The organism is Streptomyces sp. NPDC037301, from assembly GCF_055602785.1.
The window spans coordinates 1-115343 of the sequence record NZ_JBVJWD010000022.1 but is presented as its reverse complement, the minus strand read 5'-3'; the positions used below and the strand labels follow the sequence as shown (position 1 = coordinate 115343).

The following is a 115343-nucleotide window of genomic DNA, read 5'->3' as shown; positions in this document are numbered from 1 at the left end:
GTGTACGGACCGAGGCGGAGCAGGGTATAGCCGGTGCCGTCGCTGCGTCGGGCTTCGACGTGGACGCCGTAGGCGGCCGGGGCCATGCCGACGTCGTCGGGGAGGTCCAGACCCGCCGCGGCGTGGGTGAGCATCGCGTAGGCCGGCTGCCAGGCACCGAGGTCCGTAGCCGTCTCGCACCGCAGCCAGCCCATGCTGGAGTAGCGGAAGGCGTAGGCCGCGGCGTGCGGAACGTCGGGGTGAACCAGCGCGACGGCGATCTGGTCGGGTCCGTGGTCGTCACCCGGGCGCGTGTGCGCGCGCTCAACGAACGGGCCGACGCGGACGGCGACGACGCTACATCCGCGCGCCCGACCTGAACACTGTCGCAGGCCGCATCAACCGCCTTGGCGGTGGCGCGGCACGTCTCCTCCAACACCCCTCCTCATCCGGCGGGACCTCATGCCCCGGCCTGACACACCGCCGGGGCGATGCTCTGCAGTCAGTCGGTTCCATCAGGGGGCCTGCCGTGTCAGTGGTGGCTGCGACTATCCGTTCATGACAGTGAGACCTGTGAGTGAATCGTGGCAGCGGATCGAGATGTGGCTGGCTGTGCATGCGCCGCGGACGTTCGCGTCGCTGAGTCAGCCTGCCTGTGCGGACGCGATCAGCGCCGCGGCTGATGAGTTGGGGATGCGGTTTCCCGCAGATCTGGTCGAGTCTCTTCTGCGTCACGACGGTGTCGCTCGAGGCGACGGCGGCTTCGCGTTCCCCGGTGGGGAGGTGCTGATGTCCTTGGAGGGTCTGCTGGAACGGGGGCGAATGTACGAGCAGTTGTGGGGCAGGGACCACGAGATTATTGAGAGCGGATACTGGAACCCGGAGTTTTTGATGTTCGCGGAGCGGAACGTCACTCCGGACGGGCTGGCCCTCGACTGCCGCAGCGGTGCCACGTTCGGAGCGGTAGGTTGGCATTTCAAGGGAGAAGGGACCAGCTTCGGGCAGTGGGCCTCCCTTGCGGCGTTCCTGCATGAGCTGGCGGACTGCCTCGAGCACGGGCATGCCATGGGGTGGCCGCGGAAATGCGTGCCGGTCGCCTGGCAGGGGGCTCTGCTGTGGGAGGAGGCTCCCGAGCCGCCATCCGCCCTCCGGTCTGTCTTCGAGCTCGCGGCAGCGGCTTCTGCACCCGCCGTTCCCGAACCTGAATACGGTCACGTGCCGCCGATTGTGGAGGAGGGGTGGGCCGGTGGATACCACGCGTTCTGTCTCACTTTCGTACACGGCGTGGACGAGGCAGAGCTCTTGCGTCGTTTCGGCGCCCTGCATGACACGTGGCGCCTTCGTTCACGCGCGGAGGCCCGCGACGATGCTGCCCGGTGGACCAGTGGTTACCTCCCGGTGGTCCGGGCCGGCAGCTGTGGGCAGTGGGCGTTTGGAATCGAGGAAGGGGCGGGGGAAGGCGCTCGCGGCGAGGTTCTGCGTCGCTTGTCCCAAGGCAGTCAGGCCGTGTCCGTGGCCTTCTCGGGCTTCACCAGGCTGTCCCTCTACGAAGATGGGCAACTGGTGACGGTTTACGCAGCGTCGCCGGATCAGCGCTGTCGTACCCGGAGCCCGGCGCGACCGTGACGCCATCGCCCACGAGGTCAACCACCGTCCACGCAAGACCCACGGCTACCGCACCCCGGCGGAGGTCTACGCTCACCTCCTGAACAGCGGCGATGCGCAGACCGCTTGAGCTCGCCACCGTCTGCCGACACTCGCTCCCGTGATACGGGCCCGGCAGGCATGGAAGGCCACCGGTCAGGACCACACCGCGAGGGCGGGAGTCGGGTCAGCAGTCGCCCGGTGCCGCGCAGCGCGCCCACCGGGCTCACCCGGGTGGCGAGGCATGTGACCAGTCCGGCCGGCACGGCGAGCAGCAGCAGCGATGACAGCACCAGCAGCACTGGCAGCACCGGGACGTACAGCCGCCGTCGGCGGCCGCTGGGACGGCGATAGCGCATCGTCACCAGCTGCGGGATCACCGGGGCCCCTCCAGCTCGGCCAGCGCCTCCTGGGCACTGATCTCCCCCGCCGCAGGCGGTCAACGACGTCGGCGGCGCCGATGGGTGCAGGGTCGGTGTCGACGAAGTCGAGGTGCTCGGCGATCCGTTTCAGCCGGGACTTGATCGTCGGGTAGCTCACCCCGAAGGTCCGCTCCATCTCCTTGATCGAACCGTGCGACCGTACGAAGGCGGCAACGAACACCTGGTCGTCGATGCTGAGCTGAGCCAGCTGCGGCGGCTCGAACTGCCCCTCGATCGCGATCCCGCTGCCGGCGAGACGGACCCGCTCGACCACCCTCCACCCCCACCGACCGTCTCGTCTTCCATATGCTCGGCGCCATCCCAACTTCAACACGCTGAACTTGACAGAGAAAGGGTGCGCCGGTCCACGTCGTTCGATCGTGGGAATGCCGTCCGGGGCGGGGTCGCCGCGGCAGGCGTAGCCCGATCGTAGGAAGGTCGTTCAGGCGGAACGGTTCGCCGCTTTGCGCTCTGCGTACGGTCCGTCCATGAGTGCACTCCGCCCGGGGACCACCCCGCCACCGTCCGCCCGTACATCCGTGCTTGGTGAAGCTCCTGCCGCTACCGGCACGTCCGCGTTCGGTGATGGCCCCGCCGCTACGGATGCGTCGGCCCGTCCGGAAGCCGTGTGGCGTTGCGGCGGTCCTGTCCGCTCCGCCGGACCTGTCGTCACCGAACTGCGGTTGTCCGCCTTCGCCTCGCATCGGGGTGCCAACTTCCCCATCGGCCCGGTCACGCTCTTCGCCGGACCCGGCGGCAGCGGCAAGTCGAGTGCGTTGCGGGCGTACGAGGCGCTGTCGCGGCTGGGCAGCGGAGACCCGCTCGACGAGGTCTTCCCGGACCCGGCGGGGTGCGTACCGGAAAGCGCCGCGGCCGATGCGCAGGGCCGCCGCGGATTCCGGATCGGCTGCACGACGGACGGTCCGGCAGGACCGGTACGGCTCGACGTGGCCGTCCAGGCGGAGCCCACCCTCCGTATCGTCGGTGAACGGCTCACCGGCGGTGGCGAGACCCTGCTCACCACCGCATTGCGCGACCCGGGGCGCTCGACGGTCCAGGCGGCCTGGCACACAGCGGGTGCGGTCCCGGTGACGCGTGCGCCGCTGCCGGACGACCGCCTCGGAACGGCCCTGCTGCCGCTGCGGGTGGCGGGCAGGACCGAGGGGCAGTTACAGGTCCTGGCCGCCGCCGAACAGATGGTCGTGGCCCTGCGGTCGGTCTTCGCCTGTGAACCGCAGCCGCCGCGGATGCGTGCGCCCGTACCGGCGGGCGACGGCCGGCTGCGCCGCGGCTGCGACAACCTCGCGGCGGTGCTGGAGCGCACGCACACGCAGTGCGCCCAACGCCACTCCCGGCTGGTCGCGGCGACTCACGCAGGATGCGCGGGGCCGGTGACCGCACTCGGTGTCGAGCGGCTCGCGGACGGGTTGCTGCGCGCGACCGTCGGGCGCGACGGGGGGCGTGCGACGCCGGTCGGCCGGCTCGGCGACGGTGAGCTGAGGTATCTCGCGCTTGCTCTGGTACTGCTCACCGGCCCCGGGGTGCTGGCGGTGGACGCCGCGGGCGAGGTGCCGTCGGCCATGCAGACCCTCACCGTGCTGGCCGACGGAATCGACCGGGACCTGGACGGACGGCAGTTGCGCGGACTGCTGGATCTGGCGGTGTCGACCGGGGCGGCCGGGCACCTCAGGCTGGTGGGGACGGTCACGGAGTCGGGTGCGGTGCGAGCCCGGGAGACGGCCGGGGTGACGGTGGTAGACCTGAAGCCGTGACAGAACTTGATGTACGCGCCCTGCAGCAACGGCTCGCCGCGTTCGCGGCTGCACGGGACTGGGAGCAGTACCACAACCCGAAGAACCTGGCGGCGGCGCTGAGCGTCGAGGCGTCCGAACTGGTCGAAATCTTCCAGTGGTTGACGCCGGAGCAGTCAGCGCGGGTGATGGAGACACCCGAGACGGCGCACCGGGTGGCGGACGAGGTCGCGGATGTTCTCGCTTATCTGCTGCAGTTCTGCGAGGTGTTGGGGATCGACGCACTGACGGCGCTGGCGGAGAAGATCGACCGGAATGAGGCCCGATTCCCGGTGCGGGAGCGCCCGGACACCCTTGATTCGCCAGATCGTCACTCTTCGGAGTGATCCACCTATTCACAGTCGACTTCCTGTCCACAGATTTCCGAATTCCCCTGGCTTTTCGGTAGGGACGCCCTCACTGTGGGTAATGGATGAGTTGAGCGGCTTTTCGTACGGACTGGGGTAACGCATGGAAGCGGAGCGGCTTGTGGGAGTCAGTCGGCGTGCTCTGGCACAGAGCCGCTGCACACCGGACATCATCGCCGAGGCATGGCAGGCCCAGGCGCTCGCTCAGGCGATCGGCAGCCGGTTGGCGGCGGACGGGCCCAAGGAGCTACGGGGAGAGGCACGCGGGCTCAGCGAGATCGGCGGAAGGAGTGGCGGGGCGCTGGACCACCCGGCGGCGCGGGCCGGAGTGGCGCGGGCCGCGCAGCTCTCCGGGCTCGCCGAACCGCGGGCGACGCTGACGGGGCTGGGCACACTGCTCGGAGAGGTGGGGATAGCCCTGGTCGGGGTGGCCTGCGAGACCGACGAGCAGGGGCTCTACTGGCAGTGCATGGAGGCGATCGACGCGGCCGACGAGTCCATGGACCGGGTGCACGGAATGCTCCGGCGCCTCGATGAGCAGGACCGGGAGCGGCAGCAGGATCTGGAGCGAGGCCGGGAGCGGGACGGCCCCTACGGTGCGATCCGCGGACCGGCGGGCTCGGCGGCGGGTCAGCCGTGACCGCGCAGGATTCAGGGAGTGACGAGGGACGGGACGGCCGTGACCGTAGAGGGCTTCGGCAGGGGCGGCGCGTGGGAGAGAGAAGGAGGGGAACGACCGGCATCCGGAGGTGCAGGATGGATGCATGGATCTTCGAATCTTCACCGAGCCCCAGCAAGGGGCCGACTACGACACCCTGCTCACCGTCGCCAAGGCGGCCGAAGACCTCGGCTTCGACGCCTTCTACCGCTCCGACCACTACCTCCGCATGGGCCCGGGGGACGGGCTGCCCGGCCCGACCGACGCGTGGATCACCCTGGCCGGGCTGGCGCGCGAGACCAAGCGGATCCGGCTCGGCACGCTGATGACCGCAGGGACCTTCCGGCTCCCCGGCGTGCTCGCCATCCAGGTCGCGCAGGTCGACCAGATGTCCGGCGGGCGCGTGGAGCTCGGCCTCGGCGCAGGCTGGTTCGAGGAGGAGCACAAGGCCTACGGCATTCCGTTCCCCAAGGAGAAGTTCGGCAGGCTGGAGGAGCAGCTGGAGATCGTCACCGGACTCTGGGCGACCGAGATCGGCAAGACGTTCAGCTTCGACGGCACGTACTACCAGCTGACCGATTCGCCCGCGCTGCCCAAGCCGGCGCAGGCCAAGGTGCCGGTCCTGATCGGCGGTCACGGTGCGACGCGCACACCGCGGCTGGCCGCCCAGTACGCGGACGAGTTCAATATTCCCTTCGCGTCGCTGGAGGACAGCGAGAAGCAGTTCGGCCGGGTCAGGGAGGCGGCGAAGGCGGCCGGCCGCGGACCGGACGACCTGGTGTACTCCAACGCCCTGGTGGTCTGCGTCGGCAAGAACGACGCAGAGGTGGCGCGGCGCGCCTCCGTCATCGGCCGTGAGGTGGCGGAGCTGAAGGCGAACGGGCTCGCGGGCTCACCCGCCGAGGTGGTCGACAAGATCGGCAGGTACGGCGCGATCGGGTCGTCCCGGATCTACCTCCAGGTCCTGGATCTGGACGACCTGGAGCACCTGGAGCTGATCTCCTCCCAGGTCCAGTCCCAGTTCACCTGAGCCGGGAACCATCCCGGCTCACCCGAGTCAGGGGTCGGTCGCCGTTCACCCGAGCCAGGTCCGGGCCCGGCTCACTAGGGAGTCACCCGTGCAACCCGTCCGTTCAGTCAGCGGTCCGCCCGTCCGTGCGCTTGATCGTGCCCTCTTGGAGGGGACGGTCCTGCTCGACGGTGGTCTCTCCAACCAGTTGGAGGCGCAGGGCTGCGATCTGTCCGACGCTCTGTGGTCGGCCCGGCTGCTGGCCGACGGGCCGGGGCAGATCGAGGCCGCACACACTGCCTATGTGCGGGCGGGTGCGCAGGTGCTCATCACGGCCAGTTACCAGGCGACCTTCGAGGGATTCGAGGGCCGGGGAATCGGACGGGCCCAGGCGGCGGAGCTGTTCGCCCGAAGTGTGCGGCTGGCGCGGCGGGCCGCGGGTGCGGTGGAGCGGGAGATCTGGGTCGCCGCCTCGGTCGGCCCGTACGGGGCGATGCTGGCGGACGGCAGCGAGTACCGGGGCCGCTACGGGCTCTCCGTCCGGGAGCTGGAGCGGTTTCACCGGCCGAGGGTGGAGGCGCTGGCCGCCGCAGGGCCCGATGTGCTGGCGCTGGAGACGGTGCCGGACATCGACGAGGCCGAGGCGTTGCTGCGGGCGGTCGAGGGGTGCGGGCTGCCCGTCTGGCTCTCGTACAGCGTGGCGGGGGACCGGACCAGGGCGGGGCAGTCGCTGGAGACGGCCTTTGCCCTCGCCTCAGGGCATGACCGTGTGCTGGCCGTCGGGGTGAACTGCTGTGATCCGGCGGACGCGGACCGGGCGGTGCGGGTGGCGGCGGAGGTGGCCGGGAAACCGGTCGTGGTCTATCCGAACAGCGGTGAGCGGTGGGATGCCGTCGGCCGGGAGTGGGCCGGCGCTTCCACCTTCGATCCGGGGAGAGTACGGGCTTGGGAGGATGCCGGCGCCCGGCTGGTGGGCGGCTGCTGCCGGGTCGGCCCGGAGACCGTCGCGGAGCTGGCCGGCCTGCTCGGCGCAGCGACGGCAGGTGAAGGGAAAGGAGGGTCAACAGTGCCGTAGACACATGAAAATACCTGGTGGGGGGCGAGTGAAGCGGACCATACTCGGACGTGTGTTCCTGACAATCAGTACGACCGGCAACCCGGAACGTCCCGCGACCGATCTCGGCTTTCTGCTGCACAAGCATCCCGAGAAGGCGCAGACGTTCTCGACCTCCCATGGCACCGCGCATGTCTTCTATCCCGAGGCATCCGCCGAGCGCTGCACAGCGGCGCTCCTGCTGGAGGTGGATTCCGTGGCGCTGGTGAGGCGTGGCAAGGGCAAGGGCAGGGGCGGCGCCCCCGATGCGGCGCTCGCGCAGTACGTCAACGACCGTCCGTATGCGGCGTCCTCGCTGCTCTCCGTCGCGATGAGCACGGTCTTCAAGACCGCGCTGAACGGTGTGTGCCGCGCGCTGCCCGAACGTGCACAGGCGCCGCTTCCGCTGAGGATCGACGTGCCCGCATTGCCGGCGCGCGGCGGCGCGGAACTGGTGCGCAAGCTCTTCGGGCCGCTCGGCTGGAAGAGCGTGGACGCCGTGGCCGTACCTCTGGACGAGCAGTTCCCGGAGTGGGGGGACTCGAGGTACGTACGGCTGGTGCTGGAAGGCGAGTTGCGGCTGGCGGACGCGCTGCGGCAGCTGTACATCCTGCTGCCGGTGCTCGACGACGCCAAGCACTACTGGGTCGCACCGGACGAGGTGGACAAGCTGTTGCGGGCCGGTGAGGGCTGGCTGGCCGGCCACCCCGAGCAGAAACTGATCACCAGCCGCTATCTTTCCCGGCGCTGGGGGCTGACCCGGCAGGCGATGCAGCGGCTCGAACTGGTGCGGCTCGCCGAGTCGGACGACCTGGACGTCGAGAGCATCGACAACGCAGTGGACGAGACGACCGACACCGAGGAGAAGCCGTTGCCGCTCGCCGAGCAGCGGCGCACCGCGATCCTCGACGCGCTGCGCACCGCCGGGGCGAGCCGGATCCTCGACCTGGGCTGCGGTCAGGGCCAGTTGGTGCAGGCACTGCTCAAGGACGTGGGCTTTACGGAGATCGTCGGCGTCGATGTCTCGATGCGCGCCCTCACCATCGCCTCACGACGGCTGAAGCTGGACCGGATGGGGGAGCGGCAGGCCGGACGGGTCACGCTTCAGCAGGGCTCGCTCACCTACACCGACAAGCGGCTCAAGGGGTATGACGCGGCCGTGCTCAGCGAGGTCATCGAGCACCTCGACCTGCCGAGGCTGCCCGCGCTGGAGTACGCCGTGTTCGGTTCGGCCCGACCGCGGACCGTGCTCGTGACGACACCGAACGTCGAGTACAACGTCCGCTGGGAGACTCTTCCGGCCGGGCATGTGCGCCACGGCGACCACCGGTTCGAGTGGACCAGGGCCGAGTTCCGCGACTGGGCCCAGGAGGTGGCACGGCGGCATGGATACGGGGTCGATTTCGTCCCCGTGGGGCCCGACGACCCCGAGGTGGGGCCACCCACACAGATGGCCGTGTTCACGATGACCGCGGCCGATGAGAGCAGGAACGAGAGCAAGAACGAGAACGAGAGCAGGAACGAATCCTGGCACGAGACCGCCAACGAGACCGAGAAGGGGGCGAAAGCCGCATGACCAGTACTTCGCGCACGTTGCCGGTGACCGACCTCTCCCTCGTGGTGCTCATCGGAGCCAGCGGTTCCGGCAAGTCCACCTTCGCCCGTAAGCACTTCAAGCCCACGGAGATCGTCTCCTCGGACTTCTGCCGCGGCCTGGTCGCCGACGACGAGAACGACCAGAGCGCCAGCCGTGACGCCTTCGACGTCCTGCACTACATCGTGGGCAAGCGGCTCGCCGCCGGGCGGCTGACCGTCGTGGACGCCACCAGCGTCCAGTCCGAGAGCCGCAAGCAGCTGGTCCAGCTGGCCAGGAGCCACGACGTGCTGCCCATCGCGGTCGTTCTCGACCTGCCCGAAGAGGTCTGCATCGCGCGCAATGCGGACCGCCCCGACCGCGCCGACATGCCGCGCCACGTCATCCAGCGCCACCGCCGTGAACTGCGCCGCTCGCTGCGCGGCCTGGAGCGCGAGGGCTTCCGCAAGGTGCACATTCTGCGCACCGAAGAGGAGGCGGAGCACGCCGAAGTGGTGCTGGAGCGCCGCTACAACGACCTCCGCCACCTCACTGGACCTTTCGACATCATCGGCGACATCCACGGCTGCAGTTCCGAGCTGGGGGCCCTGCTCGGCAAGCTCGGCTACGTCGACGGCGCGCACCCCGAAGGGCGTACGGCGGTCTTCGTCGGCGACCTCGTGGACCGCGGCCCCGACAGCCCCGGGGTGCTGCGCCGCGTCATGTCCATGGTGTCGGCGGGCAACGCCCTGTGCGTGCCGGGCAACCACGAGAACAAGCTCGGCCGCTACCTCAAGGGCCGCAAGGTCCAGCACACCCATGGACTCGCCGAGACCATCGAGCAGTTGGACCGGGAGGACGAGAAGGACCCCGCCTTCCGCGAGCAGGTGCGGGAGTTCATCGACGGGCTCGTCAGCCACTACGTGCTCGACGAGGGCAAGCTCGTCGTCTGTCACGCCGGACTGCCCGAGAAGTACCACGGGCGCACCTCCGGGCGGGTCCGCTCGCACGCGCTGTACGGGGACACCACCGGCGAGACCGACGAGTTCGGCCTGCCCGTGCGCTACCCGTGGGCGGAGGAGTACCGCGGCCGTGCCGCCGTGGTCTACGGCCACACCCCGGTGCCCAATACCTCCTGGGTCAACAACACCATCTGCCTGGACACCGGTGCGGTCTTCGGCGGGAAGATGACCGCGCTGCGCTGGCCGGAGCGCGAGCTCGTCGACGTACCGGCCGAGAAGGTCTGGTACCAGCCGGCCAAGCCGCTGACCACCGAGGCGCCCGGGGGCAGGGAGGGCAGGCCGCTGGACCTCGCCGATGTGCACGGCCGCCGGATCGTGGAGACCCGGCACATGGGCCGCATCTCGGTCCGCGAGGAGAACGCCGCGGCGGCGCTCGAAGTGATGAGCCGGTTCGCCGTCGACCCGCGGCTGCTCGGCTACCTCCCGCCGACCATGGCGCCCACCGCCACCTCGCACGAGGACGGCTACCTGGAGCACCCGGCCGAGGCCTTCGCTCAGTACCGGGCGGACGGTGTCACCAAGGTCGTGTGCGAGGAGAAGCACATGGGCTCGCGTGCGGTGGCGCTGGTCTGCCGGGACGCGAACACCGCCCGTGAGAGGTTCGGCGCAGGGGGAACCTCCCCCGCTTCCGGCGGTGAAGGAGGTCCGACCGGGGCGCTCTACACCCGCACCGGAAGGCCGTTCCTCGACGACGTCGCACTCACCGAGGTGATCCTCGGCAGGCTGCGCACCGCCGTCACCGCCGCCGGACTCTGGGAGGAGTGGGACACCGACTGGGTGCTGCTCGACGCCGAGCTGATGCCGTGGTCTCTCAAGGCGGCCGGGCTGCTGCGCTCGCAGTACGCCGCGGTCGGTGCCGCATCCGGGGCGGTCCTCCCGGAGGCCAACGCGGCACTCGCGGCAGCGCTGGCCCGTGGGGTGGACGTGGGCGCGCTCGCGGACCGCCAGCAGGGACGGGCCGAGGACGCGACGGCGTTCACCGAGGCGTACCGCCGCTACTGCTGGAGCACCCAGGGCCTGGACGGGGTGCGGCTCGCGCCGTTCCAGATCCTCGCCGTGCAGGGCCGCTCGACGGCCTCCGTACCGCACGACGAGCAGCTGGCCTGGCTCGACCGGTTGGTCGAGCACGATCCGACCGGGCTGCTGCAGGTCACCCGCAGGCTCGTCGTCGACACCGGTGACGAGGCGTCGGTGCGCTCCGGTATCGACTGGTGGCTGGAGATGACCGGCCGCGGCGGCGAAGGCATGGTCGTCAAGCCGCTTGCCGCGCTCGTACGGGACGGCAAGGGCAGACTGGTCCAGCCGGGCGTCAAGGTGCGCGGCCGGGAGTACCTCCGGATCATCTACGGCCCCGAGTACACCCGCCCGGAGAATCTGGAGCGGCTGCGCGGCCGGTTCCTCGGCCACAAGCGGTCGTTGGCGCTCCGGGAGTACGCGCTGGGGCTCGAAGCGCTGGACCGGCTGGCCGACGGGGAGCCGCTGTGGCGGGTCCACGAGGCGGTGTTCGCGGTGCTGGCCCTGGAGTCGGAGCCGGTCGACCCGCGGCTGTAGGCCTTGGCGCCGGCGGGCTTTCCCGGTGAGATCAACGGAAAACCGCTGGCGATTCGTCGGGTGAACGGCGCTCCGCACGGTGAGGATGGATGCATGGGATTCCATGTCGACTCCGAGGCCGGGCGGCTGCGCCGCGTCATCCTGCACCGCCCCGATCTTGAACTGAAGCGGCTCACCCCCAGCAACAAGGACGCACTCCTGTTCGACGACGTGCTCTGGGTGCGCCGCGCCCGCCAGGAGCACGACGGCTTCGCGGACGTGCTGCGCGACCGCGGAGTGGAGGTGCACCTCTTCGGCGATCTGCTCCGCGAGTCGCTGGAGATCCCGGTGGCCAGGCGGCTCGTCCTGGACCGGGTCTTCGAGGAGAAGGAGTACGGCCCGCTCGCCACCGAGCATCTGCGGGCCGCCTTCGAGGAGTTGCCCAGCGCCGAGCTGGCCGAGGCGCTGGTCGGCGGAATGACCAAGCGGGAGTTCCTGGAGCGGCACAGCGAGCCGACCTCCGTCCGCTTCCATGTCATGGACCTGGACGACTTCCTGCTCGGCCCGCTGCCGAATCATCTCTTCACCCGGGACACCTCGGCCTGGATATACGACGGGGTGTCGATCAACGCGATGCGCTGGCCGGCCCGGCAGCGCGAGACCGTCCACTTCGAGGCGATCTACCGCCATCACCCCCTCTTCACCGGCCCCGACGCAGGCGTCTTCCACCACTGGTCGGAGGGGCAGGACGACTACCCCTCCACCATCGAAGGCGGCGACGTACTGGTCATCGGCCACGGCGCCGTACTCATCGGGATGAGCGAGCGCACCACCCCGCAGGCGGTGGAGATGCTGGCCCGTGGACTGTTCGACGCCGGCTCGGCGCACACGATCGTGGCGCTCGACATGCCCAAGCGCCGGGCGTTCATGCACCTCGACACAGTCATGACGATGATCGACGGCGACACCTTCACCAAGTACGCGGGCCTGGGCATGCTCCGCTCGTACACCATCGAGCCCGGTGAAGGGCCGAGGGACCTGAAGGTCACCGACCATCCGCCCGAGCACATGCACGACGCGATCGCGCACGCCCTGGGCCTGGACTCGATCCGGGTCCTCACAGCCACCCAGGATGCGCACGCCGCCCAGCGCGAGCAGTGGGACGACGGCTGCAATGTGCTGGCTGTCGAGCCGGGCGTCGTCGTCGCGTACGAGCGCAACGCCACCACCAACACCTATCTGCGCAAGGAGGGCATCGAGGTCATAGAGATCCGCGGCAGCGAACTCGGCCGGGGCAGGGGCGGCCCCCGCTGCATGAGCTGCCCCGTGGTGCGTGATCCGGTGTAACGGTGCACGACCTGGTGCAGCGGTGCGCGACACGGTGCAAGGAAAGCGACTCTGCACAAAGAGTCTCCGCACGAAGAGTCTCCGCACGAAGAGTCGGCGCACAAGGCAAGAGTCCCCGTATAGCGATGCAATGCTTCGTATAGACTTCCAGGGTCACTGCATGCACGACCTCACCCGACCCAGGAGCAGTCCCATGGCCATAGACCTCGCAGGCCGCCACTTCCTCAAGGAGCTGGACTTCACGGCCGAGGAGTTCCGCGGCCTGATCGATCTCGCGGCCGAGCTCAAGGCCGCCAAGAAGTCGGGGACCGAAGTGCAGCGGCTGCGCGGCAAGAACATCGCGCTCATCTTCGAGAAGACCTCGACCCGTACCCGCTGCGCCTTCGAGGTGGCGGCCGCCGATCAAGGTGCGTCCACGACGTATCTCGATCCCTCCGGCTCGCAGCTGGGGCACAAGGAGTCGGTGAAGGATACGGCCCGTGTCCTCGGTCGGATGTTCGACGGCATCGAATACCGCGGTGACAGCCAGGCGGCCGTCGAGGAGCTGGCTGCGTACGGCGGCGTTCCGGTCTTCAACGGACTCACCGACGACTGGCACCCGACGCAGATGCTCGCCGACGTCCTCACCATGGCCGAGCACAGCGAGAAGCCGCTGGATCGGATCGCCTTCGCCTACCTCGGCGACGCCCGCTTCAACATGGGCAACTCCTACCTGGTCACCGGAGCCCTGCTGGGCATGGACGTGCGGATCGTCGCGCCGAAGTCGTACTGGCCGGCCGAGGAGATCGTCACCGAGGCCCGCAGGCTGGCCGAGGCCAGTGGTGCGACGGTCACTCTCACCGAGGACATCGCCGAGGGCGTCAAGGGCGCGGACTTCGTCGCCACCGATGTCTGGGTCTCCATGGGCGAGCCCAAGGAGGTCTGGGGCGAGCGCATCGAGGCTCTCGCGCCGTACGCCGTGACCATGGACGTCCTGCGCGCCACCGGCAACGCGGACGTGAAGTTCCTGCACTGCCTCCCGGCCTTCCATGACCTCGGCACCAAGGTCGGGCGGGAGATCGAGGCCGCCCATGGGCTGACGGAGCTGGAGGTCACCGACGAGGTCTTCGAGTCCACGCACTCCGTCGTCTTCGACGAGGCCGAGAACCGGATGCACACGATCAAGGCCGTTCTGGTGGCAACCCTGGCGGCCGCAAGCTGACTGCCGCATGATCATGCGCCCGATTGGGTGAACATGCGTGAAGGTGGCTAATATGTTGTCTCTTGGTGGGGTTCGAGCTCGCACGCTCGAACCCCATTTTCGTGTGTGTCACCAGAGCCCGGAGCTCCCCCACAGGGCCCCGGGTGCACATCCCCCCACATGCTCCACCAGAGAAGAGACCGTCCCCGTGAGTCCGCTGCGCCCACCGAGCTCCCTGCGCCCCTCCGGGCCACGCATCAAGAGCCCCCACCAGCTGATCGCCGAGTCCGGCGCCGACCTGGAGGGGCACGGCCTCAAACGCACCATGGGACTCTTCCAGCTGGTGTGCTTCGGTGTCGGCGCCGTCGTCGGCACCGGAATCTTCGTCGGCCTCTCCGACAGCGTCGCCGAGGCGGGCCCCGCGGTCGTGGTGTCGTTCGTGCTCGCCGCGATCACCTGCATCTTCACCGCGTTCTCCTTCGCCGAGCTGGGCAGTGCGATCCCGGTGTCCGGCAGCTCGTACTCCTTCGCCTACGCGACCCTCGGCGAACGCATCGCGTTCCTCGTCGGCTGGTGTCTGCTGCTGGAGTACGGAGTCTCGGTCTCCGCGGTCGCCGTCGGCTGGAGCCAGTACGTCAATGAGCTGCTGAACAGCCTGTTCGGCTGGCAGCTGCCTACGGCCCTCTCGGCGGGGCCCGGCGACGGCGGAGTGATCAATCTGCCCGCGGTCCTGGTGGTCATGATGGCCGCCACCCTGCTGGTGCGCGGCGTCCGGGAGAGTGCGGGGGCCACCACCGCGATGGCGGTCCTCAAGATCGCCATTCTGATCATGTTCTGCGTCATCGCCTTCACGGCCTTCGAGCACGGGAATCTCACGCCGTTCGTCGCCCACGGGGCGGGCGGGGTCACCGCCGGTGCGTCGCTGGCCTTCTTCTCGTACATCGGCTTCGACGCCATCACCACCGCGGGCGAAGAGGCCAAGAACCCGCGGCGGAACATCCCGATCGCGATCATGGTCTGCATCGGCCTGGTCACCCTGCTCTACTGCGCCGTCGCGCTCGCGGCCATCGGCGCCCTCGGCCCGGAGGCCGTCGCCGACAAGCCGGCCGCGCTCTCGATCGTCGTCGACCAGGTCACCGACTCGACCGTCGGCGGCGGAATCATCGCTTTCGGAGCGGTCGTCGCGATCGCGTCCGTCGTGCTCGCGGTGATGTACGGGCAGACCCGCATCCTGATGTCGATGTCCCGCGACGGTCTGATCCCGCGGGTCTTCGAGCGGGTCTCGCCGCGGACGGCGACGCCGGTTGCGAACACCTGGATCGTGGCGGTCGTCTTCGCGATCCCGGCGGCCTTCTCGTCGCTCGACGTGGTGGTGAATCTGACGACCATCGGCACGCTGGGCACCATGGTCGCGGTGAACATCGCGGTGATCGTGCTGCGCCGCCGGAACCCTGAGGTGACGGGTTCGTTCCGGGTGCCGCTCTACCCGGTGAGCCCGCTCCTGGGTGTCGTCTTCTGCCTCTATCTGATGTACGGGACGGGCTGGGCGACCTGGGTGCAGTTCGCTGTCTTCCTGATCGTCGGTGCGGCGGTATACGTCTTCTACGGACGCAGCCGTTCCCGGCTGGCCGCTGCCGACGCGGGTTGATGAGGGCGGCCGGTCGGCTCTGAGATGTCCGGTCAGCTCCGAGGCGTACGGGACGGCAGGGTGAACCACACCGCCTTGCCGTGCTCCGTCGTGCGGTGACCGCAGGACGAGCTGAGCGTACGGATCAGCAGCAGACCCCGGCCGTGTTCCTGCCAGGGGTCCGGCGCACTGCCGGGCTCCGGATGGGAGAGATCGCCCGGCGGGGCCGGGTCGCGGTCGTGCACCTCCACCTGGCAACCGGTCGACAGGAGCTCCACCACCAGCTCGATGGGTTCGTCGCTGCGGGTGTGCTCCACGGCGTTGGCGACCAGTTCGGCGGTGAGGAGCTCGGCGGTATCGGAATCGGCCGGTGCTTCGATGTCCGCCAGTGCTGTACGGATCAGGGCGCGAGCGACCGGTACGGCCACCGTCGAATGCGGCAGGGCAATCCGCCAGGAGGCGGGGAGGGGGACATCGGAGGGCACGGCACGGTTTCCGTTCCGGAGTTCATGAACTTTCTGGAGGTCAAGACTTCTCGGTTGCAACCTTACGAAGTGCAACGACACAGGCAAGGGACCGCCGACCGGCACGAAGGGGACGTTCGGCATTGAGTTCTCACGCTCCGCCTATTGCGTGCTCGTGACGAGAGTCACGTACGAGTGATAAGTTCGTTCGCAGGTAGCAGCCCGACGGCTGAAGGGGAGCCCCCTCGATGAGCCCGTTTCCCAGCTCCGCCCCACGTACGGATGACTGGCGCCATCTGCGGCTGACGACGGATGACGGAGTTGCCACCGTCACCCTCGCCCGCCCCGAGAAACTCAACGCTCTCACCTTCGGTGCCTACGCCGACCTGCGCGACCTGCTTGCCGAACTGTCCCGCGAACGCACCGTGCGCGCTCTGGTGCTCGCGGGGGAGGGCCGCGGTTTCTGCTCAGGCGGAGATGTCGACGACATCATCGGCGCGACACTCGCCATGGACACCGCCCAGCTCCTCGATTTCAACCGCATGACCGGACAGGTGGTGCGGGCCCTACGTGAAACCCCCTTCCCCGTCATCGCCGCCGTACACGGCGTGGCCGCAGGTGCCGGCGCGGTTCTTGCGCTGGCCGCCGACTTCCGGATCGCCGATCCGTCCGCCCGCTTCGCCTTCCTCTTCACCAAGGTCGGTCTCTCCGGCGGCGACATGGGCGCCGCCTATCTGCTGCCGCGTGTCGTCGGCCTCGGCCATGCCACCCGGCTGCTGATGCTCGGCGAACCAGTCCGCGCACCCGAAGCGGAACGGATCGGACTGATCAGCGAGCTGACCGAAGAGGGCCAGGCGGATGTGCGCGCGGCAGCGCTCGCCCGCCGCCTCGCCGACGGACCGGCCCTCGCCCTCGCCCAGACCAAGGCGCTGCTCACTGCCGAACTCGACATGCCGCTCGCCGCCGCGGTCGAGATGGACGCCGCGACCCAGGCCCTGCTGATGCACGGTGACGACTACGCCGAATTCCACGCCGCCTTCACCGAGAAGCGGCCACCGAAGTGGCAAGGCCGGTAGCACGATGCCGCCCGACACCAGCGCGACCGGAACCGGGCCGTCCGTCGCGGCGCCCGGCGCGAATCGGACCGGCGTGAAGCGCATCGCGGTCATCGGCGGCGGCCCCGGCGGACTCTATGCCGCGGCCCTGCTTAAGCGGCTCGACCCGGAACGCGACATCACCGTCTGGGAGCGCAACGCCCCCGACGACACGTTCGGCTTCGGCGTCGTCCTCTCCGACGAGACGCTCGGCGGCATCGAGCACGCCGACCCCGTCGTCTACCGGGCACTCCAGGACGAGTTCGTACGGTGGGACGACATCGACATCGTCCACCGCGGCGTGACCCAGACCTCCGGCGGCCACGGCTTCGCGGCGCTGGGCCGGCGCAGACTCCTGGAGATCCTGCACGAACGCTGCGACCGGCTCGGCGTACGGCTCCGTTTCCGCACCGAGGCGCCGCCGGCCGCCGAGCTGGCTTCCGCATACGACCTGGTGATCGCCGCCGACGGCGTGCACAGCCTCACCCGCGCCACGCACGCCGACACCTTCGGCCCCCGCCTCACCACCCACCGCTGCCGCTACATCTGGCTCGCCGCCGACTTCGCCCTCGACGCCTTCCGCTTCGAGATCGCCGAGACCGCGTACGGGGTGATGCAGCTCCACGGCTACCCCTTCTCGGCCGACGCGTCCACCGTCATCGTCGAGATGCGCGAGGAGGTCTGGCGCGCCGCCGGATTCGACACCTGCGACGTGGAGCACTCGACCGTACGCTGCGCCAAGATCTTCACCGAGGCGCTCGGCGGCCGGCCGCTGCGCTCCAACAACTCCTCCTGGCTCACCTTCCGTACCGTCGTCAACGCCCGCTGGTCGCACGGCAACACGGTCCTCATCGGCGACGCCGCCCACACCGCGCACTTCTCCATCGGCTCCGGCACCAAACTCGCCGTCGAGGACGCCCTCGCGCTCGCCGCCTGCATCGAGGAACAGCCCGACCTGCCGGGCGCACTGGCCGCGTACGAGACCGAGCGCCGGCCGGTCGTCGAATCGACCCAGCGGGCCGCCGCGGCGAGCCTGCGCTGGTTCGAGGAGCTCGGCACCTACGTCGATCAGCCGCCCCGCCAGTTCGCTTTCAACCTCCTCAGCCGAAGCCGCCGCGTCACCCACGACAATCTGCGGCTGCGCGACGCCTCCTTCACCGCCGCCGTCGAGGAGGAATTCGGCTGCGCCCCGGGCACTCCGCCGATGTTCACCCCGCTGCGGCTGCGCGGCCTCGAACTCCGCAACCGCGTCGTCGTCTCACCCATGGACATGTACTCGGCCGTCGACGGCGTCCCCGGCGACTTCCACCTCGTCCACCTGGGCGCACGCGCACTCGGCGGCGCCGGGCTCGTCATGACGGAGATGGTGTGCGTCAGCGCCGAAGGCCGCATCACCCCCGGCTGCACCGGCCTCTACACCACCGAACAGGCTGCCGCCTGGACCCGGATCACCGACTTCGTCCATGCGAGCGCACCCGGTACGGCCATCGGCGTCCAGCTCGGCCACTCCGGGCGCAAGGGCTCCACCAAACTGATGTGGGAGGGCATCGATCAGCCCCTCGACCACGGCAACTGGCCGCTCACCGCCGCCTCCCCGATCCCGTACGCCGACGGCGTCAACCAGGTCCCGCACGCCCTGGACCGGGCCGGCCTCGACGCCGTACGCGAACAATTCGCAGCGGCGGCCCGGCGCGCCGACCTCTGCGGCTTCGACCTGCTCGAACTCCACTGCGCCCACGGTTACTTGCTCTCCGGTTTCCTTTCGCCGCTCACCAACCACCGCACCGACCACTACGGCGGATCGCTGCAGGGCCGGCTCCGCTTCCCCCTCGAAGTCTTCGACGCGATGCGCGCCGACTGGCCCGACGACCGGCCCATGACCGTCCGTATCTCCGCCACCGACTGGGCCGAGGGCGGCACGACGGCCGAGGACGCCGTCGAGATCGCCCGCGCCTTCGTCGCCCACGGAGCCGACGCCATCGACGTCTCCACCGGTCAGGTCGTCCCCGACGAGCGCCCCGAGTACGGCCGCTCCTACCAGACCCCGTACGCCGACCGGATCCGTAACACGCTGTGCGTGCCCGTCATCGCGGTCGGCGCGATCTCCTCCTGGGACGACGTGAATTCACTGCTGCTCGCGGGCCGGGCCGACCTGTGTGCCCTGGCCCGTCCCCATCTCTACGACCCGCACTGGACGCTGCACGCGGCGGCCGACCAGGGCTACAGCGGACCGGGCGCGCCTTGGCCGCTCCCGTACCGCGCGGGCAGCCGCACTCCGCCGACAGGCCGCACGGACGCACCGAAGCCGCGGCTCACTCTGGGGTGACGGGCAGGCACGCGTGGCAGAGACAGGCATCGGGGTGCGGGGCCCCGTGATGGCATGCCGCTCCTCCCCGGCGACCCGCTCCAGCAGCGCGGCCGGCTCCTCGGCCCCCTCCCTTGTGGCAGCGCCCGGACCGGCACGCGGGTTCCGGCGGTCCGCTCATCGCTCCACCGCGCTGATCAGCAGCCGGTCCGAGACCACCCGGTAACCGATGCGCTGATACACGCCGTTGCTGGTCGGGTTCGCGAGGTCGGTGAAGAGCAGCACCTCCTGGGTGCCCGCCTCCCGTGCCGCCCGGCTGATCTCCGCCGTCACCGCGGCCGCGTACCCCTGGCTGCGGTACTCGGGAGGTGTGTAGACCGGCGCGATCCGCACCATGCCCGCGATCCGCGGGGAGACGCCCGCCATGGACACCGGGACGCCCTCGACCTCCCAGAGGGTCAGCCTGCCGGACGCCGTCCGTTCGTCCACCTGCCGTTCGGCATGGGTGGCGGGCTGGCCGACCTCCTCGGCGAACGCGCGGTGCCAGCGGACCAGCAGTTCCCGGTCGGCGGTGGTGGCGGTCCTGGGCCGGCCCGAGGGGGCGGGGGAGGGCGGGATCAGCGTCCCCAGTCGGTAGAGCCGCTGCTCCTGGTCGACCCGGTGGCCGAACCAGTTGGCGGCCAGCGCCTCGGCGATGGCCCGGTCCGCGTTGACCGCGGTCAGGGGGAGCGAGGCGGCCAGCGGAGCGACCGCCTCCGGGGCGACGGCTGTCAGTACCGGCGGATACGGCGGGGTCTGCACCAGCGTCCCCGCGACCGCGCCGTCCGCCCCGCGCCACCAGCCCAGCAGCGGAGCGGCGTCCCCGTAGGCGTGCGGGCCGCTGCGGCGCAGGGTCGCGGTCACGGTCAGAACCAGGGTGTTCTCGGCGGGCCGGGCGGCCAGCGAGGCGCCGGTCGCGTCGAGAAAGACGTTGACGTCATCGGTGAAGGTCCAGGTCATGCCTCATCCTGCCGGTGTGCGTGGAGCGAGGCACCCGCATTTCCGGGTCAGTCGTCCCGCAGCCGGAAGCGCTGCAGCTTCCCGGTGGCGGTGCGGGGGAGGGCGGGCAGGAACTCGATGACGCGCGGGCACTTGTGCGGGGCCAGTTCGCTCTTCATGTATGTGCGCAGCTCGTCGGCGTCCAGTTGCGCGCCCTCGCGCAGCACCACGTACGCCACCACGATCTGGCCGCGCAGCTCGTCCGCCCGTCCCACCACCGCCGCCTCGGTCACCGCGGGGTGGTGCAGCAGGGCGTCCTCGACCTCGGGGCCCGCGATGTTGTAGCCGGAGGAAATGATCATGTCGTCGGCGCGGGCGACGTAACGGAAGTAGCCGTCCGGCTCGCGCACATAGGCGTCTCCGGTGAGATTCCAGCCATGCGCCACATAGTCCCGCTGACGCTCGTCGGCGAGATAGCGGCAGCCGACCGGACCGCGGACGGCGAGCAGTCCGGGCTCCCCGTCCGGCACCTGCCTGCCCTCGCGGTCCAGCACCCGGGCCTGCCAGCCGGGCACGGGAACTCCGGTGGTGCCGGGGCGGACCGCGTCGTCGGCGGCGGAGATGAAGATGTGCAGCAGTTCGGTGGCGCCGATGCCGTTGATGATGCGCAGACCCGTCCGCTCGTACCAGGACCGCCAGGTGGCGACCGGGAGGTTCTCGCCGGCCGAGACACAGCGCCGCAGCGCGCTCAGATCGTGTTCGTCGATGTGGTCGAGCATCACGCGGTAGGCGGTCGGCGCGGTGAACAGCACCGAGACACGGTGGGCGGCGAGCGCGGGCAGCAGCTGCGTCGGGCCGGACTGTTCGAGCAGCAGGGCACTGGCACCGGCCCGCAGCGGGAAGACCACCAGACCGCCGAGCCCGAAGGTGAAGCCGAGCGGCGGACTGCCCGCGAACACATCCTCGGACACGGGGCGCAGGACATGGCGCGAGAACGTGTCGGCGATGGCGAGCACATCCCGGTGGAAGTGCATACAGCCCTTGGGGCGCCCGGTGGTTCCCGAGGTGAACGCGATCAGTGCGACATCGTCCGCCGCCGTGTCCACCGGACGGTACGGCCCCGTCCTGGCTTCGGCGAGGTGCAGCAGATCGTCCGGGGCGTCACCTCCGTACACCGTGATCCGCAGCCCCGGCACCTGAGCCTTCACCAGGTCGTCGACCGCCCGGATGTCGCACAGTGCGTGGCTCACCCGGGCGATCGAGCAGATCGTGGCGAGCTCGGCGGACCGCTGCTGGGCCAGCACCGTGACGGCGATCGCGCCCGCCTTCAGCACCGCGAGCCAGCAGGCGGCCAGATGGGGTGTGGTGGGGCCGCGCAGCAGGACGCGGTTGCCGGGTACGACCCCCAGATCGGAGGTGAGGACATGGGCGATCCGGTCCACCCGGTCCCGCAGTTCCCCGTAGCTCCAGACTCCGCCGTCGGGGGTACGGAAGGCGGGGCGTCCGGGGCCGAAGCGGTCGACCGTACGGTCCAGCAGTTCGACCGCGCAGTTGAGGCGGGCCGGATACTGCAGTTCGGGAAGGTCGAAGAGCAGTTCCGGCCACTGGTCCGCGGGTGGCAGGTGCTCCCTGGCGAAGGTGTCGAGGTGCGCTGAGGTCTTCGGGTCCATGACGGATCGCCCCCTTGTCGCCTCTGGAGCGTATCGTTTGGGTGACGGTAGTCAACGGTCCGCTATAAGAAGAGAAGACGAGACGCGACAAGAGAGGCGCCGGTATGACGGCATTCTCGCTCGATCCGGCACAAATCGCCTGGTGTGAAGAGCTAAGAGCCCTTGCCGAGCAGCAACTGCGCCCCCTCGCCGAAAAGGGCGAACCGGGCCACGTCAACCGCCCCCTGATCGCCGCACTCGCTGAGTCCGGCCTCCTCGACCGGCTGCTGAACTCCGGCGCCCTCGACCTCTGCCTGCTCCGCGAGTCCCTGGCCCGCGGCTGCACGGAGGCCGAAACCGCACTGGCCCTCCAGGGCCTCGGCACCCACCCCGTGGTCCAGGCAGGCACCCCGGCCCACCGCGAGCGCTGGCTCCCCGAGGTGCGCGCCGGCCGCGCCGTCGCCGCCTTCGCGCTCAGCGAACCGGGCGCGGGCTCCGACGCGGCCGCCCTGGCCCTGAACGCCGAACACGCCCCCGACGGCTGGCGGCTGACCGGTGAGAAGTGCTGGATCTCCAACGCACCCGAGGCCGACTTCTACACCGTCTTCGCCCGTACGACCCAGGGCGCCGGATCGCGTGGCGTCACCGCGTTCCTGGTCCCCGCCGACCGGCCCGGACTGACCGGCACCGCACTCGACATGCTTTCGCCGCACCCCATCGGGGCCCTGGTCTTCGACGGCGTCCCGGTCACCCCCGACGATGTGCTCGGCGAACCGGACCGCGGCTTCCGGGTCGCCATGAACACCCTCAACCTCTTCCGTCCCAGCGTCGGCGCCTTCGCCGTCGGCATGGCCCGTGCCGCCCTCGATGCCACGGTGGCGCACACCGCCGAACGCACAGCGTTCGGCGGCCCGCTGAAGGACCTTCAGGCCGTCTCCCACCAGGTCGCCGAGATGGCCACCCGTACCGAGGCCGCCCGGCTCCTGGTGTACGCGGCCGCCGCCGCGTACGACGCGGGGGAGGCCGGAGTACCGCGCCGCGCGGCCATGGCGAAGCTGTACGCCACCGAGACCGCGCAGTACGTCGTCGACAGGGCCGTCCAACTGCACGGCGCCCGCGCCCTGCGCCGCGGCCACCTCCTCGAACACCTCTACCGGGAGGTCCGCGCCCCACGGATCTACGAGGGCGCCAGCGAGGTCCAGCGCACGATCATCGCCAAGGAGCTGTACGCGAACCGGGAGGCGTCCGCATGAGTCCGGTCCACCGGATCAACCCCGCCGAACTCTCGCCGCCCGCGGGTTTCTCGCACGCCGTCACGGCCACCGGCGGCCAACTGGTCTTCCTGGCCGGGCAGACCGCCCTCGACCAGGACGGCAAGGTCATCGGCGCCGCCCTGCCCGAGCAGTTCGCGACGGCGCTCACCAATCTGCTGACCGCCCTGCGCGCGGCGGGCGGCGCCCCGGCGGACCTGGCCCGGGTCACCGTGTACGCCACCGACGTGGCCGACTACCGGGCCCATGCCGGGGAGATCGGCCGGATCTGGCGGCAATTGGCGGGCCGCGACTATCCGGCGATGGCGGTCATCGGAGTGGCGAGACTCTGGGACGAGCAGGCGCTCGTCGAGATCGACGGGGTGGCGGTGCTGCCGTGAACGCGCCGGACGGGCCGGGCATGCCGAGCCCGTCCGGCAATGCGCGGATCCGCGCGGATCAGTAGGGCTTCACCAGCACATGCGCCGCGCCCGGAATGCCGACCTTCAGCAGCTCGTCCTCCTCGGGCGTGGTCCAGGTGCCCGTCTCCTGCTTGAGCACCGCACGCGACATGGCCTGCACCCACATGGCGCGCGGACGGCGGCGCGCCTCCCACGCTTCGAGGGCCGCGGCCACACCGGCCTCGGCGTCCAGGGACTCGGCGAGCACCAGCGCGTCCTCGACGGCCATCGCCGCACCCTGCGCGATGTGCGGGGTGGAGGCGTGCGCGGCGTCACCGGCCAGCACCACCCGGCCGACGTGCCACGGCTCCTCGACCGTCACCTGGGAGATCCGCGAGTACACCACCGCGGCCGGGTCGGTGACGGTGGCGAGCGCCTCGGCGACCGGTCCGGAGAACATCGCCAGCCGCTCCGTGAGCTGCCCGTGGGCCCGCTCCGGGTCCGGACGGAAGTCCTCGGACTCCGCGAACACCGCACCCAGGTACATCAGTTCATCGGTGATCGGGGTGAGCAGCGCCTTGGCCTCCTTGCCCGCGGTGCCCATCACCACACCCCGCACCTGAGGCTGCCGGGGCACTGTCACACGCCAGTTGGCGAAGCCGGTGTACTCGGGGGCGTAACGGTCCCCGTACAGCCGGGTGCGCAGCGGCGAACCGATGCCGTCGAAGCCGACCACCAGGTCCCAGCGGCCGGTGGAGCCGTCGGAGAGGGCGATGTCCACGCCGGAGCCGTCGTCGGTCAGCTCGGTGATGGTGGTGCCGAAGCGGATCGTGGCCCCGGCGGCGACGGCGGCGGCGTTCAGGACCTGGGCCAGGGCGGGGCGCGGGATGCCGTTGTTGGAGGGGGCGTCGCCCATCCGCGGCTGCGGGATCTCCGCGAGCGTGTTGCCCGCCGGGTCGGCGATGGTCAGGATCTCCCACTCGAAGCCCGCCTTGAGGCAGTCGTCGAGAACCCCGATCTCCCGCATCACATGGAGGGCGTTGGACGGCTGGATGATGCCGACGCCGAGTGCGTCCAGCTCGTCGCGGAGCTCGGCGACCTCGACGGTGTGGCCGCGCCGGGCCAGCGCGGTGGCGAGGGTGAGCCCGCCGATGCCGCCGCCGTGAATCAGGACGCGCAGGGGTAATGCCATCTCAGATCTCTCCAGAGTGGGAAAAGTAGGACCGACCGGAAAATGGGGGGTGGGAGAAGGAGCGGGGCTGGGTGCGTGCAGTTGTAACGCGGAGCGTTGTCGACCGACGACAACGCCGCGCAGATGTGCGTGCCCAGCCCCGCGACGCCGCCCGCTATTTGCCGGTCGGTCCGAGAGGGAACCGAACGGTCAGCCGGCCGCGACGGGCAGGCTCATCAGGTGGTCCACCAGGGCCAGCAGCACGTCCCGGCCGAACGGCCGCTCACGGACATCGCCGATCAGCAGCGGAACATGCGGATCGAGGTCGAGAGCTGTCCTGATCTCGTCCGGCGTACGGGTGTTGTGGCCGTGGAAGCAGTTGATCGCGACCACGAACGGGATGTCCCGGCTCTCGAAGAAGTCGATCGAGGCGAAACTCGTCTCCAGCCTGCGGGTGTCGGCGATCACGACACCGCCGAGCGCCCCGTTGACCAGGTCGTTCCACATGAACCAGAAGCGTTCCTGGCCGGGGGTGCCGAAGAGGTAGACCACCAGCTCCGGACTGACCGTGATCCGCCCGAAGTCCAGGGCCACGGTGGTGGTGTCCTTGTCGCCGACACCGGCCAGGTCGTCGACACCGATGCTGGCCTTGGTCAGGTACTCCTCGGTGCGCAGCGGGGCGACCTCGCTGACCGCGCCCACCATGGTGGTCTTGCCGACGCCGAAACCTCCGGCGATGAGGATCTTGACGGCGGCGGAAGCCGCCTGACTGCTTGTCATCTTGGTTCAGAGTCTCCGGAGTCCGTCACGAACGGTGGCCAGCAGGCCCATGTCGACCCCGCCGGCCACCCGCGCCACCGAGAGCGGGGCACGGGCCAGCAGCAGGCCCGGGGCGACGAGGTCGGCCAGCAGGATCTTGGTCACCGACACCGGGAGGCCGAGGTCGCACGAGACCTCGGCGACCGCGGACGGGCGGCGGCAGCGCTCCAGGATCAGCCGGTGCTCAGGCTGGAGCTTCCCCGGCAGGATCGGCGCACCGTGCTCGTCCCGTGGGTCCTGCGCGGTCGTGAGCACGGTGATGAGGGTGAAGTCGTCCCGCTCGGGAGCGGTCCGGCCGCGGGTGATGGTGTACGGGCGCACCATCGTGCCCGCCCCGTCCTCCTCCTCTTCCTCCTCCCAGTACGGGGTCACGCGCGCTGCCCGTCTCCGCTGCCGAAGGCGTCGAACTCACCGCGGGCCGGGGTGCCGAGCTTCTGGCCGACCTGCTGCACGAGGTTGTGCATGGCGAGCGACATGATCTCGGCATCCACCTCCTGGGAAGCGATCACGGCCAGGTGGGTGCCCTGGGCGGCCGCGATGATGAAGAGCCAGAGGTCGTTCAGCTCGACGATGACCTGGTGCACGCTGCCGCCGTCGAAGAGCTGGCCGACGCCGCGGGCCAGGCTCTGCTTGCCGGTGCAGATGGCGGCCAGCCGCTCGGCGTCTGCACGCTCGATGGTGCGCGAATGACTCACCACCAGACCGTCGTCGGAGAGCAGGACGGCGTTCCGGGTCTCGGCCACCGAGTCCACCAGGCCGTCGAGCAGCCAGTCGAGATCCTGATGGGTTGCAGTTGTGCGTGTCATGACCGTTCTTCTCTCGTGGGGAGGGGGGTGGCGGGCTGTGTCGGCGGCTCGTCGGTCGCGCGGGCTGCGCGGGACCGACGCTGGAACGCCCCGATCGCGGCGCCGGCCCGTTGCGGGGCTGGTCGCAGCAGCGGGTTCTCGTACCGGCTCGCCGGCTTGGGCTCGGCGGACCGGGCGGCCGGGTCGCCCCGCAGTTCGTCTGCCAGGTTGGCCTGCCGTACCCGGCGCGGCAGCGGGGGTTCCGTGCCGGGCGCGGGGAGGGCGGGCCGGTCGGACCGGTTCTCCGTGCGGACGGCCTCCGGCTCCGGTGGGGCCGAGTGATCGGGTACGGACACCGGCAGCTGCGCGGGGCGGGCGGTGTCCGGTCCGGAGTGCCGGGGCCCGGGGATCGGGAGGCCGGGACGGTCCGCCTCGACGTCGGAGGGGTACGGGGCGGCGTAAGGCTGCTGCGGGGCCGGGTACGGCTCATCGGTCGTCGCGTACGGCGGCTGGTCCACGGGGTACTGGCCGGCGGCCGTCATGTACGGCTGCTCGGGCGGGCCGTACGGGGCCTCGTGCGCGGCGTACGGGCTCGCAGGCGCCCCATAGGGCTCGTCCCACGCCGGAATCGTGTTCTCCGGTGCTGCGTAGGGCTGTTCCTGGCCGTCCGTGAACGCGTCCTCGGACGCCTGGTACCGCTGCTCTTCCTGCTCCGGCGCCGAGTACGGCTGCTCCGGGGCGGAGTAGGGCGCGCCTGCCGTGTTTAGCGCGGTGACTCCGGCCAGTGCCTGACCCTGGATGCGGGTGGGCAGTGCACCGTCGGCCGCGGGGGCGGCGGGGGCGGTAGCAGCGGGAGACGGCACACCGACCGGACCGGTCTGCGGTGCGGAGACGGTGAGCTCGTCGGGGACGAGCACGACCACCCGGGTACCGCCGTACGCCGAGGAGCGGAACTCCACCCGCAGGCCGTGCTGGACCGCGAGCCGTGCGATCACGTAGAGACCGAGACGGATGTCGTCGGAGTGGGCGAGCATGTCCATCCGGGGCGGCCGGACCATCAGCTCGTTGGCAGCGGCCAGCTGATCCTCCTCCATCCCGAGGCCACGGTCCTCGACCTCGATGACCAGACCGCGGCTCACCCTGGCGGCCCTGACCTCCACCGGGTTCGGCGGCCGGGAGAAGCTCAGCGCGTTCTCGATGAGCTCGGCGAGCACATGGGAGAGCGGGCCCACGGCCCGCTCCGACAGCCAGGGGCTGCCGTCGAGATCCAGCACCACACGCCGGTAGTCCTGTACTTCGCCCTGGGCGGAACGCATCACGTCCAGCAGCGGAACCGGCTTGCGCCAGCGCCGGTGCGGGGAACCGCCCGCGAGAATCACCAGGTTCTCCTCGTACCGCCGCAGTCGGGCGGTGAGGTGGTCGAGGTCGAAGAGGCCGTCCAGCACCTCAGGGTCCTCGTGCTTGCGCTCCAGCTCGTCCAGCTTCTTGAGCTGCTGACCGATCAACTGCTGGGTGCGGCGCGCGATGCGCTGGAGCAGCCGCTCGAAGCCGCGGTGCTGATCGGCCTGTTTGACGGCCGCCACCAGCGCACTGGTGCGCGCCAGATTGAGCGCGTCGCCGAGCCGGCTCAGCTCGTCGGTCTTGCTGCCCTTGCTGTCGTGCTCGATGGCGCGGGCCTCGGCCTCGATATCGATGCGCTCCCCCTGGCCGAGGCGCTCGACGACATCGGGCAGGGCCTTCTCCAGCTCCTCGGCCCGCTCCTGCAGGCTGCCGATCCGGCTGCGGAGGTTACGGGTGAGGCGCCAGGTGGTCCAGATGACCGCGATCACGGCGACCAGGCTGACCACCGTGGTCAGCATCATCTTGAACAGCAGCGACATCACATTGCTTTCGCCCTCCTCGATCACGAGAGCGGTGGAGTGCTCCAGCAGCTCCTCGATCTGCGGGCCGACCTCGTCCATCGCGCCGCGCCAGGCCTTCTCCTCGGCGTCGATGGCGACGAACCCGTCCGCGTCGGCATCGGCCGGACGCAGCACCTCGTTCTCCACCCGCGTCTTGGTCTTCCAGGCCGGACTGCGGGTGATCTTCTCCCACATGGCCTTCTCGTCCGGCGGCAGGTAGGGGACGACCTTGGTGGAGTACTGGAGCGACTGGCCGGAAACAGCCTCTCGAACCTGCTTCAGATCCTTGGCGCTCAGCTTCCCCTTCGACCAGCCGCGCGCCAGCAGGGCATCCGAACGGGAGATCATCTCCTTGGTCCAGAACAGGTCGGCCAGCGGCTGTGAGAGCGAGGTGATCTCGCCGTTGTCGACATGGCTGAGCGCCGTGAAGAGCTGGAGGTCGACCGCGATCAGGTCCGTGTAGTAGCCGTACACGACCTGCTGCTGGTCATTGCCGCCCTCGTTGACGAGGGCGCGCTGGGCGGGCAGTTGATTGATCTCCTTGCGGGCCTCGGTGACCGCGTCACGGACCTCGGCGGGGGCGGCGTCGGCCGCCACATCGGAGAGCGACTGGAAACTCTCGATCGCCTTGTCGGTCAGCCTGCGCTGCTTCTGCAGCGCATCGGTGGCGCCCTTGTGCCGGGCGAGCGCCTCGGCGCTGAGCCGACGCTCCTCCTGCAGGTTGTAATACACGATGTTGGAGGGCTGACCCGCCTTCTGGGCCAACTGCCCCTGGGCTGACTGGCGCTGGAAGTCCAGCAGGGTCTGACCGCTGATGTCGGCCCAGAAGGCGGCCAGTGTGACGCCGGGAACGATGGCCAGTACGAGCAGGGCTGTCCGCAGCGACATGGTGGTCGACTCGGTCCGCCGTGAGGCGCGCGTGCGCAGGGCGTGCTCCTTGATGATGGTGCCAGCCTCACGACTGGTCAAATCAGTTGAGAACTTCGACACATTGATATTAGTTGCACAGCAAGAATGGCAAGAAATTGGGCTCACAAGCGCATCACTGATCAACTGCATCTCTGCCACCGAGCCCGGAGGTGACCGGTTTGGACTGGTTCGGCCCGGTTCGAGTAGCGGGCCGGTGATCGCGCGGGACGCTTGAGGCGTCCGTAAGGAGCCACGAACCGGCCGAGGAAGGTCACCGGTGGGTACCGAACCGCCCCCGCGCCCTGCGGCGAGCGCCAGTGAACCCACCGCGCCGAGCGGGGCGCGGCGCGCCGTACGGGTGAAGCGCGGTCGGGGATATATCTGTATTTAGTGCTCTTTGCCCGTAACGCATCGCCCAGGCCCCGGATGCCCGTCCGGGGCGGGCGCGGGACGCCCCCCGGGGCCGTATGACCGCGCTTATCGTCTGCCACTTCGTCCTGGCCGCCTGCGCGCGCCCGCTGGTACGGACGCTGGGCAGGCGCGCCTTCGTCGTCCTCGCACTGCCACCGGCCGCCGCCACCGTATGGGCGGCCACGCAGTGGAACACCGCGGCGTCCGGCTCCGCGGTCACCTGGTCGTGGCGGTGGATGCCGGCGTACGACGTCACCGTCGACCTGCGGTTCGACGCGCTCGCCGAACTGATGGTGCTGCTCGCGGCCGGAATCGGCACGCTCGTCCTGCTGTACTGCTCCTCGTACTTCACCGACGAGACCCCGCAACTGGCCGGCTTCGCCGGGAACCTCCTCGCGTTCGCGGGCGCCATGCTTGCCCTGGTCCTCGCCGACGACCTGATCTCGCTCTATGTGTTCTGGGAACTGACCACCGTCTTCTCGTACCTGCTGATCGGGTACGACAGCGAGCAGAAACACAGCCGCCGCTCCGCGCTCCAGGCGCTCACCGTGACGACGCTCGGCGGCCTCGCGATGTTCGTCGGCTTCCTGATCATCGGTCAGTCGGCGGGCACCTACCGGATCTCCGCCATCCTCGCCGACCCGCCCGGGGCGAGCCTCGCCGTCTCGGTCGCCGTGGTGCTGATCCTGTGCGGGGCTCTGTCGAAGTCGGCGATCTGGCCGTTCAGCCTCTGGCTGCCGAACGCCATGGCCGCGCCCACCCCCGTCAGCGCCTATCTGCACGCCGCCGCGATGGTGAAGGCCGGTGTCTACCTGGTCGCCCGGCTTGCGCCCGGCTTCGCCGACGTACCGGTCTGGCGCCCCGTCGTGATCGTCCTCGGCGCCGCGACCATGCTGCTCGGCGGCTGGCGCGCGCTGCGCCTGAACGACCTCAAGCTCGTCCTCGCCTACGGCACCGTCAGCCAGCTCGGCTTCCTCACCCTGCTCGCCGGGGTCGGCAACCGGGACGCGGCACTGGCCGCCGCTGTCATGATCCTGGGCCACGCGCTGTTCAAGGCCCCGCTGTTCCTCGTCACCGGCATCGTCGACCACGCGGCCGGCACCCGTGATCTGCGCAAGCTCTCCGGTGTGGGCCGGGCGCTGCCGCACGTCTGCACGGTCGCGGTGGTGGCCGCGGCGTCCATGGCCGCACTGCCCCCGCTGCTCGGCTTCGCCGCGAAGGAGGCCGCGTTCGAGGCGCTGCTGCACGGAGACACCGCCGACCGCTGGGCGCTGGGCATCACGGTCGCGGGCTCGGCTCTGACCGTCGCGTACACCGTGCGGTTCGTCTGGGGCGCCTTCGCCCGCAAGCCCGGCGTCGAGGACACTCCGGTCCACCGGGTCGGCTGGGCGTTCCTCGCGCCGCCCGCCCTGCTCGCGGCGGGCGGGCTGGTGCTGGGACCTGGCGTCGGATGGACCGACCGGCTGCTCAGTGCGTACGCGGACACGTTCCCCCCGTCCGCGCATCCGTACCATCTCTCGCTCTGGCACGGATTCGGGACCGCCCTCCTGCTCTCGGCCGTCGCCTTGGTGGGTGGCGTGGCGCTCTTCGCCGTACGCACCACCGTGACCAGGCTCTCCCGGCGGATCGCCTGGCCGACCGCCGACAGCGTCTTCGGGCATCTGCTGCTCGGCCTGGAAAGGCTCTCCCTCCAGCTCACCGGCCTCGTCCAGCGCGGCTCGCTCTCCGTCTACCTCGCCACCACCCTGCTCGTGATGCTGGCCGGCCAGCTCACCGTCCTCGGTGTGGACCGGCCCTGGCACGGGGCGGCCGCCCCGAAGGTCTGGGACGTCCCGCTGCAGGGCGCCATCGCCGTGCTGACCTGCGCGGCCGCACTCCTCTGTCTCACCGTCAGCCGCCGGATGAAGGCCGTGGTCCTGGCGGGGCTGACCGGATACGGCGCGGCGCTGCTCTTCGTCGTCCAGGGCGGTCCGGACCTGGCGCTCACCCAGTTCTGCGTCGAGACCGTGTCGATGATCGTGTTCGTGCTGGTGCTGCGGCGGATGCCGGTGCACTTCCAGGAGTCGGTCAGCACCTGGCGGCGTGCCGTACGCATTCCGGTGGCGCTGGCCGCAGCGGCGACGCTCGGCGTGGTGGTGTGGGTCGCTGCGGCCGCCCGCACGGCCGCCCCGGCGGGCGCGGCCATGGTGGAGGAGACCGCCCACCACGGCCTCAAGGACGTCGTGGCCACCATCCTGGTCGACCTGCGCGCCTGGGACACGATGGGGGAGTCCGCCGTGCTCGCCGCGGCGGCGATCGGGGTGACGAGCCTGATCTATCTGCACCGCCGCACCGAGGGATCGTCACTGCGGGAAGAGTTGCACGGGCGCACCGCGTGGTCGCTGACGGCCCCCGAGATGACGGGACTTCCGCACGGCGACGAAGGGGCACCGGAGCGCAGCTGGCTGGCGGCCGGCTCGACCCTCGCACCCGAGCACCGCTCGATCGTCTTCGAGGTCGTGGCCCGGCTGCTGTTCCACCCGATCCTGGTGCTCTCGGTCTATCTGCTGTTCTGCGCCGAGAACATGCCGGGCGGCGGCTTCGTCGGCGGGCTCGTCGCCGGGCTCGCCCTGATCACCCGCTACCTGGCCGGCGGCCGTTTCGAACTCGCCGAGGCCGCGCCGCTGCAGCCCGGACTCTTCACCGGTCTCGGCCTGTTCATCTCCACCGGCGTCGCCCTGCTCGGCCTCGCCGAGGGAACGGTCCTGCACGCCTGGACCCACCACGGCCGGCTGCCCCTGATCGGCGAATACCACCTGGGCACCCCGGTCCTCTTCGACTTCGGCGTCTATCTGCTGGTCCTGGGCGTGGTGCTGGACATCGTGCGCGCCCTCGGAGCAAAGATCGACCGGCAGATCGAGCGAGCAGCGGTCGAAAAGGCAGCCGCGGCGAGCACCACCACCCGCCGGGGAACAGCACCCGGGACGGGAGGCACGCCCGGATGACGGTCAGCTTCTCGCTCCTGGCCACCGCCGTGGTGCTGTGCGCGGTCGGCGGCATCCTCATGCTCACCCGGCCCCTCACCCGCATCCTGCTCGGCGCGGTGATCGCGGGCAACGGCATCAATCTGCTCGTCCTCGCCGCGAGCGGTTCGGCCGGCCGGGAACCGCTCCTCTACGGCGTCCCGCTGGGACAGGTCACCGACCCCCTGCCGCAGGCCATCGCGCTCACCGCGATCGTCATCACCCTCGCCACCACGGCGTTCCTCCTCGCCATGGCCTACCGCAGCCACCAGCTGACCGGCACGGACGAGGTCCACGACGACCTGGAGGACCGGCGCATCGCGCTGCGCTCCGAGGTACTGGGGGAGCGGGACGAACTGCGTGACCGGTACCGGGCCGCCTCGGACGTCACGGACGAGGAACGCGCCCGGTACCGCGAGGAGCGCCGCCGCCTGAGGGCCAGGCTGCGCGCCGACCGCGCCCTGCAGGCCCGCGGCCGGTACGCCACCGGGGACCTCTGGCACGACGTACTGGGTGCGGACCCCGTGGACTACGCCCAGCAACAGGACCACTCCGCCGACGCCGACCCGGGAGCCACCGGATGAACGCACTCGTCCCCCTGCCGGTGCTGCTGCCGCTCTGCGCCACCGGCCTGAGCCTCGCCTTCGGCACCCGGCTCAAACAGGTCCAACGCCTCGTCAGCGTCGCCGTGCTCAGCGCCGTACTCGGACTCTCCCTCACCCTGATGATCGTCGCCGACACCCGCGGCCCGCTCTCCGTCCACCTCGGCGACTTCGCACCACCACTCGGTATCACCCTGGTCACCGACCGGCTGTCCGGCCTGATGCTGACCGTCTCCTCCGCCATCACGCTCTGCGTGCTGGTCTACTCCCTGGGCCAGGGCATGGCCGACCGGGACGAGGTTACGCCCGTGGCGGTCTTCCACCCCGCGTACCTGATCCTGGTCGCCGGGGTCTCCTGCACCTTCCTCGCCGGTGACCTCGTCAACCTCTACGTCGGCTTCGAGATCATGCTGGTCGCCAGCTTCGTCCTGCTCACCCTCGGCGGCACCGGACCCCGCGTCCGCGCAGGCTCCACCTACGTGATCATCTCGCTCTTCTCGTCGATGCTGTTCCTCACCGCCATCGCCATGACTTACGCGGCGACCGGCACCGCCAACTTCGCCCAGCTGGCCGGACGGCTCGCCGAACTCCCGCTCGGGGTACAGACCCTGATCCAGGCGATGCTGCTCACCGTCTTCGCCATCAAGGCCGCCGTCTTCCCGCTCGCCGCCTGGCTCCCCGACTCGTATCCGACCGCGCCCGCCCCCGTCACCGCGGTCTTCGCCGGTCTGCTCACCAAGGTCGGTGTCTACTGCATGCTGCGTACGGAGACCCTGCTCTTCCCCGGCAACCGGCTGGGCGACCTGCTGATGGCCGCCGCACTCGCCTCGATGGTCGTCGGCATCATCGGAGCCGTCGCCCAGACCGACCTGAAACGGCTGCTCTCCTTCACTCTCATCAGCCACATCGGCTACATGGTCTTCGGTATCGGCCTCGCCACCCGGGACGCGTACGGCGGCGCGATCGTCTACGTCGCCCACCACATCACCGTCCAGACCACGCTCTTCCTGGTGGCAGGGCTGATCGAACGCCGGGGCGGCACCACCGAACTCACCCGGATCGGCGGACTGGCCAAGGCCGCCCCGCTGCTCGCCCTCCTCTTCTTCGTACCCGCCATGAACCTGGCCGGCATCCCGCCGCTGTCCGGATTCATCGGCAAGCTCGGGCTGATGCGGGCCGGTGTCGCCGACGGCAGCGTCTGGGCGTGGATCCTCGTCATCGGGTCGGCCGTGACCAGCCTCCTCACGCTGTACGTGATGGCCAAGGTCTGGAACCTGGCGTTCTGGCGGGCCGCACCCCCTGGGCAGGTCGCGTACGGCACCGTCCTGGAGTCCGACTCCGACGAGGACGACAACGACGCCGACGAGGGCCCCGACCACATCCCGGGCAGCGGCGACGAACCGGTCCGCCCCCGCCATCAGCCCGCCGGGCGCGCGGTCGCCGCCACCCTGCACGGACACGCCGTCACCACCACCACGAAACTGCCGCGGCCGATGACCGCGGCCACCGCCGCAGCCGTCGCCCTCGGACTCGCCTTCACCGTGTTCGCCGGACCGCTGACCTCCTACACCGACCGCGCGGCCGCCGAACTCCTCGCACGCGCCCCCTACGTCGAGGAGGTGCTCGGCCGGTGAAACGCCTGATCAAGCTGGACTTCCGGGACAAGGACCTGCCGCCCTTCAGCTGTGAGTTCGGCGGGCGGGGACGTGTGCTCGACCTCCCGCTGGTCGCCTGGCTCACCCTCATCTGGGTGCTGTTGTGGTCCAGCCTCAACTGGGCCAACGTACTGACCGGCGTGCTCGTCGCGGTCGCCGTCTGCCTGGCCTTCCCGCTGCCCCGGGTCGACCTCGGGCTCCGCCTGCACCCATGGGGCATTCTTATGCTCGCCGGCTATCTGCTCTACGACATGTACACCTCGGGTGTACGGGTCACCCGGCAGATCTTCGTCGGCCATCCGCACCGGGCCGCCGTCATCGCCGTACCGCTGCGCTGCCGCTCCGACCTGATGCTCGCGGCCACCGCCGTCGCCGTGTCGAATGTGCCCGGCGGATCGGTCGTCGAAGTGCGCCGCGCCACGGCCACCGTCTTCCTGCATGTCCTCGACGCGGACAGGCCCGCCGCACTCGACGCGGCGCGGCACTCCGTCTGGCGGCTCGAGGAGCTGACGGTACGGGCCTTCGGTACCCCCGACGAGATCGCCCGCGTCGCCGAACCACCGCCACCGATCAGGCACGACAGGGGCGTCGGCGCATGAGCGTGCCGGAGACCGTCGACCGGGTGCTGCTCACCGCGGCCGTCGTCGTGATCATCATCGCAGGAGCGGGGCTTCTCACCCGGATCTGGCGTGGCCCCTCCATGCTGGACCGGGCCATCTCCCTGGACGTGTGCGCCGCCCTCATCATCGCGGGTCTCGGCGCCAAGTCCGCCTTCGCCCGCACCCCGTTCTACTTCCCGATCATGCTGGTGCTGGCCTTTCTCGGGTTCACGGGGTCGGTCGGCATCGCCCGCTTCATCGCCGCCCGCGACCGGCCGGCGCTGCGGCGAGGTGCGGACGGAACCGAAAGCAGCGACGGACGCGAGGGGGAAGCACGGTGAGTGCCCGGTTCCAGATCCTCGACACGGCCGGTGCGGTGCTGGTCTTCATTGGTGCGGCCATCTGTCTGCTCGGTGTGATCGGGATGCTGCGGCTGCCGGACGTGCTGTCCCGCAGCCACGCCGCCACCAAACCGCAGACGCTCGGTATGCTCCTGGTCCTCGCCGGGGTGGCCCTGCGGCTGCGCAGCGGCATGGATCTCGCCACCCTCGCGCTGATCGGCTTCTTCCAGCTGATGACCGGCCCGGTCGCCGCCCACCTGGTGGCGCGATCCGCGTACCGGACCGGCCAGACCGGCCACAGCGAGCTGCTCTTCGACGAACTGGACGAGCAGCTGACCGAGGAGCGCTGACACTCTCCCGCTGTCAGCAGTCGTGGCTCGGCCGCGCTCCGGCCGAGAGGGGGCGCGGTCGGTACGGGTGACATCGGTGCGGTCCGGCGTCCTGAACGTGAGGCGGGGTGACGGTCAGTGCGTCGGGGTTCGCGCGGCCCGGCGGGTGTACTGGTCCGGGGAGGTGCCCACAGTGGCGGTGAAGTCACGGACGAGATGGGACTGGTCGCTGTAACCGAGTTCGGTGGCCAGTGCGGCCCAGTCGATGGACGCCCGGCGCATGGCCGCCTCCGCGGCTTCGTGGATCCGGCACCGGTTGATGACCCACTTGGGGCTGAGGCCCACATGATCGGCGAACAGCCGTTGCAGCTTGCGCGTGTTCATTCCCAGCCGATCGGCGAGATCGCCGACTCTGGTCAGCGACCTGTCGGCGACGATGAGGCCGACCACGGTGTTCAACGGCCCGGTCGCGGGCAGCGGTTGTGCGTCCAGGGAACGGAGAAGGCTCTCGACGACGGCCGTCGACCCGTTCACGTCGTCGGCCCCGGCCAGTACACGCGCCGTGTCGTCGGCCTCCGCGCCGAACACGGCCGACGCCGCGAACCGCTGCCCGGCGACGGCGGACACCCGGCCACGCAGAAAGGGCCGGAATCCCGCTGGCCGGAATTTGACGCCGAAGACCTGGCCGCGGCGCTCCAGCCGTCGCACGAACTCGTGCGGCGAAATGGCCTCGATCGTGGCGGCACCGGCCTCGAACACCAGATGTACGGCAGCGTGCGGGATCACGCGCTGCTCGTAGGACTCCCCGTCCGGCATGTCCCAGCGAACGACCCAGTAGCAGTCCACCGCCCAGGCCAGGTCGGGTGAGGGCAGGTGCCGGGTCAGCTCGAAGTGCTCGAATCCGGTGCGGGGGTCGACGATGCCGCGGGTGTCCTGATCGGTCTGCCGGGTCACGGAACCATGCTAACGAGGCCGCCGTGTCGTGTTTCTTCAAGACTGCGTCCCCGGCCCCGCCTAGGCTCCGGCCATGAGTGAAGTCGATCTCCTTGCGGGTGTGCTGTCCAAGACCGGCGACGTCATCAAGGGAGTCGGAGCCGAGCAGCTGAGCCTTCCGACGCCGTGCGACGACTACGACGTCGAGGCTCTGATCAACCACATCGTCGGGTGGCTCCTCGTATTCGAGGCCGGCGCCCAGGGCCGGTCCCACGACGCCGACGCGGCAAACCACCGATGCGGTGCCGAGCCCGCCCGCGAGTTCCGCGCCGCCGCAGCCGGTGTCGTCGAGGGCTGGGAGAAGCACGGCTTCGACCGTCAGGTCACCGTCACGGGCGGCGAAATGCCGGGCGGAACGGTGTTCAGCATGACCGTCATGGAGTACCTGACCCATGGATGGGACCTGGCGGTCGCCACCGGGCAGCCGATTCCCTACACCGACCAGGAAGCGGCAGAAACCCTCGCCCGCGCGGAGGCCACCCTGCCGCCGCAGTACCGGGGCGAGAACATGCCCTTCGGTCAGATCGCTCCGGTCGACGCGGACGCGTCGGCCGTGGACCGGCTCGTGGCGTTCCTCGGACGCCGGCCGGTGCCGTCTCCGGCGAGGTAGCCGCTCTCCGGACACGGCCCACGGCCATGCGGCAGCGGAACGGCCCGGCTCGGTCCGGCCGGGAGTACCCTGGAGATACCGAGGACAATTCGTGCATCCGCTTTCAGGCCGGTGCCGCTCTCGGCGATTCACGACACCGGGCCGGTCATGACCGGCCCGGGGCAGGGTTCGCGTCATGACCGCGACCATTCAGTACACGTCCGCGGTCGAAGACCGGACCCCTTCTTCGTTGCCGCTCCGACTCATGCTGGCGCCCGCCGGCACCTCTCCGGCTCTGGTCGACGGTGCATGGTGGCCCCGCTCCCGCGACCTGACGGCGGAACTGCCGTCGCTGACGGCCGTACTGGATCCGTTGTGGGGCCGGATCACCCGGGTCACCGTGAACCCCACGTTCTGGCCGGTCGTCCCGCACAAGGTGCGCGTCGCCGGGCATCTGGTCCATGTCGGCTGGTTCAAGGCCGAACAGGACCCCCATAAGCTCCTGCTGCTCTCCTACACGACCGGCCGCTGGGACCTGCTGGTGATCCCGCCGGAAACCGGTCCGGCCACAGCTGCCCGGCTGATGACCGCAGCCGCCGATCCCTTGCGGGTCCTCACCGCGAGCGGCCTGATGCGGGAGGCGGAGTTCTTCCGGATCGCGGCCGAGACCGACTGGGACTCGACCCGGGAACTGGTCTGGGACTCCGAGGGTGGCCAGGGCGCATCTCCCCGGATGCCGGCCGCCCGACGAGCCGTTCCCGAGGGAACGGCCCCGGGCGGAGGGGCGTGAAGACCTTCGGCACCAAGGGTTGCCGGCTCCAGCAGGTGATCTCCAGACAGGTGGCAACTCATGACTGCCGACGAACGTACCCCGGGGCTTCTCCTGCTCCTGGCGGACACCGGTGATCAACCGGTGCCTGGTAGTGCTGTTCTGCGGATGGAGACGACCTCCAGCCGGGCCGGGTTCTTCGACGGCGCCTGGTGGCCGCGCTCCCGTGACATCAAAAGCCAGCTGCCCGACCTGATCGACGCGCTGACGGCCAGGCTGGGCCCCATCGCGCGGGTCGGCCTCGACGCGAGTGCCTGGGACGAAGCCCCGGGACACCTGGTCATCGGCGACCGCAGGATTCGTATCGACTGGTCCGCAGTCGACGACAGCACAATGATCATCACCCGCGGCCGTCAGGACCACTTCTCGTTCCTGGTGATCCCGCCGTACGCCTCTGCCTCGGCCGCACACACCGCGATGACCATGGCCGTACGGGACGGTAACTGCACATCGGCGGAGCAGATTCTCGACGCCGCCGGCATCGTCGCCGCGTAGCCGGGAGGCAATACATAACAACGACCCCGGCAATACGCACCGGGGCCGCCCTTCCGGGCCGTGCACGTGAGCGTGCACCAACGGGATATTCGCGTCATAAGGCGTCAATGGTGCGGGCTGGTGGACTGAAGCGGCGCGGGCCCGTCATCCCCGCCCCACATGCTGCTCCGTATTTCGCAACACCGCTGCCCCGACCGGTTTCTCCCACGTGCGGGTGGTGCCCGCGACTAGCCTCCGAACATGCTGCGTATCGCCGACACCCGCACCGGTCACCTCGTGGAGATCCCCGCCGCACCCCGCCGCCTGCTGCGCAGCTGCGTCCATCTGCCGGCCGTCGGCACCGGGGCCGGTCCGGTGTACCTGCGTGTGCCGCTGGTCGGCGACGTGCTGGCGCGCGCCGCGGAGCTGAACGGCCTGCAGGTCGTCACGGTTCTCACCACCCCGGACCTGACGCACGATCAGACCCGGGCGCTCGACCGCGTCATGACGGTGTTCGGCATCCATCCACCCCTCGTCGTCGCAGGCCACCATCCGGACGGGGCACTCGGCGGCCCCGCCGACGTGCACGTGGTCGCCCAGGGCGCCGACACGGACGACGCCATGGGCGGGGTCCGGATCGATGTGGGGCAGGTCAGTACGGCGCCGCTGGACGATGGTGTCCCGGACCCCGGCCACCTTCTCTCCCCGGATCGTCCGGACGTACTCGTACCGGAGGTCGCCGATCCACTGGCCGTGCGCCTGCTGTTGCTTGGCCGCCCCTACGGCACACCTGTCACGGTCACCGGTGGAGCGCTGGCCGATGCCCGGCGCACACTGCGGCAGTGGCGTCAGCAGGTGGCCGACTGGGCGCAGGAGCCGTCCAGGCCGATCCCCGCCGACCTGCTGCGACAGTCGCATGCAGCGCTCGTCGACGATCTCGGTGTCGACGCCGTACTGGATCTGCTGGCCGATGTGGCGGGACGGTCCGATGTGCCGGCCGGTGCCAAGTTCGAGACCTTCGCCCATCTCGACCGCGTCCTCGGCCTGGACCTCGTCCGCGACGTCGGCCAAGAGAGCCGTCCGTAACGGCCGACGGCCCCGGTGAACAGCCGCGACGGGACCCCGAGCACCTTCACGCAGGAGGTCCACCGCGTACGGACCCGCGTCAATGAGGGCTGCGAAACCGTGCCCATGCTCTGCGGCCTGTGTGTAGCACGCGTAACGGCCACCGTACGCGGAGGGCGATGAACGCGCCTTGCGACGCGCGGCCCGAGCGTGCGGACACCTCCTCGACGAGAAGCCCGCCCCCGATCGCCTCTGGCCGGCCCTCTCTCACCCGGGACCGCATCGGGACACGGCCGTCGGTGCTGGTGCGGCCGCTGGAAGCCCGCCGAGAACGCGTTCGACGGCTCTTCGACGGCCGCCCGACCGGCGGACGGGTTCGGGCTGCACAGCCCGCCGAAGAACCCGTCGGCCGATAGGAACTTCACCCGATTCCCGACAGACCCGGCGCGGTGACCGGGGGCGGCAGCCGTCGGGCGAGCTGCTCGGCGACCGCGATGACGGTGCGGTCGCCGAGGTAGGGGCCGATGATCTGGACGCACAAGGGGAGTCCGTCGTCGGTCCGTCCAGCCGGGACGACGGCGGTGGGGAGCTTGACGTGGCTGGTCAGGTTGCCCATGCGGTCTGGTCGTAGTACGGGCGCCTTACGCCGTCGACGGTGATGTACCGGTCGGAAAGGGGCGTCGAGGTCTGATCGAGGACCGCCGCGGTGGGGGCGGCCGGGGTGATCAGGACGTCATGGGTGGTGAAGTAGTCGGCCCAGCGGGCGCGGAGCTTCTCCCGTGCCTCGTGGGCGCGGAGCCAGTCGCGGTGCCGCATGGTGCGTGAGCGCAGGTAGAGGGCGCGGGCGGGCTGGTCGTCGTTGCAGAGCGGGTCGGCGGCATCGGCTTCGTCCTGGAAAGCGGTGTCCGGGACGGTCGCGGTACTGGTGGCATACATCAGGGACTGGAACAACCGGTCGGAGGCGGCCATGTCCACGGGGCGGGTGGAGTCGTCGACAGTCGCCCCGGCTGCGCGGGCGAGATCCGTGACGTGGTCCACAAGGGTGCGGGTGGCGGTGTCGACGCGGCAGTGCGGGTCGTCGGACCAGATGCCGATCCGGTAGTCGCCCAGTCGCCCAGTCGGCCGTGCCGAGGGCTGGGCAGGTCGATTCGCCAGGCGGGAGCGTCGGCGGAGGCGGGCCCGGTGAGCACGTCCAGGAGCAGGGCGAGTTCGTCGGCTGTGCGGGCGATCGGGCCGGGAGTGAGCATGTCGCTGGAGGTGAGCCGGCCCGGCAGCCGTGGGCTGTGGCCGCGGGAAGCGATGATGCCGTGGCTGGGGCGCAGGGCATACACGCCGCAATAGTGGGCGGGCAGGCGCAGGGAGCCGCGTGTCCGGCCGGTGCGCGCCAGGTACGCATCCGCCTCGTCGGCGGCCTTGCGGGCGCGGTCGGCGTCGAGGGTCACGACGGCGTTCAGGTCGGGATTGGTCTTCTCGTGGTGCTTGAGCAGCAGTTCGAGGAGTTCCCGGCTGGAGACGCGCCGCTCGCGCAGATACGTGGAGCGGGCGGTGAGGATGGGCAGCAAGTAGCCGATCTGGGTGAAGCTGGCGCCCACGTCGCCGCAGATCCACGCGTACGGCTCCAGGTGCTGGACGTTGAAGTGGAGCACCGGGCCGAGGATCACACCGAAGCGGATGGCGCTGTACCCCAGGGTGACCGTCGCACCGATGGTGACGAGGCACAGCCCGTAGAGGACCGACCGGTCCTCCGCGGCACGCGCGTACCTCCAGCAGCCGCGGGCGAGGTAGAGCTCGGCAACGGTGTACGCGATGAGGTAGAGCGCCAAGTACCACTGGTAGTAGGGCTCGTGGGCGTAGTACAGGGAGAAGTCGACGGGCCGCTGCACCGCAGGGGCGAGCAGGAAGAACAGGACGGTCAGGCCGACGACGACGGTGCAGCCGCCCAGGATGAGCACGCCGGTGCGGCGGCCGGCCTGTTCGGGCGGCATGGCCCAGTGGGCGAGGACGACGCCCTGGCCGACAAGGACGGCGATCACACAGCTGTGAGCGAGGAGAGCAGCGATGTTGGGGACACCGAATACGTGGTCGATACGGATCCACACCGGTGTCAGCGAAATTGCGAAGCTGAGGGCGGAGAACAGATATGTGAGGCCCAGCGCCACCAGGGCGGGATCGCGGCGTGCTCCGCCCAGGTCGCGCAGGAGGAGCGGTAATCCCGCACCGGCGATCACCAGACTCAGGGAGTGAAGTAAGTCCTTCAAAGCCGCTTGCTGCCTCCTTTCCGCAGAAGAGTCCGCGCTATTCGGTTCATCTCGGGACGGGCCGGTTCAGCCGTCGGCAAAGGACGTGCGCTCGCGTCCTGGTGTCACCCCGGCTTCCCCCGATTCCCCGAGCATGTCCCTTCCCCTGTCCGGTTCGCTGCGCCCCTTGGGCCGTCCCCTTCGCGCGCCTCTGGGCCGACAGTGCCGGTCCTTGACAGAAGTCCGGCGGGTATCCGCTCAGCCGCAAAGTCCCGGAGAAGTCCCACGGACGCCGCCGCACCGCTTCCTCGCAGGCCAGGCAGAGGGCGGCGGCGTTCGCCCGTCAGATGTCGCGGAAGATCTCGATCTGCGCGCCCACCGAGTTGAGCCGCTCCGCCAGCTCCTCGTAACCGCGGTTGATGACATACACATTGCGCAGTACGGAGGTGCCTTCCGCCGCCATCATGGCGAGCAGCACCACCACGGCGGGCCGCAGCGCGGGCGGGCACATCATCTCGGCGGCGCGCCAGCGGGTCGGGCCCTCGACCAGTACCCGGTGCGGGTCCAGGAGCTGCAGCCTGCCGCCGAGGCGGTTCAGATCGGTGAGGTAGATGGCCCGGTTGTCGTAGACCCAGTCGTGGATGAGGGTCTGACCGTGGGCCGAGGCGGCGATGGCCGCGAAGAAGGGCACATTGTCGATGTTGAGCCCCGGGAACGGCATGGGGTGGACCTTGTCGATCGGCGCCTCCAGCTTGGAGGGGCGGACCGTGAGGTCGACCAGCCGGGTACGGCCGTTGTCGGCGGCGTACTCGGTCGTACGGTCGCAGTCGACGCCCATCTCTTCCAGCACCGCGAGCTCGATCTCGAGGAACTCGATCGGCACCCGGCGGATCGTCAGCCGGGACTCCGTCACCACGGCGGCGGCGAGGAGGCTCATCGCCTCGACCGGGTCCTCGGAGGGGGAGTAGTCGACGTCCACATCTATGTGCGGGACGCCGTGCACGGTCAGTGTGGTCGTGCCGACGCCGTCCACGCGTATGCCCAGTGCCTCCAGGAAGAAACACAGGTCCTGGACCATGTAGTTGGAGGATGCGTTACGGATGACGGTCGTGCCGTCGTGCCGGGCGGCGGCCAGCAGCGCGTTCTCGGTCACGGTGTCCCCGCGCTCGGTCAGCACTATGGGACGGTCGGGCGTGACCGAGTGGTCTATCTGGGCGTGGTAGAGCCCTTCCGTCGCGGCGATCTCCAGCCCGAACCGGCGCAGCGCGATCATGTGCGGCTCGATGGTCCGTGTACCGAGGTCGCAGCCGCCCGCGTACGGAAGCTTGAACGAGTCCATCCGGTGCAGCAGCGGACCGAGGAACATGATGATGGAACGGGTCCGGCGGGCGGCGTCCGCGTCGATGGCGTCCATGTCGAGCCGGGCCGGCGGGACGATCTCCAGATCGACTCCCTCGTTGATCCACTTCGTCCGCACGCCGATGGAGTTCAGCACCTCCAGGAGTCGGTAGACCTCCTCGATGCGGGCCACGCGACGCAGCACCGTACGGCCCTTGTTGAGCAGCGAGGCGCAGAGCAGTGCCACGCACGCGTTCTTGCTCGTCTTGACATCGATGGAGCCCGAGAGCCGGCGCCCGCCGACCACCCGCAGGTGCATGGGACCGGCGTAGCCGAGCGACACGATCTCGCTGTCGAGTGCCTCACCGATGCGCGCGATCATCTCAAGGCTGATGTTCTGATTGCCGCGCTCGATGCGATTGACGGCGCTCTGACTGGTGGCGAGTGCCTCGGCGAGCTGACTCTGTGTCCAGCCCCGGTGCTGACGGGCGTCACGGATGAGCTTGCCTATGCGTACGAGATAGTCGTCTGACATGACGAAAGACTATCTCAGATATGAGATGAGGCCTGTGGTGGGGTGTGGTGTTCGGGTGACGGCTGCGTGTGGAGGCACGGCAGTTACGCAGCCTGATGTGCGTGAAAGGTGCGGGCTACGAGCGCGCCGTGCGTTCCATGGTCCACCGGGATCGCCGCGACGGCGCGCGGTGTACGTCCATCCGGGGGCGTCGGCCTCGCCACGGCCCCCACTCGCCGGGCCGAGCCGGGCCGGGCCGGGCCGGGGCGAGGCGGGCGGGGCGAGGCGGGGCCGGGGAACAGCACAGGCCTGACGGAAGCCTGGCGTCGAATCAGCCCTCGAAGCCGCCTTCGGCCAGGATCTTGTCGATACGGGCGCGATGCGCTTCCTCCCACACGCCGAGGGATTCGCCGGCCCCCTTGGCCACCTTCTTCCGGGCGTCGAGGAGCACCTGCTCCCGGCGGGCGCGGGGGGTGACCACGATGCCCTCTTCGTCGGCCACCACGATGTCGCCCGCGCCGACGCTCACGCCGCCGCACAGCACCGGGCCGTTGAGCGGCTCAACGGCCTTCTTGATGCCAGGGACGGGGATGACTCCCCTGGCGAAGACGGGAAAGCCCATCTCGCGCACCTCGGCGAGGTCACGAATCACCCCGTCGGTCACGAACGCCGCGATCCCACGGCGCTGAGCGACGGCGCAGACGTTTCCTCCGGCGAGTGCGTAGTCGACGCCACCTGCCTCGACGACGATGACCGAGCCCGGCTCCGCGCGGTGGATGGCCGCGTGCAGCATGAGGTTGTCGCCCGGAGGGCACCGCACGGTGAACGCCGGGCCGGCGACTCGCGGGATCGAGGGCCACAGGGGGCGGATGCCGATGTCCATGACCTGCTCGCGGCCCAGGAGATCGGCGAGGGTGGTCGGGGAGATGTCCTTGAACTCGGTGACGTCGATTGGGCCAACCATGAGGGGCCGTGCACGGTTCGGCTTCAACAGTCGAAAACTGACCAGCAGATGTCGTTGCGCAGCCGCTGGTCATCAAGTACGAGCTCGCGGATCGCCTCCGGGAGCTGATTGCGCTGCCACTGGCACTCGAGTCGTCCCGCAGTCTCGCTCTCGCCTTCCGGTGCTGCTGCACGTGCGGCCTTGATCGCGTAGGCGGCCGCGCCGAGATCGTGCGCGGCGACATGGGCGACGGCCCCGGCCTGGCCGGCGGCGTACGCGGCATGTCGTGCTGCCCCACGCAGGTCTCTGGCTGCCCCCATCGCATGGCCGCCCGCTGCGCGAGCCTGCATCATCTTGACCTCGCCACGTACCCAGGCCCGGGCATGCTCGATCGCCCGGCGCGGTCGCGGGTCCCCGGGCTGGGCCGACTCGAAGAGGCCAAGGACGTGCTCTGCACACGAGGCAGCCCATAGAGCGAGGAGACGGTGATCCGCATCAGTGAGAGTCCCACCACGGCGGATCGTCACGAAGCGAGGGTCGCGGACCTTCGGGAGGATCATGACGTGCACTCCCTCCTGCGCACATCGGCGTCGCTCGCTGCGGTGTGCCCTGGCGGCCGGTCAGCCGCCTGGCGCAGGGAATGATCCAGAGTGCTCATCAGCCGGGCGACACGACTGCTGTCGCTTGTCGCGGGCGGGTAGCGGCAGAGCACATCGATGAGCACCGGTGTCGCACGCTGCCGCGACCGTTCCAGCAGGGCATCCCCGATCGCGGGATCACCGCCCGCCTCCATCTCCCCGATGCGCGCAGCGCTCGCGCAGGCCCGCAGGATGTGGCCGACCTGGCCGGCCTGGGCGATGGGGTGCAAGTATGCGGCCGATGCGGCGTCGCCGGCGGATCGCGCGGCCAGTCGCGCGGCTTCGGAGGGCGCGGACCGGGCGGCTCGATGAGCGTCGAGCGAAGTGGCGCGCTGCAATTTCGTCCTGTTGGCACCGTTGATGAACGCCCAGGCCGCGTCGATCGCCGCACGGGGGCGCGGATCATCGGGAACAGCCTGCTCAAAGACCGACAGGACGTCCTCTGCGTGCCGAACCACGTAACGCGCCACGACGCGCAGTTCGTCCATCGTCAGATCGAAGTCTCCGGACATGGTGTGCGTGCTCTGTGCCATGCCCCTGGATCGTATCCTTGAACGCTCGGTGGAGACTCTGCGACGAATCCTCCGCTCACCCGCGTCGGAACCCTCAATCGGAGGTCACATGCGGCCCGTGGACCTGGCTCGTCGCCATGGCCTGTCCACGCAGGCGGTCCGCAACTACGAGGCCGCCGGCATCATCCCGCCGGCCCACCGCAGCCGGACGGGGTACCGGGACTACACCGCCACTCATGCCGCCGGCCTCGCGGCCTACCTGGCGCTCGCCCCTGCCTTCGGCTACTCGACGAGCCGACGCATCATGCATGCCGTCACCAGCGGCCAGCTCGACGAAGCACTGGAGTACGTCGACGACGGGCACGCGCTCCTGGCTCGCGACCGCAACACGCTACGAACCGTCGAAGCGGCGATCTCACATCTCGGAGCCGCCACCCCGGATACGACGGCCAGCACTCGGGTGCCGTACAGCATCGGTGAACTCGCCCGCCACCTCGCGCTCAACCCGGCCACTTTGCGAGCCTGGGAACGCGCTGGAGTCCTCACCCCACAACGTGACCCACGCACCGGGCACCGCCAGTACCTCGCGCAGGACGTGCGCGACGCCGAACTGGCGCACCTGCTGCGCCGGGGACGCCAGCCCCTGGGCACCATCGCCACCGTCCTCGGAGAACTTCGCGACGCCGGCAGCCTCGAAGCGCTGGCCAGGACCCTGGAAGGGTGGCGGCGCGACCTCACGTCCCGCGGAATGGCCCAGCTATACGCCGCCGGTCAGCTCTCCACCTACCTCGAAGCCTTGGGCCGATCCGCGAGAACCGGCTGAGCCCAAAGCACGAACCCCACTGACATTTCCGATGTCGGGACCACTGACATTTCCATGTCGGACGACAGACCTGCGGCGACTCTGTTAAATGACAGAATCTCGAACGCATCTGCGATCTGGGTCTTCTCTTTCGGATCACTCTCATGGGCGTGCGATAGGTTGCCTGCCATGACTGAACTCGGCCCCGTCACCTGGCCACCTGCCCCGTTAGTGACCGAACGGCTCGTGCTCCGCGAGTCCGAGGCCCGGGACCGTGCGGCGTTCATCGAGTTGTTCGCATCGCCAGAAGTGGGCACCTACATCGGTGGCCCTCGACCGCGTGATGAGCTCGAACGCGCGGTGCCTGAGGTGCCCGGGCGGCGCCCTGGCCTTTTCGTGATCGATCTCGAAGGAGCGATGATCGGCATGATCACGCTCGATCCGCGCAACGCAGAGCGTCCGGGGCACGTCCGCCCGGATGCCGGGGAGGCGGAGCTCGGCTACATGTTCCTGCCGGAGGCGTGGGGATGTGGGTACGCCGCCGAAGCGTGTGCAGCGGCACTCGACTGGTTCGCCGACGCGCTTCCCGGCGAGCCGGTGGTGCTCTGCACCCAGACCGCCAACGACCGCGCGATGCGCCTCGCGGCGAAGCTGGCGTTCACCGAGGTGGAGCGGTTTGAGGAGTACGGCGCCGAGCAGTGGTTCGGCGTGTGGCACTCGGTCACGCCGTCCGGTTGAGCTTGGACTGGGTGGCTTCGTCTCCAGGGCGGGGTCCCCGGTCCTGGTGGTGCTTGAGGTGGTAGCGGATGGATGCGTAGGAGACCGAGTAGTCGTGGTCGTCCATGAGCTTGGTCCAGATGCCCCTGACGTTGAGGTTGTCGGTGATCATGCTGTCGATCAGACCGATGAGCCTGCCTCTGAGCGGGTCCCTTCCCCGGGAGACTTCCCTTTCGGCTGGGCGTGAGGTGTCCAGCGCGAGACGGACTGTCCATCCCTCCCTTCGGAGGGAATCCCCGCCTTCAGGACTCTGCTGAATGCGTGATTCGGGTGGTCAGGCCGGGAGCATCAGAGCTTCGAGGCGGGAGGTGCGGGTGCCGCCGAGTGGGGTGCCGGTCAGCCATCGGTCGATGCGGATGAGGTTGAGCGCGGTGGCGGCGAAGACGTGGCCGAGGCGGGTCGCGGGTAGATCGCGGTAGCGGGTACGGCGCAGGCCGGTGACACGGACGGCCTGGGAGATCGTTCCTTCGACCCCGGCCCGGATCGCGTAACGCTCGCAGGTCTCGGTCAGATGCGCCTTGTAGCCGGTCCAGCCCGAGCCGCGCTTGATCCCGTAACGGGCATCGGTGTCATAGGGCGAGCACAACCGGTGATGAACCGGCGGGAGATCCTTGCCCTCCCGCCAGCGCACCCTGTCCCGCAGACAACGTAGGGAAGTTTGAGTGGCCTGGGTCACTCGTGTTCGTTGGGTTCGGCTGAACCGTTCTCTTCAGAGAAGCGGAGGAACAGCTTCGTGACGGTGGTCAGCGGGATCCAGTCGACGTGGTCGTCGAGGAGGTTGTGCCAGGTCTGCGTGGGTGTCGCGCCCTGGAGGCAGTACTCCCAGATCGTGCGGTAGGTGTCGTCGGTCATTCAGGGCCCGCAGCAGGGGCTTCGGGTCAGGGAAACGCGGACTGAGGACTCTTCTGAGGAGCCAGAGTGGGATCTTCCACGTATCGGCGATCTGTCGCAGGCCGTTCTTGTTCTTCCGGGCGTTGTGCTTGATCAGCGACGTGATGTTGTGGCCGTTGTCATTCAGCGCTGGGTGGTGTTGAAGGCGGAGGTCGGAGGGGGTCGGCCCGGCGGCTGGGCCGGCATCCGCAAGGGTTTTCGCCAGGACCTCCGTCGAGCGTCCGCTGAGGGCGGCGAGGTGGCTCAGTTGGGGTCTCCGGCCGGTTTTGTGGGGCGGTGGCGTGAGATGTTGCAGGAGATCGCTGGGCCTGAGGTGGTTGGCGCGGGCGAGTCGCTGGATGTAGTGATCGGTGGTCTCGCCGAGCCGGGGACGGACGTTGATGGGGAGAGGGGCGAGGGGCAAGGGCAGGTGGTCGGTCACTGTCGGCGTCCGCGGTTGTCGGCGCGGTGAGGATGCGGCCGGTGGGCACTGTCACTGAATGTGGTCGGCCGCAGCCGGACCACTGACGGGGCTAGAACTGACGGCGCGCGAAAAGGACCGCCCCTGGAACGCTGTCGTCGGGGTCGAGCAGTGTCTGGGCCTCGACCGTGAACCCGGCATCGCGTAGCCAGGCCGCCACTTTGTCAGGCTGGCGGCGGTGGACGTAAACGTTCATCGGGTGACCGCCGTAGCCCTGGGTCTTCAGCCTTGACTCGTTGCCGACGTGAAAGCCGAGCAGAAGTGGTCCGCCGGGACGCAACACCCGCCGGAAGTGCCCGAAGACCGTGGGGACGGCATCGTCGGGGATGTGAATCAACGACCAAAAAGCGAGCAGGCCGGCGACCGAAGCATCGGTGAGGGCGAGGTCCGTCATCGAGCCCACTGCGAACCGCAGGCGAGGGTGGTCACGCCGAGCGACATCGATCATCACGGGGGAAAGGTCGATGCCGAAAGCATCCACACCCAGCTCGTGGAGGTGAGCGGTGACGTGTCCAGGCCCGCAGCCCACGTCCGCCACCGGTCCGCCGCCAGCGGCGTGGACCAAGTCTGCGAACAACGTCAGAGTCGCCCGAAGATACGGTTTCTCGGCCAGAGCCTCGCGTATTTGGCCGGCATAGTTAACCGCGACCGTGTCGTAGGAGGTCCGGGTGTCTGCCAACCAGCCGTCCGTGTTCATGGCCCGACACAGTAGTCGAGTCGCGTGCCGGTTCAGCAGCACCAGGCGGCGTCCGCAGGTCACGGTGTGGCGGACGGCGGAGGTGGCGACGACCAGCAGCCGGGCATGGTGATCGAGACGTGCCTCGGCGTAGACGTCCCGTTCGAGGTCGGAGAGTGCGGCGTACTCCTTCGACGTCAACAGCCGTGGCGGCGGCGGGGGATCGGCGGTGAAGCGGCGCCATCCTTGGCGTGTGGTCAGGTGGAGCCCGGCTTCGTCGTCGACAGTCTCCAGCGTGGCGCCGGCTATCGGGCCGGGTTCGGTCACTTGCGTCTCCACGGATCTTCGAGCGGATCGAACAGCCCCAGGGGGATCACCTGGGCCGGCGGCTCGTCGTCCTCGGCGAGCGACGGCTCGGAACCGGCAGACAGAGGAGGTGTCGGGACGGGCGGGGCGGCCTTGGTGCGGGCGGCCACCTGCCTGTCCCGGCGGGTGCGTTTCCTGGGCTTGGCCTCTGTGGTCTCCGGGCCGGCATGCGCGCGGGTCAGCAGAGCTGCGGCCGCATCGGCGATCTCCGCCTCGGTGCCCTCGGGCAGGCCCCGGGCGGCGTGATGCCAGGCCAGTTCACCGAACGGGACCGGGGTATGGCGCAGGTGCTTCCAGGTGGCTTCTATCCACTCGCCGTCGCCGCGGTGGTTGCGTACCCAGATCCGGGAGATGTCGTAGGGGTCGTGGTGGACCTCCCACAAGCCCTTCTTCTCCGCGATGCCGGAGTGCTGGCGCCGGATCAGGCCGGGGCCGTCGTAGGTGCGGCGCCGCACCGCCGATGCCGGTAGCGGGCCAGCCACCGCACGTTCGCCATGAACACCGGATCGGGGACGCCGACGTGCACAAACTCCCAGCCGACCGCCGAACAGGCCCGCTCGGTCGCCGCGAATGCCTCCGCGGTCCGCTCGTCAACCTGGTCCTCGGCGCGGACATCGGCCATCCGGGCACGGCCGTCGGCCAGCCGTACGAAGTAGTCAGGCGCGTGCCGCAGCCGCTTGGCTCCCTCGCGCCAGTGCAGCCAGAACGGCTGGGAGGCGATCCCCACCAGGTCCTAGGCGAAGTCCAGAAGGATCAGCCGGTCCCGCTCCAGCCACGACTCGTAGCCCACGTGCCCACCGGTCGTCACCGCGTAGTACCAGCCCGGGAAACTGCGATCGCCCTTGTTCCAGCGGAACCCGCGTACCGGCGGCACATCCTCGAACCGGACGCCCCAGCCGGCACCCAACGCGATGTGACGACGCTGACCGCCGTCGAAGAAGTCCAGCTCAAAGGCGCTGAGCAGAGGATCGTCGTACGCCTGTACCGGTTCCCCCACCGTCTCCCCAGACAGCCGGCCCTAAACGATCACTCAACCTTCGGTGAGAAAACCAGGCGGTCACCAACCTTCGATGGCAACGCTCAACCTTCGCTGCGAGAGATCAGCGCCGCCCGCGCATGACCGTGCGGCGGTGATGTACTAGAGTTATCTCGACATCGAGATATATGCCGAAGGCGCACCGCAGTCCGTCAGTCGGTAAGGGTTACCTAACTAAGTCTTACCTTAGCGGATGGTCGAGGGGCCGTAGGCGGCACCACGCGGCGCCCGCCGTAATGAGGCGCGGCGCGGAGTACGCGCACATTGATGAAGGAGACTGTCGTGTCGGCGAACAGCTTCGACGCCCGCAGCACGCTGCGCGTGGGCGACGAGTCGTACGAGATCTTCAAGCTGGACAAGGTCGAGGGCTCCGCGCGCCTCCCTTACAGCCTGAAGGTGCTGCTGGAGAACCTGCTCCGCACCGAGGACGGCGCGAACATCACCGCCGACCACATCCGGGCGCTCGGCGGCTGGGACTCCCAGGCGCAGCCCAGCCAGGAGATCCAGTTCACGCCGGCCCGCGTGATCATGCAGGACTTCACCGGTGTGCCGTGTGTCGTGGACCTCGCCACCATGCGTGAGGCCGTCAAGGAGCTGGGCGGTGACCCGGCCAAGATCAACCCCCTCGCCCCGGCCGAGCTGGTCATCGACCACTCCGTCATCGCCGACAAGTTCGGCACCAATGACGCGTTCGCGCAGAACGTCGAGCTGGAGTACGGCCGCAACAAGGAGCGCTACCAGTTCCTGCGCTGGGGCCAGACCGCCTTCGACGAGTTCAAGGTCGTCCCCCCGGGCACCGGCATCGTCCACCAGGTCAACATCGAGCACCTGGCCCGTACGGTCATGGTCCGGGGTGGCCAGGCGTACCCCGACACCCTCGTCGGCACCGACTCGCACACCACCATGGTCAACGGCCTCGGTGTGCTGGGCTGGGGCGTCGGCGGCATCGAGGCCGAGGCCGCGATGCTCGGCCAGCCGGTCTCCATGCTCATCCCGCGCGTCGTCGGCTTCAAGCTGACCGGCGAGCTGAAGCCCGGCACCACCGCCACCGACCTCGTGCTGACCATCACCGAGATGCTCCGCAAGCACGGTGTCGTCGGCAAGTTCGTCGAGTTCTACGGTGAGGGCGTCGCCGCCACCTCCCTCGCGAACCGCGCCACCATCGGCAACATGTCGCCGGAGTTCGGCTCCACCGCCGCGATCTTCCCGATCGACGACGAGACGCTGAAGTACCTGCGTCTGACCGGCCGTGACGAGCAGCAGGTCGCGCTCGTCGAGGCGTACGCCAAGGAGCAGGGCCTCTGGCTGGACCCGGCCGCCGAGCCGGACTTCTCCGAGAAGCTGGAGCTCGACCTCGCCACGGTCGTCCCCTCCATCGCCGGCCCGAAGCGCCCGCAGGACCGCATCGTCCTCGCCAACGCCAAGGAGCAGTTCGCGCAGGACGTCCGCAACTACGTCTCCGAGGACGAGGAGTCCGGCAAGGAGTCCTTCCCGGCCTCCGACTCGCCGGCCTCCTCCAACGGTGTGCCGTCGCGTCCGACCACGGTCACGGCCCCCGACGGAACGACGTACGAGATCGACCACGGCGCCGTCACCGTCGCCGCGATCACCTCCTGCACCAACACCTCGAACCCGTACGTCATGGTCGCCGCGGCGCTCGTGGCCAAGAAAGCGGTCGAGAAGGGCCTGACCCGCAAGCCGTGGGTCAAGACCACCCTCGCCCCGGGCTCGAAGGTCGTCACCGACTACTTCGACAAGGCGGGCCTGACCCCGTACCTCGACAAGGTCGGCTTCAACCTCGTCGGCTACGGCTGCACCACCTGCATCGGCAACTCCGGCCCGCTGCCGGAGGAGGTCTCCAAGGCGGTCAACGAGCACGACCTGGCCGTGACCTCGGTGCTCTCCGGCAACCGTAACTTCGAGGGCCGGATCAACCCCGACGTCAAGATGAACTACCTGGCGTCCCCGCCGCTGGTCGTCGCGTACGCCATCGCCGGTTCGATGAAGGTCGACATCACCAAGGACGCCCTGGGCATCGACCAGGACGGCAAGCCGGTCTACCTCGCGGACATCTGGCCCTCCGAGGCCGAGGTGAACGATGTCGTCGCCAACTCCATCGGCGAGGACATGTTCAACAAGTCCTACAAGGACGTCTTCGCGGGCGACGCCCAGTGGCAGGCGCTGCCGATCCCGACCGGCAACACCTTCGAGTGGGACGCCGAGTCGACGTACGTCCGTAAGCCCCCGTACTTCGAGGGCATGACGATGGAGACCACCCCGGTCTCCGACATCGCCGGCGCGCGCGTGCTCGCCAAGCTGGGCGACTCGGTCACCACCGACCACATCTCCCCGGCCGGTGCGATCAAGGCCGACACCCCGGCCGGCAAGTACCTGACGGAGCACGGCGTCGAGCGCCGCGACTTCAACTCCTACGGCTCGCGCCGTGGTAACCACGAGGTCATGATTCGCGGCACCTTCGCGAACATCCGTCTGCGCAACCAGATCGCCCCGGGCACCGAGGGTGGCTTCACCCGCGACTTCACCCAGGCCGGTGCGCCCGTGTCGTTCATCTACGACGCCTCGCAGAACTACCAGGCCGCCGGCACCCCGCTCGTCATCCTGGCGGGCAAGGAGTACGGCTCCGGCTCGTCCCGCGACTGGGCCGCCAAGGGCACCGCGCTCCTCGGCGTCAAGGCCGTCATCGCCGAGTCGTACGAGCGCATCCACCGCTCGAACCTCATCGGCATGGGCGTCCTCCCGCTCCAGTTCCCGGAGGGCGCGACCGCCGAGGCCCTCGGCCTCACCGGCGAGGAGACCTTCTCCTTCACCGGCGTGACCGAGCTGAACAACGGCACGACGCCGCGCACGGTTAAGGTCTCCACCGACACCGGTGTGGAGTTCGACGCGGTCGTCCGCATCGACACCCCCGGTGAGGCGGACTACTACCGCAACGGCGGCATCATGCAGTACGTGCTCCGCAGCCTGATCCGCAAGTAGGCGCCAGGCAGTCAGCAGAACCGAAGGGCCGCATCCCGGATCTCCCGGGGTGCGGCCCTTCGCGTTGTACGACGCCTGCGGTCGTCCCTACCGCTTGATGGTCCGCACGAACGCTGCCCAGCCTGCGGCCCGGAAGGCCAGGACCGGGCTGTCGGTCAGCTTGGAGTCGCGTACGGGGACGAAGTCGGGGACGTTGTCGGCGACCTCGACGCATTCACCGCCGTCGCCGTTGCTGTACGACGACGTACGCCAGGCAGCGGTACTCAGGTCAGGTGTGACGCTCATCGGTCGCGAACTCCTTCGTCGCCGACACGATCCGATCCAGGGACGCCTCCGGCGACAGCGCGGCGGCCCTGGCCAGATCGTATGCGGATCGGTACTGCTCCACCAGCCGCGGTTCTTCGACGAGTTGACCGCTGTACGCGCTCTCCGTGTACACGACGGACGGAGCATCGGTGAACTGCGTCAGTGTCATGGACGAGTGCAGGAAAGGGTGCGCCCCGGCGGAGAACGGGAACACCTGGGCGACGACACGAGGGCGGGAAGCGATCTGCTCGGCGAGATGATTGAGCTGCTCAGCCATGACGGCAGGCCCACCGACAGGCAAGAGCAGCGCGGCTTCGTGAAGCACCACCCAAAGTACGGGTGCCGCGGGCGAGTCGAGAAGACTGGTGCGTTCCATGCGCGTCTTGACATGTCCCTCGATGACTTGCGCGTCGGCGAACGGGTGGGCAGCCCGGGTCAGCGCACGTGCATAGGATTCTGTCTGCAGCAGTCCGAGGACCACCATCGACGTGTAGCTTTCGATGGACGAGGCTTGCAGCTGGAGTTCCGCCGCATCCGCGAAGTACCCCGCCACCTTCGACTTCCGCGCCAGCCGGCACAGCCGCTGAAGGTGCTCGCCGCTCCCCAGCAGTTCGTCGAAGGCACGGGACATGTCCTCCTGCGGGCGCCGCTCCGCCATCTCGAACAGCCCGATGTATGTACCCGAGCAGAAGACCCGGTCGCCCAGCTCGCTCTGGGACAGCCCGGCGGCCTCGCGCAGGCGGCGCAACTCGGAGCCGTAGAAGGAGCGGGCGTCGGTGTACGGATCGAGGTCCTTGGGCTGCGGCATACGCCGAAATGTAACGGCGCACGGACGCGCCGGTCCGGGAATCGGGGAACGCGCCACCCGTAGGTGGCTGCCGCCGCCCGGTCGTCGAGGGCCGCGCGCGGTAAACGAGTTGACGGGCGGCGCGCGCGAGCGTTCGCATGGCCGTCGGCCGCCAACCGCCGGTCGGTGCCCCACTCCTGAAGGGTCCTCATGCACACGGGCAAGATGCATGCCGCCGAACCGGACATCGGTGAATCCCTCGTGCACCGGCTGATCGCCTCGCAGTTCCCGGGCTGGGCCGGACTGCCCGTCGAACCGGTCGTCCCCGTGGGCACGTCCAATGCCATGTACCGGCTCGGCGAGGACCTGGTGGTGCGACTGCCCCGTACCGCGGGAGCCGCCGGCGACGTGGAGAAGGAGCACCACTGGCTGCCCCGGCTCGCCCCGTCGCTTCCCGCCGCGATCCCCGTACCGCTGGGCAGGGGCGGGCCCGCGGAGGGCTATCCGTGGCACTGGTCGGTCTTCCGGTGGCTCGACGGCGCGAACCCGGCGGTCGGGGAGGTCGTCGAACCCGGCCCGCTCGCGGTGGACCTGGCGGACTTCGTCGCCGCGCTGCACCGGATCGACCCCGCCGACGGGCCGCCCTCCTTCCGCAGCGAACCCCTGGCGGCCCGCGACACCGCGACGCGCGCCGCGATCGCGGTGCTGCACGAGGCCGTGGACACCGGCACGGCGCTCGCCGTGTGGGAGGCGGCGCTGCGGGCCTCCGCGCCGACCGGTCCGGCCGTCTGGATCCACGCGGATCTGCAACCCGGCAACCTGCTGCTTGTGAACGGACGGCTCAGCGCCGTCATCGACTTCGGCTGCATGGGGCTGGGCGATGCCGCCGTCGACCTGATCGCGGCGTGGTACCTGCTGCCGGCGCACGCCCGCGGGACCTTCCGTACCGCCGTGAACGCCGATGACGCGGCCTGGACGCGGGGCCGTGGCTGGGCGCTGTCGACCGCGCTCGGGGAACTGCGCTCGTCTTCGCCCTGCTGCGCGGTGGCAACCGCCGGGAGCAGCGCGCCGCGTGACCGGTTGCGGCCCTGTCGGGTCCGGTCCGTCCGGCTGGGGCATTTGACGGAATGTCGCGGACCACGGGGCTGCCGTACCCGGAAACGAGGCATCGTCCGCCCCGTCCCGGGCGCGCGGAATGCGATGGTGGAACAGCGGGTTTGCAGATCTGCGAGCTAAGCGGAACGAACGGCACAGAGAGCGGGTGACACCCATGGGCGAGCTGATCCTGATCCGGCACGGCGAGACGGAGTGGTCGCGGTCCGGGCAGCACACGAGCCACACCGACCTGCCCCTGACCCCCCTCGGCGAACGTCAGGCACGCGCGCTGGCGCCCCTGCTCGCCGACCGGCAGATCGCACTCACCCTGGTCAGCCCCGCGGTACGCGCCCGGCGCACCGCGGAGCTCGCCGGACTCGTCGCACCCCGCATCACACCCGAGCTGCGCGAATGGGACTACGGCGGCTACGAAGGGGTGACCACCGAGGAGATCCACCGCACCCGTCCCGAGTGGAACCTCTGGACCGACGGAGTCGCCCCCGGCCCCGAGGCGCACCCCGGGGAAACCCCCGCCGAGGTCGGAGCCCGCGCCGACCGGGTGCTGGCCGCAGTCGCGGAGGCGGCGAGCCGCGACGCGGACGAGGACATCGCGCTCGTCGCCCACTCCCATTTCCTGCGCGTGCTGACCGCTCGCTATCTCGGCCTGACCCCGGCCGAGGGCACGCTGTTCCAGCTCGCCACTGGGGCCGTCTCCCGGCTCGGCACCGAGCACGGTCAGCCGGTCATGACGGCGTGGAATGTGACATTGCCCGAGGGCTTGTTCCCCCGGGCCGTGCCGGATTCCCCGAGCGGGAGCGAGGGTGTCGTGCCCAGCTGAGGGGGCACCGGCTGCTGCCTCGTCGTGCTGAGCGCCGTGGCCGGCCGGAGCCGTGATGTCGTCCCCGTCCCACCGTCCGAGCGCGCAGGACGGCCGGTACCTCACAGGGGAGGTACCGGCCGTCCGTGTGAAACGCGGGTAGTGCTACAAGCGAGGGAAGCGTCGGATCAGGAGAGCAACTCCAGCTCCGCGAGCGTTCCTTCACCGGTGAACACCAGTCGGTAGTGCGCGTACGAGCCCGGCGTGCTCACCGAGAACACCCTCGTCTGCTTGTCCCAGACGAACGACTGGGCCGACCGCTTGTCGAGGTCCTTCCATGTCGTGCCGTCCGACGAACCCTGCAGGACCCACCCGGTCGGGGCCTTGTCCGCCGCGCTCGATGTCAGCGTGTACTGGACCGCGTTCGTGGCCGGGGGCACCGGCAGGTCCACCGAGGCGACCGACGCCGAGGTGGCCGATGTGTTGTCGAACAGGGCACCCTGGCCCTTCAGTACGTCCGCCTTCGGCGATGCCACCTTGTCGTCCGTGGTGATCGAGGTCGGCGCCGCGTCCTTGCCGGTGCCCCACGACGACGGTTTGGCGCCCATGTCGAAGTCCAGCACACCGCCCTTGGCCAGCAGGTCGTGCGGCAGTGAAGTCGAGGTCCACTTCTTGCCGTTGACCTTCAGGCCCTGCACATAGATGTTCTTCGCGCTGTTCTTCGGCGCCCTGACGACCAGGTCGTGGCCGTTCTCCAGATGAACCGTGGTTTTGGTGAAGAGCGGGGAGCCGATCGCGTACTCGCCACTGCCCATGACGAGCGGGTAGAAGCCGAGCGAGGAGAAGAGGTACCAGGCCGACTGCTCGCCGTTGTCCTCGTCGCCGTGATAGCCCTGGCCGATCTCGCTGCCCGTGTAGAGGCGGCTCAGGACCTCGCGGACCTTCTCCTGCGTCTTCCAGGGCTGCGAGGCCGCGTCGTACATATAGGTGACATGGTGCGCGACCTGGTTGCTGTGGCCGTACATGCCCATCCGTACGTCACGCGCCTCCGTCATCTCGTGGATGACACCGCCGTACGAGCCGACGAACTCCGGGCCTGCTGTCTCGGGAGTGGAGAAGTACGTGTCGAGCTTCTTGGCCAGGCCGTCGCGGCCGCCGTACAGGTTCGCCAGGCCCCGGCTGTCCTGCGGGGCCGTGAAGGCGTAGCCCCAGCCGTTCGTCTCCGTGTAGTCGTAGCCCCAGACCCGCGGGTCGTACTGGTCCGACGGGAGCCGCCAGTCGCCCTTGGCGTCCTTGCCCTGGAAGAAGCCGGCCTTGCTGTCGAAGAGGTCGACGTAGTTGCGGGCGCGGTTCAGGAAGTACTCGGACTCCTCCTTGTACCGCTCCTTCTTCGTCTTCTTGTAGAGTGCCCGGCCCATCTGCGCGATGCCGTAGTCGTTGAGGTAGCCCTCCAGCGACCAGGACAGGCCCTCGTGAGTGGAGGTGTTCGCGTAGCCGACGAACGGGGACGTCTGCATGCCCTTGCGGCCGACGCCCGAGGACGGCGGGACCACGGTGGCGTTCTTCAGGGCCGCGTCGTACGCCGCCTCGGCGTCGAACTTCACGCCCTTGACATAGGCGTCCGCGAACGCGACATCCGAAGAGGTGCCGGTCATCAGATCGGAGTAGCCGGGGGACGACCAGCGGGAGATCCAGCCGCCGTCCTTGTACTGCTGGACGAAGCCGTCCACCATCTCGCCGGCCTTGTCCGGCGTGAGGAGGGAGTACGCGGGCCACGTCGTCCGGTAGGTGTCCCAGAAGCCGTTGTTGACGTACACCTTGCCGTCGACGATCTTCGCGCCCGTGTGGGTCGGGGTGTCGGAGCCGATCTGCGGCGAGAAGGGACTGGCGTACTTGTCCTTGCCGTCGACCCTCTCGAAGCCCGAGTTCGGGTACAGATACAGCCGGTACAGGCTGGAGTACAGCGTGGTCAGCTGGTCGGCCGTCGCGCCCTCGACCTCCACCTTGCCCAGGATGTCGTCCCAGGCCCGCTGCGCCCGGTCCTCCACCCGGCCGAAGGAACGGGAGGCGGGGATCTCGGCGGCGAGGTTCTGCTTCGCCTGGTCGATGCTGATCAGGGAGGTCGCCAGTCGCAGGTCGACCGTGCGGTCCTTGCCCGCGTCGAAGCGGAGGTAGCCGGTGACATCGTCGCCACCGCCGCCGGACAGCTTGCCGCTCGCGGTGACCGGCGCGTCGAAGACGCCGTAGACGAAGAGGCGGGTGGCGCCGGTCGAGCCGCCGCTCTTCACATCGGAGAAGCCGGTGAAAGAGCTGCTCTTCGGGTCGAGGGTGAGCCCGCCGTCGTTGGAGACGTTGTCGAAGACGATGCTCGCTTCGTCACCGGGGTAGGTGAACCGCATCCGGGCGGCGTGGTCGGACGGTGTCATCTCGGCCTTGAGACCGTTGTCGAATGTCACACCGTAGTAGTGCGGCTTCGCCGTCTCGTTCTCGTGGTGGAACGGCAGCGCACGCGCCGTACGGGAGGCGTCCGGGGTGCCGGAGACCGCCGACGGCATCAGCTGGAAGGTCTGCCGGTCGCCCATCCAGGGACTCGGCTCATGGCTGGCGCTGAAGGCCTGGAGGGTGGGCAGGTTGTCGTCGTTGTTGCCACGCGCGTAGTCGTACAGCCAGCTGGTCGATCCGGCGTTGGTGACCGGCGTCCAGAAGTTGAAGCCGTTCGGGACCGCGGTGGCGGGGAAGTTGTTGCCGCGCGAGAAACCACCGCTGGAGTTGGTGCCACGGACCGTCGACGCGTAGTCGGAGAGGTGCGAGCGGCGCTTCTCGGGTGCCTTGGGGGCGATCTTGATGTCGTCGATCCAGCCCTGGAACTTCGCCGGACCCTTGGGGGAGTCGTACGCCACCAGAATCCGGTCGACGGTCTTGCCCGCCGCGACCGAGCCTATCGTCGAGTCGACCTTGTTCCACTGGTTGACGTACAGCCGCTTGGCATCGGCCTGGCCCTGCGGGGTCAGCAGGCCGCCGTTGCTGTCGGTGGCCCGCAGATCGCTCAGATACGTGCCGTCCGTGAACGCCAGGTCCACCGAGACATGCGTCGCCGGGTAGGAGAGGTCCGTTTCGCCCATCTGGGGGTAGATCAGATAGGAGAGTGAGGTGTCACGGGTGACAGCCGTGTTCACATCGAAGATCTTGTTGTACGAGTAGGCCCGGCCGTCCGCCTTGTGCGTACCGGCGTACCGCAGGGCCTTCTTGCCCGTGAAGCCGGCGCCCGCCTTGGCGGTGGGGGAGCCGGACGGGCCGCGGTCGGTCTGGCTGCGCATCTCGTCGGGCGCCGGGACCGAGGTGTCGCCGTCGGAGAACTGGACGTCGGCGAGCTGGGTCGCGTCCAAGGCGCCGTTGTTCTTCGTGATCTGCAGCCGGTAGTGCTGGTACGCCGTGTGAGATGTGAAATCGTACGACTTCGTCTGGAACCGCTCGGTGAACGTCTGGCCGGTCCGGGAGTCGAGGTCCTTCCAGTCCTTGCCGTCGGCGGAGCCCTGCAGGGTCCAGTCCTTCGGATCGCGCTCGTCGTGGTCATTGGCCGAAGTCAGCGCGTATGTGCCGACCTTGACCGGTTCGTCGAGATCGAACTCGACCCAGCCGGTGGGTTTGAAGGCCAGCCACTTGGTGCCGGACTCCCCGTCGATCAGATTCTCCTTCACCTCTCCGCCGCCGGTGTTCTCGTCACTGGCGCGGACATCTGTCACCTTGTCTGTGACATTGCCCGGTATTCCTGCGGAGTAGCCGCCATTCACACCCGATGACCGCTTCTTTCCATCAGGACCTTCTTCTACGGTGTTGCGCCAGTCCGGCTGCTTTTCATCCGATTCGAAGGACGAACTGAATGTCCGTTCCCCCAAGGGGCTTTGGCCCTTTTCGCCTGTCGCGGCCGACTGAGCGGCGGCCGCGGTGGGGGCTGTCACGACCAGAACCAGTGAAGCCGCGATCAGTGCGGCCGTACGGCTTTGTCTCTTGCGAGAACCATGTCGGGGCTGCATGCCGAGCCATTCCTCCCGAGGAAGTGCGCTTGGACAACGTTGTCATGAAGATGCGCAAGGTCCAGTAGGGAGCCAAGTGCCGGGATGTGTCAAGGGTGTTGGGTGTGAATCGCCGACGGAATCGACCGTAATGCGGAAATCGTTACACCCGGACCGGGGCGCACGGGGTCCAGGTATCCGCGAGGTCTCAACTCGGGAAAGACTGCTGCTCAAACTTGCATTCGATCTTGCTCAGTTGGTCGCAAGTGGACTATACCTGTCGGCGTCTGCACAGCCGTTTCCGGCAACGCGGACAGGGGGACGCGGGGGAACGGCCGAGGGCGGCACAACAGGTGCGATCCGATGTCCGAACTCCCTCAACCCCCCACTGCACATGGCTAGCCTGAGATCAGCACTACCCAAGCGCAACTGACCGCGGTGGCGGGGCCCTTCGCCTGAGGCGAGATTCGACGGGCGACCGGTACACACCGCCTGAGTCCTGGAGAAGGCGAGGACTTGAGCATGGGATCCACCTCCGCCCACAAGAATGAGGGCCTTGGCCGTCGCGATGTGATCAAGCGATCGGCCGCACTCGGCCTGATCAGCGTTCCGACGATGGGCTTCCTGTCGGCGTGCGCCAGCGGCGACAGCAGCAGCGACAAGAAGGTCGAGAAGGGCAAGGTCACCAAGGCCAACCCGCTCGGCGTCAACGAGACGGCCCCGCTCGAGGTGGTCATCTTCGACGGCGGCTTCGGCCAGCAGTACGCGATCGACGCGGAGAAGAAGTACAACGCCGCGTTCCCGAAGGCCCCGAAGGTCAAGCACGTCGCGACCCAGAAGATCCAGTCGCAGCTGCAGCCCCGCTTCAACGGCGGCACCCCGCCGGACCTGATCGACAACTCCGGCGCCGAGCAGATGGACATGGGTGTCCTGGTCGGCAAGAAGCAGCTGCTGGACCTGACGCCGCTGATGGACGCCCCGTCCATCGACGACCCGACCAAGAAGGTCCGCGACACGCTGCGTCCGGGTGTCCTGGAGATGGGTCAGTTCGACGGCGACCCGGTCTGGATCATGTACTACGCGTACACCGTGTACGGCGTCTGGTACTCGCAGACCGCGCTCGACAACCTCGACGCGCAGTACCCCGAGAACTGGGACGACATGCTCGCCCTCTGCGAGAAGGCGAAGAGGAAGGGCATCGCGGGCTGGACGTACGCCGGTAAGTACCCGTACTACCTGCCGTTCTCGCTCTACCCGTTCATCGGCAAGATCGGTGGCCGGGAGGTTCTCGACAAGATCGACAACCTGGAGCCGAACGCCTGGAAGGACCCCGCGGTCAAGGCGGCCTTCGAGGCGTACTACGAGCTGTACAAGAAGGGGTACATCCTCAAGGGCACCCCCGGTCTGACCCACATCCAGTCGCAGACCGAGTGGACCAAGGGCAAGGCGCTCTTCCTCCCGAACGGTTCGTGGGTGGAGAACGAGGCGGCGCCGACCACGCCCAAGGACTTCAAGATGATGGTCTCGGCGCCGTCCAGCCTGGACTCGTCCGACAAGATGCCGTTCGGCACCATCTGGGCCTCCGGCGGCGAGCCCTTCGTCGTCCCGGCCAACGCGAAGAACCCCCAGGGCGGCATGGAGCAGCTGCGCATCATGCTCTCCGAGGAGTCCTCGAAGAACTTCACCAAGCAGGTCAAGTCGCTCAGCGCGTTCAACGGCGGCACCGACGGTCTGACCCTGTCGACCGCCATGCAGTCCGGTGTCGACGCGCTGAAGAAGGCCGGCGACAACGTGGTGAACCCGCGCATGCAGGACTGGTACGTGAAGCTCCAGAAGGAGCAGATCGGTGTCGCCGGTATCGGCGAGATGATGGCCGGCCGCGCGACCCCGGCGGAAGCCATCAAGAAGATCCAGGCCTTCGCCGATGCGGCGGCCAAGGACCAGTCCATCAAGCACTACAAGCACCAGTGAGCAACCGTCACCAGCGGCGGCACCCGCGGAAAGATCGGGGTCGGTAAACGATGCAGCATGGCAAGTACCGTTTCATCGTGGGGTTCTTGGTAGTCCCACTGGCGTTGTACGCGGTCTTCGTCATTTGGCCGTTCGTCCAGTCCATCTATTACTCGTTCACGGACTGGACCGGTCTGAGCCCGGACTTCAAGATGGTCGGGTTCGACAACTACACGAGGATGCTGAAGGACGACATCTTCTGGAAGTCGTTGCAGCACAGTGTGTTGCTTGTGCTGCTGCTGCCGCTGGTGACGTTGGGCCTGGCGCTGTTCTTCGCCTTCATGCTCAATGTCGGAGGCCGGCGGCGCAAGAACGCCGCGGTCTCCGGCGTGCGCGGCTCGAGTTTCTACAAGATCGCCTATTTCTTCCCGCAGGTGCTCTCGATCGTCATTGTCGCCCTGCTCTTCCAGTTCGCCTTCAACCCCCGTGACGGGATGCTGAATGCGACGCTGAAGGGAATCGGCCTGGGCTCCATCCAGCCGGACTGGCTGGGTGACCCGAGTCTGGCGCTCGTCTGTGTCATGTCGGTGCTGGTCTGGTCGACGGTCGGATTCTTCGTCGTCCTCTTCTCGGCCGGAATGGCGTCCATCCCGAAGGACTTCTACGAGGCGGCGCTCCTCGACGGTGCCAACCGCTTCACGACGTTCTTCCGGATCACCCTTCCGCTGCTCTGGGACACGGTGCAGTCGGGCTGGGTCTACATGGGGATCCTGGCCCTCGGCGTGGAGGCGTTCACCGCTGTACAGGTCATGACTGTGGGCCCCGGTGGTCCCGACTACTCGACCACGGTCCTTCCGCTGTACGTGTACCAGACGGCCTTCCGCGACGGGCAGGCCGGATACGCAACGACGATCGGTGTCGGACTGCTCATCGTCACCATGGCCTTCGCCGCCATCGTGATGCGACTGGGCCGGCGCGATCGGCTGGAGTTCTGATGCTGCGATTGACGGGAGACGGCCCCCGGACCCCCAGCAGGCACCACAGGTCGGCCTCCGTGTCCGGCTCGACAGTACGAGGTGAGTACACGTGAAGACCACTGACACCCCGCCCGCGGTCCCGGACGTGGACCCGGCCCCCGTGGCCAAGGCGTCGGCGCCCGCAGTCAAGGAGAAGAGCAGCGAGGGCCAGGTCCTCAATGTCTTCTCGCACGGTGTGCTGATCATCTGGGCGATCCTGGTCGTCATGCCGCTGCTGTGGGCGGTGATGGCGTCGTTCAAGACCGACGACTCGATCCTGTCGACGCCCTGGGCGCTGCCGGACAAGCTGCACTTCGACAACTGGTCGCGCGCCTGGAGCCAGGCGCACATGAGCGACTACTTCTTCAACACGGTCGTGGTGGTGGGCTGCTCGCTCGTCGGGACGCTGCTGCTCGGCTCGATGGCGGCGTACGTACTGGCGCGGTTCGACTTCCCCGGCAACCGTTTCCTCTACTACCTGTTCATCGGCGGGATGAGCTTCCCGATCATCCTGGCGCTGGTTCCGCTGTTCTTCGTCATGAACAACATGGGCCTGTTGAACACGCGGCACGGACTGATCATGGTCTACATCGCGTACTCGCTGCCGTTCACCGTCTTCTTCCTCACCTCGTTCTTCCGGACGCTGCCGAGCTCGGTGGCGGAAGCGGCAATGCTCGACGGGGCCTCGCACACCCGGACGTTCTTCCAGGTGATGCTGCCGATGGCGAAGCCCGGCCTGATCAGCGTCGGTATCTTCAACTTCCTCGGGCAGTGGAACCAGTACATGCTGCCGACGGTGCTCAATACCGATCCGGGCCACCGGGTGCTCTCCCAGGGGCTGGTCGAACTGGCCAACAGCCAGGGATACAAGGGTGACTGGTCCGGTCTCTTCGCCGGTCTGGTGATGGCGATGCTGCCGGTCCTCGCGGCCTACATCATCTTCCAGCGTCAGGTCGTCGCAGGGCTCACCGCGGGTGCGGTGAAGTAGCACTCGCACCCTCCATACACACACGAACCGCCCGCCGGCCACGCGCCGACGGGCGGTTCGCGTGTGCGGGCGGCTGCCTCGGTGTGGGCAATGGTGCTCATCCGAGGCTTCGCATGCTCAAGGTCTTGACGGGGAGTACCCCAAAACGCTCAGCTTAGAGTTCACATGTTAGAGAAAACGGTAGGAGTGAGAGAGTCGATGGAGACTCCGGGGTCGCAGACATCTCTGCATCGCGCCAACCTTGAGCGGGTCGTGCGCGCGGTACGTATGGCCGGCTCACTCACCCAGGCGGAGATCGCACGGAGCACCGGCCTGTCAGCGGCCACCGTCTCCAACATCGTTCGCGAGCTGAAGGACGGTGGCACGGTCGAGGTGACCCCCACCTCGGCGGGCGGCCGCCGGGCCCGCAGCGTCTCGCTCAGCGGTGACGCGGGCATTGTGATCGGCGTCGACTTCGGGCATACGCATCTGAGGGTGGCGGTCGGCAATCTCGCCCACCAGGTGCTCGCCGAGGAGGCCGAGCCGATGGATGTCGACGCCTCGGCGGCGGAGGGGTTCGGGCGGGCGGAGCGGCTGGTCAAACGCCTGATCGAGACGACCGGGATCAGCCCGGACAAGGTGATCGGGGTCGGCCTCGGTGTTCCCGGCCCGATCGACGTCGAGTCCGGCACGCTGGGCTCCACGTCGATCCTGCCGGGCTGGACGGGCATCAACCCCAGCGAGGAGCTCGCAGGCCGTCTCGGCGTTCCGGTGTACGTCGACAACGACGCCAACCTCGGGGCGCTCGGCGAGCTGGTCTGGGGGAGCGGCCGCGGGGTCAAGGACCTCGCTTACATCAAGGTCGCCAGCGGTGTCGGCGCCGGTCTGGTGATCGACGGGCGCATCTACCGGGGGCCGGGTGGCACGGCCGGTGAAATCGGGCACATCACGCTCGACGAATCGGGCCCGGTGTGCCGTTGCGGCAACCGGGGGTGCCTGGAGACATTCACGGCCGCGCGCTACGTCCTGCCGCTGCTCCAGCCCAGTCACGGGCCCGATCTCACCATGGAACGGGTGGTCCAGCTGGCCCGCGGGGGCGATCCGGGCTGCCGTCGGGTGATCGGGGACGTCGGGCGGCACATCGGCAGCGGGGTGGCCAATCTCTGCAATCTGCTCAATCCCAGCCGGGTGGTGCTCGGCGGTTCGCTCGCGGAGGCGGGCGAGCTGGTGCTCGCGCCGATCCGCGACTCGGTTTCCCGCTATGCCATTCCCAGCGCCGCCAGGCAGCTCTCGGTGCTGCCCGGGGCGCTCGGCGGCCGGGCCGAGGTGCTGGGCGCGCTGGCCCTGGTGCTGAGCGAGATGGGGGATTCAACCCTTTTGGAAAGCAACCTGTCGACGGCGACCCCTGCCTTCACTTAGATAACGAATGGCACCGTTGTCATCTCGTTAAGGATTTACTCCTTGACGCTGACGTTGCGGCCGAGTTGACTTCCAGCCACCTCGGCCGCAACGTTGCGGCCTCGTCAGGGAGGCAAACCCGCAATGAACGCAATGACGCGACGCATCGTCATAGGCACGGCCGCAGTTTCGATGGCCGTCTCCCTCGCAGCCTGCGGCAAGGCGGGTGGCGACAAGGACAGCGGCAGCGGTGGCGACGGCAAGACCATCGGTCTGCTGCTGCCGGAGAACAAGACCACGCGTTACGAGACGTTCGACCGCCCCATCATGGAGGCGAAGATCAAGGCGCTCTGCGCCGACTGCGAGGTCAAGTACAACAACGCCGCGCAGGACACCGAGACCCAGAAGAAGCAGTTCGACGCGCTCGTCACGCAGGGTGTGAAGGTCATCATCCTCGACACCGTCGACTACAAGGCCGCGAAGTCCTGGGTCCAGCAGGCCGCGAAGAAGGACGTCAAGGTCGTCGCGTACGACCGTCTCGCGGAGGGGCCGATCTCCGCCTATGTGTCGTACGACAACGAGAAGATCGGCCAGCTCCAGGGTGAGGAACTGGTCAAGGCGCTGGGCGCCAAGGCCAAGGACAGCAACGTTGTCATGATCAACGGCTCGCCGACCGACCCGAACGCCCCCTTCTTCAAGAGGGGCGCGCACAGCGTCCTCGACAAGCAGGTCAAGAAGGTCGTCTACGAGCAGGACATCCCGGACTGGTCGGCGGACGAGGCCAACAAGAAGATGGGAGCGGCCATCGACTCCCTGGGCAAGGACGGCTTCCAGGGTGTCTACTCCGCCAACGACGGCATGGCCGGCGGCATCATCACGGCCCTGAAGAAGCAGGGTGTGAAGGTTCCGGTCGGCGGTCAGGACTCCGAGCTCGCCGGTCTGCAGCGCATCATCGCGGGCGAGCAGACCTTCTCGATCTACAAGCAGATCAAGCCGGAGGCCGAGACCACCGCCGAGATCGCCGTCAGGCTGCTCAAGGGCGAGAAGATCGACGATCTGGCCCCGATCAAGGTCGACAGCCTCTCGGGCGAGTTCAAGGGCACCCCGTCGAAGCTGTACGACGCCTCGGTCGTGACCAAGGAGAACATCGCCTCCACGATCGTCGCGGACAAGGTCTACAAGGTCGAGGAGATCTGCACCGCCCAGTACAAGGCGGCCTGCGACGCAGCCGGCATCAAGTAACACCCGAGGGCAAGCTCCCCCGGGCACCTCTGCCAGTCCGGCACCCACCCCGTCAACGCCCCGCAAGCGGGGGTGGGCGCCGGACTCCTTCCCAGGTCCGGTCGTCTGACCGCCGCCGCCCCCTCGGGCGACGGCGGCGGCCCGACGACGGGGCCTGGAGGCACGTCGTCACCCCGCCGTCCGTCGAGCGACGGCCCTCCGGGGCAGGACAGTGGTCGGACGACGGCCCTACCCCCCTGTGCTCAGCAGCACCATCCCCGCCGGTCAGGCGGCGAAGGAGATGATTCACGTGTCCGCTACGCCCGTGCTGGCGTTGCGCGGAATCTCCAAGCGGTTCGGCGCCGTCCAGGCGCTCACCGACGTGGACCTGGAGATTCACCCCGGCGAAGTGGTTGCCCTGGTCGGCGACAACGGCGCCGGCAAGTCGACCCTCGTCAAGACCATTTCGGGTGTCCACCCGATCGACGAAGGCGCCATCGAGTGGGAGGGCGAGACGGTCCGGATCAACCGGCCGAACGACGCCCAGGAGCTCGGAGTCGCCACCGTCTACCAGGACTTGGCCCTCTGCGACAACCTCGATGTCGTCGCCAACCTCTTCCTCGGCAGCGAACTGCGCAAGGCCTCCGTCCTCGACGAGATCGCGATGGAGAAGCGCGCCAAGGAACTGCTGGACACGCTGTCCATCCGGATCCCCAGCGTCCGCATCCCGGTCGCCTCGCTCTCCGGTGGTCAGCGCCAGGTTGTGGCCATCGCCCGCGCCCTGATCGGCGACCCCAAGGTCGTCATCCTGGACGAGCCGACCGCGGCCCTCGGCGTCGAACAGACCGCCCAGGTCCTCGACCTGGTCGAGCGGCTGCGCGAGCGTGGCCACGGCGTCATCCTCATCAGCCACAACATGGCCGACGTGCGCGCCGTCGCGGACAAGGTCGCGGTGCTCCGCCTGGGCCGCAACAACGGTGTCTTCGACGTCGCGAGCACCTCCCACGAAGAGATCATCGCCGCGATCACCGGCGCCACGGACAATGCCGTCACGCGCCGCCAGGCACGCACAGATACGAAGGAGGACGCGAAGTGAGCGACCTCGCCAAGACCCCCGGGACTTCCACCGAGAAGCCCGCCGCCACGGCACCGGCCGCCGAGCAGCCGGCAGCCCCGATCCCCGCCGTGGACCCGCGGCTCCTCGTACGTGAAGAGGGCTTCAAGGGCTACTGGTCGGAGTTCACCCGCAAGGTACGTGGTGGTGAGCTGGGTTCCCTGCCGGTCTTCGTCGGCCTGATCGTCATCGCGATCGTCTTCCAGTTCCAGAACAGCAACTTCCTCTCCGCCAGTTCCGTCGCCAACGTCGCGGTCTACAGCTCCGGCCTCGGCATCATGGCGGTCGGCATCGTGTTCGTCCTGCTGCTCGGCGAGATCGACCTCTCGGTCGGCTCCGTAGCCGGCGTCGGCGCGGCCGTCTGGGCCGTACTCAACGTCAACAACGGCTGGAACGAGTGGCTGGCGATCATCGTCGCCGTGCTCTCCGGAACGGCTCTCGGCGCGCTGCACGGCTTCTTCTTCGCCAAGATCGGTGTACCGGCGTTCGTCGTCACCCTGGCGGGCTTCCTCGGCTGGAGCGGTCTTCAGGACTGGATGATGGGCGGGGAAGGCTCGATCAACACGCCGTCCGGCAGCGCCGTCGAGAACCTGACCAACTACTTCTTCGAGGACAAGGCCGCCGGCTACGGACTCGCCCTGGTCGCCGTCCTCGCGTATGCCGCCTCGCTCCTGGTGGACAGCAGGCGCCGCAAGGCCGCAGGCCTGCCCGCCCGGCCGACCAGCGAGGTCGTGCTGCGCACCGCCGTCGTCGCGGTCCTGTGCTTCGTCGTCGCGTATGTCCTGAACGAACCCGAGGGCGCCCGTGGCCTGCCGCTCGCCCTGGTGCTCTTCCTCGCCGTCCTGGTCGTCGCGGACTTCGTCGCCCGGCGCACGAGCTTCGGCCGTCAGGTCTTCGCGGTCGGCGGTAACCCGGAGGCCGCGCGCCGTGCCGGTATCAACGTCGACCGGGTCCGGATCACCGTCTTCGCCCTGTCCGGCACGCTGGGCGCCTTCGGCGGCCTCTTCATCGCCAGCCTCTCCGGCGGCGCCACCAAGAGCGTCGGCGGCGGCAACACACTGATGCTGGTCATCGCCGCCGCCGTCATCGGCGGCACCAGCCTCTTCGGAGGCCGGGGCAAGGTCTGGTCCGCGCTGCTCGGCATGATCGTGATCCAGTCGATCCAGCAGGGCCTGAACATGATCGGTATGGCCAACGCCATTCAGTACATGATCACCGGCGCGGTTCTGCTGGCCGCCGTGGTCATCGACTCGGTCTCCCGCCGCACCCAGAAGACCGCAGGCCGCGCGTAACATCACGCCCGCCCGATCCAGTGCCCGGCGCCCGATTCGGGCGCCGGGCACTGTCGGCTGCGGGGAGGGGTGTGACAGCACACCCCCTGCCCGATGCGGGCGACGACGGACGGAACATTAGACTCATCGGATCGGCATGCTCGACCAGCTCGAACGCAAGGAGGAACGGGTGGCTCTGCTGACCCGCATCGGTGGACCGCGTGACCTGGACCGGCTCACTCCCGAGCAGCTGGACCAGCTCGCCGAAGAGATCCGGACCTTCCTCGTCGACGCCGTTTCGAAGACCGGCGGCCACCTCGGCCCCAACCTGGGCGTGGTCGAGCTGACCATCGCCCTGCACCGGGTCTTCGATTCGCCGAAGGACAAGGTGCTGTTCGACACCGGTCACCAGAGCTATGTGCACAAGCTCCTCACCGGTCGCCAGGACTTCTCGAAGCTCAAGAGCAAGGGCGGCCTCTCCGGCTACCCCTCCCGCGCCGAGTCCGAACACGACATCATCGAGAACTCGCACGCCTCCACCGTGCTCGGCTGGGCCGACGGCCTCGCCAAGGCCAACGAGGTGCTGAAGAAGGACGACCACGTCGTCGCGGTCATCGGCGACGGCGCGCTCACCGGCGGTATGGCCTGGGAGGCGCTGAACAACATCGCCGCTGCCAAGGACCGCCCCCTCGTCATCGTCGTCAACGACAACGAGCGCTCCTACGCCCCGACCATCGGCGGCCTCGCCAACCACCTCGCCACCCTGCGCACCACCGACGGCTACGAGCGCTTCCTGGCCCGCGGCAAGGACATCCTGGAGCGCACCCCCGTCGTCGGGAAGCCGCTGTACGAGACGCTGCACGGCGCCAAGAAGGGGCTGAAGGACTTCATCGCCCCGCAGGGCATGTTCGAGGACCTCGGCCTGAAATACGTCGGTCCGATCGACGGGCACGACATCGAGGCCCTGGAGTCCGCGCTCCAGCGCGCCAAGCGCTTCGGCGGGCCCGTCATCGTGCACTGCCTCACCGAGAAGGGCCGCGGCTACACCCCCGCCCTGCTCGACGAGGCCGACCGCTTCCACGCCGTCGGCAAGATCCACCCCGACACCGGTCTCCCGGTCGCCACCTCGGGCCTCGACTGGACCTCTGTCTTCGGTGAGGAGATGGTCAAGCTCGGCAAGGAGCGCAAGGACATCGTCGCGATCACCGCGGCCATGCTCCAGCCGGTCGGCCTGACCAAGTTCGAGAAGGCGTTCCCGGACCGGATCTACGACGTCGGCATCGCCGAGCAGCACGGCGCGGTCTCCGCGGCCGGCCTCGCCACCGGCGGACTGCACCCCGTCTTCGCGGTGTACGCCACCTTCCTCAACCGCGCCTTCGACCAGGTCCTCATGGATGTCGCCCTGCACAAGTGCGGTGTGACGTTCGTCCTGGACCGGGCCGGTGTCACCGGCACGGACGGTGCCTCGCACAACGGCATGTGGGACATGTCGATCCTGCAGTGCGTGCCGACCCTGCGGATCGCCGCCCCGCGCGACGCCGACCAGGTCCGCGCCCAGCTGCGCGAGGCCGTCGAGGTCGACGACGCCCCGACCGTGGTCCGCTTCTCCAAGGGTGCCGTCGGCCCGGCGGTCAAGGCCGTCGGCAGGGTCGGCGGCATGGACGTCCTGCGCGAGCCCGGCACCATCCGGCCGGACGTCCTCCTGGTCTCCGTCGGCGCGCTCGCCCCGATGTGCCTGGAGATCGCCGATCTGCTGGATGCCCAGGGCATCTCGACGACCGTCGTCGACCCGCGCTGGGTCAAGCCGGTCGACGAGGCCATGGCCCCGCTCGCCGAGCAGCACCGGGTCGTCGTCACCGTCGAGGACAACAGCAGGGCCGGCGGCGTCGGCTCCGCCGTCGCCCAGGCGCTGCGCGACGCCGGGGTGGACGTACCGCTGCGCGACTTCGGCATCCCGCCGCGCTTCCTCGACCACGCTTCCCGCAAGGAGGTCATGGCCGAGATCGGACTGACCGCGCCGGACATCGCCCGTCAGGTCACCGGCCTGGTCGCCAAGCTGGACGGCCGCTACGACACGGACACGGACAGCAGCTCCGTGATCGAGCCCGTCCGCGACTGACCCGTACGACCCCGGTCCTCGCGGCCGGTGCGCGATACGGCCAATGGGCCGGTCGACCACCCTGTACGAGTGGTCCGACCGGCCCATTCGCGTGAAATCGCCCGATGCGGAGCCCTGCGCCGCAAATACGGTCCCAATCATGGCGTACACGACGAGTGCGTGGAGGTACGCCGGTGACTGCCCAGCAGGACACACCACCCAGCAGTGGCGGACTGTTCCGGACCAAGACGGTCGAACAGTCCATCCGCGATACCGAGGAGCCGGAGCACGCGCTCAAGAAGTCCCTCTCCGCGCTGGACCTCACAGTCTTCGGAGTGGGCGTCATCATCGGCACCGGCATCTTCGTGCTCACCGGCAAGGTGGCCAAGGAGACCGCGGGCCCCGCCACCGCCCTCGCCTTCGTGGCCGCGGCCATCGTCTGCGCCCTGGCCGCGCTCTGCTACGCCGAGTTCGCCTCCACCGTCCCGGTCGCCGGTTCCGCCTACACCTTCGCGTACGCCTCGCTCGGCGAACTGGTCGCCTGGATCATCGGCTGGGACCTGGTGCTGGAGTTCGCACTCGGCACGGCGGTGGTGGCGGTCGGCTGGTCCGGTTATGTCCGCTCGCTGATGGACAACTTCGGCTGGAGCATGCCCGAAGTGCTCTCCGGACCCGACGTGGCGAAAGGATTCGGCTTCGACATCCTGGCCTTCGCCCTGGTACTCGTCCTGACCGTCGTGCTGGTGCTCGGCATGAAGCTCTCCGCCCGGGTCACCACCATTGTGGTCGCCATCAAGATCGCCGTGGTCCTGATCGTGATCATCGCGGGACTGTTCTTCGTCAACGCCGCCAACTACTCGCCCTTCATCCCCGAGGCACAGCCGCAGCCCTCCGGTTCCGGACTGACCGCACCGCTGATCCAGCTGATCTTCGGCTATGCGCCCACGAACTTCGGCGTCCTGGGCATCTTCACCGCCGCCTCCGTCGTCTTCTTCGCCTTCATCGGCTTCGACGTGGTGGCCACCGCCGCCGAGGAGACGAAGGTTCCGCAACGTGACATGCCACGTGGCATCCTTGCTTCGCTCTTCATCTGCACCGTGCTCTATGTCGCCGTGTCACTGGTGGTCACGGGCATGCAGCACTACAGCGAGCTGTCGGTCGAGGCCCCGCTTGCCGATGCCTTCAAGGCCGTCGGCCACCCCGTCTACGCGGGATTCATCAGCTTCGGCGCAGCGATCGGCCTCACCACGGTCTGTCTGATCCTGCTGCTCGGACAGACCCGGGTGTTCTTCGCGATGAGCCGTGACGGTCTGCTCCCGAGGTTCTTCTCCGTGACGCACCCCCGCTTTCGCACCCCGTACCGCCCGACCATCCTGCTCGGCGTGATCATCGCGATCGTCGCGGGTTTCACGAGCATCAACGAACTGGCGACGCTGGTGAACATCGGCACGCTCTTCGCGTTCGTCGTCGTGGCCCTGGGCGTCATGGTGCTGCGCCGCACCCGCCCCGATCTGCATCGCGCGTTCCGCACCCCGTGGGTGCCGCTGCTCCCGATCCTCTCGGTGGCCGCCTCGGTCTGGCTGATGCTCAATCTGCCGGCCGAGACCTGGCTGCGGTTCGCCATCTGGATGGCCATCGGCGTGGTCATCTACTTCGCGTACGGGCGCAGGCACAGCCGGATCGACGAGCCCGTCGGCCGGCCGTAGATCAGTCGCTGCGCGACGGAGGCAGCGGCCGTACAGCACGGGGGCCCACGCACTGCGCTCCGTACGCCTCCACCCGCTGCCGCAGCCCCCGGTCGGCGGTGACGACCACACAGATACGGGCCGCCGGACGGGACATGGCGTCGGCGACCAGCTCGACGATTCGGTCGTCACCGCTCCCGGGCGCCGATTCCACCCGTACCCCGGGAAGCGATTCGACGCCCCGGGCCGCGCCCTCGACGACGAGGATCAGCTCGGCGGGACCGGGAAAGGAGTCCGGACCGTCCGCGGCGAACGGGACCAGCGAATCCCGCAGCCGTACGGCCGCCCCACGCCGGTCCCGCCACCATCCGTCCGGTACCGACCCGACCACATTGGCCGCGTCGACGATCACCAGGGTCGGTTCGCTCAGCATCCCCGAAGGGTGCCATGTACCGACCGCGGCCGGAGACCGTCAGCCGCCGGTGGCCGGGGACTTCTTCGCGGACTCCGGGATCGTGACGTCCTCGCGGATCGCCTTCCACAACGAGTTGGCCTGCGGCTGCGCCGCCACGACCCGGTTCGGATCGGCCTTGTCGTACGCCACCGGGAGCATGATCGTCTCCATCGAGGCAGGATCGACGCCCTGCATGGAGCGGGCGAACTTCGAGAGCGACGTCAGCGAGGCGAGACCTTCGTCGGTCGTCAGCGACTCGGTCGCCGAGTTGGCGATCTTGTACGTGTTCGTCGGGCTGCTCAGCAGATCCTGCGACTTGACCTCGCTCAGCAGCGCCAGCAGGAACTGCTGCTGCAGGCCGATCCGGCCGAGGTCGCTGCCGTCCCCGATGCCGTGCCGGGTGCGTACGTACGCGAGCGACTGGGTGCCGTCGAGCTTGTGCGGCCCCGCGGTGAGGTCGAGGCCGGACGACTTGTCGTGGATGTCCTGCGGAACATCGACCGTGACGCCGCCGATCGCGTCGACCAGATCCTTGAACCCGGCGAAGTTGATCTCCAGGTAGTGGTCGATCCGGACCTTGGACATCTTCTCGACGGTCTTGACCACACAGGCCGGACCGACCTGCGAATAGACGGAGTTGAACATCACGCGGTTCGCCGACGGAACGGCCGAGCCGTCGGCCTTCGTGCACTCGGGCCGGGTCACCAGGGTGTCACGGGGTATGGACACGGCGACGGCCTTGGTACGGCCCTCGGGAATGTGTACCACCATCGCGGTGTCGGAACGGGCGCCGCTGACGTTTCCGCCGCCGCCCAGCTCCTTGTTCTCGGCACCGGCCCGGGAGTCGGAGCCGAGAACCAACAGGTTCTGACCGCTGGTCGGCAGCTTCTCGGGGCGGTCGCCGCCGAGCGCCTTGTCGATGTCGACGCCCTTGATGTTCCCGTCGAGGCTGCTGTAGAGCCAGTAGACGGTGCCACCGCCGGCGAGCAGCAGCACGAGCAGAACACCAAGGGTGATCTTGAGGCCGCGGCGGCGCTTTCTGGGGGCCCGTCTTGACTGGCGGTCATGGGCTATGTGCGATCCGGTGTCAGTGTTCTGATCTGTCATGGATTTGTCTGGTTCTTCCGTCGGGACACGCCTGAATGCGTGCGGGAGGAGAGGAATGGGTAACGGGCGGGCCATATGTGCCGAAGTCGCTCCGTGGGGTACCGCGCTTCTGCCCAGGCATGATTCGTGCCTCAAAGTCGCATTGTGCGACAGGAATCACCCAGAAATCGCCCTCTGTCGAGTAGTATTGTGACATCAGTTGTTGCTGTTATGGCGAAACTGGACGCTCGACAGAGACACATGGGACTCCGACCAACGCCGTTCGGCACCGGAGAAAGCATTCAGTGGAGAACGGTCGGGGAACGATGAGTTTGCGTACTGGGCGTAGGCGTGCCGCAGTTCGTTCCGGGAGGGGCCCTGCCGACCCGGCCCAGCGGGCCGCGGCGGCACCGGAGGCACTGGCGGCAGCACCGCCGAGGGCCGGCTGGCTGATATCCGCGCCGGACGGCCGTCTCACCGCGTACGCCCCGGCCCGGACCGGGGGTGTCGTCCGCTGGACCGAGACGCCCGAGGGCCGCAACGGCTGGACACCGGCCGAATGCCTGCTTCCCGACCACCGGCTGCTTCCGTACCTCTCCGTGGCACACGGCTCGACAGGCTTCGTCGACCTGTTCGGCCTGCGGCGCAAGGGCGACAGCCCCCAGGCGCCCGTCGAGATCGTGTACGCCTCCCAGTACCAGACCGGCCGTCCGATGACCGGCTGGCACACGATCGGCAACCCGCATGCCAACGACGCCGAGCAGGCCGCGGCCATCGGCGCGCCCGTCGCCGTTGTCGACGGCGGCGACGCGCTCCATGTCTTCGTCCGCAATGCCGTCGGGGGCGTGTCCACCCGCAGGCGTGACCCCAAAGGCGTGTGGGGCAAGTGGACGGCCATGCCGTGCAAGCGGGTGCGGGAGGGACTGTCCGCCGTCGTCACACGTTCCGGTCGCATCGAACTCTTCATGCCCGCCGACAAGGGGGTGTACGTCTGGCGTCAGGAAGCCCCGGGGGGCCCGTTGGACCGCGCCCCGAACCTGGTCTTCATCGCCCGGCCCGACACGGCCTGCGGCACCGAGTCCTACGAGGGCAGGATCACCCACTACTGGCGTGACGAGGAGTCCGGCGAGGTGGTCGCGTACCGCCTGCCGGCAGCGGGTGCCCCGGATGTGCCGCCCGCCCCGCTGGGCGGGCACTCGGGCCGCGGACCTCTCGCCCTCACCCGGTGCCTCGTCGACGGCTACGACTGCACCGTGCTGGCCCAGAGGGAGGAGACGGACACTCTTGCCCTCACCGCCTACCCGACCGAGCTGGAATCCGCCGGAGCCTGGTGGGCGGACACCCGTGAACCCTGCGAGGGCACGCCGGCGCTCGCCCTGGACCGGAACGGGCGGCTGGTCGTCGCGATCATCGGCCGGGACGGCCGGCTGAACGTCACCAGGCAGCGCACCGACCAGCAGGGAATGGCACTGGAGGGCTGGCTGCGGCTGTGAGCCGCTGCCGGTGATCCGAGTGCGGTGCCCCCGGCCCGCTGTTCCGGTCATGTCCCATGTACCGCCGTCACTCGGCCTTCTCGGAGACCCGGACGGACAGCTCCGTACCGGCCGTGTAGTACGGCTTCACCATGACCGGCTGCCCCTCATCGGTGGGCACGACCACGGTGGGATAGGCGAACACACTCTTCACGTCCACCACATCCGTCAGGAAACGGCCCAGCCGCGCTACGACCGGGTCGTGGCGTCGGCCGACCCACAGGTCCCACAGTTCGTGCCGGGAAACCAGATGCTCGGACAGATCGGATGCGGGCAGCGAGAAGGAGAAGTCCGCGCCGCCGGAGGAGACACCGGGCAGCCAGAAACCCGATTCCTCGACACCGCGTCTGCGCATCAGCAGCAAGGGCTCCGCAGTGCCGAAGTCGGAGCCGTAGAGCAGGCCCCGCAGATTTATGACTCCTTGGTCGACCCAGACCTCGGTCGCCTCGGCGTGACGCTCCCGGGTCCAGGTACGCAGCGCGAGATGGCCACTCTCGGAGGCGTAGGGAAGCTGCACCACGGTGTACGCGGGTCCGGTGGCCACCGGACCGAAGCCACGCAGATCCAGGGTTCCGGGCCGCACCTTCGTCGGCTTGCCCTCCCCGGTGTCCAGATGGACGTCCCAGCGGCCCTCCGCGAGGACACCCGGGTCCGATGGGACGAGGGCCTCGTACTGATGAGGAGCGGGCCCCTCGGCCGGCACCAGCGGCAACGTGACGGGCCGTTCGTCGCGCGCCGCCTTCCGCTTGCGCAGCACCAGTCGGAGGTCGTCGCGGCCGTCCCGCACACCTTCCAGGCGCAGATTGATCAGCCCGCTCGGCGCCACCGAGCAGGAGACGGTGACCTCGGCGGCGGGGCGGGCCTCCCGGCGGGTCCTGCGGGCCATTCTGATGACATTCTCGAACCGTCCCGCCGAGACCTCCGGACCGTAGGCACGGGCATCCTCCCGCGCCTGGCGGCCCAGCGCGACGCGTGCCGGGGCGTCGTCGATCAGGCGCAGCAGCGCGGCGGCGAACGCGTCGACATCGTCCACCGGAGTGAGCAGGCCATTGATCTCATGGCGGACGATCTCCTGCGGCCCGCCCGGGCAGGCGGTGGAAACGACAGGCACTCCGCACCGCATGGCCTCAGCCGGCGCCAGACCGAAGGACTCCCGGTCCGACGTCAAGGCGGCGATGGCGGCCGCGGCCCACTGAGCCTCCAGCCGAGGCTCCTCCATCATCAGGAACACATGGTTGTACAGGTCCAGTTCGGCCACCAGGGCCCGCAGTTGACCGTACTCCGGACCGGTCCCGAAGATCCGCAACTGCCAGTCCGGATGGTGCTCCACGACCCGCGCGAACGCCTGGACGAGCAGGTCGAAACGCTTCTCCGGAACCAGTCGCCCGGCAGCCATCACCACCCGGGACCGTCCGTCGGCGGGCCGCACCCGGGGATCGGGCACGCAGTCGGGATGGGCGTAGACCGCGATATCGCCCGCCAGCCCCGCCTCGGTGATCGCCTTCGCCTCGTCGGCGCTCGGCACCACAACCGCGTCGAGCCTTCCCAGCCCGGCCCAGGCCCGGCTCTGTTCCTGAGCGGAGAGCGCGGTGCTCAACTTGTGCAACTGGCCCAGGCGCAGCGCCCGCGGCCGGCCCCAGCGCGCGACATAGGCGGCCAGTTCGAGGCTGGTGCCGACGATCACCTGTGCCTGGCTCGCCCGCAGGTGCTCCTCGACCTTGTCGTCCGTCAACTGGCTGTAGCGCCAGGACATCTCCTGCGTACGCGGAATGATCCGGGACGGAGTGAGCCTTGCACATCCTGTTTGTCCGGACGACGGCCTTCGCGCAGATCGAGCAGTGAGACGATCCGTACCCCGTGGGCGGGCGCGATGGCGGGACGGTCGAGCCAGCGGAACACCGAGACCACCCGGACCTCGTGCGTATCGGCGAGCGCTCCCGCGAGGTTGAGCACGGCGCGGGTCGAGCCGTCCGCGGCGTAGGCGTTCTGAATCAGGAATTCGATCTTCATCGCGTCGCCGCGGTTTTCTCGTACGGGCTCGGAAGCGGAAAGTACGCCTCGAAGAAGGGGTGGATCAGCGCTTCCTGATCGGCCACATCGTCCTCGGTGGTGAAGGAATCGTTCACACAGAAGACCGCCGCGTCACGCCGCTTGAGCAACCGGTCCAGTTTCTTGGAGAGCTGGACCATCGAGAGATGGAGATAGGCGTACGGAATGGTGTCGGGCACCCCGCGCCCCGTGAAGTAGGAGTAGTACGGATACATGCAGGTGCCGACGTCGATATCGGTCCGGCTGCGGAATCGCGCGGCCGCGGTTGCCCGGAACACCTCCGCGAACTCCCGCTCCATCTCCTCCAGCACACTGCGCCGCAGCGGCACAGGGGTGTGCTTCATCGCATCGATGATGGTGCGGCCGAACCGGTCCTCCAGCAGGGCCCGGACGTTCTTGCGGGCCACCTCGTGCGGCAGGTCTTCCGGCTGAACCGGTCCCATGGGGATGCGGACGCTGTCCGGGTAGTACTTGGACGCCCCGTTGGGCAGGAAGAACTCGTGCGGGGTGATCGGCCGGCCGACGAACACATCGTCGTTGAAGTGGATGAAGTGCTCCGAAAGCCCCGGCACCCGGTGCAACTGGGCACTGATTGCATGAGAGTTGAAGACCGGCAGCCGGCTGGTCTCACGGAAGATCTCCCGGTGCGAGACCACGGTGATGCCTTCGGCCGCCTCATCGAGCCACTGGGGGACCTGATCGTCGGTGACCAGGAAGACGTGCCGCACCCAGGGTGCGTACATGTGGAGCGAGCGCATCGAGTAGAGCAGCTCGTCACGGTTGATGTAGCGCCCGGCGCTCGCCGATTCCTCGTGGAAGACGTCGCCGGAAGCCTCGGCGCGGCGGCGCTGCCAGGCGGGGTCGTCGCTGTCCACCCAGGTGTAGACGACATCGATGGGGAAGGTGATCTCGTCGGCGCCGGTGCAGACGAATTCCTGTCGGGTCGGCAGTCCGCTCCGTTCCGGTTTCCGACCCCAGCGGCGCTGCTTGTGCGGGACGTCCGCCTGCGGTGGGGCGAGGCGGGAGAAGCGGTGCGGCGAGACGAGCGTCATTTCGCCGTGCGCAGGCAGGAAGCTCGCGCCCCGGTTGATCCGCGGCGGTAGCAGCCGCCCTTCCTCCTCCCGCCAGAACTCGATGTCACAGCCGTACTCGGTGCCGTACACCAGCTCACCCGACGGATCGGCCTGGAACCAGACGGCACGCAGCACGTCGACGGTCTCCAGCCCCTGCCAGGACGCCTCGCGGGATCCGAGGTGCAGCAACTCGCTGGTGCGCTGGACGGGCACCTTGCGCTGGATGTACCCGGGGCTTCTCCTGAAGAGCGGCCGCAGCGTCTGGGCGACCCGTCCCCGATCGGTGTCCCGGACGCCGATCGCGGACGACGTGTCCTCGGTTCCGGGCACCACGAAGTGCTCGACGCCGGCCTGGGTCAGCGCCGCGGACACCAGCGACAGGTGCTGGGCGCGGACCTCGAGCGGCGTGAGGCCGGGCTGCACGTGCGCCAGGCGGCGGTGCATGCCTACGGGAACCTCGTGCAACCCCGGTGGCAACGGGTGCTGCGGACGGGCGACCGCGGCGTTGATCGGGTGGATCACCGAATTCTCCAGTACATCAGTGCGTCCTCAAGACGCCGGAACGACTCCGTCGGGCCCGGGCCTGCGGGACAGGACCCCGGGCGCCGGACGAGTCAGACGGAGGCCAGCGGCTGGCCGGGCGTCAGATCGACGGCGGTCCTGCTCGCGGCCGCCGAGAGTACGGCTTCGGCCACCGCGACAGTCCCGGTGGCCTGCTCCAGCGTCACGATGTCGGCCTCCTTGCCGAGCACGGCGTCACGGAAGGTTTCGTGCTCGACCAGCAGGGGTTCGCGCTTGACGATCGCGTAGCGCGTCACGTCACCCTCGGAGACGCCCCGGAACTGCCGCAGTCCCTCCCACTCGGTGGGCTGCGAGCCGTTCGCGTAGAACCACAGGTCCGCGGTGAGAGTGTCGGCCACGAAGCAGCCGTGCTCACCCGTCACGATGGTGACCCGCTCCTTGAGCGGGGACAGCCAGTTGACGAGATGGCTGGTGACGGCTCCGCCCGAGAGGTGTCCGACGAACGCCACCATGTCCTCATGAGCCCGGCCGCTGCGCGAAACGGTTGCCGAACTCACCGACTCATAACGGCTATTGGTCAGCCATGCGGTCAGGTCGATGTCGTGCGTGGCCAGGTCGTACACCACGCCGACGTCCGCGATACGGGCCGGGAAGGGGCCCTGGCGGCGTGTCACTATCTGGTAGATGTCGCCGAGTTCGCCCAGATCCAGACGGGCGCGCAGCTCGCGGAGGGCCGGGTTGAAGCGCTCGATGTGTCCGACGCCGGCCACCAGGCCGCGTTCCTCGAAGGCCCGCCTGATCGTCTCGGCCGATCGCACCGAGGGGGCGATCGGCTTCTCGATGAGAACGTGGATACCACGTCCGGCCAGATCGAGGGCGACCTCTTCGTGCAGCGCCGTGGGGCAGGCGACGACCGCGTAGTCGATCCCTTCGGCCGCGAGCTCGGCCACCGAGCGCACCACGGGCACGCCCGAGGGGGCGCTGCTCGGGTCGGCCACCGGGTCCGCCACGGCGACGAGTTCGACGCCCTCCAGGCCGTGCATGACACGGGCGTGGTTGCGGCCCATCGAGCCGAGACCGATCAGTCCCGCCCGCAGCGGCTTCTGCGTGCTCATGCCTGGTCTCCCACGACCTCGTTGACGGTGGCCATCAGGCGGTCGAGCTCCTGCGACGTGAGCATCGGATGGACGGGTATGGAGAGCGCCTCCGCCGCGGCCCGCTCGGTCTCGGGCAGATCGCCGACGGCGTATCCGAGCACCTTCTCGCCGGTCGCGAACGGCGCCAGACGGTGTACCGGAGTGGGGTAGTAGACGGCGTTGCCGATGCCCCGCTCCTGCAGTTCGCGCGATACCGCGTCGCGGTGCTCGCTGCTCCCGGCGCCCACCCGGATCGTGTACTGGTGATAGACGTGCTCCGCCCCTTCCGCGACCGGCGGGATGACCACTGCGCGCAGGCCGGCGTCGAGCGCGGCCGCGTTGGCCCGGCGCTGTTGCGTCCAGGTGTCGAGACTGCGCAGCTGTACGCGGCCGATCGCGGCGGCGACATCGGTCATCCGGACGTTGAAACCGACGATCTCGTTGGCGTACCGCTGCTCCATGCCCTGGTTGCGCAGCAGACGGAGGGTCCGGGCGACCGCGGCGTCGCCGGTGGTGACCATGCCGCCTTCGAGGCTGTGCATGTTCTTGGTCGGGTAGAAGCTGAAGCAGGCGGCCGCACCGAAAGCACCCACCGGCGTGCCGTCCAGCGAGGCACTGTGGGCCTGTGCCGCGTCCTCCACGATCGCGAGACCGTGCCGCTCGGCCAGCGCGGTGAACCGGCCCATCGCGGCCGGATGCCCGTAGAGGTGCACGGGCATGATCGCCGCGGTACGCGGGGTGATCGCGGCCTCGGCCGCCTGCGGGGAGAGACAGAAACTGTCGCGCTCGATGTCCGCGAAGACCGGGGTCGCGCCGACCAGGCGGACGGCGTTGGCGGTTGCCGCGAAGGTGAAGGACGGGACGATCACTTCATCGCCGGGACCGATGCCGAGCGCCATCAGCGACAGGTGCAGCGCACTGGTACCGGAGTTGACCGCGACGCAGTGCCGGCCGTCGACGAACTTCGAGAACTCCTCCTCGAAGGCGGCGACCTCGGGGCCCTGGGCGACCATGCCGCTGCGCAGTACGCGTACGGCGGCTTCGATCTCGTCCTCTCCGATCACCGGAGCTGCTGCGCGGATCACGCGCTGGTCATTGGTCATCGTTCCACTTCACAAAGGTCGGGGTGCTGGGTGTTGCTCAAAGCGGCCGGTGTCCGACCGGTTCGCGGGAGGCTGTGGCGAGCCCGGTCCGGGTCGCTCATAGGGGCTGGGTACGGGGAAGTAGCTCTCCAGGAAGGTCTTCAGCATCGACGTGCGGGCCTCCGCCGTGTCGGGGTCGTCCACCGTGTCGTTGATGCAGAAGGTGTGGTAGTCGCGCTGGGCGAGCAGGCGGTTCAGATGCCGTTCGGTGTTCGGCGCGGCCAGATCCAGGTAGGTGTAGCGGATCTTTCCCGTCACGGAACGGCTCGTCTGCTGCCCGTAGTAGTGGTGCAGCGAGGAGGTGATCGACAGGTCGCTGGAACTGCGGAACCGCGAGTGCTGGGTCAGCCGGTGCTCGGCCGCGTACCGCTCTTCGATCTCCTGGAGGATGTCGCGGCGCAGCGAGTGCGGCACATGCTTCATCTTCCTTGTCAGTACCCGGTCGAAGGTCCCGGCTATGACGACGCGGTTGTTCTTCGCGGCGATCTCCGACGGCGGGTCCTGCGGCGAGGGCGGGGTCATCGGGACCAGCGCGTTGGAGGGAAAGTACTTCGAGAGTCCATTGGCGTGGAAGAACTCTCCCGGCGTGACGCTGCGGCCGAGGAAGACGTCGTCGTTGAAGTACAGGAAGTGGTCGGAGAGGCCGGGAATGTGGTGCAGCTGGCTCTCGATGGCATGCGAGTTGAAGGTCGGCAGCGCGGTGGCGTCGCTGAAGATGTCGCGGTGGTGGACGACCTTCACGCCGGGGTGATCGCTGTTCAGCCAGGCCGGCACCTGACCGTCCGTGACCAGGTAGATGGTGCGCAGCCAGGGGGCGAACTGGTGCAGTGAACGCAAGGAGTAGCGCAGTTCGTCGCGGCTGGTGAAGCGTGCGGCGCTGACGGCCTGCTCGTGGTAGTCGGTTCGGCCCAGGGCGGTGGCCCTGCGGCGGATCCACTCCGGGTCGGCTCCGTCCACCCAGGTGTAGACGGCGTCCACTGGGAAGGTGACTTCGTCCGGGAGGGAGAGCGTGAACTCCGACCGGGTATCCACCGGCAGTGGGGTGCCCACAGCGCCGCTGATCGGTCCGGTGAAGTGGCTGACCGGTACCTGCACGGCACTTTCGGCGGCTACCACGGCCGTGGCGGTGAGGTTGGGGACGGGGGCGATCAGCAGGCCCTTGTCCTCGGCCCAGAACTCGATGACACAGGCGTGGTTGGGCCCCAGAGTCCAACGCCCCGTGGGGTCGGTGAGCAGCCACCAGATGCGCAGAATCGTTTCCTCACCGAGCTGCGACCAGGAGCCTCGCTGATCCGCGTGCAGCGGGCGGCCCCCCGTCGCGCCGCCCGCGAGGAGCGCGCCCTCGGCGAGCGGGCTCACCCGCAGCGCTCGTTCGGCCCGGGCTCGTTCGCTCGCGGGGACCGCGACGGCGGTCATCGTGACGGAATTGCCGCGCACGCAGAAGTGCGGGATGCCGTGGCGCTCCAGGACCTCGCAGACGCGCAGGAGGTTGGTGGCCCGGGCGACGGAGGCTGTCAGGCCTTCGGTGATCTCGGCGGCCCGTACCTTGCGTCCGGACCAGACCAGTCGTACGCCGGCCCGGTGTGTGTCACGGCGGAGTTGCTTGCTGAGCCGCAGGGCCAGGTGTTTGCGCAGGCCGCGCCAGGCGGCGCCCAGGCCCGCGAGGCACTGCTGAAGAAACAGCCGACTGTCCGCCGGGAAGATCCTCACGAGTCGCCGTCTCAGCGCATGGGGCAGGAGACGTCTGTAAAAGCGCACCAGTGTAGAGGCCTCGGGATTACCCATCGCTCGACTACCTCATGCTCCCCCGCTCTGCCTCTGGCCGAGCGACCACTACCGGTGACAACGACATGCTCATCTGCTCGATCCGGCGGAGTGTGGGGGTGGACGTCCACCGTTCAGTGCTGCCGAGTGAAACAAACGTGTCGCAGAGGTGAAGATTAACAAGAATCTAAGGTTGAGTCTGCAAGTAAAAGGTTCCGATCCGGCTACGTTCCGGACTTTTGGTATGCGAAAGCGGGCCGTACGAGGGGTTCGTACGGCCCGCCGGGGTTCCGCTTATGTGTTTTTCGTGAACGCCCGTCAGTTGATCAGTCGCACTAAGCCGGAACGCTCGCCACGCCCTGCGCCAGGAACTTCTTGCCGTTCACCCGCTCCGAGACACCCTCACGGTCCAGGTACGGCGTGATGCCGCCCAGGTGGAAGGGCCAGCCCGCGCCGGTGATCAGGCAGAGGTCGATGTCCTGGGCCTCGGCGACGACGCCCTCGTCCAGCATCAGACCGATCTCCTGCGCGACCGCGTCCAGGACACGGTCGCGGACCTGCTCCTCGGACAGGACGACATTGCCCTGCTTGAGGAGAGCGGCGACCTCCGGGTCGAGCTCCGGCTTTCCGGAGTCGTATACGTAGAAGCCGCGCTTGCCGGCCTTGACGACCGCCGCGAGGTTCTCGGAGACGGTGAAACGCTCCGGGAAGGCGCGGTTCAGGGTCTCCGAGACATGCAGGCCGATGGCCGGGCCGACCAGCTCCAGGAGCACCAGGGGGGACATCGGCAGGCCGAGGGGCTCGATGGCCTTCTCGGCGACCTCGACCGGGGTGCCCTCGTCGATGACGTTCTGGATCTCGCCCATGAAGCGGGTGAGGATGCGGTTGACGACGAACGCCGGGGCGTCCTTCACCAGCACCGCGGTCTTCTTCAGCTTCCGCGCCACACCGAACGCCGTGGCCAGCGAGGCGTCGTCGGTCTGCTCGCCGCGGACGATCTCCAGCAGCGGGAGGATCGCGACCGGGTTGAAGAAGTGGAAGCCGACGACCCGCTCCGGGTGCTGCAGCTTCGACGCCATCTCGGTGACCGAGAGGGACGAGGTGTTGGTGGCGAGGATCGCGTGCGCCGGGGCGACCGCCTCGACCTCGGCGAACACCTGCTGCTTGACGCCGATCTCCTCGAAGACGGCCTCGATGATGAAGTCGGCGTCGGAGAAGCCCTCCGCCTTGTCCAGCACACCGGAGACCAGGGCCTTGAGACGGTTGGCCTTGTCCTGGTTGATCCGGCCCTTGCCGAGCAGCTTCTCGATCTCGGCGTGGACGTAGCCCACACCCTTGTCGACCCGCTCCTGGTCGATGTCGGTCAGCACGACCGGCACCTCCAGGCGGCGCAGGAACAGCAGCGCCAGCTGCGAGGCCATCAGACCGGCACCCACGACGCCGACCTTGGTGACCGGGCGGGCCAGGTTCTTGTCCGGGGCACCGGCCGGGCGCTTGGCGCGCTTCTGGACCAGGTTGAAGGAGTAGATCCCGGAGCGCAGCTCGCCGCCCATGATCAGGTCCGCGAGGGCCTGGTCCTCCGCGTCGAAGCCGGCGCCCAGGTCGCCGTCCTTCGCCGCCGCGATGATCTCCAGTGCGCGGTACGCGGCCGGGGCGGCGCCGTGCACCTTGGAGTCGGCGATCGCCTTGCCCCGCGCGACGGCCTGGTCCCAGGCGTCACCGCGGTCGACCTCGGGACGCTCCACCGTGACCGTGCCGTTCAGCACGTTCGCGGTCCAGATCAGCGACTGCTCCAGGAAGTCCGCGCCCTCGAAGAGAGCGTCGGCGATCCCGAGCTCGAAGACCTGCTTGCCCTTGAGCTGACGGTTCTGGTTCAGCGAGTTCTCGATGATGACCGAGACCGCGCGGTCGGCACCGATCAGATTCGGCAGCAGGGCGCAGCCGCCCCAGCCGGGGACCAGACCGAGGAAGACCTCGGGCAGCGAGAAGGCGGGCAGCGCCTTGGAGACGGTGCGGTACGAGCAGTGCAGACCGACCTCGACACCGCCGCCCATCGCCGCGCCGTTGTAGTACGCGAACGTCGGGACCGCGAGGCCGGAGAGGCGGCGGAAGACGTCGTGGCCGCCCTTGCCGATGGCGAGCGCGTCGTCGTGGTTCTTCAGCAGCTCGACGCCCTTGAGGTCGGCGCCGACCGCGAAGATGAACGGCTTGCCGGTGATACCGATACCGGCGATCGCACCCTCGGCGGCCTCCTTCTCGACCTGGTCGATGGCGGCGTTCAGGTTCGCCAGCGACTGCGGTCCGAAGGTGGTCGGCTTGGTGTGGTCCAGGCCGTTGTCCAGCGTGATGAGGGCGAAGCGGCCCGCACCGGCCGGAAGGTCCAGGTGGCGTACGTGCGCCTGGGTGACGACCTCGCCGGGGAACAGCTCGGCCGCACCCTTCAGAAGCTCAGTGGTGGAGCTCATGCCTGACCCTCGCTTCGCTCGGCCCGGCATTCGCTCAGGCTGCACCTCTTGTCTGTTCGCTCGCTGCGCTCGCTCACGCGTTGCCTCCGTCGAAATTCGGGTTCTCCCAGATGACCGTCGCGCCCATGCCGAAGCCGACGCACATGGTGGTCAGGCCGTAGCGGACCTGAGGCTGCTCCTCGAACTGACGGGCCAGCTGCGTCATCAGACGCACACCGGAGGAGGCCAGCGGGTGACCGTAGGCGATGGCGCCGCCGTACTGGTTGACGCGCGCGTCGTCGTCGGCGATGCCGTAGTGGTCGAGGAAGGCGAGCACCTGCACGGCGAACGCCTCGTTGATCTCGAACAGACCGATGTCGCCGATGGTCAGCCCCGCCTTGGCGAGGGCCTTCTCCGTCGACGGGATCGGGCCGTAACCCATGACCTCGGGCTCGACGCCCGCGAAGGCGTACGACACGAGGCGCATCTTGACCGGGAGGCCCAGCTCGCGGGCGACGTCCTCGGCGGCGAGCAGCGAGGCGGTGGCGCCGTCGTTGAGACCCGCGGCGTTACCGGCGGTGACGCGGCCGTGCGCGCGGAACGGGGTCTTCAGACCGGCGAGGGACTCCAGCGTGGTGCCCGGACGCATCGGCTCATCGGCGGTGACCAGGCCCCAGCCGGTCTCGCCGGCCTCGGCGTTGGTGCGGCGCACGGAGACCGGCACCAGGTCCTGCTGAATCTTGCCGTTGGCGTACGCCTTGGCGGCCTTCTCCTGCGAACGGACCGCGTACTCGTCGGCGCGGAGCTTGGTGATCTGCGGGTACCTGTCGTGCAGGTTCTCCGCGGTCATGCCCATGAACAGGGCGGACTCGTCGACCAGCTTCTCCGACACGAAGCGTGGGTTCGGGTCCACGCCCTCGCCCATCGGGTGGCGGCCCATGTGCTCGACACCACCGGCGACGACGACGTCGTACGCGCCGAAGGCGATGGAGCCGGCCGTCGAGGTGACGGCGGTCAGGGCGCCCGCGCACATGCGGTCGATGGAGTAACCGGGGACGGACTGCGGCAGACCGGCCAGGATTCCGGCGGTGCGGCCCAGCGTCAGACCCTGGTCGCCGATCTGGGTGGTCGCGGCGATGGCGACCTCGTCGATCTTCGCGGGGTCCAGGTCCGGGTTGCGGCGCAGCAGCTCCCGGATGGCCTTCACGACGAGATCGTCGGCGCGGGTCTCGTGGTAGATGCCCTTCGGGCCCGCTTTGCCGAACGGGGTGCGGACGCCGTCGACGAAGACGACGTCCCGGATGGTACGAGGCACGGTGGCTCTCCTCCAGGGTGCGGGATGGCACTGCTGCGGGGCACGCCCGCAGGCGCGCCGCTCCCCTCATGCTACTTGCGGGTAACCAGACTGCCCAGCCCCTGTGGCGGGAGCGGCGAAGGTCACATGCGGACGGGGCGGGCGCGAGGACGGTTTCGGCCTCGAACGCCGGACGGGCCGGCGGCGGACTGCCGGACGTGTCGAGGTCGCGCCGGAAACGACAATCGCCGGACGGGGCGGTGAAAACAGCCCGTCCGGCGATTGGGGACAGAGTGCGGCCGGAGGCCGCGCAACCTGGCGTGATTACGACCCTCAGGAGTGAACCCTTAGGCCGCCGACACCAGCGCCCGGACCAGAAGCGGGGTCACCTGTTCGATCTGCCAGCGCCGCGCGCCGTACCCGGTGAGCACGGACTCGATCGCGTCCGCGGTCGGATTCTTCGGCGGCTCCCAGCAGACCCGGCGCACCGTGTCCGGGGTGATCAGATTCTCCTGCGGCATGCGGAGCCGCTCGGCGAGCTCCGACACCGCGGCGCGGGCGGCCGACAGCCGGGCCGCTGCCGCCGGGTCCTTGTCCGCCCAGGCGCGGGGCGGCGGCGGACCGGCGAGGGTCTGGCCGGGCTGGGGGAGCTCGGCGTCCGGCAGCGCCTTGGCCCGGTCGATGGCCGCCTGCCACTGCTCAAGCTGACGCCGCCCCATCCGGTGGCCGAACCCGGGCAGCGCGGTCAGCGCATGCGTGTTCGGTGGGAGTGCGAGCGCCGCCTCGACGATCGCGGCGTCACCCAGCACCTTGCCGGGGGAGATGTCCCTGCGCTGGGCAACCTGGTCACGGGCGGTCCACAGCTCCCGCACCACCGCCATCTGACGGCGGCGGCGGACCTTGTGCATGCCTGAGGTGCGGCGCCACGGGTCCTTGCGCGGGGGAGCGGGCGGCGCCGAGGCGATCGCGTCGAATTCCTCCCGCGCCCACTCAAGCTTGCCCTGCCGGTCGAGCTCGTCCTCCAGTGCGTTGCGCAGATCGATCAGCAGCTCGACGTCGAGCGCCGCATAGCGCAGCCAGGGGTCGGGCAGCGGTCGGGTTGACCAGTCGACGGCGGAGTGGCCCTTCTCCAGTGAGTACCCGAGCACGCTCTCGACCATGGCGCCGAGGCCGACCCGCGGGAAGCCGGCCAGCCGTCCGGCCAGCTCGGTGTCGAAGAGCCCGGTGGGAGTCATCCCTATTTCGCGCAGACAGGGCAGGTCCTGAGTGGCGGCGTGCAGGATCCACTCGCTGCCGCTCAGGGCGTCGCCGAGTCCCGACAGATCGGGGCAGCCGACAGGGTCGATCAGTGCGCTGCCCGCGCCGTCGCGGCGCAGCTGCACGAGGTAGGCGCGCTGGCCGTAGCGGTAGCCGGAGGCGCGCTCGGCATCGACGGCCACCGGGCCGGAGCCTGCGGCGAAGGCGGCGATCACCCGGGCGAGGGCGTCGTCGGATGCCACCACCGGGGGAATGCCCTCTCGAGGTTCGAGCAAGGGGATCGGCGCCGGGGCGACGTCGTCCGGGGGAGCGCCCCCGGTGGTTCGCAGTGAAGTGTCTGCTGCGGTCTCTTGGGCGTCGGTCACGTGTCAAGGGTATCTGTGTATGTACGGCGCCCGTCGACGGAACGTTCCGTCGACGGGCGCCGATGAATGTAAACAAGCCGGTGCGTATGGCTGTGTGTACTTGCCGGGGTGTGGGGGTCAGTGGATGATGCCCGTTCGCAGGGCGACGGCGACCATTCCTGCGCGGTCTCCGGTGCCGAGCTTGCGGGCGATTCGGGCGAGGTGGCTCTTGACGGTCAGGGCGGACAGGCCCATGGAGACGCCGATGGCCTTGTTGGACTGGCCTTCGGCGACCAGCCGGAGGACCTCGACCTCGCGGCCGGACAGTTCGCGGTACCCGCCCGGGTGGCTCGGGGTACCGGGGGGCCGGCGGTGCATACGGGCGGCAGTGGCGCCGATGGGAGCGACGCCGGGACGGGTGGGGTGGCCGATATTGGTTCGGGTGCCGGTGACGACGTAGCCCTTCACGCCGCCCGCGAGGGCGTTGCGTACGGCGCCGATGTCATCGGCGGCGGAGAGGGCGAGGCCGTTCGGCCAGCCGGCGGCTCGGGTCTCGGACAACAGGGTCAGCCCGGAACCGTCGGGCAGGTGGACGTCGGCTACGCAGATGTCGCGTGGATTGCCGACGCGGGGACGGGCCTCCGCGATGGACGACGCCTCGATGACGTCACGTACTCCGAGTGCCCACAGATGGCGGGTGACGGTGGAACGGACGCGCGGGTCGGCCACGACGACCATGGCCGTCGGCTTGTTCGGGCGGTAGGCGACCAGGCTTGCGGGCTGCTCTAGGAGAACGGACACCAGGCCTCCTGGGGAGTGGCGGGACGGGCCGGCTCGGGGATGAAGCCGGGGCGAACCGTGCTTGAAGGGTCATTGACCTCTTCGGCAGCAGAGCCGTCCTCCTTTAGAGGAAGATCACTATTTGGTGAGTAACAATTCGGGCAAATCAGACATGCGATCGATTGTACGAAAAGAATGCCGGTGACTCTGCGACGGTTGTGACGCAGCGTTACCGGCAAGGGGAAGGGTTCGGGGCAGATTCAGGACAGGTTCAGGGAACCTGGGGGCCGCGCCGCTGGGGGAGTGTCACCACCGCGGCATCGGCGGGGCCGGACGGTGGCAGGCCGGCGATCTGACACAGCAGATCGCCCCACGCCATCAGATGCGCCGCCGTGTCCGGCACCCCGCCACGGCCCTCGCGCGGTGTCCATGACGCCCGGATCTCGATCTGCGTCGCCGGGCGTCTTGTGGCCAGCGTGCCGAAGTAGTGCGACCCGGCCCGGGTCACCGTGCCGCCCGCCTCCCCGTACGACAGACCGCGCGCCTCCAGTGCACCGGTCAGCCATGACCAGCACACCTCCGGCAACAGCGGATCGGAGGCCATCTCCGGCTCCAGCTCGGCCCGTACCAGCGTCACCAGGCGGAAGGTGCCGTGCCAGGCGTCGTGCCCGGCCGGATCGTGGAGCAGTACGAGGCGGCCGTCGGCGAGATCGTCCTCGCCGTCCACGACCGCGGCCTCCAGGGCGTACGCGTACGGAGCGAGCCGCTTGGGCGGCCGCGTCGGCTCCACCTCCAGCTCGGGGCGCAGCCGCGCCGAGCGCAGCGCGTCCACTGCCGACCGGAACGCGGGCGGGACGGAACCACCCTCCGCGCTGTCCTTGCTGTCAGCGCCATCGGTTTGATCGGAGAACTGTCCCTGAGCCGGAGCCATGCGGGGAAGAGTAGGCGGAACCGGAGCCTCGCGCAGGGAGGGACACCCGGGCGGGCACGGCTGCTTGCGGCTTCGTGCGAAGATTCTGTGTGTGAGTGCCAACGACCGCCCCATGGGCCAGCAGACGAAGACATCCGCCACCCATGGGTCGGCGTTCCTGAAGGCGTGCCGCCGCGAACCCGTGCCGCACACGCCGGTCTGGTTCATGCGTCAGGCAGGGCGCTCGCTGCCGGAGTACCTGAAAGTGCGCGAGGGCATCCCGATGCTCGACTCCTGCATGATGCCGGAGCTGGTCGCGGAGATCACGATGCAGCCCGTCCGCCGCCACAAGGTCGACGCCGCGATCTACTACAGCGACATCGTCGTACCGCTCAAGGCCATCGGGATCGACCTCGACATCAAGCCCGGTGTCGGCCCCGTCATCGCCGATCCGATCCGCACCCGCGCCGATCTGGCCCGGCTGCGCGACCTCACGCCCGAGGACGTCAGCTACGTCACCGAGGCCATCGGCCTGCTCACCGCCGAACTGGGCTCCACCCCGCTCATCGGTTTCGCGGGCGCGCCCTTCACGCTCGCGAGCTACCTCGTGGAGGGCGGCCCGTCCCGCAACCACGAGCACACCAAGGCCCTGATGTACGGCGACCCGCAGCTCTGGGCGGATCTGCTCGACCGGCTCGCCGAGATCACCGGCGCCTTCCTCAAGGTCCAGATCGAGGCCGGTGCCTCGGCCGTCCAGCTCTTCGACTCCTGGGTGGGCGCGCTGGCGCCCGCCGACTACCGGCGTTCGGTGCTCCCCGCCTCGGCGAAGGTCTTCGAGGCCGTCGCCCCGTACGGGGTCCCGCGTATCCACTTCGGTGTCGGCACCGGCGAACTCCTCGGCCTGATGGGCGAGGCGGGCGCGGATGTCGTCGGCGTCGACTGGCGGGTTCCCATGGACGAGGCCGCGCGCCGCGTCGGCCCCGGCAAGGCGCTCCAGGGCAACCTCGACCCCGCGGTGCTGTTCGCGCCGACGGCGGCGGTGGAGGAGAAGACCCAGGAGGTGCTGGACGCGGCCGCCGGTCTCGAAGGCCATGTCTTCAACCTGGGCCACGGCGTCATGCCGTCGATGGACCCGGACGCGCTGACGCGGCTCGTGGAGTACGTGCACGAACGGACCGCGCGCTGAGCGGGAGAGGACACCGGGCACCGCGCACTCAGGCGGTGCCCGCCCGCCGCAGTACCGTCACCGCCTTGCGGGCCGCCACCAGGACGGGGTCCCAGACCGGTGAGAACGGCGGGGCGTAGCCCAGGTCCAGGGCGGTCATCTGGTCCACCGTCATCCCGGCCGTGAGCGCCACGGCCGCGATGTCCACACGCTTGGCCGCCCCCTCCCGGCCCACGATCTGTACACCGAGGAGCCGCCCCGTGCGGTACTCCGCGAGCATCTTCACCGTCATGGGCTGCGCCCCCGGGTAGTAGCCCGCCCGGCCCGTCGACTCGATCGTCGCCGTGACGAACCGCAGGCCCACCGCGCGGGCGTCCTTCTCCCGCAGCCCGGTGCGGGCGATCTCCAGATCGCACACCTTGCTCACCGCGGTGCCCACCACCCCCGGGAACGTCCCGTAGCCGCCGCCCACATTGGCCCCGATGATCTGGCCGTGCTTGTTGGCATGGGTGCCCAGCGCGATATGGCGGGTACGGCCCGCCACCAGGTCGAGGACCTCGACACAGTCGCCGCCCGCATAGATGTTGTCGTGCCCGACGACCCGCATCGACAGATCGGTGAGCAGGCCGCCGTGCGGGCCCAGCGGGAGGCCGACGGCCCGCGCCAGCGTCGTCTCCGGCTCCACACCGATACCGAGCACCACCACGTCCGCCGGGTAGGAGGCGTCGCCCGCGGCGACGGCGCGGACCCGGCCGTCCGGGCCGGTGCGGATCGCGGTGACCTCGGCCCGGTTGACCGTGGTGATGCCCAGGCCGTCCATCGCGTCATGGACCAGCCGCCCCATGTCGGGGTCGAGCGTCGCCATCGGCTGCTCGCCGCGGTTGAGCACGGTCACCTCGAAGCCGTGCTTCAGCATCGCCTCCGCCATCTCGACACCGATGTAGCCCGCCCCGACGACGACCGCCCGCCTGCGCCCCGGCGCCACCCGGTCCAGCGACTCCAGCAGCGCCTGCCCGTCGTCCAGCGTCTGCACCCCGTGCACCCCGGGCGCGTCCATGCCGGGCAGCGCCGGACGCACCGGCCGGGCGCCCGTCGCGATCACCAGCTTGTCGAAGCCCGTCCAGTACGTCTCACCGGTCTCCCGGTCCAGGGACCGCACCCGTCGCCCGGCCACATCGATCTCCGTGACCTCTGTTCGCATCCGCAGGTCGATGTCGCGGGCCCGGTGCTCCTTCGGCGTACGGGCGATGAGGTCGTCCCGCTCCGTGACGTCGCCACCGACCCAGTACGGGATGCCGCAGGCGGAGTACGAGGTGAAATGGCCCCGCTCGAAGGCGACGATGCTCAGCTCGTCGGGACCCTTGAGCCTGCGGGCCTGGGACGCGGCGGACATGCCCGCCGCGTCACCACCGATGATCACCAGTCGCTCCGCCGTCATGCCTGGTCCCTTCGACACCGAGTCCGAAGGGACCACGCTACGACGCCGGGGGCGTGGACGAGGACTCGGACCGCTCGGCCGCCCGCCGCGCACGGCGTCCGGGCAGGCGGCCCGGGAGCAGCCGCCACAGCAGCAGGAGTACGGCGGCCGCGGCCAGGAACGGGGCCGCGGCACCCACCGCCATCGCGAGCCACCGCAGCATCGTGACGAACGCGTGCCAGCCACCGCCGAGCGCGTCCAGGAAACCGGGGTCGTCGTCGTCCTTCGCCGCCGTCTCCGGCTCGGAGAGGTCGAGCGTGATCGTGGCGAGCGTGGTGCGGTCCTTCAGCGACTCCTGCTGGGCGAGCAGCGACTCCAAGGTGGCCTGACGACTGCTCAGTTCACCTTCCAGCGTGACCACATCGGTGAGCTTCTCGGCCCGGTCCATCAGCTTGCGCACCCGCGCCACACTCGCCCGCTGGGTGGCGATCCGGCTCTCCACGTCGACCACCTGGTCGGTGACGTCCTTCGCGGACGACGTGCGCGACAACAGCTTCCCGGCGCCCGCGAGATCCCGCAGCGCCGCGTCGTACTCGCCCTGTGGAACGCGTAGCACAATATGTGACATTTCATGCGTTTCGTCGACCCGCTCCGTCTCCTCGCGGGCCACCAGACCGCCCGAACTCTCCGCGACCGAGCGGGCGGCCGCGGCGGCCTTCGGCACGCTCTTCACCTCCACCGAGAGCGTGGCGGTACGGATGACATGGGTGCTGGCGGGCAGGGCGTCGGGCTTCTTCCGCTCCGCCGACGAACCGCCGGCCTCCTGCGGATCCTGCGCCGTCTTCCCGGCCGCGGTGTCCGCGGCGCCCCGCTCGTCCGCGGAGATCGCCTTCTTGCTGTCCCCGGAACTCGCGTCGCTCGCACTGTCGGCGGCGCCGCAGCCGCTCAGTGCCAGGAGGCCGGCCAGCAGCCCGGCGGCCAGGATCGTGCGCGAACGACGGACGGCTGAACGGCCAGGATGCCGGTCTGTCTGCATAACTGCTCCCCCGAGGTGGGTGGTTGATGGTGCCGGTTCGACGTGTGGGGCGGTGGTGCGGGTTGCCGATACCGGTTTCGAAGCGGTCACGTTCAGGACTCGGAAGAGGTTTGAGAGAGTGGAGGCATGCAGCGTTCAATAAACCGCGCGGACACAGACACGGGTCATGTCGTCGTCATCGGCGGTGGCATCGCCGGTCTCGCCGCCGCCCACCGGCTCCTCGGGGCCGGGCTGCGGGTCACCCTCCTCGAGGCCACCGACCGGCTCGGCGGCAAACTCATGACCGGTGACATCGCGGGTACCCGGGTCGACCTGGGCGCCGAGTCGATGCTCGCCCGGCGCCCCGAAGCGGTCGCCCTGGCGCGCGCCGTCGGGCTCGGCGACCGCCTCCAGCCGCCCGCCACCGCCACCGCATCGGTCTGGACGCGCGACGCCCTGCGGCCGATGCCCAAGGGCCATGTGATGGGCGTACCCGGCGACCCGGCGGCGCTCAGCGGGGTGCTCTCCCCGGAGGGCCTCGCGCGCATCGCACAGGAGCGCGACCTCACCCCGACCACGGTCGGCGACGATGTCGCGGTCGGCGCGTACGTCGCCGACCGGCTGGGCCGCGAGGTCGTCGACCGGCTCGTGGAACCGCTGCTCGGAGGCGTGTACGCGGGCGATGCCTACCGGATCTCGATGCGCGCCGCCGTACCGCAGCTCTTCGAGGTGGTGCGGGAGGGCGGCGCGCTGCTCGACGGTGTCCGGCGCATCCAGGAGCGGGCCGCGGCCCGGCAGCAGACCGGACCGGTCTTCCAGGGCATCGAGGGCGGCATCGGCACCCTGCCGTACGCGGTCGCCGACGCCGTACGCGCGGTGGGCGGGGAGATCCTGACCGCCACCCCCGTCCTCGGCCTGACCCGTACCGCCGACGGCTGGGACGTCCGCACGGACACCCGGGTGATCACCGCCGACGGCATCGTGCTCGCCGCCCCGGCCTGGTCCGCCTCCACCCTGCTCGCCGCCGAGTCCCCGGCCGCCTCCGCCGAGCTCGCCGGTGTCGAGTACGCGTCGATGGCGCTCGTCACCATGGCGTTCCGCCGCTCCGACGTGGCCGCCACCGGCGCACTCGACGGACGCTCCGGCTTCCTCGTACCGCCGGTCGACGGCCGCACCATCAAGGCCTCCACCTTCTCCACCCACAAGTGGAACTGGGTCGCCGACTCCGCCCCCGGCCTGTTCGTCCTGCGCACCTCCGTCGGCCGGTACGGCGAGGAGGACCACCTGCACCGGGAGGACAGCGAGCTGGTCGACGTATCGCTGCGTGACCTTGCCGAGGCGACCGGACTGGCCGCGAAGCCCGTGGACACCGAGGTCACCCGGTGGATCGGCGGACTGCCCCAGTACCCCGTGGGCCACCTCTCCCGGGTCGCCCGGATCCGTGACGAGGTCGCCAAGCTGCCCGGCCTGCGGGTCTGCGGAGCGGTCTACGACGGGGTCGGCATCCCGGCGTGCATCGCGAGCGCCCACCGTGCCGCCGACGAGATCGCCCGCGACCTCACCGGCGGGTCCGGGGAAGAGATCATCGCCACGTCGACCCTGGTTCAGGGCACACGGAGCGAGGCGGGACAATAGCCGTATGAGTGCGCCTGAGAAGATCCCCAACGCCGGTAAGAAGGCCAAGGACCTCAACGAGGTCATCCGCTACACGCTGTGGTCCGTCTTCAAGCTGCGCGATGTCCTGCCCGCGGACCGTGCCGGTTACGCCGACGAGGTCCAGGAGCTGTTCGACCAGCTCGCGGCGAAGGACATCACCGTCCGCGGCACCTACGACCTCTCCGGTCTGCGTGCCGACGCCGACATCATGATCTGGTGGCACGCCGAGACCGCGGACGAGCTGCAGGAGGCGTTCAACCTCTTCCGGCGCACCAAGCTGGGCCTGGCGCTGGAGCCGGTCTGGTCGAACATGGCGCTGCACCGCCCCGCCGAGTTCAACAAGTCGCACATCCCGGCGTTCCTGGCCGACGAGACGCCGCGCAACTACATCAGCGTCTACCCCTTCGTGCGCTCCTACGACTGGTACCTGCTGCCGGACGAGGACCGTCGCCGCATGCTCGCGGACCACGGCAAGATGGCCCGTGGCTACCCTGACGTCCGGGCCAACACCGTCGCCTCCTTCTCGCTCGGCGACTACGAGTGGATCCTCGCCTTCGAGGCCGACGAGCTGCACCGCATCGTCGACCTGATGCGCCACCTGCGGGCCTCCGAGGCGCGGATGCACGTCCGCGAGGAGGTCCCGTTCTACACGGGGCGCAGGAAGTCGGTTGCAGACCTGGTGGCCGGACTCGCGTAGCGAGCGGGCTCCGACCACCCCAACCCGGAAGATCAGACGACGGGCACCGGCGCGTTCTGCGCTGCCCGTCGTTCCAGCGACACCGGGTTCGGCTCCGGGTTCGCCGCAGGCTCCTACCTGCGGCGACCCCGGAACCCACAGAGCAGCACGCAGTCGCCGGCGGACACTGCCGGCCGCGCCGGGACGTCGGCCACACCTCGTCAGTGATCAGCTGGACGGACGGTGGACTCCGAACGCGGCCCGCAGCGCCGGATCGTCCACGGCGCGCACACCCCGTACGGCAATCGCCGCCAGGACGCCATGGTCCTCCGCCGCCGGGATCTCGGTCGCGGTAAGCAGTCGCTGCCCGGCGGGTGAGGCCCAGGAGCTGTACGGATGGATCTCCATCCGGGCGATGATCAGACAGCCCAGCGTCAGTGCGAGCGGCAGCCCGAACCAGACGAGCAGCGGGACCACCGGACCTTCGGCGCTGCGTTCCTGACCGGGTATCAGCAGCGCGACAGCGCCCATCGCCGCCACCAGCAGAGCCGCGCCGCGCACCGCCCGGACCGCGGCGGCGACATCGGTTCCGGCGCCGCCGGGGACGGCCAGCCCCGCGGTGACGAGTCGGTCGGCCAGGGCGCGCACCGTTTCGGCGGTCGCCGCAGCTGTCCGTACAGGCGGTATGGGGGACTGGCCCTGCGGGCCGATGGCACGGATCACCGTGCGCTCCATCTCGTCCCGGCCCTCCGGGTCGACGACTGTCGCCCACCCGGTGTGGGCGAGCAGCAGTCGCCGCCGCAGATGCATGGTGACCAGTGCCAGATCGACCACCCGGTGCGGGCCGCCGGCCAGGAACGCGGTCTCGTACAGGGTCAGTTCAGGAGCGTCCGGCACCTTCCGTACAGAATCCGCGGATGCGTCGTGCAGCAGCCCCGTGCGGGCGGCGACGACACAGAGCCGGATACACGAGATGGCTGCCGCACCCCACGCGACCAGCAGAAACAGTAACCAGAGCATGGCGGATTCCTATGCGGGACGGGCGTGGGACGCCATGGCCTGTTCATCATGCGGACGGTTCGGCGGCGTGGGCCGGGCAGCGGGACGCCGCCGTCGCTCAGGAGCTGCTGCCACAACTCGACCCACCACCGCAGCTGGAACCGCTGCTGCTGGAGCAACTGGAGCCGCTCGACCCGCCGCAGCCGGACCCCGAGCTGCAACTGGATCCCGAACCACAGCTCGACCCCGAACTGTACCCGCCGCCACCTCCGCTGCTGCCACCGTCATTGAGGCTTCCGCAACTGCCTTTGCCGGGGCCCGTACCGGCGCACCACACCGCCGGCGCGACGAACATGCCGGAGGAGTCCGAGGACGAGGACGAGCGCGAGCCCGAGTGCAGGGGCCGTCCCGCCGGGCGCATCCGGGCCGCCGCGATCAACTGCGTCTGCAGTGCGGGATCGGGGAGGGCCCGCAGTCCGTGCGTGGCCACCAGATGGGCCGGGTGCGGGTTGCACGCATGGGCGGTGCGGTACGCCTCGGCGGCCCGGCGCCCCGCCTTGGTGACCTGCCCCCGGGCGACGGCGGCGCAGACGAAGCCGATCGGGAAGCCGACCAGCAGGAAGGGGAGGACTTTGACGATGAACGGTACGGAGAAGTCCACGTCGGCTGCGTAGTCGGCCGTGGACTGCACAGCCGTCATCACGACCGTGAGCGGGATGGCCAGCACACAGACCAGCCCCTGCGCGATGCCCCAGCGGCGCCACGTACGGCTCGACGTGGGTGAGGCCAGCAGACCGCGGGCCGCGAGCCCGTCGCCGATCTCCTGCACCGCGGGGTGCCGCATCACGGCGTCGCGCAGGGTGTGCAACGCGCCACTGGGTGCCATGACGTGTTCCTGGAGCACCGCACGCTCCACCGGGTCACGGGCCTCCGCCTGCTGGACGGCGACGATGCCGGGACCGCCGATGGCGAGCCGCCCGTCCGTCTGCATCGCGGTGAGCGCGGTGTCCACCACTCTGCCCGGACCACCGTTCAGGAAAGCGACTTCGAAAAGGTCGTGGGCGGGGCCGCCGGACCCGCCACGGGCACGCGTGAGCCCCACGATCAGGAGGACCGACGAGACCACGATGCCGAGATCCACCAGCACTGCGAGGGTGTTCATGCCGGTCACCTTCCGACCAGGGCCGCGCGGGCCGCTCGTACCAGCCGGGTGGAGCGGCGCGGCGGTCGCGCGGCGGCCCGGTCCTGCCACCAGTGGGTCAGCCGGCGCCGTGCCGCGTCGTCGGTGGGCCGGCCGGCGATCAGCAGTCCCTCGGCGAAGTCCAGCGCGTCGCGCCGGTAGCCGGCGGACATGGGACGGGTCCTGGCGTACGCGAGGAAGGCGTCCCGGTAGCCGGCGCCCAGAATCTCCGGCAGCTCGGGTGCCACCTTGGCGACGACCCCGGCCCGCTTGGCGGCCAGGGCACGGCTCTGGATCCCGAGACGGCGGTGGTCGAAGCCCTGCGGGGCGGGGGTGCCCGCGACGAGGGCGGAGAGCAACGCGGTCTGGGCGACCGCGACCCGGTCGCGCACGGATTCCGGGGACGGACCGGGGCTCCGGGCAGGTCGCGATACGGATCTCCCGGCGCGCGCCGACGCGCCGGCGCCGAGGGCAGCCGCCCGGTCCAGCGCGGCGCGGATCGTGATCAGTTCGCCCGCCAGCTCCTCGGCCGGCGGGAAGTCGTCGTCCCGTTCCAGGAGTACGCCGGGCGGGTCGACCCGGGAGCGGAGTTCGGCGAGGACGTCGAGCACGGGCTCGGTGACCGGGTGGGCGTGGGTGTCGTGCCAGACGCCGTCCTTCTCGACGCCGCCCGCCACATGTACATACGCGATGGCCTCCACCGGCAGCTCGTCGAGCGCGGTGGCCGGGTCCTCGCCGCGGTTGACGTGGTTGGTGTGCAGATTGGCGACATCGATCAGCAGCCGGACGCCGGTGCGCTCGACCAGCTCCGCCAGGAACTGCCCTTCGGTCAGTTCCTCGTCGGGCCAGGAGATCAGCGCCGCGATGTTCTCCAGTGCCAGCGGCACCGGCAGCGAGTCCTGCGCGATCCGTACGTTCTCGCACAGCACGTCCAGCGCGTCCCAGGTCCGCGGCACGGGCAGCAGATGGCCCGCTTCCAGCCCCGGCGAGGCGGTGCGCGGCCCCCCGGCCCGTACGAACGCGATGTGTTCGGTGACCAGCGGCGTGGAGAGCAGCTCGGCCCGGGCCGCGAGATCCGCGAGCCGGCCGGCGTCGGGGCGCTCCGACCCGCCCAGGCCGAGCGAGACGCCGTGCGGGACGACGGTGACACCACGTGCCCTGAGCCGCACCAGCGAATCGGGCAGATGGTCGGTGCAGATGTTCTCCGCGACCGCCTCCACCCAGTCGATCCCCGGCAGTGCCTCGACGGCGTCCGCGATCTCCGGCCGCCAGCCGATGCCGATTCCCAGCTTCATGTTGTCCCCCTCCTCCACTCCGTGCAGGGCTAATGGCCCTGGCGGGCGGTGGTGAATCCGAAGAGGGGGACGTTCAGAGGTTGATTTGAGGTTCCCGGTCCGGGGTGGTCAGGGCATCGGCATCGTGGAGGGCCGCGAGGTGAACGACATGTCCCCGGTCGGCTCCGCCGGCACCGGCGGTACGACTGTGCCGGCCGGAGCGGGCGGTCCCGTCGGGCCGGCGGTCGCCGCGCCCGCCGCCTCGCGCGCGATCGCGTCGAAGTCGACGAAGCCGGTGCCCTCCGACATGGTGATGTGACCGAGCATCATCTGGTCGGCATCGGTCGCCGGCTGTCGGATCAGCGAATTGCGGGTGGTGTGTTGGATTTGGGCGATCAGAGCGAAGACCTTGCCGTGCGCGTTCCTCAGCAGATTGGCGAACTTGCGCTCGTACTCCTGGCCGCGCGCCGCCATCAGCTCGCGCAGCCGGCCCTGCTGCTGCTCCGTCGGCTGGTTCGGTAGCTCCACACCGAGCTTGGCCGCCACGTCCCGGGCCCGGCGGTCCAGATCCGTGTGCCCGACCACCAGGTGGTCCCCGGCCGCTCTGATCCCCTGGGTCGGAGCGCGCTCGATGGCCTGCTGCCCGGCGGGCAGTTGCCAGAGTCCGGCGAGGCGCACCTTCATCAGGAGGTCCCGGTCGGTCGCGGAGAGCGGACCCCACTGGATGGCGACGGTCGAGGCGTCCGGATTGGCGTGGCCGGTGCCCGAGTGGTCGGCACAGGACCGGACGGGACAGGCGAGCGCGCCGAGCGTGGCGACGAGCGCCGCGATGATGAGGGCCGTTCCGTCGATGCGTCGCAACAAGGTCTCTCCCGGGCCGAGGCGTGACGGCGTCGAACACTGCCGGTACGGCAGTACCGGGAGGTACGTATCACCGCACCGGGACGTTCAACGGGCCCGGCGGACAAGGGGGAGCGGCCCCCGCCCCCGCTCAGCCGCGCAGCGCCGGATGGTCGGCGACCACGGTGCACGACCCCGGAGCGATCTCGGTGAATCCGGCGTCACGCACCACCGGAAGCCCACTCACCGTGAGTTCCTGCCAGCGGCCCGCCTCCGAAGCGGCGACCGACAGCGGGAAGCCCGCCTCGCGCCATGCCTTGCGCTCCGTCTCCGGCAGCTCCCACCAGGCGAGCTGCGCACCGTGCCCGGCCTGTGCCATCGCCTTGCCCGCCGACATGTCCAGCTCCGGGTTCAGCCACAGCACCGGGCCCGCGGGACCGGGTGCGGCCGGCGGCTCGGGGTCGTCCAGATCCGTCCCCGACACCTGGAGCTTCGCCAGCTCCTTCGGCCAGCCGTCCAGAGGCACCGGCGGGTAGACCCGGACCTCGGCGCTCTCGCCGGTGACCGTGATGCCGGGCAGCGCGGACGCCTTGCGCCACTCCGCGCCGCGCGCCCGTCGCACCACCTTGCGGATCCGGGCGTCCTGCCAGTCCCGCATCGCCTGCGCCCACTCGCCCTCGCCGGCCGACCGCTCGTCGGAGAGCATCACGAGCACCGCGCGGGCGGCGGTCCGCAGCGCGTCGGTACGGGCCGGGGGAGCCGTCTTCTCGATGTGCACGACCAGCGGCAGCACGAACTGCTGGGCCTCGTCGCGACGCGTCCGCTCGGACCTGAACGGGCTGTCCGCCGCGGGGGAGTAGGACGTGGCCGGGGATTCCGACGGGGATACGGGGGTGTCGTTGTCGCTCACTCGTCCCAGTCTGCCAGCCGCCCGAGAAACGCTTCTTGGCGGAATGAATCGCTCCGGGTGAGGATGCACCGCATGAAGAGCGATCTCTTTTCCAGTGAGAACATGGCGCAGCAGGCAACCGCCCCCGGGATGGCCCTGCAGAACGCCAAATCCATCAAGTACGCCGTCAACGGCGAGATGCACGCCCGCCAGGGATCGATGATCGCCTTCCGCGGTGATCTGCAGTTCGAGCGCAAGGGCCAGGGCCTCGGCGGCATGCTCAAGCGCGCCGTCACCGGTGAAGGGATGCCGCTGATGGCGGTCCGCGGCCAGGGCGAGGCCTGGTTCGCGCACGAGGCCGCCAACTGCTTCATCGTGGACATGGAGCAGGGCGACGTCCTCACCATCAACGGCCGCAACGTGCTCTGTTTCGACGCCACGCTCTCCTACGAGATCAAGACCGTGAAGGGCGCCGGGATGACCGGCGGCGGCATCTTCAACACCGTTTTCACCGGATATGGCAAGCTCGGCCTCATGTGTGAGGGCCACCCCATCGTGATACCCGTCACGCCCCAGCAGCCGGTCTGCGTCGACACGGACGCGGTGGTCGGCTGGAGCGCCAACCTGACCACATCGCTGCACCGCTCGCAGAGCTTCGGCTCCATGATGCGCGGCGGGTCCGGAGAGGCCGTCCAACTGCGGCTGGACGGGGAAGGATTCGTGATCGTACGGCCCAGCGAGCTCAAGCCCGAGAAGGCATCGGCCAACTGAACCTGAGCGGGGTGGGCCGCCGGTACGGCCTCGGCGGACCATGGGTGCTGCGCGGGGTCGACCTCGACCTGCCCCCGCACACCCTGATCCGCATCGAGGGTGCCAACGGCACCGGCAAGTCGACGCTGCTGAGGCTGCTCGCCGGGATCGATGCCCCGACGGAGGGCCGGATCACCGGCCGCAGGCCCCGTACGGCATACGTGCCCGAGCGCTTCCCGGCCGCGCTGCCGTTCACCGCGGCCGGGTACCTGGTCCACCTCGGCCGGATCCACGGCCTGCGGACCTCCGAGGCGGCGGACCGGGCGCAGTCGTGGCTCGCCCGTTTCGGGGCCGCCGGCCATGCCCGTACACCTCTTCCGGAACTCTCCAAAGGGACCAGCCAGAAGGTCGCCGTCGCCCAGGCGCTCCTCGCCGAACCGGAGCTGCTGGTCCTGGACGAGGCGTGGACCGGCCTGGACGCCGCGGCCCGCGACGAGCTGGACCGGGCCGTGGCCGAGCGGGTCGCGGCGGGCTCCACTGTCGTCTTCGTCGACCACGACCCGCGCCGGCTCGCCGGGGCGATCGACGCCGCGTTCCGGGTCGAGGGGCACGGGCTCGCCGCCGTACCCGTCGTGCGAGCCGCGGGGACCGGGCCGCAGGTACACATCGAGGCGGCGGGCCCACCGGGCGCCGCACTCCCCGCCGGGCTGCCGGGTACGCCCGAGCGCACGCCCGCGGCAGACGGGGCCGTACGGCTCACCGTCGCGGCCGCGCACTCCGACGCGCTGCTGCGCGCCCTGCTCGCCGCACGCCCGCCCTGGCACATCCGACAGCTGACGACCGCCTCGGGCAACGTCCCGCAGCCCGAGGCCGCTCCGCATACGAAGGCCGCCCCGACCCCCAGTGCCCGCTCGACCCCCGAGGCACCATGACCGCCCTCCTCCGCTACCAGACCGCCCTGCTGATCCGCTCCCAGCGCTGGCTCGCCCCCGTTCTGCTGTACGCGGCCTTCCTCGGCATCGGCGTGCAGTCGGGGCAGCCCGTCCTCGACTCGCTCGGATACGCCGCCGCCGGGCTCCTGCCCATCACCGCCTGGCTCGTACAGCTCTGTGTCAACCAGGAGCCGCCCGCCGCCCGAGCCGTCACCGCCGCGGTGGCGGGATCGCCGCGGGTCCATCTGGCGTCGCTGCTCGCCGCGCTCGGGTGCGCCGGGCTGCTGGGCGCGGCCGCCACCCTGATCGTGCTGCTGATCAGCAAGCCGGCCGGCGCCGACAACGCCGTCCGGGTACCACTGCTGCCCGCCGGGCTCGCCGGACTGCTCGCCGCCGTCTGCTGCGTGCTGCTGGGGGCGGCTGTCGGTGCGCTGTGCACCCGGCCGCTGCTGCACCGGCGCGGCTGGTCCGTCGTCACCACCGTGCTCGCCGCACTGCTGGCCCTGGTGACCGGCGGCTCGCCCGCGAACCACGCCGTGACGGGCCTGGTCACCGGCTCGCAGACCGGCACGGTGCATGTGCCGCTCCTGCCGTTCGTCGCCGCCGCCGCTCTCGCAGCGGCGGCGGCTGCGCTCGCCTGCAGGCTCACTTCGCTGCGCGGCTGAGTAGGCTCGTACGCATGGATGAGCGCATCGACGTACGCATGGACGAGTCGTACTGCGGAACGCCTGCCGTGGCCCCCGCATCCGACGCGGGACCTCCGTACGCTGAGTGCGTGCTGTGCCGGAAGCCGACGGAGTACCCGGAGTCGGTCAAGGGCATAACGCTCTGCCCGGTCTGCGAATGGCAGGAGGCCCAGCGCACGGCGTGCTCCGGCTAGGACCGACCGGCAAATGGGGGGGCGTCGGGGGGCTGGGCACGCACTCCCCCAAGGCCTTAAGGGCCAGGGGGGACCCCCTCCGGCGTTGTCGTCAGTCGACAACTTCCCCGAGCTCTCGGCTTCGCTCGAGCAGGGGAGACCCCATCGCGTTGGCTCAATCCTCCGCCTTGCAACTGCACGCACTCAGCCCCGCTCCTTCTCCCACCCCCCATTTGCCGGTCGGTCTAGGTCCGTGTTCGCATCAGGTCGGAGACCTTCACGAAGCGGAACCCGCGCTCGCGCAGCTCCGGGACCACCTGGCGCACCGCCTCTTCCGTGACCGGCGCCGCGCTGCGGGTGCAGTGCATGACGACCACCGAGCCCGGCTTCACCCCGTCCAGCACCTGCTGCGCCACCGCGTCCGCGTCCGTCGCGAACGCGTCGCCGCTGACGACGTCCCACTGCACCGCCGTCACCTTCTCGGGCGCGAGCGCGCGCAGCGCCGCATCGTCGTAACAGCCGCCGGGGAAGCGGAAGTACGGCACCACATTGCGCACACCGGCCTTTCGGAACGCGGCGAAGGCCCGTTCCACATCGCCGTACATATCGCCCTTCGCTACGCTCGGCAGTCCATAGCAGGGGGACTTGAAGGCGTAGTGGCTGTACGAGTGGTTGGCGATCTCGAAGAGCGGATCGGTCCCGATGGACCGGGCCTGCGCCGGGTACTCATCGGCCCACCGCCCCGTCATGAACACCGTCGTGGGAACCTTCAACCGGCGTAGCAGCGCGATCAGTCCGGGGTTGTCGAAGTGTTCGCCCGCGGCCGCGCGCGGCCCCTCGTCGGCCGTCATATCGGCGTCGAAGGTCAGCGCCACCACCTTCTCGGCCGTCTTGGCCCCGCGCGTGAAGACCGGCGTCAGCGCGCCCGGGCCCGGTGTCATGGTGGGCGGCTGCTTCGTTGCGGCGAGGGTCGCGCTCACGGACGGCGGTGCCGAGGTCGCGTGCGACGGTGTATGGGCGACAACGGGAGTACGGCCCGCGGTCGGGGAGGCTCCGGGGCTCCCGCAGCCGGCGAGGCTGCCGAGTACCGCGCCCAAGACAGTCAGAGCCGTCAGATTCCGTACAGAGTTCGTCACTCACGGAAAGTATCGGACTATCTGACCAATAGTTGTATGTGGTGCTCCTCCGCATCGTTATCGCTCTCGGATTCACTCCGGCTGTCGAGCCACCGCCGAGAAGTTTCCGATCAGTCGTCGAGCAGATGTTCCGCGGTGAAGCCGAAGAGCCGCCGCGCGGCCGTGGTGTCCACCGGCGCGGTACGCCCGGGCAATGGGCGCAGGAGCCGGGCGGTGGGGTGACAGCGGCGCAGCAGCTCTTCGGTCGGGAACGGCACGAGGGTCTCGGGCCCGGTATCGGTGTCGTCATCGACCGCAACGAGGCCCGCAAGTACCGGGCCACTGCTGCTGAGCGACCTCATCTGCGCGCGGCGGACGGGGCGTTCACCAATTGGTAGAAGGCTTCGCAGGAGCCCGGCCCCGCAGTGCGCAGGGGGCGGGCAACAGCTGCCCACCCCCTGCGCGTCAGCGCATCAGCGCCACGGCCCCGTCACCGCGAACGTCGTTCCCGGCGTATAGCAGTTGACGAACATCGTCCCGCCGTCCGGAGCGAACGTGACCCCGGCGAACTCGCCCCACGCGGGCTCCTCGGACGTCCCGATGTTCTGCCGGCCCCGCGCCATCGCGTACACCTCGCCGCCCCGTGTCAGGCCGAACACATGCTGCGCGCCGTCGCCGTCCTCGCACACCATCAGTCCGCCGTCGGACGCCAGGCAGATGTTGTCGGGAGACTCGCCGGGCAGTTGCACGTCCGTATCGGGACCGAAGACGATCACCAGCGTGAGACGGCGCCGCTTCGGCTCGTACTTCCACACCTGGCCGTAGTGGTCGGCCGCCGAACCCTGCGAGCTGTGCGCGAAACTGGAGACGAAGCAGACCGCGGAACCGCCCCAGTAGCAGCCCTCCAGCTTCTGCGCGTGCGTGATGCCCTTCGGGCCGAAGTCCTGGAACCGGATCGGGGTCCCGGCCGCCTGCGGATCCGGCACGGGAACCCACTCGACGCCCTCGAAACTCGCACCGGTCTCCTGGATCACGGAGAGGTCGGGGACGCCGGGCACCCGCATGGCCTCCAGATGGCCGCCGGCCCGCAGCGAGCCCGTCCCGCCGAGCGGTTTGTTCGGCAGGAAGCGGTAGAAGAGCCCGAACGGCTTGTCGAACGCGTCCTCCGTCTCGTACACGATCCCGCTCTTCGGGTCGATCGCGATCGCCTCGTGCTGGAAGCGGCCCATCGCGGTGAGTGGCACGGCCCCGGTGCGGTGCGGATCGGCGCCGTCCACTTCGAAGATGAAGCCGTGGTCCTTGGTGTAGCCGTTGGTGCCGGCCTTGTCCTCGGTCTCCTCGCAGGTCAGCCAGGTGTTCCAAGGGGTGCGGCCGCCCGCGCAGTTCACCGCCGTACCGGCGATGGCGACACGTTCGCCGAGGACGTTGTTGCGGCCGTCCAGCTCCAGGGCCGTACAGCCGCCCTTGCCCATCGGGTCGTAGGTGAGGCCCTCGACGGCCGGGACCGGGATTCTTCCGGTGGCGCGGTTCTCGTGATTGCGTACGAGACGGACGTGTCCGTGCCGGCCCGTGAAGGCGGCCATGCCGTCGTGGTTGCTGGGGACCTGGCCCTCGCCGGAGCGGAGCGGGTCGCCCTCCCGGGACAGGACCCGGTAGCGGAAGCCCTTCGGGAGGTCGAGCAGACCGTCCGGATCGGGCACGAGAGGGCCGTAGCCGCCGTGTCCACGGGCGGCGGCGGTACCCGCGAAGAGTTCGCTGAACGCCCCGGCGAAGGCGATCGAGGCAACGGCCGCGCCGCTGCCGGCCAGGACCTGTCGTCGTGTTGCGAGGTGTCGTGCTGCTGCTGATGACATGAGGCAACTCCCTGCTGGCGGACAGGAGAAGTGACCCGCATGTGTGTACCACGCGTATCGCCGCGCGGGAACCATGCGGGTCACTGAGCCTCGTGCGCGTCACGCGCCCACAGGGGCTCGTGGGGTCAGGCCAGGGACGCGGTGAGCGTGATCGTGGTGCCCGTGAGCGCCTGGCTGACCGGGCAGTTGGCCTTGGCGTCCTCGGCGGCCTTGACGAAGCCCGCCTCGTCGAGACCAGGCACCTCGCCCTGGACCGTGAGGTGAATACCGGTGATGCCGGTACCGGGCTGGAAGGTGACCTCGGCCCGGGTGTTCAGCCGGGTCGGCGGGGTGCCGGCGGTGGCCAGGCCGTTGGACAGCGCCATCGAGAAGCAACTGGAGTGGGCTGCGGCGATGAGCTCCTCGGGGCTGGTCTTTCCGTTCGCCTTCTCCGCGCGGGACGGCCAGGAGACCTCGTAGTCGCCGATGCCGGAGGAGTCGAAGGTGACGACTCCCTTGCCCTCGATCAGGTTGCCTTCCCAGACCGTGTGCGCCTGACGCGTGGTAGCCATGCTGGATCCCTTCAAACGGTGTGCGGTGATACGGGAGAATCGAGGCGCGCCGGGGCACCTCGGGTGGTACGCCCCGAACCTACTGCGCCACCAGACCCTTTGCGTCGCGCGCCAGCGCCGTCAGCCGGGAGATCGCCCGGAAGTACTTCTTCCGGTACCCGCCGTTCAGCATCTCCTCACTGAACAGCTTGTCGAACGGGACCCCGGAGGCGAGCACCGGAACCTCCCGGTCGTACAGCCGGTCGGCGAGGACGACGAGCCGCAGCGCGGTCGACTGGTCCGGCACCGGCTGGACCTCGGTGAGGCAGACCGCCCGCAGTCCGTCCGTCAGTGCGCCGTAGCGGCTCGGATGCACCCGGGCGAGATGGTCGAGGAGCGAGGGGAAGTCGTCCAGACTGGCGCCCTCGGTGGCGTACGCGGCCTTGGTGACCTGCTCGTCGGAGTACGGCGCGGGGGCCTCGGGCAGCCCGCGGTGGCGGTAGTCCTCGCCGTCGATCCGCAGCGGGCGGAAGTGCGAGGACAGTCCCTGGATCTCCCGCAGGAAGTCGGCGGCCGCGAACCGGCCCTCACCGAGCTTGCCGGGCAGCGTATTGGAGGTGGCGGCGAGCGCGACCCCCGCCTCGACCAGCCTGCTGAGCAGCGACGACACCAGCACCGTGTCGCCCGGGTCGTCCAGCTCGAACTCATCGATGCACAGGAGCCGGTGCCCGCTCAGCGTCTGCACGGTCTGCTGGAAGCCCAGCGCGCCCACAAGGTTTGTCAGCTCGACGAAGGTGCCGAACGCCTTCAGAGACGGCGCGGCGGGCGTGGCGTGCCAGAGGGAGGCCAGCAGGTGCGTCTTGCCGACGCCGTAGCCGCCGTCGAGGTAGACCCCGAGGGGTGCCCCGGGCGCCGCCGGCTTCTTGCTGAACCGCTCACCCGTCGCCCGCCACCACCCCTTTGAGGATGCGCCTCGCGCTCTTCTGTTCTTGCCGGAGCCGGTGGCGTGCGCCCCGCCCAGCCCGGTCGCGAAGCCGCTCAGGACCTTGACCGCCTCGACCTGGCTCGGCTGGTTGGGGTCCGGGACATACGTATCGAAGCGTACGGAGTCGAAGCGCGGCGGCGGCACCATCTCGGCGACCAGGCGGTCGGCGGGGACGTGCGGCTCAAGGGCACACAGGGACAGCGGGGCCGTTTCGGCTATGGGGCTCTGCCCCGGCACGGCGGTGGAGGACGACACAACTCTCAACCTTAAGCGCCGTGCCAGACTGCAGAACATGCGACGCCTCTTCCCTGTGACCGACCTGACACCGGCTGACGACGAGGGGGAGTGGAGTCTGGACCATCTGGCCGACGCCTACGCGTACCCCGAGCAGGACGGCCCCTGGCTGCGCGCCAACATGGTTTCGACGCTCGACGGCGCCGCTCAGCACGACGGGCGCTCGCAGCCGATCTCCTGCGAGAGCGACATGCGGATCTTCGGCACCCTGCGCGGTCTGGCCGATGTGGTCGTGGCGGGGGCGGAGACCGTACGGCTGGAGGGCTACCGGCCCGCCAGGGCCCGCGAGGCCTTCGCCGCCCGCCGGGCAGCGGCCGGGCAGGGGCCCGCACCGGCGATCGCCGTGGTGAGCGGCAGCCTGGACCTGGACTTCTCGTTGCCGCTCTTCGTCTCGCCGCTCGTCCCGACTCTCGTGCTGACCGGCAACGGAGCCCCTGCGGACCGGATCGAGGCGGCGCGGAAGGCGGGCGCCGAGGTGGTGATCGCGGGGGAGGGCTCCCGGGTGGATCCCGCCAGGGCCGTACGTGAGCTGGCGGACCGCGGACTCAAGAGGTTGCTGACCGAGGGCGGACCCAGGATGCTGGGCCAGTTCGTGGCGGCCGGGGTGCTGGACGAGCTCTGTCTGACCCTCTCGCCGATGCTGACCGCCGGAGAAGCGCAGCGGATCGCCGGTGGCCCCTCGGTGGCCGTGCCGGAACGATTCGCCCTGACGTCGATGCTGGAAGAGGCCGGGTTCCTCTTCACCCGATACCGTCGAATCTGACAATCGGCGGAATTTGCCGTTCCGGTTAGCTTCCGGTGGGCACAATTACTCGCAGACCCCGTGGGAGAACGGGGAAGGATGGTTTCAGCAGAGACCGGCGACGGTTACTGAAGCAGAAGGGCGCCCGTGGTGTTCACCAGCGTTTTGATGATCGAGAAGCCCCTCACTTCCGAGGACGTCGAGTTCGTCACCACCCTGCACGGGGAGGAGCGGACCTCCTTCGTCGTGCTCATGCAGCCGCGCGGTGACCAGGCCGATGTGCTGTTGCGGGCCATCGACGACCTGGCGATGGGCGAACTGAAGGAAGCCGCCCGGGAGGGGGAGGAGCCGGAGGGCAAGAATGCCAGGCAGTCCGCCGAACTGGCGCTCGAAGTGTCGCTCGAGGCCCTGCGGCAGGCAGGCTCCGAAGCGGTCGGGCAGGTGATCGAGGAGCACCCGCTGGACAAGCTGAAGTCCGTGGTCGACGACGCGGAGGCCGATGAAGTCATCGTGCTGACCGCGCCCCATTACGTGGAAGAGTTCTTCCACCGGGACTGGGCGTCCAGGGCCCGGCACAAGGTCGGCGTACCGGTGCTCAAGCTCTTCGCGCACAGCGAATAGGCTGGGCGGGTACTCGTTTCGACTTCTGGGGAGACACACGCATGGCACCCGGTATTCCTGCCGCCATGGAACGACCGCACTTCATCGGCATCGGCGGCGCCGGAATGTCGGGCATCGCGAAGATCCTCACCCAGCGCGGTGCGAAGGTCGCGGGCAGTGACGCCAAGGAGTCGGGAACGGCCGAGGCGCTGCGGGCACTGGGGGCGACCGTCCACATCGGGCACGCCGCCGGACATCTGGCGGACGACGCCTCGTGCGTGGTCGTCTCCAGCGCCATCCGCGCCGACAACCCGGAGCTGGTGCGCGCCGCCGAGCTGTCGATCCCCGTCGTGCACCGCTCCGACGCGCTGGCCTCCCTGATGGGGGGCCTGCGCGCGATCGCGGTGGCCGGTACGCACGGCAAGACGACCACCACATCGATGCTGGCCGTCGCCCTGTCCGAGCTGAATCTCGACCCCTCGTACGCCATCGGCGGCGACCTCGCGGGCCCCGGCACCAACGCCGCGCACGGCGAGGGCCAGATCTTCGTCGCCGAGGCGGACGAGAGCGACCGCAGCTTCCAGAAGTACGACCCCGAGGTCGCGATCGTCCTCAACGTCGAGCTGGACCACCACGCGAACTACGCCTCGATGGACGAGATCTACGAATCCTTCGAGACGTTCGCAGGCAAGATCGTCCCCGACGGCACCCTGGTGATCGCCGCCGACCAGCCCGGCGCCGTCGAGCTGACCGAACGGGTGCGTGCCCTGTCCTCGGTGAAGGTCGTCACCTACGGCGAGTCCGAGACCGCCGACGTACGCGTCCACAAGGTCACCCCGCGCGGTCTGACCAGCGAGGTCACGGTCATCCTGAACGGGAAGTACCTCACGTTCACGGTCTCCGTGCCCGGCCGCCACTACGCCCACAACGCGGTCGCGGCCCTCGCCGCCGGTGTCGCCCTCGGTATCCCGGCCCACAACCTGGCCTCGGCCCTCGGCAAGTACACCGGGGTCAAGCGCCGCCTCCAGCTCAAGGGCGAGGCCGCGGGCGTGCAGGTCATCGACTCGTACGCACACCACCCCACCGAGATGACCGCGGACCTCGAAGCGATGCGCGGTGCCGCATCCGACGCCCGCCTCCTGGTCGTCTTCCAGCCCCACCTCTTCTCCCGCACCCAGGAGCTGGGCGCAGAGATGGGCCAGGCCCTCGCACTGGCCGACGCCTCCGTGGTCCTGGACATCTATCCGGCCCGCGAGGACCCGATCCCCGGCATCACCAGTGACCTGATCATCGACGCCGCGAGGTCCGCGGGCGCCGATGTCACCGCCGTCCACGACAAGGCGGCGGTCCCCGAGGTCATCGTGGGAATGGCGAAGCCCGGCGACCTCGTTCTCACCATGGGGGCGGGCGACGTCACGGACCTCGGCCCGCAGATCCTGGACCACCTGTCGAGCTGAGGGAGCGACGTGTCGTACGACATCGAGAAGCCGGACGAGCAGTGGCGTGCGGAGCTGACGCCCGCCGAGTACACGGTCCTGCGCCAGGCCGGCACCGAACCCGCCTTCGTCGGCGAGTACACCGACACCAAGACCACGGGCGTCTACTCCTGCCGCGCCTGTGACGCGGAGCTGTTCCGCTCCGACACCAAATTCGAGTCGCACTGCGGCTGGCCGTCCTTCTACGACCCGAAGGAAACGGACGCGGTCGAACTGATCCAGGACCGCAGCCACGGCATGGTCCGCACCGAGGTCCGCTGCGCCCGCTGCGGATCGCACCTCGGCCATGTCTTCGAGGGCGAGGGCTACCCGACCCCGACGGACCAGCGGTACTGCATCAACTCGATCTCGCTGCGGCTGACGCCCGACGAGGGCTGACAGCCACGACCTGAGCGAGGGCTGACGCCGGGCGTCAGCCCTCGTCCTCGCCCTCGGGGTTCTCCGGCCGCAGCAGCGGGTGGGCGACCCCCGGGAAGACCCTGGCCCGCACGACCGGCTCCGCGGACCCGCCCTGGACGACCGTCTCGGCGACACCCCACGGCCGGCCGGGCAGCACGACCGTCAGGATGTACGAGGACGCGCAGCCCGTGCAGTCGTAACGGTCCGCCCAGGTCTCCACGTCCGTGACACTGCCGGGGTAGCGCGCCATATGCCGGTGCAGCGCGTGGCAGCGCTCGCACCGCTCGCCCGGCTCGCACGTACCACCGCAGGGGCACGGCACGTCGAGGGAGTCGGCGGGGCGCCAGCGCTGGGTGAGGACGGCCTCACGCGTGGCGCCCATGTCCTTCATCGCCTTCAGATTGCGGGCGGCGACGTTGTACGACTCGCCGGTCGAGGCCATCCGGTCCCGGATGACGTCCTTGCGTCCGCGGTTCGTCGTCATGGCTTCCTCATCTGTTCCTCCGGCGGTTCACGCAGCCCGTCAGGAGGCCCACGAGATCGTACGGTCTACGGTACCGGTCGCTCCGAGGAAGCCGTGACGTATGTCCGGCCGGGTCCGGAAGCTCAGGACGGGCCGCAACCTCACCGCCATCCTTCAGTGCGCCCGGGTGTGCCTCAGCTCGTGCTGGAATTGCTGGAACGGCACGCTGTCCGGGAAAGCCCATTCATCGCCCTGCCGCGCACGAGCGACTGGAATTCTTTCCGGTCACGCCACTATGAACTGATGCGCCCTCTCGCTACCCTCCGCGCATGATTTCCACGGTTGTCTGGGGTACTGGCAACGTCGGCCGCGCGGCGATCCGTGCCGTCGATGCCCATCCGGCGCTGACGCTCACTGCCGTGCTCGTCCACAACCCCGACAAGGTCGGCCGCGACGCGGGCGACCTCGGAGGGCTCGACCGCGGTCTGGGGGTTGCCGCGACCGACGACATCGACAGTGTGCTGGCCTCCGGTCCCCAGGCGGTGGTGTACGCGGCGTCCGGCGACATCCGCCCCGACGAGGCCCTCACCGACATCATCAGGGCCATCCGGGGCGGAGCCGTAGTCGTCACCCCTGCGGTGTACGCGCTCTACGACCAGCTGGGCGCCCCGCCGGAGTTGCGGGATCCGGTGCTGGCCGCCATCGCCGAGGGCGGCGGCTCGCTGTTCGTCTCCGGTGTCGACCCCGGCTGGGGCAACGACGTGCTGCCGCTGCTGATCAGCGGACTCGGCACCACCGTGGACGTGATCCGCTGTCAGGAGATCTTCGACTACTCCACCTACGACCAGGAGGACTCGGTCCGGTACTTGGTCGGCATGGGACAGCCGATGGACTATGAGCCGCTGATGCTCGCGCCGACGGTCCCCACGATGGTCTGGGGCGGCCAAGTGCGGCTGATGGCCAGGGCCCTCGGTGTCGAACTCGACGACATCCGCGAGACGTTGGACCGGCGCCCTCTTGAGACCGCGGTGAGTACCAGGACGATGGGCGAGTTCGAGGCGGGCACCCAGGGCGCTGTCCGGTTCGAGGTGCAAGGCATCGTCGAGGGCGAACCCCGCATCATCATCGAGCACATCACGCGCATCCATCCGTCCTGCGCACCGGACTGGCCGACGCCGCCCGACGGCGACGGCGCACATCGGGTGGTCATCGAGGGCCGCCCGCGCATCGAGGTCACGGTCGAGGCCACCGACGAGGGCGAGAACCGGTCCGCGGGCGGGAACGCCACCGCAGTCGGCAGGCTCGTGAGCGCCATCGACTGGCTTGTGGGCGCGGAACCCGGACTTTACGACGCGCTCGACGTCCCACTGCGCCCCGCAGTCGGCAGGCTCGGAAGGAGACAACGTTGACTTCCTCCCCCTCGCGAGCGAGGGGGATTCCTACGGCTCGCGCCGTGGGGGTTTCTGCTTCGTCGCCGACTGCCCGCTCGGAGAACTCCGTTGAGGTCTTACACCAGCTCCACAGACTGTCGCCGCCAGCCCGGCGGCCAAAAGGTTCTTCGCTGCGTTCACGTCCCGGTCGTGGGTCGTTCCGCAGTCGCACGTCCAGGTACGGACGTGCAGCGGTATCTTCTCGGCGAGGGTGC

The 115343-nt window shown here is 69.4% G+C and carries 105 protein-coding genes and 2 pseudogenes (1 of these 107 running past the window's edge); 52 read left to right on the top strand and 55 right to left on the bottom strand.

What is annotated here, in order from left to right; genetic code table 11:
- On the bottom strand, positions 1–194 hold the 5' end (the start) of the coding sequence (locus ACZ7IB_RS29990) for a hypothetical protein (RefSeq protein ID WP_470916919.1). Its footprint begins 199 nt before the window's first position; only the first 194 of its 393 coding nucleotides appear in the window; it begins with the start codon at positions 192–194; its stop codon lies off the left edge, out of view.
- A 358-nt stretch (positions 195–552) separates the two neighbouring features.
- Between ACZ7IB_RS29990 and ACZ7IB_RS29985 the strand changes: the two genes are divergently transcribed.
- Entirely contained in the window at positions 553–1605 is a 1053-nt protein-coding gene (locus ACZ7IB_RS29985) for an SMI1/KNR4 family protein (protein ID WP_470916918.1), read from the top strand.
- Between the two features lie 174 nt (positions 1606–1779).
- Here the strand turns inward: ACZ7IB_RS29985 and ACZ7IB_RS29980 are convergent, their stop codons facing one another.
- Positions 1780–2319, bottom strand: coding sequence for a DUF2089 family protein (locus tag ACZ7IB_RS29980; RefSeq protein ID WP_470916917.1), 540 nt, complete (start codon positions 2317–2319; stop codon positions 1780–1782).
- Positions 2320–2533: 214 nt separating this feature from the next.
- On the opposite strand from ACZ7IB_RS29980, the gene ACZ7IB_RS29975 reads away from it, so the two are divergent.
- The 10 genes from ACZ7IB_RS29975 (at position 2534) to ACZ7IB_RS29930 (ending at position 15263) form a co-directional block, all read left to right on the top strand.
- Positions 2534–3817, top strand: coding sequence for an AAA family ATPase (locus ACZ7IB_RS29975; RefSeq protein WP_470916916.1), 1284 nt, complete (start codon positions 2534–2536; stop codon positions 3815–3817).
- Complete coding sequence (locus ACZ7IB_RS29970) at positions 3814–4182, top strand: nucleotide pyrophosphohydrolase (protein ID WP_401997700.1); 369 nt, start codon at positions 3814–3816, stop codon at positions 4180–4182. The genes ACZ7IB_RS29975 and ACZ7IB_RS29970 overlap by 4 nt, the downstream gene beginning before the upstream one ends.
- Before the next feature lie 124 nt (positions 4183–4306).
- On the top strand, positions 4307–4843 hold the full coding sequence (locus ACZ7IB_RS29965; RefSeq protein ID WP_401997703.1) for a DUF6099 family protein: 537 nt from the start codon (positions 4307–4309) through the stop codon (positions 4841–4843).
- A 124-nt stretch (positions 4844–4967) separates the two neighbouring features.
- The gene (locus ACZ7IB_RS29960) at positions 4968–5891 is read left to right on the top strand and encodes an LLM class F420-dependent oxidoreductase (protein ID WP_413752520.1); all 924 of its coding nucleotides are present in this window, start codon (positions 4968–4970) and stop codon (positions 5889–5891) included.
- A gap of 145 nt (positions 5892–6036) precedes the next feature.
- A complete protein-coding gene (gene mmuM / locus ACZ7IB_RS29955) occupies positions 6037–6945 on the top strand; it encodes a homocysteine S-methyltransferase (RefSeq protein WP_470916915.1) in 909 nt (302 codons plus the stop codon).
- A 52-nt stretch (positions 6946–6997) separates the two neighbouring features.
- Positions 6998–8539 (top strand): 3' terminal RNA ribose 2'-O-methyltransferase Hen1, encoded by a 1542-nt coding sequence (locus tag ACZ7IB_RS29950; RefSeq protein WP_470916914.1) that lies wholly within the window; start codon positions 6998–7000, stop codon positions 8537–8539.
- Entirely contained in the window at positions 8536–11109 is a 2574-nt protein-coding gene (locus ACZ7IB_RS29945) for a polynucleotide kinase-phosphatase (protein ID WP_470916913.1), read from the top strand. Before ACZ7IB_RS29950 ends, ACZ7IB_RS29945 begins: the two co-directional genes overlap by 4 nt.
- 93 nt (positions 11110–11202) lie before the next feature.
- Positions 11203–12435, top strand: coding sequence for an arginine deiminase (locus tag ACZ7IB_RS29940; protein WP_327272387.1), 1233 nt, complete (start codon positions 11203–11205; stop codon positions 12433–12435).
- Positions 12436–12628: 193 nt separating this feature from the next.
- Positions 12629–13636 carry an ornithine carbamoyltransferase gene (argF, locus tag ACZ7IB_RS29935; protein WP_470916912.1) on the top strand — a complete coding sequence of 336 codons (1008 nt, stop codon included), beginning with the start codon at positions 12629–12631 and terminating at the stop codon, positions 13634–13636.
- Positions 13637–13823: 187 nt separating this feature from the next.
- On the top strand, positions 13824–15263 hold the full coding sequence (locus ACZ7IB_RS29930) for an amino acid permease (protein WP_470916911.1): 1440 nt from the start codon (positions 13824–13826) through the stop codon (positions 15261–15263).
- 32 nt (positions 15264–15295) lie between these two features.
- Here the strand turns inward: ACZ7IB_RS29930 and ACZ7IB_RS29925 are convergent, their stop codons facing one another.
- A complete protein-coding gene (locus ACZ7IB_RS29925) occupies positions 15296–15727 on the bottom strand; it encodes an ATP-binding protein (RefSeq protein ID WP_470916910.1) in 432 nt (143 codons plus the stop codon).
- Between the two features lie 227 nt (positions 15728–15954).
- On the opposite strand from ACZ7IB_RS29925, the gene ACZ7IB_RS29920 reads away from it, so the two are divergent.
- A complete protein-coding gene (locus ACZ7IB_RS29920) occupies positions 15955–16782 on the top strand; it encodes an enoyl-CoA hydratase family protein (protein WP_114247191.1) in 828 nt (275 codons plus the stop codon).
- A 4-nt stretch (positions 16783–16786) separates the two neighbouring features.
- Complete coding sequence (locus ACZ7IB_RS29915; protein WP_470916909.1) at positions 16787–19126, top strand: bifunctional salicylyl-CoA 5-hydroxylase/oxidoreductase; 2340 nt, start codon at positions 16787–16789, stop codon at positions 19124–19126.
- A gap of 156 nt (positions 19127–19282) precedes the next feature.
- Here the strand turns inward: ACZ7IB_RS29915 and ACZ7IB_RS29910 are convergent, their stop codons facing one another.
- Positions 19283–20104, bottom strand: coding sequence for a GNAT family N-acetyltransferase (locus ACZ7IB_RS29910; RefSeq protein WP_470916908.1), 822 nt, complete (start codon positions 20102–20104; stop codon positions 19283–19285).
- Between the two features lie 47 nt (positions 20105–20151).
- Positions 20152–21753, bottom strand: coding sequence for an AMP-binding protein (locus tag ACZ7IB_RS29905; protein ID WP_470916907.1), 1602 nt, complete (start codon positions 21751–21753; stop codon positions 20152–20154).
- Positions 21754–21857: 104 nt separating this feature from the next.
- Here ACZ7IB_RS29905 and ACZ7IB_RS29900 point away from each other — a divergent pair, with 104 nt between their 5' ends.
- Positions 21858–22985: an acyl-CoA dehydrogenase family protein gene (locus ACZ7IB_RS29900; protein WP_470916906.1), complete on the top strand. Its 1128-nt coding sequence runs from the start codon at positions 21858–21860 to the stop codon at positions 22983–22985.
- Complete coding sequence (locus tag ACZ7IB_RS29895; RefSeq protein ID WP_470916905.1) at positions 22982–23383, top strand: RidA family protein; 402 nt, start codon at positions 22982–22984, stop codon at positions 23381–23383. Before ACZ7IB_RS29900 ends, ACZ7IB_RS29895 begins: the two co-directional genes overlap by 4 nt.
- A 58-nt stretch (positions 23384–23441) precedes the next feature.
- Here ACZ7IB_RS29895 and ACZ7IB_RS29890 read toward each other — a convergent pair whose 3' ends face one another.
- The 5 genes from ACZ7IB_RS29890 to ACZ7IB_RS29870 form a co-directional block, all read right to left on the bottom strand.
- Entirely contained in the window at positions 23442–24575 is a 1134-nt protein-coding gene (locus tag ACZ7IB_RS29890; protein ID WP_470916904.1) for an FAD-dependent monooxygenase, read from the bottom strand.
- A gap of 189 nt (positions 24576–24764) precedes the next feature.
- Complete coding sequence (locus ACZ7IB_RS29885; RefSeq protein ID WP_470916903.1) at positions 24765–25334, bottom strand: GTP-binding protein; 570 nt, start codon at positions 25332–25334, stop codon at positions 24765–24767.
- A gap of 6 nt (positions 25335–25340) precedes the next feature.
- Positions 25341–25745, bottom strand: a complete 405-nt coding sequence (locus ACZ7IB_RS29880) for a DUF742 domain-containing protein (RefSeq protein WP_389979457.1) — start codon at positions 25743–25745, stop codon at positions 25341–25343.
- The gene (locus tag ACZ7IB_RS29875; protein WP_470916902.1) at positions 25742–26179 is read right to left on the bottom strand and encodes a roadblock/LC7 domain-containing protein; all 438 of its coding nucleotides are present in this window, start codon (positions 26177–26179) and stop codon (positions 25742–25744) included. The genes ACZ7IB_RS29880 and ACZ7IB_RS29875 overlap by 4 nt, the downstream gene beginning before the upstream one ends.
- Positions 26176–29028, bottom strand: a complete 2853-nt coding sequence (locus ACZ7IB_RS29870; protein WP_470916901.1) for a sensor histidine kinase — start codon at positions 29026–29028, stop codon at positions 26176–26178. Before ACZ7IB_RS29870 ends, ACZ7IB_RS29875 begins: the two co-directional genes overlap by 4 nt.
- A 407-nt stretch (positions 29029–29435) precedes the next feature.
- Between ACZ7IB_RS29870 and ACZ7IB_RS29865 the strand changes: the two genes are divergently transcribed.
- Genes ACZ7IB_RS29865 through mnhG form a run of 6 tightly spaced genes read left to right on the top strand, consistent with a single transcriptional unit; the run spans position 29436 to position 35928 of the window.
- On the top strand, positions 29436–32363 hold the full coding sequence (locus ACZ7IB_RS29865) for a Na+/H+ antiporter subunit A (protein WP_470916900.1): 2928 nt from the start codon (positions 29436–29438) through the stop codon (positions 32361–32363).
- The gene (locus ACZ7IB_RS29860; RefSeq protein ID WP_470916899.1) at positions 32360–32965 is read left to right on the top strand and encodes a Na(+)/H(+) antiporter subunit C; all 606 of its coding nucleotides are present in this window, start codon (positions 32360–32362) and stop codon (positions 32963–32965) included. The genes ACZ7IB_RS29865 and ACZ7IB_RS29860 overlap by 4 nt, the downstream gene beginning before the upstream one ends.
- Positions 32962–34617 (top strand): Na+/H+ antiporter subunit D, encoded by a 1656-nt coding sequence (locus ACZ7IB_RS29855; protein WP_470916898.1) that lies wholly within the window; start codon positions 32962–32964, stop codon positions 34615–34617. The genes ACZ7IB_RS29860 and ACZ7IB_RS29855 overlap by 4 nt, the downstream gene beginning before the upstream one ends.
- Entirely contained in the window at positions 34614–35237 is a 624-nt protein-coding gene (locus ACZ7IB_RS29850) for a Na+/H+ antiporter subunit E (RefSeq protein WP_470916897.1), read from the top strand. The genes ACZ7IB_RS29855 and ACZ7IB_RS29850 overlap by 4 nt, the downstream gene beginning before the upstream one ends.
- Complete coding sequence (locus ACZ7IB_RS29845) at positions 35234–35578, top strand: MrpF/PhaF family protein (protein WP_470916896.1); 345 nt, start codon at positions 35234–35236, stop codon at positions 35576–35578. Before ACZ7IB_RS29850 ends, ACZ7IB_RS29845 begins: the two co-directional genes overlap by 4 nt.
- Positions 35575–35928, top strand: coding sequence for a monovalent cation/H(+) antiporter subunit G (gene mnhG, locus ACZ7IB_RS29840; protein WP_470916895.1), 354 nt, complete (start codon positions 35575–35577; stop codon positions 35926–35928). The genes ACZ7IB_RS29845 and mnhG overlap by 4 nt, the downstream gene beginning before the upstream one ends.
- Before the next feature lie 114 nt (positions 35929–36042).
- Here mnhG and ACZ7IB_RS29835 read toward each other — a convergent pair whose 3' ends face one another.
- On the bottom strand, positions 36043–36861 hold the full coding sequence (locus ACZ7IB_RS29835) for an AraC family transcriptional regulator (RefSeq protein WP_470916894.1): 819 nt from the start codon (positions 36859–36861) through the stop codon (positions 36043–36045).
- Positions 36862–36934: 73 nt separating this feature from the next.
- On the opposite strand from ACZ7IB_RS29835, the gene ACZ7IB_RS29830 reads away from it, so the two are divergent.
- From ACZ7IB_RS29830 to ACZ7IB_RS29815, 4 genes are all read left to right on the top strand, one after another.
- Positions 36935–37510 (top strand): TIGR03086 family metal-binding protein, encoded by a 576-nt coding sequence (locus ACZ7IB_RS29830; RefSeq protein ID WP_470916893.1) that lies wholly within the window; start codon positions 36935–36937, stop codon positions 37508–37510.
- A 175-nt stretch (positions 37511–37685) separates the two neighbouring features.
- Entirely contained in the window at positions 37686–38279 is a 594-nt protein-coding gene (locus ACZ7IB_RS29825) for a DUF5994 family protein (RefSeq protein WP_470916892.1), read from the top strand.
- A 60-nt stretch (positions 38280–38339) separates the two neighbouring features.
- On the top strand, positions 38340–38813 hold the full coding sequence (locus ACZ7IB_RS29820; protein ID WP_470916891.1) for a DUF5994 family protein: 474 nt from the start codon (positions 38340–38342) through the stop codon (positions 38811–38813).
- A 240-nt stretch (positions 38814–39053) separates the two neighbouring features.
- A complete protein-coding gene (locus ACZ7IB_RS29815; RefSeq protein WP_470916890.1) occupies positions 39054–39878 on the top strand; it encodes a hypothetical protein in 825 nt (274 codons plus the stop codon).
- Positions 39879–40278: 400 nt separating this feature from the next.
- Here the strand turns inward: ACZ7IB_RS29815 and ACZ7IB_RS29810 are convergent, their stop codons facing one another.
- The 7 genes and pseudogenes from ACZ7IB_RS29810 to ACZ7IB_RS29780 form a co-directional block, all read right to left on the bottom strand.
- Complete coding sequence (locus ACZ7IB_RS29810; RefSeq protein WP_470916889.1) at positions 40279–40473, bottom strand: hypothetical protein; 195 nt, start codon at positions 40471–40473, stop codon at positions 40279–40281.
- A complete protein-coding gene (locus ACZ7IB_RS29805; RefSeq protein WP_470916943.1) occupies positions 40461–41195 on the bottom strand; it encodes an amidase family protein in 735 nt (244 codons plus the stop codon). The genes ACZ7IB_RS29810 and ACZ7IB_RS29805 overlap by 13 nt, the downstream gene beginning before the upstream one ends.
- Positions 41078–42085 (bottom strand): annotated as a pseudogene (locus ACZ7IB_RS29800) (MAB_1171c family putative transporter); the annotation flags it as partial. The gene ACZ7IB_RS29805 and the pseudogene ACZ7IB_RS29800, both read right to left, overlap by 118 nt.
- Before the next feature lie 352 nt (positions 42086–42437).
- Positions 42438–43967, bottom strand: coding sequence for a helix-turn-helix domain-containing protein (locus ACZ7IB_RS29795; protein ID WP_470916888.1), 1530 nt, complete (start codon positions 43965–43967; stop codon positions 42438–42440).
- A gap of 310 nt (positions 43968–44277) precedes the next feature.
- Positions 44278–44910: an RraA family protein gene (locus ACZ7IB_RS29790; protein ID WP_470916887.1), complete on the bottom strand. Its 633-nt coding sequence runs from the start codon at positions 44908–44910 to the stop codon at positions 44278–44280.
- A gap of 23 nt (positions 44911–44933) precedes the next feature.
- Positions 44934–45449 carry a putative immunity protein gene (locus ACZ7IB_RS29785; RefSeq protein ID WP_470916886.1) on the bottom strand — a complete coding sequence of 172 codons (516 nt, stop codon included), beginning with the start codon at positions 45447–45449 and terminating at the stop codon, positions 44934–44936.
- On the bottom strand, positions 45446–46060 hold the full coding sequence (locus ACZ7IB_RS29780) for a putative immunity protein (protein WP_470916885.1): 615 nt from the start codon (positions 46058–46060) through the stop codon (positions 45446–45448). The genes ACZ7IB_RS29785 and ACZ7IB_RS29780 overlap by 4 nt, the downstream gene beginning before the upstream one ends.
- An 88-nt stretch (positions 46061–46148) precedes the next feature.
- On the opposite strand from ACZ7IB_RS29780, the gene ACZ7IB_RS29775 reads away from it, so the two are divergent.
- Positions 46149–46862 (top strand): MerR family transcriptional regulator, encoded by a 714-nt coding sequence (locus ACZ7IB_RS29775; RefSeq protein ID WP_470916884.1) that lies wholly within the window; start codon positions 46149–46151, stop codon positions 46860–46862.
- Positions 46863–47030: 168 nt separating this feature from the next.
- Positions 47031–47579: a GNAT family N-acetyltransferase gene (locus tag ACZ7IB_RS29770; RefSeq protein ID WP_470916883.1), complete on the top strand. Its 549-nt coding sequence runs from the start codon at positions 47031–47033 to the stop codon at positions 47577–47579.
- Here the strand turns inward: ACZ7IB_RS29770 and ACZ7IB_RS29765 are convergent.
- The 7 genes and pseudogenes from ACZ7IB_RS29765 to ACZ7IB_RS29735 form a co-directional block, all read right to left on the bottom strand.
- Positions 47563–47730, bottom strand: a complete 168-nt coding sequence (locus ACZ7IB_RS29765) for a hypothetical protein (RefSeq protein WP_470916882.1) — start codon at positions 47728–47730, stop codon at positions 47563–47565. The two genes, ACZ7IB_RS29770 and ACZ7IB_RS29765, sit on opposite strands and share 17 nt — an antisense overlap.
- Before the next feature lie 162 nt (positions 47731–47892).
- A pseudogene (locus ACZ7IB_RS29760) lies at positions 47893–48114 on the bottom strand (transposase); the annotation flags it as partial.
- 176 nt (positions 48115–48290) lie between these two features.
- Entirely contained in the window at positions 48291–48470 is a 180-nt protein-coding gene (locus ACZ7IB_RS29755; protein WP_470916881.1) for a hypothetical protein, read from the bottom strand.
- A 551-nt stretch (positions 48471–49021) separates the two neighbouring features.
- Positions 49022–49972 (bottom strand): class I SAM-dependent methyltransferase, encoded by a 951-nt coding sequence (locus ACZ7IB_RS29750; RefSeq protein WP_470916880.1) that lies wholly within the window; start codon positions 49970–49972, stop codon positions 49022–49024.
- Positions 49969–50466 carry a hypothetical protein gene (locus ACZ7IB_RS29745; RefSeq protein ID WP_470916879.1) on the bottom strand — a complete coding sequence of 166 codons (498 nt, stop codon included), beginning with the start codon at positions 50464–50466 and terminating at the stop codon, positions 49969–49971. Before ACZ7IB_RS29745 ends, ACZ7IB_RS29750 begins: the two co-directional genes overlap by 4 nt.
- Positions 50433–50738, bottom strand: a complete 306-nt coding sequence (locus tag ACZ7IB_RS29740; RefSeq protein ID WP_470916878.1) for a TnsA-like heteromeric transposase endonuclease subunit — start codon at positions 50736–50738, stop codon at positions 50433–50435. The genes ACZ7IB_RS29745 and ACZ7IB_RS29740 overlap by 34 nt, the downstream gene beginning before the upstream one ends.
- A 6-nt stretch (positions 50739–50744) precedes the next feature.
- Positions 50745–51008, bottom strand: coding sequence for a hypothetical protein (locus tag ACZ7IB_RS29735; RefSeq protein ID WP_470916877.1), 264 nt, complete (start codon positions 51006–51008; stop codon positions 50745–50747).
- A gap of 321 nt (positions 51009–51329) precedes the next feature.
- On the opposite strand from ACZ7IB_RS29735, the gene acnA reads away from it, so the two are divergent.
- Positions 51330–54044 carry an aconitate hydratase AcnA gene (gene acnA, locus ACZ7IB_RS29730; RefSeq protein ID WP_470916876.1) on the top strand — a complete coding sequence of 905 codons (2715 nt, stop codon included), beginning with the start codon at positions 51330–51332 and terminating at the stop codon, positions 54042–54044.
- Between the two features lie 87 nt (positions 54045–54131).
- On the opposite strand, the gene ACZ7IB_RS29725 is transcribed toward acnA, so the two are convergent.
- The gene (locus tag ACZ7IB_RS29725) at positions 54132–54329 is read right to left on the bottom strand and encodes a DUF397 domain-containing protein (protein WP_470916875.1); all 198 of its coding nucleotides are present in this window, start codon (positions 54327–54329) and stop codon (positions 54132–54134) included.
- Entirely contained in the window at positions 54313–55158 is an 846-nt protein-coding gene (locus ACZ7IB_RS29720; protein ID WP_470916874.1) for a helix-turn-helix domain-containing protein, read from the bottom strand. The genes ACZ7IB_RS29725 and ACZ7IB_RS29720 overlap by 17 nt, the downstream gene beginning before the upstream one ends.
- 189 nt (positions 55159–55347) lie before the next feature.
- Between ACZ7IB_RS29720 and ACZ7IB_RS29715 the strand changes: the two genes are divergently transcribed.
- Positions 55348–56373, top strand: a complete 1026-nt coding sequence (locus ACZ7IB_RS29715; RefSeq protein ID WP_470916873.1) for an aminoglycoside phosphotransferase family protein — start codon at positions 55348–55350, stop codon at positions 56371–56373.
- Positions 56374–56407: 34 nt separating this feature from the next.
- Positions 56408–57070 carry a histidine phosphatase family protein gene (locus ACZ7IB_RS29710; protein WP_470916872.1) on the top strand — a complete coding sequence of 221 codons (663 nt, stop codon included), beginning with the start codon at positions 56408–56410 and terminating at the stop codon, positions 57068–57070.
- Positions 57071–57237: 167 nt separating this feature from the next.
- Here ACZ7IB_RS29710 and ACZ7IB_RS29705 read toward each other — a convergent pair whose 3' ends face one another.
- Positions 57238–61083: a GH92 family glycosyl hydrolase gene (locus tag ACZ7IB_RS29705; RefSeq protein ID WP_470916871.1), complete on the bottom strand. Its 3846-nt coding sequence runs from the start codon at positions 61081–61083 to the stop codon at positions 57238–57240.
- A gap of 501 nt (positions 61084–61584) precedes the next feature.
- On the opposite strand from ACZ7IB_RS29705, the gene ngcE reads away from it, so the two are divergent.
- From ngcE to ACZ7IB_RS29660, 9 genes are all read left to right on the top strand, one after another.
- A complete protein-coding gene (ngcE, locus tag ACZ7IB_RS29700) occupies positions 61585–63033 on the top strand; it encodes an N-acetylglucosamine/diacetylchitobiose ABC transporter substrate-binding protein (protein ID WP_470916870.1) in 1449 nt (482 codons plus the stop codon).
- Between the two features lie 50 nt (positions 63034–63083).
- Complete coding sequence (locus ACZ7IB_RS29695) at positions 63084–64007, top strand: carbohydrate ABC transporter permease (RefSeq protein WP_470916869.1); 924 nt, start codon at positions 63084–63086, stop codon at positions 64005–64007.
- Positions 64008–64098: 91 nt separating this feature from the next.
- Entirely contained in the window at positions 64099–65016 is a 918-nt protein-coding gene (locus ACZ7IB_RS29690; protein ID WP_398629804.1) for a carbohydrate ABC transporter permease, read from the top strand.
- Positions 65017–65214: 198 nt separating this feature from the next.
- The gene (locus ACZ7IB_RS29685; protein ID WP_470916868.1) at positions 65215–66414 is read left to right on the top strand and encodes an ROK family transcriptional regulator; all 1200 of its coding nucleotides are present in this window, start codon (positions 65215–65217) and stop codon (positions 66412–66414) included.
- Positions 66415–66537: 123 nt separating this feature from the next.
- Positions 66538–67635: a substrate-binding domain-containing protein gene (locus ACZ7IB_RS29680; protein ID WP_470916867.1), complete on the top strand. Its 1098-nt coding sequence runs from the start codon at positions 66538–66540 to the stop codon at positions 67633–67635.
- 280 nt (positions 67636–67915) lie between these two features.
- On the top strand, positions 67916–68710 hold the full coding sequence (locus ACZ7IB_RS29675) for an ATP-binding cassette domain-containing protein (protein WP_114249365.1): 795 nt from the start codon (positions 67916–67918) through the stop codon (positions 68708–68710).
- Positions 68707–70020, top strand: coding sequence for a sugar ABC transporter permease (locus ACZ7IB_RS29670; protein ID WP_470916866.1), 1314 nt, complete (start codon positions 68707–68709; stop codon positions 70018–70020). The genes ACZ7IB_RS29675 and ACZ7IB_RS29670 overlap by 4 nt, the downstream gene beginning before the upstream one ends.
- A gap of 169 nt (positions 70021–70189) precedes the next feature.
- Entirely contained in the window at positions 70190–72118 is a 1929-nt protein-coding gene (gene dxs / locus ACZ7IB_RS29665) for a 1-deoxy-D-xylulose-5-phosphate synthase (RefSeq protein WP_470916942.1), read from the top strand.
- 173 nt (positions 72119–72291) lie between these two features.
- Complete coding sequence (locus tag ACZ7IB_RS29660; protein ID WP_470916865.1) at positions 72292–73803, top strand: amino acid permease; 1512 nt, start codon at positions 72292–72294, stop codon at positions 73801–73803.
- 1 nt (position 73804) lies between these two features.
- Here ACZ7IB_RS29660 and ACZ7IB_RS29655 read toward each other — a convergent pair whose 3' ends face one another.
- Both ACZ7IB_RS29655 and ACZ7IB_RS29650 read right to left on the bottom strand, forming a co-directional pair.
- Positions 73805–74215, bottom strand: a complete 411-nt coding sequence (locus ACZ7IB_RS29655; protein ID WP_470916864.1) for an NYN domain-containing protein — start codon at positions 74213–74215, stop codon at positions 73805–73807.
- A gap of 39 nt (positions 74216–74254) precedes the next feature.
- Positions 74255–75343 (bottom strand): LCP family protein, encoded by a 1089-nt coding sequence (locus ACZ7IB_RS29650; RefSeq protein WP_470916863.1) that lies wholly within the window; start codon positions 75341–75343, stop codon positions 74255–74257.
- Between the two features lie 305 nt (positions 75344–75648).
- Between ACZ7IB_RS29650 and ACZ7IB_RS29645 the strand changes: the two genes are divergently transcribed.
- Entirely contained in the window at positions 75649–76815 is a 1167-nt protein-coding gene (locus tag ACZ7IB_RS29645) for a PLL family lectin (protein ID WP_470916862.1), read from the top strand.
- Between the two features lie 67 nt (positions 76816–76882).
- Here ACZ7IB_RS29645 and ACZ7IB_RS29640 read toward each other — a convergent pair whose 3' ends face one another.
- From ACZ7IB_RS29640 to ACZ7IB_RS29590, 11 genes are all read right to left on the bottom strand, one after another.
- The gene (locus ACZ7IB_RS29640) at positions 76883–78607 is read right to left on the bottom strand and encodes a glycosyltransferase (RefSeq protein WP_470916861.1); all 1725 of its coding nucleotides are present in this window, start codon (positions 78605–78607) and stop codon (positions 76883–76885) included.
- Positions 78583–78864, bottom strand: a complete 282-nt coding sequence (locus ACZ7IB_RS29635) for a hypothetical protein (protein ID WP_470916860.1) — start codon at positions 78862–78864, stop codon at positions 78583–78585. The genes ACZ7IB_RS29640 and ACZ7IB_RS29635 overlap by 25 nt, the downstream gene beginning before the upstream one ends.
- The gene (locus tag ACZ7IB_RS29630) at positions 78861–80498 is read right to left on the bottom strand and encodes a stealth family protein (RefSeq protein ID WP_470916859.1); all 1638 of its coding nucleotides are present in this window, start codon (positions 80496–80498) and stop codon (positions 78861–78863) included. The genes ACZ7IB_RS29635 and ACZ7IB_RS29630 overlap by 4 nt, the downstream gene beginning before the upstream one ends.
- Before the next feature lie 92 nt (positions 80499–80590).
- Entirely contained in the window at positions 80591–81613 is a 1023-nt protein-coding gene (locus tag ACZ7IB_RS29625; RefSeq protein WP_470916858.1) for a Gfo/Idh/MocA family oxidoreductase, read from the bottom strand.
- A complete protein-coding gene (locus ACZ7IB_RS29620) occupies positions 81610–82737 on the bottom strand; it encodes a DegT/DnrJ/EryC1/StrS family aminotransferase (protein WP_470916857.1) in 1128 nt (375 codons plus the stop codon). The genes ACZ7IB_RS29625 and ACZ7IB_RS29620 overlap by 4 nt, the downstream gene beginning before the upstream one ends.
- 9 nt (positions 82738–82746) lie before the next feature.
- A complete protein-coding gene (locus ACZ7IB_RS29615; protein ID WP_470916856.1) occupies positions 82747–84486 on the bottom strand; it encodes a stealth family protein in 1740 nt (579 codons plus the stop codon).
- Positions 84487–84875: 389 nt separating this feature from the next.
- Complete coding sequence (locus ACZ7IB_RS29610) at positions 84876–87005, bottom strand: 3-hydroxyacyl-CoA dehydrogenase NAD-binding domain-containing protein (RefSeq protein WP_470916855.1); 2130 nt, start codon at positions 87003–87005, stop codon at positions 84876–84878.
- A 73-nt stretch (positions 87006–87078) separates the two neighbouring features.
- Entirely contained in the window at positions 87079–88299 is a 1221-nt protein-coding gene (locus ACZ7IB_RS29605; RefSeq protein WP_470916854.1) for a thiolase family protein, read from the bottom strand.
- 326 nt (positions 88300–88625) lie between these two features.
- Positions 88626–89900, bottom strand: coding sequence for an HRDC domain-containing protein (locus tag ACZ7IB_RS29600; protein WP_470916853.1), 1275 nt, complete (start codon positions 89898–89900; stop codon positions 88626–88628).
- Between the two features lie 117 nt (positions 89901–90017).
- On the bottom strand, positions 90018–90680 hold the full coding sequence (locus ACZ7IB_RS29595; RefSeq protein ID WP_093899280.1) for a helix-turn-helix transcriptional regulator: 663 nt from the start codon (positions 90678–90680) through the stop codon (positions 90018–90020).
- A 250-nt stretch (positions 90681–90930) separates the two neighbouring features.
- A complete protein-coding gene (locus ACZ7IB_RS29590) occupies positions 90931–91590 on the bottom strand; it encodes a DUF3000 domain-containing protein (protein WP_470916852.1) in 660 nt (219 codons plus the stop codon).
- Positions 91591–91681: 91 nt separating this feature from the next.
- On the opposite strand from ACZ7IB_RS29590, the gene hemE reads away from it, so the two are divergent.
- Positions 91682–92755, top strand: a complete 1074-nt coding sequence (gene hemE / locus ACZ7IB_RS29585; protein WP_382902853.1) for a uroporphyrinogen decarboxylase — start codon at positions 91682–91684, stop codon at positions 92753–92755.
- A 28-nt stretch (positions 92756–92783) separates the two neighbouring features.
- On the opposite strand, the gene ACZ7IB_RS29580 is transcribed toward hemE, so the two are convergent.
- On the bottom strand, positions 92784–94172 hold the full coding sequence (locus ACZ7IB_RS29580) for an FAD-dependent oxidoreductase (RefSeq protein ID WP_470916851.1): 1389 nt from the start codon (positions 94170–94172) through the stop codon (positions 92784–92786).
- Between the two features lie 37 nt (positions 94173–94209).
- Positions 94210–95187 (bottom strand): DUF4349 domain-containing protein, encoded by a 978-nt coding sequence (locus ACZ7IB_RS29575; protein ID WP_470916850.1) that lies wholly within the window; start codon positions 95185–95187, stop codon positions 94210–94212.
- A gap of 126 nt (positions 95188–95313) precedes the next feature.
- Between ACZ7IB_RS29575 and hemG the strand changes: the two genes are divergently transcribed.
- Positions 95314–96801, top strand: a complete 1488-nt coding sequence (gene hemG / locus ACZ7IB_RS29570; RefSeq protein WP_470916849.1) for a protoporphyrinogen oxidase — start codon at positions 95314–95316, stop codon at positions 96799–96801.
- Positions 96802–96805: 4 nt separating this feature from the next.
- Positions 96806–97519: a hydrogen peroxide-dependent heme synthase gene (hemQ, locus tag ACZ7IB_RS29565; RefSeq protein WP_114247285.1), complete on the top strand. Its 714-nt coding sequence runs from the start codon at positions 96806–96808 to the stop codon at positions 97517–97519.
- 207 nt (positions 97520–97726) lie between these two features.
- Here the strand turns inward: hemQ and ACZ7IB_RS29560 are convergent, their stop codons facing one another.
- The 5 genes from ACZ7IB_RS29560 to ACZ7IB_RS29540 all read right to left on the bottom strand — a co-directional run bounded on the left by ACZ7IB_RS29560 (position 97727) and on the right by ACZ7IB_RS29540 (position 102701).
- On the bottom strand, positions 97727–98518 hold the full coding sequence (locus tag ACZ7IB_RS29560) for a TIGR04222 domain-containing membrane protein (RefSeq protein WP_470916848.1): 792 nt from the start codon (positions 98516–98518) through the stop codon (positions 97727–97729).
- A gap of 97 nt (positions 98519–98615) precedes the next feature.
- The gene (locus ACZ7IB_RS29555; RefSeq protein ID WP_470916847.1) at positions 98616–99659 is read right to left on the bottom strand and encodes a TIGR04222 domain-containing membrane protein; all 1044 of its coding nucleotides are present in this window, start codon (positions 99657–99659) and stop codon (positions 98616–98618) included.
- Positions 99660–99664: 5 nt separating this feature from the next.
- The gene (locus ACZ7IB_RS29550) at positions 99665–100972 is read right to left on the bottom strand and encodes an MbnB/TglH/ChrH family RiPP precursor modification enzyme (protein WP_470916846.1); all 1308 of its coding nucleotides are present in this window, start codon (positions 100970–100972) and stop codon (positions 99665–99667) included.
- Between the two features lie 108 nt (positions 100973–101080).
- Positions 101081–101812 (bottom strand): DUF4142 domain-containing protein, encoded by a 732-nt coding sequence (locus ACZ7IB_RS29545; RefSeq protein WP_470916941.1) that lies wholly within the window; start codon positions 101810–101812, stop codon positions 101081–101083.
- 130 nt (positions 101813–101942) lie between these two features.
- Positions 101943–102701 (bottom strand): peptidyl-tRNA hydrolase, encoded by a 759-nt coding sequence (locus ACZ7IB_RS29540; protein ID WP_470916845.1) that lies wholly within the window; start codon positions 102699–102701, stop codon positions 101943–101945.
- Between the two features lie 72 nt (positions 102702–102773).
- On the opposite strand from ACZ7IB_RS29540, the gene ACZ7IB_RS29535 reads away from it, so the two are divergent.
- From ACZ7IB_RS29535 to ACZ7IB_RS29520, 4 genes are read left to right on the top strand one after another with little or no spacing between them, the layout of a single operon-like run.
- Complete coding sequence (locus tag ACZ7IB_RS29535) at positions 102774–103451, top strand: AIM24 family protein (RefSeq protein WP_470916844.1); 678 nt, start codon at positions 102774–102776, stop codon at positions 103449–103451.
- Positions 103448–104362, top strand: a complete 915-nt coding sequence (locus ACZ7IB_RS29530) for an ATP-binding cassette domain-containing protein (protein WP_470916940.1) — start codon at positions 103448–103450, stop codon at positions 104360–104362. The genes ACZ7IB_RS29535 and ACZ7IB_RS29530 overlap by 4 nt, the downstream gene beginning before the upstream one ends.
- Entirely contained in the window at positions 104359–105027 is a 669-nt protein-coding gene (locus tag ACZ7IB_RS29525) for an ABC transporter (protein ID WP_470916843.1), read from the top strand. The genes ACZ7IB_RS29530 and ACZ7IB_RS29525 overlap by 4 nt, the downstream gene beginning before the upstream one ends.
- A 14-nt stretch (positions 105028–105041) precedes the next feature.
- Positions 105042–105242 (top strand): hypothetical protein, encoded by a 201-nt coding sequence (locus tag ACZ7IB_RS29520; RefSeq protein ID WP_470916945.1) that lies wholly within the window; start codon positions 105042–105044, stop codon positions 105240–105242.
- Between the two features lie 224 nt (positions 105243–105466).
- Here ACZ7IB_RS29520 and ACZ7IB_RS29515 read toward each other — a convergent pair whose 3' ends face one another.
- The 5 genes from ACZ7IB_RS29515 to zapE form a co-directional block, all read right to left on the bottom strand.
- Complete coding sequence (locus tag ACZ7IB_RS29515) at positions 105467–106336, bottom strand: polysaccharide deacetylase family protein (RefSeq protein ID WP_470916939.1); 870 nt, start codon at positions 106334–106336, stop codon at positions 105467–105469.
- A 131-nt stretch (positions 106337–106467) separates the two neighbouring features.
- Positions 106468–106698: a hypothetical protein gene (locus tag ACZ7IB_RS29510; RefSeq protein ID WP_470916842.1), complete on the bottom strand. Its 231-nt coding sequence runs from the start codon at positions 106696–106698 to the stop codon at positions 106468–106470.
- A 111-nt stretch (positions 106699–106809) separates the two neighbouring features.
- Positions 106810–108189, bottom strand: a complete 1380-nt coding sequence (locus tag ACZ7IB_RS29505; RefSeq protein ID WP_470916841.1) for an alkaline phosphatase PhoX — start codon at positions 108187–108189, stop codon at positions 106810–106812.
- Positions 108190–108314: 125 nt separating this feature from the next.
- Positions 108315–108740 carry an OsmC family protein gene (locus ACZ7IB_RS29500; protein WP_470916840.1) on the bottom strand — a complete coding sequence of 142 codons (426 nt, stop codon included), beginning with the start codon at positions 108738–108740 and terminating at the stop codon, positions 108315–108317.
- A 79-nt stretch (positions 108741–108819) separates the two neighbouring features.
- Entirely contained in the window at positions 108820–109959 is a 1140-nt protein-coding gene (zapE, locus tag ACZ7IB_RS29495; protein ID WP_470916839.1) for a cell division protein ZapE, read from the bottom strand.
- Between the two features lie 37 nt (positions 109960–109996).
- Between zapE and ACZ7IB_RS29490 the strand changes: the two genes are divergently transcribed.
- The 4 genes from ACZ7IB_RS29490 (at position 109997) to msrB (ending at position 113214) form a co-directional block, all read left to right on the top strand.
- Entirely contained in the window at positions 109997–110761 is a 765-nt protein-coding gene (locus ACZ7IB_RS29490) for a pyrimidine reductase family protein (RefSeq protein ID WP_470916838.1), read from the top strand.
- Positions 110762–110908: 147 nt separating this feature from the next.
- Entirely contained in the window at positions 110909–111361 is a 453-nt protein-coding gene (locus ACZ7IB_RS29485) for an indole-3-glycerol phosphate synthase (protein WP_351255283.1), read from the top strand.
- A gap of 41 nt (positions 111362–111402) precedes the next feature.
- Positions 111403–112797: a UDP-N-acetylmuramate--L-alanine ligase gene (murC, locus tag ACZ7IB_RS29480; RefSeq protein WP_470916837.1), complete on the top strand. Its 1395-nt coding sequence runs from the start codon at positions 111403–111405 to the stop codon at positions 112795–112797.
- A 9-nt stretch (positions 112798–112806) separates the two neighbouring features.
- Positions 112807–113214 carry a peptide-methionine (R)-S-oxide reductase MsrB gene (gene msrB / locus ACZ7IB_RS29475; RefSeq protein WP_470916836.1) on the top strand — a complete coding sequence of 136 codons (408 nt, stop codon included), beginning with the start codon at positions 112807–112809 and terminating at the stop codon, positions 113212–113214.
- A gap of 34 nt (positions 113215–113248) precedes the next feature.
- On the opposite strand, the gene ACZ7IB_RS29470 is transcribed toward msrB, so the two are convergent.
- A complete protein-coding gene (locus ACZ7IB_RS29470) occupies positions 113249–113719 on the bottom strand; it encodes a hypothetical protein (protein WP_470916835.1) in 471 nt (156 codons plus the stop codon).
- Positions 113720–114027: 308 nt separating this feature from the next.
- Here ACZ7IB_RS29470 and ACZ7IB_RS29465 point away from each other — a divergent pair, with 308 nt between their 5' ends.
- Entirely contained in the window at positions 114028–115107 is a 1080-nt protein-coding gene (locus tag ACZ7IB_RS29465; RefSeq protein ID WP_470916834.1) for an NAD(P)H-dependent amine dehydrogenase family protein, read from the top strand.
- Positions 115108–115137: 30 nt separating this feature from the next.
- Here the strand turns inward: ACZ7IB_RS29465 and ACZ7IB_RS29460 are convergent.
- Positions 115138–115343: zinc ribbon domain-containing protein (locus ACZ7IB_RS29460; protein WP_470916833.1), on the bottom strand; the 206-nt coding region annotated here is incomplete at its 5' end.

Bases quoted from the DNA above. Each gene is read 5' to 3' on its own strand.
- ACZ7IB_RS29975 (WP_470916916.1), top strand. From the start codon at position 2,534: ATGAGTGCACTCCGCCCGGGGACCACCCCGCCACCGTCCGCCCGTACA.
- ACZ7IB_RS29965 (WP_401997703.1), top strand. From the start codon at position 4,307: ATGGAAGCGGAGCGGCTTGTGGGAGTCAGTCGGCGTGCTCTGGCACAG.
- ACZ7IB_RS29960 (WP_413752520.1), top strand. From the start codon at position 4,968: ATGGATCTTCGAATCTTCACCGAGCCCCAGCAAGGGGCCGACTACGAC.
- ACZ7IB_RS29945 (WP_470916913.1), top strand. From the start codon at position 8,536: ATGACCAGTACTTCGCGCACGTTGCCGGTGACCGACCTCTCCCTCGTG.
- ACZ7IB_RS29940 (WP_327272387.1), top strand. From the start codon at position 11,203: ATGGGATTCCATGTCGACTCCGAGGCCGGGCGGCTGCGCCGCGTCATC.
- argF (WP_470916912.1), top strand. From the start codon at position 12,629: ATGGCCATAGACCTCGCAGGCCGCCACTTCCTCAAGGAGCTGGACTTC.
- ACZ7IB_RS29920 (WP_114247191.1), top strand. From the start codon at position 15,955: ATGAGCCCGTTTCCCAGCTCCGCCCCACGTACGGATGACTGGCGCCAT.
- ACZ7IB_RS29915 (WP_470916909.1), top strand. From the start codon at position 16,787: ATGCCGCCCGACACCAGCGCGACCGGAACCGGGCCGTCCGTCGCGGCG.
- ACZ7IB_RS29910 (WP_470916908.1), bottom strand. From the start codon at position 20,104: ATGACCTGGACCTTCACCGATGACGTCAACGTCTTTCTCGACGCGACC.
- ACZ7IB_RS29905 (WP_470916907.1), bottom strand. From the start codon at position 21,753: ATGGACCCGAAGACCTCAGCGCACCTCGACACCTTCGCCAGGGAGCAC.
- ACZ7IB_RS29900 (WP_470916906.1), top strand. From the start codon at position 21,858: ATGACGGCATTCTCGCTCGATCCGGCACAAATCGCCTGGTGTGAAGAG.
- ACZ7IB_RS29895 (WP_470916905.1), top strand. From the start codon at position 22,982: ATGAGTCCGGTCCACCGGATCAACCCCGCCGAACTCTCGCCGCCCGCG.
- ACZ7IB_RS29890 (WP_470916904.1), bottom strand. From the start codon at position 24,575: ATGGCATTACCCCTGCGCGTCCTGATTCACGGCGGCGGCATCGGCGGG.
- ACZ7IB_RS29885 (WP_470916903.1), bottom strand. From the start codon at position 25,334: ATGACAAGCAGTCAGGCGGCTTCCGCCGCCGTCAAGATCCTCATCGCC.
- ACZ7IB_RS29875 (WP_470916902.1), bottom strand. From the start codon at position 26,179: ATGACACGCACAACTGCAACCCATCAGGATCTCGACTGGCTGCTCGAC.
- ACZ7IB_RS29865 (WP_470916900.1), top strand. From the start codon at position 29,436: ATGACCGCGCTTATCGTCTGCCACTTCGTCCTGGCCGCCTGCGCGCGC.
- ACZ7IB_RS29860 (WP_470916899.1), top strand. From the start codon at position 32,360: ATGACGGTCAGCTTCTCGCTCCTGGCCACCGCCGTGGTGCTGTGCGCG.
- ACZ7IB_RS29855 (WP_470916898.1), top strand. From the start codon at position 32,962: ATGAACGCACTCGTCCCCCTGCCGGTGCTGCTGCCGCTCTGCGCCACC.
- ACZ7IB_RS29845 (WP_470916896.1), top strand. From the start codon at position 35,234: ATGAGCGTGCCGGAGACCGTCGACCGGGTGCTGCTCACCGCGGCCGTC.
- ACZ7IB_RS29830 (WP_470916893.1), top strand. From the start codon at position 36,935: ATGAGTGAAGTCGATCTCCTTGCGGGTGTGCTGTCCAAGACCGGCGAC.
- ACZ7IB_RS29825 (WP_470916892.1), top strand. From the start codon at position 37,686: ATGACCGCGACCATTCAGTACACGTCCGCGGTCGAAGACCGGACCCCT.
- ACZ7IB_RS29820 (WP_470916891.1), top strand. From the start codon at position 38,340: ATGACTGCCGACGAACGTACCCCGGGGCTTCTCCTGCTCCTGGCGGAC.
- ACZ7IB_RS29815 (WP_470916890.1), top strand. From the start codon at position 39,054: ATGCTGCGTATCGCCGACACCCGCACCGGTCACCTCGTGGAGATCCCC.
- ACZ7IB_RS29810 (WP_470916889.1), bottom strand. From the start codon at position 40,473: ATGGGCAACCTGACCAGCCACGTCAAGCTCCCCACCGCCGTCGTCCCG.
- ACZ7IB_RS29795 (WP_470916888.1), bottom strand. From the start codon at position 43,967: ATGTCAGACGACTATCTCGTACGCATAGGCAAGCTCATCCGTGACGCC.
- ACZ7IB_RS29790 (WP_470916887.1), bottom strand. From the start codon at position 44,910: ATGGTTGGCCCAATCGACGTCACCGAGTTCAAGGACATCTCCCCGACC.
- ACZ7IB_RS29785 (WP_470916886.1), bottom strand. From the start codon at position 45,449: ATGATCCTCCCGAAGGTCCGCGACCCTCGCTTCGTGACGATCCGCCGT.
- ACZ7IB_RS29780 (WP_470916885.1), bottom strand. From the start codon at position 46,060: ATGGCACAGAGCACGCACACCATGTCCGGAGACTTCGATCTGACGATG.
- ACZ7IB_RS29775 (WP_470916884.1), top strand. From the start codon at position 46,149: ATGCGGCCCGTGGACCTGGCTCGTCGCCATGGCCTGTCCACGCAGGCG.
- ACZ7IB_RS29770 (WP_470916883.1), top strand. From the start codon at position 47,031: ATGACTGAACTCGGCCCCGTCACCTGGCCACCTGCCCCGTTAGTGACC.
- ACZ7IB_RS29765 (WP_470916882.1), bottom strand. From the start codon at position 47,730: ATGATCACCGACAACCTCAACGTCAGGGGCATCTGGACCAAGCTCATG.
- ACZ7IB_RS29755 (WP_470916881.1), bottom strand. From the start codon at position 48,470: ATGACCGACGACACCTACCGCACGATCTGGGAGTACTGCCTCCAGGGC.
- ACZ7IB_RS29725 (WP_470916875.1), bottom strand. From the start codon at position 54,329: ATGAGCGTCACACCTGACCTGAGTACCGCTGCCTGGCGTACGTCGTCG.
- ACZ7IB_RS29720 (WP_470916874.1), bottom strand. From the start codon at position 55,158: ATGCCGCAGCCCAAGGACCTCGATCCGTACACCGACGCCCGCTCCTTC.
- ACZ7IB_RS29715 (WP_470916873.1), top strand. From the start codon at position 55,348: ATGCACACGGGCAAGATGCATGCCGCCGAACCGGACATCGGTGAATCC.
- ACZ7IB_RS29710 (WP_470916872.1), top strand. From the start codon at position 56,408: ATGGGCGAGCTGATCCTGATCCGGCACGGCGAGACGGAGTGGTCGCGG.
- ACZ7IB_RS29705 (WP_470916871.1), bottom strand. From the start codon at position 61,083: ATGCAGCCCCGACATGGTTCTCGCAAGAGACAAAGCCGTACGGCCGCA.
- ngcE (WP_470916870.1), top strand. From the start codon at position 61,585: ATGGGATCCACCTCCGCCCACAAGAATGAGGGCCTTGGCCGTCGCGAT.
- ACZ7IB_RS29695 (WP_470916869.1), top strand. From the start codon at position 63,084: ATGCAGCATGGCAAGTACCGTTTCATCGTGGGGTTCTTGGTAGTCCCA.
- ACZ7IB_RS29685 (WP_470916868.1), top strand. From the start codon at position 65,215: ATGGAGACTCCGGGGTCGCAGACATCTCTGCATCGCGCCAACCTTGAG.
- ACZ7IB_RS29680 (WP_470916867.1), top strand. From the start codon at position 66,538: ATGAACGCAATGACGCGACGCATCGTCATAGGCACGGCCGCAGTTTCG.
- ACZ7IB_RS29675 (WP_114249365.1), top strand. From the start codon at position 67,916: ATGATTCACGTGTCCGCTACGCCCGTGCTGGCGTTGCGCGGAATCTCC.
- ACZ7IB_RS29655 (WP_470916864.1), bottom strand. From the start codon at position 74,215: ATGCTGAGCGAACCGACCCTGGTGATCGTCGACGCGGCCAATGTGGTC.
- ACZ7IB_RS29650 (WP_470916863.1), bottom strand. From the start codon at position 75,343: ATGACAGATCAGAACACTGACACCGGATCGCACATAGCCCATGACCGC.
- ACZ7IB_RS29645 (WP_470916862.1), top strand. From the start codon at position 75,649: ATGAGTTTGCGTACTGGGCGTAGGCGTGCCGCAGTTCGTTCCGGGAGG.
- ACZ7IB_RS29640 (WP_470916861.1), bottom strand. From the start codon at position 78,607: ATGTCCTGGCGCTACAGCCAGTTGACGGACGACAAGGTCGAGGAGCAC.
- ACZ7IB_RS29635 (WP_470916860.1), bottom strand. From the start codon at position 78,864: ATGAAGATCGAATTCCTGATTCAGAACGCCTACGCCGCGGACGGCTCG.
- ACZ7IB_RS29625 (WP_470916858.1), bottom strand. From the start codon at position 81,613: ATGAGCACGCAGAAGCCGCTGCGGGCGGGACTGATCGGTCTCGGCTCG.
- ACZ7IB_RS29620 (WP_470916857.1), bottom strand. From the start codon at position 82,737: ATGACCAATGACCAGCGCGTGATCCGCGCAGCAGCTCCGGTGATCGGA.
- ACZ7IB_RS29610 (WP_470916855.1), bottom strand. From the start codon at position 87,005: ATGAGCTCCACCACTGAGCTTCTGAAGGGTGCGGCCGAGCTGTTCCCC.
- ACZ7IB_RS29590 (WP_470916852.1), bottom strand. From the start codon at position 91,590: ATGGCTCCGGCTCAGGGACAGTTCTCCGATCAAACCGATGGCGCTGAC.
- ACZ7IB_RS29580 (WP_470916851.1), bottom strand. From the start codon at position 94,172: ATGACGGCGGAGCGACTGGTGATCATCGGTGGTGACGCGGCGGGCATG.
- ACZ7IB_RS29575 (WP_470916850.1), bottom strand. From the start codon at position 95,187: ATGCAGACAGACCGGCATCCTGGCCGTTCAGCCGTCCGTCGTTCGCGC.
- hemG (WP_470916849.1), top strand. From the start codon at position 95,314: ATGCAGCGTTCAATAAACCGCGCGGACACAGACACGGGTCATGTCGTC.
- hemQ (WP_114247285.1), top strand. From the start codon at position 96,806: ATGAGTGCGCCTGAGAAGATCCCCAACGCCGGTAAGAAGGCCAAGGAC.
- ACZ7IB_RS29560 (WP_470916848.1), bottom strand. From the start codon at position 98,518: ATGCTCTGGTTACTGTTTCTGCTGGTCGCGTGGGGTGCGGCAGCCATC.
- ACZ7IB_RS29555 (WP_470916847.1), bottom strand. From the start codon at position 99,659: ATGAACACCCTCGCAGTGCTGGTGGATCTCGGCATCGTGGTCTCGTCG.
- ACZ7IB_RS29550 (WP_470916846.1), bottom strand. From the start codon at position 100,972: ATGAAGCTGGGAATCGGCATCGGCTGGCGGCCGGAGATCGCGGACGCC.
- ACZ7IB_RS29535 (WP_470916844.1), top strand. From the start codon at position 102,774: ATGAAGAGCGATCTCTTTTCCAGTGAGAACATGGCGCAGCAGGCAACC.
- ACZ7IB_RS29525 (WP_470916843.1), top strand. From the start codon at position 104,359: ATGACCGCCCTCCTCCGCTACCAGACCGCCCTGCTGATCCGCTCCCAG.
- ACZ7IB_RS29520 (WP_470916945.1), top strand. From the start codon at position 105,042: ATGGATGAGCGCATCGACGTACGCATGGACGAGTCGTACTGCGGAACG.
- ACZ7IB_RS29510 (WP_470916842.1), bottom strand. From the start codon at position 106,698: ATGAGGTCGCTCAGCAGCAGTGGCCCGGTACTTGCGGGCCTCGTTGCG.
- ACZ7IB_RS29505 (WP_470916841.1), bottom strand. From the start codon at position 108,189: ATGTCATCAGCAGCAGCACGACACCTCGCAACACGACGACAGGTCCTG.
- ACZ7IB_RS29500 (WP_470916840.1), bottom strand. From the start codon at position 108,740: ATGGCTACCACGCGTCAGGCGCACACGGTCTGGGAAGGCAACCTGATC.
- ACZ7IB_RS29490 (WP_470916838.1), top strand. From the start codon at position 109,997: ATGCGACGCCTCTTCCCTGTGACCGACCTGACACCGGCTGACGACGAG.
- ACZ7IB_RS29485 (WP_351255283.1), top strand. From the start codon at position 110,909: ATGATCGAGAAGCCCCTCACTTCCGAGGACGTCGAGTTCGTCACCACC.
- murC (WP_470916837.1), top strand. From the start codon at position 111,403: ATGGCACCCGGTATTCCTGCCGCCATGGAACGACCGCACTTCATCGGC.
- ACZ7IB_RS29470 (WP_470916835.1), bottom strand. From the start codon at position 113,719: ATGACGACGAACCGCGGACGCAAGGACGTCATCCGGGACCGGATGGCC.
- ACZ7IB_RS29465 (WP_470916834.1), top strand. From the start codon at position 114,028: ATGATTTCCACGGTTGTCTGGGGTACTGGCAACGTCGGCCGCGCGGCG.